Annotated in this window: 94 protein-coding genes, 1 rRNA gene and 1 pseudogene (1 of these 96 running past the window's edge); 39 read left to right on the top strand and 57 right to left on the bottom strand. The window is 71.1% G+C overall.

The annotated features are described in order from the left end of the window. The 9 genes from CLV68_RS29095 to eccD form a co-directional block, all read right to left on the bottom strand. On the bottom strand, nucleotides 1-7,742 hold the 5' portion of the coding sequence (locus CLV68_RS29095; RefSeq protein WP_121394209.1) for a toxin glutamine deamidase domain-containing protein. Its footprint begins 3,559 nt before the window's first position; only the first 7,742 of its 11,301 coding nucleotides appear in the window; its start codon is at nucleotides 7,740-7,742; its stop codon lies off the left edge, out of view. Between the two features lie 18 nt (nucleotides 7,743-7,760). After that, a complete protein-coding gene (locus CLV68_RS29090; RefSeq protein ID WP_092774390.1) occupies nucleotides 7,761-8,066 on the bottom strand; it encodes a hypothetical protein in 306 nt (101 codons plus the stop codon). Then, nucleotides 8,063-8,461 (bottom strand): YbaB/EbfC family nucleoid-associated protein, encoded by a 399-nt coding sequence (locus CLV68_RS29085; protein WP_121394205.1) that lies wholly within the window; start codon nucleotides 8,459-8,461, stop codon nucleotides 8,063-8,065. Before CLV68_RS29085 ends, CLV68_RS29090 begins: the two co-directional genes overlap by 4 nt. Nucleotides 8,462-8,637: 176 nt before the next feature. Continuing rightward, a complete protein-coding gene (locus CLV68_RS29080) occupies nucleotides 8,638-10,974 on the bottom strand; it encodes a hypothetical protein (RefSeq protein WP_121394203.1) in 2,337 nt (778 codons plus the stop codon). A 32-nt stretch (nucleotides 10,975-11,006) separates the two neighbouring features. Continuing rightward, nucleotides 11,007-11,384: a hypothetical protein gene (locus CLV68_RS29075; RefSeq protein WP_121394201.1), complete on the bottom strand. Its 378-nt coding sequence runs from the start codon at nucleotides 11,382-11,384 to the stop codon at nucleotides 11,007-11,009. Nucleotides 11,385-11,470: 86 nt separating this feature from the next. Next, nucleotides 11,471-11,761: a hypothetical protein gene (locus CLV68_RS29070; RefSeq protein WP_092774387.1), complete on the bottom strand. Its 291-nt coding sequence runs from the start codon at nucleotides 11,759-11,761 to the stop codon at nucleotides 11,471-11,473. A gap of 44 nt (nucleotides 11,762-11,805) precedes the next feature. Continuing rightward, on the bottom strand, nucleotides 11,806-12,105 hold the full coding sequence (locus tag CLV68_RS29065) for a hypothetical protein (RefSeq protein WP_092774386.1): 300 nt from the start codon (nucleotides 12,103-12,105) through the stop codon (nucleotides 11,806-11,808). Nucleotides 12,106-12,123: 18 nt separating this feature from the next. Beyond that, nucleotides 12,124-13,458 carry a type VII secretion protein EccB gene (eccB, locus tag CLV68_RS29060; RefSeq protein WP_121394199.1) on the bottom strand — a complete coding sequence of 445 codons (1,335 nt, stop codon included), beginning with the start codon at nucleotides 13,456-13,458 and terminating at the stop codon, nucleotides 12,124-12,126. Nucleotides 13,459-13,515: 57 nt separating this feature from the next. Then, on the bottom strand, nucleotides 13,516-14,889 hold the full coding sequence (gene eccD, locus CLV68_RS29055) for a type VII secretion integral membrane protein EccD (protein ID WP_121394197.1): 1,374 nt from the start codon (nucleotides 14,887-14,889) through the stop codon (nucleotides 13,516-13,518). A 337-nt stretch (nucleotides 14,890-15,226) separates the two neighbouring features. Between eccD and eccCa the strand changes: the two genes are divergently transcribed. The 4 genes from eccCa (at nucleotide 15,227) to CLV68_RS29035 (ending at nucleotide 22,198) form a co-directional block, all read left to right on the top strand. Beyond that, entirely contained in the window at nucleotides 15,227-19,171 is a 3,945-nt protein-coding gene (eccCa, locus tag CLV68_RS29050) for a type VII secretion protein EccCa (protein ID WP_121394195.1), read from the top strand. Next, on the top strand, nucleotides 19,168-20,307 hold the full coding sequence (locus CLV68_RS29045) for a S8 family serine peptidase (protein WP_121394193.1): 1,140 nt from the start codon (nucleotides 19,168-19,170) through the stop codon (nucleotides 20,305-20,307). Before eccCa ends, CLV68_RS29045 begins: the two co-directional genes overlap by 4 nt. A gap of 148 nt (nucleotides 20,308-20,455) precedes the next feature. Continuing rightward, nucleotides 20,456-20,941 carry a sigma-70 family RNA polymerase sigma factor gene (locus CLV68_RS29040; RefSeq protein ID WP_092774381.1) on the top strand — a complete coding sequence of 162 codons (486 nt, stop codon included), beginning with the start codon at nucleotides 20,456-20,458 and terminating at the stop codon, nucleotides 20,939-20,941. Between the two features lie 501 nt (nucleotides 20,942-21,442). Further along, a complete protein-coding gene (locus CLV68_RS29035) occupies nucleotides 21,443-22,198 on the top strand; it encodes a phosphotransferase family protein (RefSeq protein ID WP_211346802.1) in 756 nt (251 codons plus the stop codon). On the opposite strand, the gene CLV68_RS29030 is transcribed toward CLV68_RS29035, so the two are convergent. The 12 genes from CLV68_RS29030 to CLV68_RS34320 form a co-directional block, all read right to left on the bottom strand. Continuing rightward, entirely contained in the window at nucleotides 22,195-22,827 is a 633-nt protein-coding gene (locus CLV68_RS29030) for a hypothetical protein (protein ID WP_121394192.1), read from the bottom strand. The two genes, CLV68_RS29035 and CLV68_RS29030, sit on opposite strands and share 4 nt — an antisense overlap. 447 nt (nucleotides 22,828-23,274) lie before the next feature. Next, a complete protein-coding gene (locus tag CLV68_RS29025) occupies nucleotides 23,275-25,674 on the bottom strand; it encodes an immune inhibitor A domain-containing protein (RefSeq protein ID WP_246010162.1) in 2,400 nt (799 codons plus the stop codon). A 300-nt stretch (nucleotides 25,675-25,974) separates the two neighbouring features. Next, nucleotides 25,975-26,400 carry an ester cyclase gene (locus tag CLV68_RS29020; protein WP_121394187.1) on the bottom strand — a complete coding sequence of 142 codons (426 nt, stop codon included), beginning with the start codon at nucleotides 26,398-26,400 and terminating at the stop codon, nucleotides 25,975-25,977. A gap of 49 nt (nucleotides 26,401-26,449) precedes the next feature. Further along, complete coding sequence (locus CLV68_RS29015) at nucleotides 26,450-26,662, bottom strand: sigma factor-like helix-turn-helix DNA-binding protein (RefSeq protein WP_246010161.1); 213 nt, start codon at nucleotides 26,660-26,662, stop codon at nucleotides 26,450-26,452. 147 nt (nucleotides 26,663-26,809) lie between these two features. Further along, nucleotides 26,810-27,763, bottom strand: a complete 954-nt coding sequence (locus CLV68_RS29010) for a small ribosomal subunit Rsm22 family protein (RefSeq protein ID WP_121394184.1) — start codon at nucleotides 27,761-27,763, stop codon at nucleotides 26,810-26,812. Between the two features lie 53 nt (nucleotides 27,764-27,816). Continuing rightward, nucleotides 27,817-28,293 carry a molybdenum cofactor biosysynthesis protein gene (locus CLV68_RS29005; protein WP_121394319.1) on the bottom strand — a complete coding sequence of 159 codons (477 nt, stop codon included), beginning with the start codon at nucleotides 28,291-28,293 and terminating at the stop codon, nucleotides 27,817-27,819. 266 nt (nucleotides 28,294-28,559) lie between these two features. Beyond that, nucleotides 28,560-31,574 (bottom strand): DUF7927 domain-containing protein, encoded by a 3,015-nt coding sequence (locus tag CLV68_RS29000; RefSeq protein WP_121394182.1) that lies wholly within the window; start codon nucleotides 31,572-31,574, stop codon nucleotides 28,560-28,562. 181 nt (nucleotides 31,575-31,755) lie between these two features. Then, complete coding sequence (locus CLV68_RS28995; RefSeq protein ID WP_121394180.1) at nucleotides 31,756-33,315, bottom strand: amidohydrolase; 1,560 nt, start codon at nucleotides 33,313-33,315, stop codon at nucleotides 31,756-31,758. A 24-nt stretch (nucleotides 33,316-33,339) separates the two neighbouring features. Further along, nucleotides 33,340-34,557: an ATP-grasp domain-containing protein gene (locus CLV68_RS28990; protein WP_121394178.1), complete on the bottom strand. Its 1,218-nt coding sequence runs from the start codon at nucleotides 34,555-34,557 to the stop codon at nucleotides 33,340-33,342. After that, the gene (locus tag CLV68_RS28985) at nucleotides 34,554-35,534 is read right to left on the bottom strand and encodes a glycosyltransferase family 2 protein (RefSeq protein WP_121394176.1); all 981 of its coding nucleotides are present in this window, start codon (nucleotides 35,532-35,534) and stop codon (nucleotides 34,554-34,556) included. The genes CLV68_RS28990 and CLV68_RS28985 overlap by 4 nt, the downstream gene beginning before the upstream one ends. Continuing rightward, the gene (locus CLV68_RS28980; protein WP_121394318.1) at nucleotides 35,531-36,538 is read right to left on the bottom strand and encodes an NAD-dependent epimerase/dehydratase family protein; all 1,008 of its coding nucleotides are present in this window, start codon (nucleotides 36,536-36,538) and stop codon (nucleotides 35,531-35,533) included. Before CLV68_RS28980 ends, CLV68_RS28985 begins: the two co-directional genes overlap by 4 nt. Before the next feature lie 278 nt (nucleotides 36,539-36,816). Further along, nucleotides 36,817-37,200, bottom strand: coding sequence for a YybH family protein (locus CLV68_RS34320; RefSeq protein WP_170224649.1), 384 nt, complete (start codon nucleotides 37,198-37,200; stop codon nucleotides 36,817-36,819). Nucleotides 37,201-37,288: 88 nt separating this feature from the next. On the opposite strand from CLV68_RS34320, the gene CLV68_RS28970 reads away from it, so the two are divergent. Then, nucleotides 37,289-38,278 carry a hypothetical protein gene (locus CLV68_RS28970; RefSeq protein ID WP_170224648.1) on the top strand — a complete coding sequence of 330 codons (990 nt, stop codon included), beginning with the start codon at nucleotides 37,289-37,291 and terminating at the stop codon, nucleotides 38,276-38,278. Further along, nucleotides 38,275-39,087: a hypothetical protein gene (locus CLV68_RS28965; RefSeq protein WP_121394171.1), complete on the top strand. Its 813-nt coding sequence runs from the start codon at nucleotides 38,275-38,277 to the stop codon at nucleotides 39,085-39,087. The genes CLV68_RS28970 and CLV68_RS28965 overlap by 4 nt, the downstream gene beginning before the upstream one ends. Before the next feature lie 5 nt (nucleotides 39,088-39,092). Here CLV68_RS28965 and CLV68_RS28960 read toward each other — a convergent pair whose 3' ends face one another. After that, nucleotides 39,093-39,833 carry a hypothetical protein gene (locus tag CLV68_RS28960; protein ID WP_147460200.1) on the bottom strand — a complete coding sequence of 247 codons (741 nt, stop codon included), beginning with the start codon at nucleotides 39,831-39,833 and terminating at the stop codon, nucleotides 39,093-39,095. A 134-nt stretch (nucleotides 39,834-39,967) separates the two neighbouring features. On the opposite strand from CLV68_RS28960, the gene CLV68_RS28955 reads away from it, so the two are divergent. Together CLV68_RS28955 and CLV68_RS28950 are read left to right on the top strand one after the other, a co-directional pair. Then, complete coding sequence (locus CLV68_RS28955; protein ID WP_211346801.1) at nucleotides 39,968-40,750, top strand: hypothetical protein; 783 nt, start codon at nucleotides 39,968-39,970, stop codon at nucleotides 40,748-40,750. Between the two features lie 6 nt (nucleotides 40,751-40,756). After that, nucleotides 40,757-41,956, top strand: coding sequence for a hypothetical protein (locus tag CLV68_RS28950; RefSeq protein WP_121394167.1), 1,200 nt, complete (start codon nucleotides 40,757-40,759; stop codon nucleotides 41,954-41,956). Here CLV68_RS28950 and CLV68_RS28945 read toward each other — a convergent pair. The 3 genes and pseudogenes from CLV68_RS28945 to CLV68_RS28935 form a co-directional block, all read right to left on the bottom strand. After that, on the bottom strand, nucleotides 41,943-42,962 hold the full coding sequence (locus CLV68_RS28945; RefSeq protein ID WP_121394165.1) for a GNAT family N-acetyltransferase: 1,020 nt from the start codon (nucleotides 42,960-42,962) through the stop codon (nucleotides 41,943-41,945). The two genes, CLV68_RS28950 and CLV68_RS28945, sit on opposite strands and share 14 nt — an antisense overlap. Next, nucleotides 42,959-43,627, bottom strand: coding sequence for a hypothetical protein (locus CLV68_RS28940; RefSeq protein WP_246010160.1), 669 nt, complete (start codon nucleotides 43,625-43,627; stop codon nucleotides 42,959-42,961). Before CLV68_RS28940 ends, CLV68_RS28945 begins: the two co-directional genes overlap by 4 nt. A gap of 784 nt (nucleotides 43,628-44,411) precedes the next feature. Further along, nucleotides 44,412-46,619 (bottom strand): annotated as a pseudogene (locus CLV68_RS28935) (terpene synthase family protein); the annotation flags it as partial. Between the two features lie 168 nt (nucleotides 46,620-46,787). Here CLV68_RS28935 and CLV68_RS28930 point away from each other — a divergent pair. Both CLV68_RS28930 and CLV68_RS28925 read left to right on the top strand, forming a co-directional pair. Next, on the top strand, nucleotides 46,788-47,945 hold the full coding sequence (locus CLV68_RS28930) for an MFS transporter (RefSeq protein WP_121394163.1): 1,158 nt from the start codon (nucleotides 46,788-46,790) through the stop codon (nucleotides 47,943-47,945). Between the two features lie 506 nt (nucleotides 47,946-48,451). Beyond that, complete coding sequence (locus tag CLV68_RS28925) at nucleotides 48,452-49,744, top strand: FAD-dependent monooxygenase (RefSeq protein ID WP_121394161.1); 1,293 nt, start codon at nucleotides 48,452-48,454, stop codon at nucleotides 49,742-49,744. An 18-nt stretch (nucleotides 49,745-49,762) separates the two neighbouring features. On the opposite strand, the gene CLV68_RS28920 is transcribed toward CLV68_RS28925, so the two are convergent. Together CLV68_RS28920 and CLV68_RS28915 are read right to left on the bottom strand one after the other, a co-directional pair. Next, nucleotides 49,763-50,128, bottom strand: coding sequence for an STAS domain-containing protein (locus CLV68_RS28920; protein ID WP_121394159.1), 366 nt, complete (start codon nucleotides 50,126-50,128; stop codon nucleotides 49,763-49,765). Nucleotides 50,129-50,230: 102 nt separating this feature from the next. After that, nucleotides 50,231-50,644 carry a VOC family protein gene (locus tag CLV68_RS28915; RefSeq protein ID WP_121394158.1) on the bottom strand — a complete coding sequence of 138 codons (414 nt, stop codon included), beginning with the start codon at nucleotides 50,642-50,644 and terminating at the stop codon, nucleotides 50,231-50,233. A 92-nt stretch (nucleotides 50,645-50,736) separates the two neighbouring features. On the opposite strand from CLV68_RS28915, the gene CLV68_RS28910 reads away from it, so the two are divergent. From CLV68_RS28910 to hisG, 3 genes are all read left to right on the top strand, one after another. Next, nucleotides 50,737-51,081, top strand: a complete 345-nt coding sequence (locus tag CLV68_RS28910) for an ArsR/SmtB family transcription factor (RefSeq protein ID WP_121394156.1) — start codon at nucleotides 50,737-50,739, stop codon at nucleotides 51,079-51,081. Beyond that, on the top strand, nucleotides 51,078-51,677 hold the full coding sequence (locus CLV68_RS28905; RefSeq protein ID WP_121394154.1) for an SRPBCC family protein: 600 nt from the start codon (nucleotides 51,078-51,080) through the stop codon (nucleotides 51,675-51,677). Before CLV68_RS28910 ends, CLV68_RS28905 begins: the two co-directional genes overlap by 4 nt. A gap of 644 nt (nucleotides 51,678-52,321) precedes the next feature. Further along, a complete protein-coding gene (gene hisG / locus CLV68_RS28900; protein WP_121394152.1) occupies nucleotides 52,322-53,179 on the top strand; it encodes an ATP phosphoribosyltransferase in 858 nt (285 codons plus the stop codon). A gap of 6 nt (nucleotides 53,180-53,185) precedes the next feature. On the opposite strand, the gene CLV68_RS28895 is transcribed toward hisG, so the two are convergent. Together CLV68_RS28895 and CLV68_RS28890 are read right to left on the bottom strand one after the other, a co-directional pair. Beyond that, complete coding sequence (locus tag CLV68_RS28895) at nucleotides 53,186-53,404, bottom strand: ferredoxin family protein (protein ID WP_121394150.1); 219 nt, start codon at nucleotides 53,402-53,404, stop codon at nucleotides 53,186-53,188. Beyond that, nucleotides 53,401-54,600: a cytochrome P450 gene (locus CLV68_RS28890; RefSeq protein WP_121394148.1), complete on the bottom strand. Its 1,200-nt coding sequence runs from the start codon at nucleotides 54,598-54,600 to the stop codon at nucleotides 53,401-53,403. Before CLV68_RS28890 ends, CLV68_RS28895 begins: the two co-directional genes overlap by 4 nt. 154 nt (nucleotides 54,601-54,754) lie before the next feature. On the opposite strand from CLV68_RS28890, the gene CLV68_RS28885 reads away from it, so the two are divergent. After that, nucleotides 54,755-55,339, top strand: coding sequence for a DUF7711 family protein (locus CLV68_RS28885; RefSeq protein WP_121394146.1), 585 nt, complete (start codon nucleotides 54,755-54,757; stop codon nucleotides 55,337-55,339). Between the two features lie 227 nt (nucleotides 55,340-55,566). On the opposite strand, the gene malQ is transcribed toward CLV68_RS28885, so the two are convergent. The 3 genes from malQ to CLV68_RS34315 all read right to left on the bottom strand — a co-directional run bounded on the left by malQ (nucleotide 55,567) and on the right by CLV68_RS34315 (nucleotide 59,437). Next, complete coding sequence (gene malQ / locus CLV68_RS28880) at nucleotides 55,567-57,423, bottom strand: 4-alpha-glucanotransferase (RefSeq protein WP_121394144.1); 1,857 nt, start codon at nucleotides 57,421-57,423, stop codon at nucleotides 55,567-55,569. Nucleotides 57,424-57,516: 93 nt separating this feature from the next. After that, entirely contained in the window at nucleotides 57,517-58,869 is a 1,353-nt protein-coding gene (locus CLV68_RS28875; RefSeq protein ID WP_170224646.1) for an SDR family oxidoreductase, read from the bottom strand. Between the two features lie 25 nt (nucleotides 58,870-58,894). Beyond that, the gene (locus CLV68_RS34315; RefSeq protein WP_170224645.1) at nucleotides 58,895-59,437 is read right to left on the bottom strand and encodes a hypothetical protein; all 543 of its coding nucleotides are present in this window, start codon (nucleotides 59,435-59,437) and stop codon (nucleotides 58,895-58,897) included. Between the two features lie 162 nt (nucleotides 59,438-59,599). Between CLV68_RS34315 and CLV68_RS28870 the strand changes: the two genes are divergently transcribed. Continuing rightward, the gene (locus tag CLV68_RS28870; RefSeq protein WP_121394140.1) at nucleotides 59,600-60,028 is read left to right on the top strand and encodes an STAS domain-containing protein; all 429 of its coding nucleotides are present in this window, start codon (nucleotides 59,600-59,602) and stop codon (nucleotides 60,026-60,028) included. Here the strand turns inward: CLV68_RS28870 and CLV68_RS28865 are convergent. From CLV68_RS28865 to CLV68_RS28855, 3 genes are all read right to left on the bottom strand, one after another. Beyond that, nucleotides 60,004-61,353: a sodium:proton exchanger gene (locus tag CLV68_RS28865; RefSeq protein WP_246010159.1), complete on the bottom strand. Its 1,350-nt coding sequence runs from the start codon at nucleotides 61,351-61,353 to the stop codon at nucleotides 60,004-60,006. The genes CLV68_RS28870 and CLV68_RS28865 overlap by 25 nt on opposite strands. Next, nucleotides 61,350-62,006, bottom strand: coding sequence for a hypothetical protein (locus tag CLV68_RS28860; RefSeq protein ID WP_121394138.1), 657 nt, complete (start codon nucleotides 62,004-62,006; stop codon nucleotides 61,350-61,352). The genes CLV68_RS28865 and CLV68_RS28860 overlap by 4 nt, the downstream gene beginning before the upstream one ends. Before the next feature lie 66 nt (nucleotides 62,007-62,072). Further along, complete coding sequence (locus tag CLV68_RS28855) at nucleotides 62,073-63,560, bottom strand: CYTH and CHAD domain-containing protein (protein ID WP_121394136.1); 1,488 nt, start codon at nucleotides 63,558-63,560, stop codon at nucleotides 62,073-62,075. A gap of 88 nt (nucleotides 63,561-63,648) precedes the next feature. On the opposite strand from CLV68_RS28855, the gene CLV68_RS28850 reads away from it, so the two are divergent. Further along, nucleotides 63,649-64,737, top strand: a complete 1,089-nt coding sequence (locus tag CLV68_RS28850; protein WP_121394134.1) for a carboxylate-amine ligase — start codon at nucleotides 63,649-63,651, stop codon at nucleotides 64,735-64,737. 9 nt (nucleotides 64,738-64,746) lie between these two features. After that, on the top strand, nucleotides 64,747-65,127 hold the full coding sequence (locus CLV68_RS28845; RefSeq protein ID WP_121394132.1) for a hypothetical protein: 381 nt from the start codon (nucleotides 64,747-64,749) through the stop codon (nucleotides 65,125-65,127). A 403-nt stretch (nucleotides 65,128-65,530) separates the two neighbouring features. Here the strand turns inward: CLV68_RS28845 and CLV68_RS28840 are convergent, their stop codons facing one another. Further along, nucleotides 65,531-67,465: a SpoIIE family protein phosphatase gene (locus tag CLV68_RS28840; RefSeq protein WP_121394130.1), complete on the bottom strand. Its 1,935-nt coding sequence runs from the start codon at nucleotides 67,463-67,465 to the stop codon at nucleotides 65,531-65,533. 131 nt (nucleotides 67,466-67,596) lie between these two features. Here CLV68_RS28840 and CLV68_RS28835 point away from each other — a divergent pair, with 131 nt between their 5' ends. Further along, on the top strand, nucleotides 67,597-67,803 hold the full coding sequence (locus CLV68_RS28835; protein ID WP_121394128.1) for a hypothetical protein: 207 nt from the start codon (nucleotides 67,597-67,599) through the stop codon (nucleotides 67,801-67,803). Between the two features lie 10 nt (nucleotides 67,804-67,813). On the opposite strand, the gene CLV68_RS28830 is transcribed toward CLV68_RS28835, so the two are convergent. Together CLV68_RS28830 and CLV68_RS28825 are read right to left on the bottom strand one after the other, a co-directional pair. Next, nucleotides 67,814-68,080, bottom strand: coding sequence for a DUF4235 domain-containing protein (locus CLV68_RS28830; RefSeq protein WP_121394126.1), 267 nt, complete (start codon nucleotides 68,078-68,080; stop codon nucleotides 67,814-67,816). 2 nt (nucleotides 68,081-68,082) lie between these two features. After that, nucleotides 68,083-68,370, bottom strand: a complete 288-nt coding sequence (locus CLV68_RS28825) for a DUF3618 domain-containing protein (protein ID WP_121394124.1) — start codon at nucleotides 68,368-68,370, stop codon at nucleotides 68,083-68,085. Between the two features lie 403 nt (nucleotides 68,371-68,773). Here CLV68_RS28825 and CLV68_RS28820 point away from each other — a divergent pair, with 403 nt between their 5' ends. Both CLV68_RS28820 and CLV68_RS28815 read left to right on the top strand, forming a co-directional pair. Continuing rightward, nucleotides 68,774-69,139 carry an ATP-binding protein gene (locus CLV68_RS28820; RefSeq protein ID WP_147460199.1) on the top strand — a complete coding sequence of 122 codons (366 nt, stop codon included), beginning with the start codon at nucleotides 68,774-68,776 and terminating at the stop codon, nucleotides 69,137-69,139. Nucleotides 69,140-69,150: 11 nt separating this feature from the next. After that, entirely contained in the window at nucleotides 69,151-69,936 is a 786-nt protein-coding gene (locus CLV68_RS28815; RefSeq protein ID WP_121394315.1) for a SigB/SigF/SigG family RNA polymerase sigma factor, read from the top strand. On the opposite strand, the gene CLV68_RS28810 is transcribed toward CLV68_RS28815, so the two are convergent. Both CLV68_RS28810 and CLV68_RS28805 read right to left on the bottom strand, forming a co-directional pair. Further along, a complete protein-coding gene (locus CLV68_RS28810; RefSeq protein ID WP_342772820.1) occupies nucleotides 69,933-70,220 on the bottom strand; it encodes a WhiB family transcriptional regulator in 288 nt (95 codons plus the stop codon). The genes CLV68_RS28815 and CLV68_RS28810 overlap by 4 nt on opposite strands. Before the next feature lie 326 nt (nucleotides 70,221-70,546). Then, nucleotides 70,547-71,044 carry an STAS domain-containing protein gene (locus CLV68_RS28805; RefSeq protein ID WP_170224644.1) on the bottom strand — a complete coding sequence of 166 codons (498 nt, stop codon included), beginning with the start codon at nucleotides 71,042-71,044 and terminating at the stop codon, nucleotides 70,547-70,549. Here CLV68_RS28805 and CLV68_RS28800 point away from each other — a divergent pair. Together CLV68_RS28800 and CLV68_RS28795 are read left to right on the top strand one after the other, a co-directional pair. Continuing rightward, complete coding sequence (locus tag CLV68_RS28800) at nucleotides 71,043-71,777, top strand: HAD family hydrolase (RefSeq protein WP_121394117.1); 735 nt, start codon at nucleotides 71,043-71,045, stop codon at nucleotides 71,775-71,777. The genes CLV68_RS28805 and CLV68_RS28800 overlap by 2 nt on opposite strands. Beyond that, nucleotides 71,774-74,152 carry a glycoside hydrolase family 65 protein gene (locus CLV68_RS28795; RefSeq protein ID WP_121394115.1) on the top strand — a complete coding sequence of 793 codons (2,379 nt, stop codon included), beginning with the start codon at nucleotides 71,774-71,776 and terminating at the stop codon, nucleotides 74,150-74,152. Before CLV68_RS28800 ends, CLV68_RS28795 begins: the two co-directional genes overlap by 4 nt. On the opposite strand, the gene CLV68_RS28790 is transcribed toward CLV68_RS28795, so the two are convergent. Then, nucleotides 74,132-75,094 carry a DNA topoisomerase IB gene (locus tag CLV68_RS28790; protein ID WP_121394113.1) on the bottom strand — a complete coding sequence of 321 codons (963 nt, stop codon included), beginning with the start codon at nucleotides 75,092-75,094 and terminating at the stop codon, nucleotides 74,132-74,134. The genes CLV68_RS28795 and CLV68_RS28790 overlap by 21 nt on opposite strands. Before the next feature lie 208 nt (nucleotides 75,095-75,302). Between CLV68_RS28790 and CLV68_RS28785 the strand changes: the two genes are divergently transcribed. Next, entirely contained in the window at nucleotides 75,303-79,403 is a 4,101-nt protein-coding gene (locus tag CLV68_RS28785; RefSeq protein WP_147460198.1) for a phage tail protein, read from the top strand. Next, nucleotides 79,396-80,061, top strand: a complete 666-nt coding sequence (locus CLV68_RS28780) for a hypothetical protein (RefSeq protein WP_121394110.1) — start codon at nucleotides 79,396-79,398, stop codon at nucleotides 80,059-80,061. The genes CLV68_RS28785 and CLV68_RS28780 overlap by 8 nt, the downstream gene beginning before the upstream one ends. Before the next feature lies 1 nt (nucleotide 80,062). On the opposite strand, the gene CLV68_RS28775 is transcribed toward CLV68_RS28780, so the two are convergent. The 4 genes from CLV68_RS28775 to CLV68_RS28760 form a co-directional block, all read right to left on the bottom strand. Continuing rightward, on the bottom strand, nucleotides 80,063-80,866 hold the full coding sequence (locus tag CLV68_RS28775; RefSeq protein ID WP_147460197.1) for a hypothetical protein: 804 nt from the start codon (nucleotides 80,864-80,866) through the stop codon (nucleotides 80,063-80,065). A 259-nt stretch (nucleotides 80,867-81,125) separates the two neighbouring features. After that, on the bottom strand, nucleotides 81,126-81,803 hold the full coding sequence (locus CLV68_RS28770; protein WP_121394106.1) for a DUF998 domain-containing protein: 678 nt from the start codon (nucleotides 81,801-81,803) through the stop codon (nucleotides 81,126-81,128). A gap of 778 nt (nucleotides 81,804-82,581) precedes the next feature. After that, nucleotides 82,582-83,952, bottom strand: a complete 1,371-nt coding sequence (locus CLV68_RS28765) for a tryptophanase (protein WP_121394105.1) — start codon at nucleotides 83,950-83,952, stop codon at nucleotides 82,582-82,584. 38 nt (nucleotides 83,953-83,990) lie between these two features. After that, complete coding sequence (locus tag CLV68_RS28760; protein ID WP_246010158.1) at nucleotides 83,991-85,067, bottom strand: tryptophan dimethylallyltransferase family protein; 1,077 nt, start codon at nucleotides 85,065-85,067, stop codon at nucleotides 83,991-83,993. 663 nt (nucleotides 85,068-85,730) lie between these two features. Here CLV68_RS28760 and CLV68_RS28755 point away from each other — a divergent pair. Together CLV68_RS28755 and CLV68_RS28750 are read left to right on the top strand one after the other, a co-directional pair. Then, nucleotides 85,731-87,080, top strand: coding sequence for a hemolysin family protein (locus CLV68_RS28755; RefSeq protein ID WP_121394102.1), 1,350 nt, complete (start codon nucleotides 85,731-85,733; stop codon nucleotides 87,078-87,080). Further along, nucleotides 87,077-88,108, top strand: coding sequence for a hemolysin family protein (locus CLV68_RS28750; protein ID WP_121394100.1), 1,032 nt, complete (start codon nucleotides 87,077-87,079; stop codon nucleotides 88,106-88,108). The genes CLV68_RS28755 and CLV68_RS28750 overlap by 4 nt, the downstream gene beginning before the upstream one ends. A 307-nt stretch (nucleotides 88,109-88,415) precedes the next feature. Here the strand turns inward: CLV68_RS28750 and CLV68_RS28745 are convergent, their stop codons facing one another. Genes CLV68_RS28745 through CLV68_RS28730 form a run of 4 tightly spaced genes read right to left on the bottom strand, consistent with a single transcriptional unit; the run spans nucleotide 88,416 to nucleotide 92,350 of the window. Next, a complete protein-coding gene (locus tag CLV68_RS28745; RefSeq protein ID WP_177215348.1) occupies nucleotides 88,416-89,012 on the bottom strand; it encodes a GTP-binding protein in 597 nt (198 codons plus the stop codon). Beyond that, entirely contained in the window at nucleotides 88,993-89,364 is a 372-nt protein-coding gene (locus tag CLV68_RS28740) for a DUF742 domain-containing protein (protein ID WP_092774327.1), read from the bottom strand. Before CLV68_RS28740 ends, CLV68_RS28745 begins: the two co-directional genes overlap by 20 nt. Further along, on the bottom strand, nucleotides 89,364-89,831 hold the full coding sequence (locus CLV68_RS28735) for a roadblock/LC7 domain-containing protein (protein WP_092774893.1): 468 nt from the start codon (nucleotides 89,829-89,831) through the stop codon (nucleotides 89,364-89,366). Before CLV68_RS28735 ends, CLV68_RS28740 begins: the two co-directional genes overlap by 1 nt. A gap of 26 nt (nucleotides 89,832-89,857) precedes the next feature. Next, entirely contained in the window at nucleotides 89,858-92,350 is a 2,493-nt protein-coding gene (locus CLV68_RS28730) for a nitrate- and nitrite sensing domain-containing protein (protein WP_121394098.1), read from the bottom strand. Between the two features lie 385 nt (nucleotides 92,351-92,735). On the opposite strand from CLV68_RS28730, the gene CLV68_RS28725 reads away from it, so the two are divergent. Both CLV68_RS28725 and CLV68_RS28720 read left to right on the top strand, forming a co-directional pair. Then, nucleotides 92,736-93,539, top strand: coding sequence for a DNA/RNA non-specific endonuclease (locus tag CLV68_RS28725; protein WP_121394096.1), 804 nt, complete (start codon nucleotides 92,736-92,738; stop codon nucleotides 93,537-93,539). Between the two features lie 103 nt (nucleotides 93,540-93,642). Beyond that, nucleotides 93,643-94,458: a peptidase M10A gene (locus tag CLV68_RS28720; RefSeq protein ID WP_121394094.1), complete on the top strand. Its 816-nt coding sequence runs from the start codon at nucleotides 93,643-93,645 to the stop codon at nucleotides 94,456-94,458. Between the two features lie 8 nt (nucleotides 94,459-94,466). On the opposite strand, the gene CLV68_RS28715 is transcribed toward CLV68_RS28720, so the two are convergent. Beyond that, nucleotides 94,467-95,189 carry a response regulator transcription factor gene (locus CLV68_RS28715; protein ID WP_121394092.1) on the bottom strand — a complete coding sequence of 241 codons (723 nt, stop codon included), beginning with the start codon at nucleotides 95,187-95,189 and terminating at the stop codon, nucleotides 94,467-94,469. A gap of 220 nt (nucleotides 95,190-95,409) precedes the next feature. Between CLV68_RS28715 and CLV68_RS28710 the strand changes: the two genes are divergently transcribed. Then, nucleotides 95,410-96,192: a peptidase M10A gene (locus CLV68_RS28710; protein ID WP_121394090.1), complete on the top strand. Its 783-nt coding sequence runs from the start codon at nucleotides 95,410-95,412 to the stop codon at nucleotides 96,190-96,192. Between the two features lie 354 nt (nucleotides 96,193-96,546). Here the strand turns inward: CLV68_RS28710 and CLV68_RS28700 are convergent, their stop codons facing one another. From CLV68_RS28700 to CLV68_RS28680, 5 genes are all read right to left on the bottom strand, one after another. Continuing rightward, complete coding sequence (locus tag CLV68_RS28700) at nucleotides 96,547-96,921, bottom strand: pyridoxamine 5'-phosphate oxidase family protein (RefSeq protein ID WP_281274710.1); 375 nt, start codon at nucleotides 96,919-96,921, stop codon at nucleotides 96,547-96,549. A 54-nt stretch (nucleotides 96,922-96,975) separates the two neighbouring features. After that, complete coding sequence (locus tag CLV68_RS28695) at nucleotides 96,976-97,908, bottom strand: sporulation protein (protein ID WP_121394314.1); 933 nt, start codon at nucleotides 97,906-97,908, stop codon at nucleotides 96,976-96,978. An 83-nt stretch (nucleotides 97,909-97,991) separates the two neighbouring features. Then, on the bottom strand, nucleotides 97,992-98,369 hold the full coding sequence (locus CLV68_RS28690; RefSeq protein ID WP_092774319.1) for a RidA family protein: 378 nt from the start codon (nucleotides 98,367-98,369) through the stop codon (nucleotides 97,992-97,994). 35 nt (nucleotides 98,370-98,404) lie between these two features. Continuing rightward, the gene (locus CLV68_RS28685; protein WP_121394086.1) at nucleotides 98,405-99,157 is read right to left on the bottom strand and encodes an IclR family transcriptional regulator; all 753 of its coding nucleotides are present in this window, start codon (nucleotides 99,155-99,157) and stop codon (nucleotides 98,405-98,407) included. Further along, nucleotides 99,154-100,143, bottom strand: coding sequence for a sugar kinase (locus CLV68_RS28680; RefSeq protein ID WP_281274709.1), 990 nt, complete (start codon nucleotides 100,141-100,143; stop codon nucleotides 99,154-99,156). The genes CLV68_RS28685 and CLV68_RS28680 overlap by 4 nt, the downstream gene beginning before the upstream one ends. A 259-nt stretch (nucleotides 100,144-100,402) precedes the next feature. On the opposite strand from CLV68_RS28680, the gene CLV68_RS28675 reads away from it, so the two are divergent. The 4 genes from CLV68_RS28675 (at nucleotide 100,403) to CLV68_RS28660 (ending at nucleotide 105,949) form a co-directional block, all read left to right on the top strand. Then, on the top strand, nucleotides 100,403-101,707 hold the full coding sequence (locus CLV68_RS28675; protein ID WP_121394084.1) for an amino acid deaminase: 1,305 nt from the start codon (nucleotides 100,403-100,405) through the stop codon (nucleotides 101,705-101,707). Between the two features lies 1 nt (nucleotide 101,708). Then, complete coding sequence (locus tag CLV68_RS28670) at nucleotides 101,709-103,310, top strand: N-acyl-D-amino-acid deacylase family protein (RefSeq protein ID WP_121394083.1); 1,602 nt, start codon at nucleotides 101,709-101,711, stop codon at nucleotides 103,308-103,310. Between the two features lies 1 nt (nucleotide 103,311). Then, nucleotides 103,312-104,325 (top strand): lactonase family protein, encoded by a 1,014-nt coding sequence (locus CLV68_RS28665; RefSeq protein ID WP_121394081.1) that lies wholly within the window; start codon nucleotides 103,312-103,314, stop codon nucleotides 104,323-104,325. Nucleotides 104,326-104,437: 112 nt separating this feature from the next. Beyond that, the gene (locus CLV68_RS28660) at nucleotides 104,438-105,949 is read left to right on the top strand and encodes a beta-N-acetylhexosaminidase (protein ID WP_121394079.1); all 1,512 of its coding nucleotides are present in this window, start codon (nucleotides 104,438-104,440) and stop codon (nucleotides 105,947-105,949) included. A gap of 239 nt (nucleotides 105,950-106,188) precedes the next feature. On the opposite strand, the gene CLV68_RS28655 is transcribed toward CLV68_RS28660, so the two are convergent. Then, the gene (locus CLV68_RS28655) at nucleotides 106,189-106,977 is read right to left on the bottom strand and encodes a GntR family transcriptional regulator (protein WP_121394077.1); all 789 of its coding nucleotides are present in this window, start codon (nucleotides 106,975-106,977) and stop codon (nucleotides 106,189-106,191) included. Nucleotides 106,978-107,160: 183 nt separating this feature from the next. Between CLV68_RS28655 and CLV68_RS28650 the strand changes: the two genes are divergently transcribed. The 6 genes from CLV68_RS28650 (at nucleotide 107,161) to CLV68_RS34835 (ending at nucleotide 114,688) form a co-directional block, all read left to right on the top strand. Then, nucleotides 107,161-108,459 carry a sugar ABC transporter substrate-binding protein gene (locus CLV68_RS28650; protein WP_121394075.1) on the top strand — a complete coding sequence of 433 codons (1,299 nt, stop codon included), beginning with the start codon at nucleotides 107,161-107,163 and terminating at the stop codon, nucleotides 108,457-108,459. 9 nt (nucleotides 108,460-108,468) lie between these two features. After that, complete coding sequence (locus tag CLV68_RS28645; RefSeq protein WP_092774311.1) at nucleotides 108,469-109,446, top strand: carbohydrate ABC transporter permease; 978 nt, start codon at nucleotides 108,469-108,471, stop codon at nucleotides 109,444-109,446. Between the two features lie 4 nt (nucleotides 109,447-109,450). Then, nucleotides 109,451-110,284 (top strand): carbohydrate ABC transporter permease, encoded by an 834-nt coding sequence (locus CLV68_RS28640; RefSeq protein WP_092774310.1) that lies wholly within the window; start codon nucleotides 109,451-109,453, stop codon nucleotides 110,282-110,284. Further along, on the top strand, nucleotides 110,284-111,807 hold the full coding sequence (locus CLV68_RS28635; RefSeq protein ID WP_121394073.1) for a glycoside hydrolase family 3 protein: 1,524 nt from the start codon (nucleotides 110,284-110,286) through the stop codon (nucleotides 111,805-111,807). The genes CLV68_RS28640 and CLV68_RS28635 overlap by 1 nt, the downstream gene beginning before the upstream one ends. A 149-nt stretch (nucleotides 111,808-111,956) precedes the next feature. Beyond that, the gene (locus CLV68_RS28630; protein ID WP_121394071.1) at nucleotides 111,957-113,606 is read left to right on the top strand and encodes a glycosyl hydrolase family 18 protein; all 1,650 of its coding nucleotides are present in this window, start codon (nucleotides 111,957-111,959) and stop codon (nucleotides 113,604-113,606) included. Nucleotides 113,607-113,752: 146 nt separating this feature from the next. Continuing rightward, the gene (locus CLV68_RS34835; RefSeq protein ID WP_211346800.1) at nucleotides 113,753-114,688 is read left to right on the top strand and encodes a GNAT family N-acetyltransferase; all 936 of its coding nucleotides are present in this window, start codon (nucleotides 113,753-113,755) and stop codon (nucleotides 114,686-114,688) included. A gap of 568 nt (nucleotides 114,689-115,256) precedes the next feature. On the opposite strand, the gene rrf is transcribed toward CLV68_RS34835, so the two are convergent. Continuing rightward, nucleotides 115,257-115,343 (bottom strand): 5S ribosomal RNA (gene rrf, locus CLV68_RS28615); the annotation flags it as partial.

Below are 115,343 nucleotides of genomic sequence, written 5' to 3'. Positions count from 1 at the left end.
GTGCCGTGCGAGGCGTAGCCGTTGTACGCCGGGTTGGCCGGGTCGGTGATCAGGTGCTGGGTCGTGCCGGTCGCCGCGGGCGGGGCCGGGAGGAGGGCCTGGACCTCGGGCGGGATCGGCAACCCGGACTGGGTCAGCAGCTCGGCCGCGGTGGTGGCGGGCATCTGCACGAGCACGCCGTCCGGCTCGTCCACGGTGACCGAGAGGGACTCCGCCTGCGAGGTCTTGATGGAGTTGCGGATGTTGACGTCGCCGGTGTAGGTGTAGCGGACGTCCATCGTCATCCAGACGGTCGGACCCTTGTAGTTGTAGAGCTGGCGGCCACCGGGGGTGAGCTCGTTGACCTTGCCCTGCCCCCAGCGCTTGTTGCCGCCGAAGACCAACCGGATCCGGGCGCCGAAGCGGTGCATGCGGCGCGGGATGACGTCCATGGCCAGCTCGCCCTCCAGGCCGAACTGGCGGTTCTTGCTGTTGTTGACCACCAGGTCGCCGTCCTGGCGGCGTTGCAGCTGACCGTCCTTGCGCACGTCGACCACCCGCGGCGAGGAGTAGGTCGCGGTCGCCGAGATGGCGCCGTTCATGTCGGTGAGCCTGCCCGGCTCGAACAGCTTGTGCGGACCGGCCTTCTCGCCGTTGAGGCCGAGCACCGCGGCACCGCGCCTGCCGACCTGGGAGACGAACCCGCGCACGGCGTCGGCGGCGGTGGTGCCCGGCTTGGTGAGGTCGGAGAGCTTGTACCGGAACTGGCGCTGCGGGATGCCCGCGCCGCGGTTGGTCTCGGTGATGTTCCTGGTGCCCCAAGACGGCCAGGTGCCGCTCATGAACGGCGAGTTCCTGGTGACCGCGGGCGGCATGTTCGCAGGCGGGTTGACCACCGGCACGGTCTGCACGTTCTTGGCCAGCACGAGGTTGAGGCCCTCGGTGGAGTTGGGGCTGACCCGCACGTGCTCGACGCCGGTGAACTCGCCGAACAGCGCCGTGTCGACCACGACGGTGCCGTTGGGCTGGACCGGCGGGGTGCCGACGTAGAGGCCGGGGGTCATCGGCGACGGGGCCATCGGGCGGTCGGACCAGGCGAACTTGTCGACCGGGGCGGAGACGGTCACCGCGTTGGGGATGGTCTGCTTGGTGACCCCGGGGGTGCCCGCGGGGAGGTTGGCGTTGAGCGTGCGGGCGGTGTCGACATCGGCGGTGGTCGGCTCGGTGAGCCGGTCGGTCGAGGCGGGGCCGAAGGTCATCTTGCCGCCCATGAACACGCGGCGGAACCAGTTGGGCGCGGGGGTGTCGCGGTGCACCACGACGACCTCCAGGGTGCCGTCGAAGCCGCGGTACTCGCCGCCGTACGCGGTGATACGGCCATCGCGGCCGTTGGTGCCCACCGCGGAGGAACGGTTGCGCTCGTAGGTGCCGGAGATGACCACGCGGGGCAGTGCCGTGCTCGCGGTGCCGCTCGCGTTGGGGTTGCCGTTGGCGGGCTTGTCACCGCTGAAGGTGGGCCTGACCTCACCGCCCACGCCGAGCTTGGCGTTGCGGCTGATCTGGTCGGTGCGCCTGCGCTGGGAGGTGACCTGGTCCTGCACGGTGCCCTTGCCCTGACCGGACGGGTAGCTCGCCGCGGGCGGCACGATCTGGGTGTAGATCTCCAGCGTGTGCAGCCTGCCGCCCGCGACCCAGGTGACCTCCTCGCCGCCGTGCATGGAGTTGAACACGGCGGTGACGGTCTTCGGGTCCGAGTCGAACTTCGCCGCCACGGCCGCCTGCCCGGTGGCGTCGAGGCCGTTGCTGATGAAGGTGACCATCTGGTCCTTGCCGGGCACGGCGGTGATGTCGTCGGTGCCGATGGCGTACGGCTGGTTGCCCGGGGCCCTGACCTGGGTGTTGGTCGGGTCGAGGTGCGCGGGCAGGGTCAGGTTCAGCTGACGGGCCAACGGGACCGGCACGGTGACCAGCTCGGTGACCGTGTCGTTGACCTGCTGGCCGTTGGTGGTGACGGTCAGCGGGCGGGTCACCTGGTAGACCAGCTCCGGCTGCGAGGAGTTGCGCTCGACGGCGGACTCGTTGCCGCGGTTGTAGCCGCCGGAGCGCCCGCTGGAGAAGTCGGCGAACAGACCGACGAACCACTGCAGGCCGGGGACCTCCATACCGGCGGCAAGACCGAGGGCCCCGGTCGCGTCGCCGCCCTTGGTGATCGCCGCGGACGGGTTCACGCCCGTGCGCTGCTCGTCGACCTTGGTGGACGGGCCGACCAGGGTGATCTGCGGGGCGCCGTTGGGGGTGACGACGACCTGCGTGCCGCCGATGGTCTCGGTGACGGTGCCGTTGTTGGGCATGTGCCGCACCTGCTGGGACCCGAGCAGGGTGGTGATCTCGGCGCGGTGGTCGGTGGAGCCCAGCGCGGTGGTGACGCCGTCGGTGAACGCGGTGGGGATGCGCACGCCGTCGGAGGTGAGTTGGTCGCGGCCGACCACGGGCAGCGGCTGCGCGGCCGAGGTGGTCGGGACCACGGCCGGGACCCGCATACCGCCGTGCACGGTCGCGGTCGCCGGGCCGACCGGGCCGCCGATGCGGGTGGCGACGATCTCGAAGTCGGTCTCCACCCACGGCCGGTCGCCGGTGCGGACACCCGGCCTGCTGATGTCGTTGGAAGTCATGCCCTGCGACCGCTTGAGGGTGAACCCGGCCGAGGCGATCGGGCGCAGGAACACGCCGCCGTCGACGATCGGGGCCAGCGAGATCAACGGGATGCGCAACGGCAGGTTGCTCGACCCCGCCACCGCCTTCGGGTTGTGCGTGTCGTCGCGCCTGGTCTTGACGATGTCGGGGTGCGAGTTGGGCACCGCGTTGACCGTCGCCGCCTTGCGGGTGTCGCCGGGGCGCTTGGGGACACCGGTGAGCAGGACCCGCGCGGTGGTGCCGTTGGGCAGGTCGACGGTGATCTCGTGGCCGTGGTTGATGATGTCGCCGAGGTAGTTCTGCACGGCGGTCGCCGCGGTCTGGCCCGCCTGGTTGGCGACCGCCGGGTGGTCACCGAACAGGCCGGTGACCGCGGTGGACACACCGGTCGTGTCGCCGAGCTCCTCCATGACGATCCGCTCGGCGAACGGGACGTCGGTGAGCAGGGTCAGGCCCCGCTCGACGTCGCCCTGCTTGGCGGCGGTCTTCACGTCGGCCGCGGCGTCCTTGGCGTTGCGGGCGGTGTTGTTCGCCGAGGTGGCCGCGGCGGCGGCGTTCTGGGCGGCCAGTTGCGCGTTGGTGCGGTTGGTGACGAGCGTGGTGTGCAGGGTGTTGACCGTGTCGGCCTGCTGGTCGGCGGCGAGCTGCGCGGCGTCGGCGAGACCACGCAGGCGGATCGCCTCGGCGCTGTCGGTGGTGAGCTGGGTGCCTAGTGGCGTGCGCTGGCCGGTGAGCCGGGTGATGTCGGCTTCCTGGGCGGTGATCCGCCCCTCCGCCTTGGTGATGTCGGCGTCGCGCTGGGCGAACGCCGGGTTCTGCTGGGCACTGCTCGACGGCTGGGTGCTGCTCGACGGCTGGGTGCTGCCGGATGGCTGGCTGTTGGTGGCTGCCTGGGCAGCTTCCTGGGCGCGGTCGGCGGCCAGGGCGCGCTTGTCCCTGGCGACGTCGAGCTTCGCCTGGTCGACGGTGCGCTGCAGGCCGTTGATCTGGTTGTCGAGCTGCCCGATCCGCTGCTGGAGATCGCGGACGCCCTGTTCGGCGGTGTTGGCGGTGAGGTTGGCGGCGTTCGCGGCGTTGTGCCGGATGATCTCCAGGGCCGCAGCGGCCTGGATCTGGGTGACCAGGCCCGCGGCGTTCGTGACGTGTTGCTCGGCTGTCTGCAGGTGACCGCGGGCGGTGTTGACGTGACCAGTCGTCAGGCCCAGCTCGGTGTTGCTCGCCCCTAGGCGCTGTGTCGCGGTGACGGCGGCGGTAGCGGCAGCCGTCGCGGAGATCTGCGGACCTCGGGCGGCATCGTGAGCGGCGGCTTCCTGTAGGCGCAAGGTGGCGATCTGCGCCTGAGTGGCCTGCCTGGCGTGTGTGGCCTGCTGGAGCTGTAGGCGCAAGGGGGCGTGGTTCTGGACCAACGCGTTGAGCGCGCCGCGCCTGCCGTCACGGGCGATGGTGTCGGCGGCCACGTTCGCGGGCGGCGCGTTGTCGAGCCGGAGCTGCGCGGCGTCGAGGGCGATGCCCGCGGTGTCCTCGGCCTGGTTCGCCTGGTCCACCTGCTGTTGCAGGCCGCTCTCGGTCAGCACCTGGGTGTTGAGGGTCCCGATGGCGTTGTTGATCTGCTGGCGCACCGCGTCGAGCGCCAGGGTCAACGGCGTCGCGACGGCCTGCGTGGCGGCGACGGCGGCCTGCGCCTGGCGGTGCGGTTCGGCGGCGCCGTGGACCTGGGCCTGCGCGGACCTCCCCGCCTGCTCGGCGCGCTGCACGGAGAGCTTCGCGTGGTCGCGGTGCCCCTGCGCGGTGGTGAGCTCCTGGGCGGCGATGGCGTTGATGTTGTTGGGCGGCCGGACCCCGAAGGAGTCGCCGATCGCCTGGGCACCGGTGCTCCCCTGGTTGTCGACCGTGTCACCGTCGACGAAGTTGCCCTCGGGGTCGAGCACGATCGCCCACACCTTGCCCGCGGGCGGCGCGGTGTCCGACCAAGTGGCGGACTGGGCGTCCACATGGGACACCTCGCCGTGCTGGTTGACCACGTTCCACGCGTGCCCGTCGGTGGCGTTGGGGGGCGTGGTGAACACGATGGCATCGGTTCCGTGGCCGCCGCGCTTGACCCGCTTCTCGACCTCGGCGATGGCTGCCTGGCCTTCGCCGAGGAAGGCGGGCGCGTAGCCGGTGCGGTCACTGGCGAACCCGGTATTGGCGCGGTCGGGGCCAGCCTTGGTGGGGTTGCCGCGCCAGGTGGAGTGGAAGGCGACGGCGGCGTTGACGCAGTTGACGGTGCCGTTGACGGAGTTGATGCCCGCCACCCAGGCGCGGAAGTCCTGGAACTTGGCGGTGGTGGGGGTGGGCTTGCTGGTGGGGGCCTCGCGTCGGGGGCGCTTGGCGGACCGCTGGGCCTTGGTGGTGGGGGTGCCCGCGGTGGCGGTTTGGTGCTGCGCGGCGGTGGTGGCGAGGGTGGGGGCGGCGGATTTTGTTGTGGCGGAGGTGGGGGTGGTGGAGCTCGTTGTAGTGGACTTCGTTGTGGTGGCGGGCTTCTTGGTGAGCTTGGCCGTGCTCTTGGGGAGGCTGCTGGGCGTGTTGGTGCTGTTCTGGAGGGCGGGGGTGGCCGTCGGGGTCTTGGTGAGCTTGGCCGCGGTGTTGGGCAGGGCGGGGGTGGGCTTGGCAGTGAGCTTCGCGGGCGGGGTGGTGGTCTGCTCGGAGGTCGTGGTATCGGACTTCCTGGGGACCTTGGGCGCCGGTCGCTTCTTGGTGATCTTGGCGGGCGGCTTGGGGGTCGCGGACCGGGACGTGGTGATGCCCGCCTGAGCGGCCGCGGTGACCGGCTTGGCGGTGGGGGTGGTGGTCGGGGCGGTTGTCTTGGCGGAGGTGGACTGCTGCCCCTGGGTGGTCGACTGCGTGGTGTTGGACTGAGTGGTGCTCGACTGCGAGGTGATGGTCGCGGGGGTGGTGGACGGCGTGGTGGTCTTGGCGCCAGTGGTCGAGGACTGGGTGGTCGACGACTGAGTCGACTGGGATTGCGTCGACTGGGACTGGCTGGTGCTGGACTGGCTCGTGGTGGACTGCGTGGTGTTCGACTGCGTGGTGTTCGACGGGGTGTTGCTGGATTGGGTGGAGTTCGACTGGGCGACGGTCTGCGAGGTCGTCGACTGGGTGGCGGGTGACTGGCTCGTCGACTGGGTGGTCGAGGTGGGCGACTGACCGGTGGTGGTCGACTGAGTCGTGTTCGACTGGGTGGTGCTGGACTGGGTCGACTGGGTGGTGGTCGACTGGGTTCCGCCTGGCTGGTTGGCGGATTGGGTGGTCGACTGGCCGCCGAGGTTCTGGCCCTGGGTCGACTGGGTGGTGGTCGACTGAGTCGACTGGGATTGCGTCGACTGGGACTGGCTGGTGCTGGACTGGCTCGTGGTGGACTGCGTGGTGCCGGTCGAGGTCTGGGTTGTCTGGCCGGTCTGCGACTGGCCGGTGGAGGTCTCGGTCACCGGGGTCTGGGTGACCGGGGTCTGACTCGCCTGGGTCACCGGGGTCTGACCGGGTTGGGTCGCCGGGTTCTGGCCGGTCTGCGTGGCAGGCGTCTGACCGTTCTGGGTCACCGGGTTCTGGCCGGTCTGGGTAGCGGGGTTCTGGCCGTTCTGAGTGACGGGACTCTGGCCAGTCTGCGTAACCGGGGTCTGACCGTTCTGGGTCACCGGGGTCTGGGTCACCGGGGTCTGACCGGTCTGGGTGACAGGCGTCTGGCCCGGCTGCGTCACGGGAGTCTGACCCGGTTGCGTCACCGGAGTCTGACCCGGCTGGGTGACCGGAGTCTGGCCCGGCTGCGTGACAGGGGTCTGACCTGGCTGCGTCACCGGGGTCTGGCCGGGGCGGGGGGTCTGGCTGCCCTGGCTGGATCCGGTGGTCACCGTCTGGCCTGGGGTCTGGGTCGGTGAGGTGACTGGCGGTGCCTGGGTGACCGGGTTCTGGCCGCCCTGGGAGCCGGGCACCTGCCCAGTGACATCCGGGCCGCCCTTGGGGGTCGGGCTGGTGATGGTGGTGGCGGTCGTCGGCGGTGGGGTCGAGCCGCCGGACTGGCCGGGGGGTGTGCCGTCGCCGGTCATGCCCTTGGGGCGGGTCTCGGGGCCGGGGCCGCCCTTGCCGCCGTTGGTGGGGGCGGGTTTGGGCGGGGCGAGGGCGCTGCCGATGGCGCCGCCCGCGATGCCACCCGCGCCGGACACCGCGCCCGAGGTCGACGAGTACGGGTTCATCTCGAACTCGCCCTCGGTGGCGTACTTGTAGAGCGCCTCGGTCAGCGTCTCGTGGAACGCCTCGATGCCGATCTCGGTGATCGTCTCCGGCATGACCTTGTGCCAGTCGAACTTGTCCTTGCCGATCTTGCCGAGCCAGGAGTCCAGACCGGAGGTGGTGATGTGCGCGAGCGCCTTGCCGAAACCGGCCAGCGGCAACGTCAACGCGCCACCGAGGGCACCCACCGCGGCCGCGCTGGCGGTGTACTTCGGGTTCCACTCGGTGCGGGTGCCCATGCCGAACTGGATGAGCTGCGCGACAACGTCGATGACCAACTGGAAGGCGATGCCGACGACCTGCGCCTGGACGACCTTGATCAGCAGCCTGCCCAGCAGCGACTTGAGCAGCCAGCGCACGATCGCCATCCGCGCCGCCAGCCAGGCCATGCTGGCGCCCGCGGTGCCGAAGGCCGCGGCGATGGCCCAGGCGATCTCGGCGATGAGCATGATCAGCGACAGGATCGAGACGAGCTTGACGTACTCGACCTCCAGCGCCAGGTCGCGCAGGAACTTCGCCAGCGCCCGGAACTGCTCGTCGGCGATGGAGATGTAGTTGTTCGAGCCCTCCACGTAGGGGGCCATCCGGTTGGCGAACGCCTGCTCGGCGGCGCCGTCGAAGTTCGACCTGATGGTGACGACCGCGGTGCGCAGTTGCGGGGACAGCTCACCGGAGAGCCGGTAGGCGGCCCGGTCCCACGCGTCGGCGAGGGCGCGCAGCTTGTCCTCGTTGGCGTCCGGCCACTCCTCGCCGGTGAGCACCTGGAACAGCTTGCGGACCTCGTCCGGCACCATCATGGCCATCGGTCGTCACCCCTGGGGCTAGGGCCGCACCGCGGCGTCGGCGTCGTCGGAGGACTCGCTGAACACGCCCGCGGTCTTGACGGTGCGGGTGCCGGTCTCGCCGATGGTGCGCTGCATGAGGCGCAGGAACTTCAGCCCCTGCTCCTCCCCCGGCCGGTAGCCGCTGTCGAACTTCTCGCCGATCTCACCGGTGCCGCCCGCGCCGCGGTTCTCCTCGGCCGCGGCGAACAGCTCGTTGCAGATGTTGACCGCGAGGTCGACGGTGGCCTGGATGTTGACCCCGCCCTGGCGCAGGCCCTCGGGGTCGACCGACAGCCTGCTCATCGCCACTCCTTGACCGCGGCGTCGAACATGGCGGCGATCTCGGCGTTGAGCGCGGCCGGGTCGGAGAAGTCGACCACCGACGGCGCGGCGCCACCGGGCATGACCCCGGCGAACACCGCCGCGGACGCGGACGCGGCCTGCTCCTGGGCCTTGCCGATCACCTCGACCAGGCGGCTGGCCAGTTCCTTGGGGGCCAGGTCGCGCCAGCGGCGGCCGTTGAACTTCAGCTCCACCAGCTTGCCCTGGCCGTCGACGGTCGCCTCGACCATCCGGTCTTCGGCGGCGACGGTGGTGGTCGCGTTGGCGACCGCGTCGACAGCGGTGGCGATCTTCTCCTGCTGCTCGCGCAGCTCGGCCAGCGCGGTGGCCAGTTCGTTGTGCAGTGGCGTGGACATCTGCGACCCGCTCCTCTCCGTTGTCGTGGCTTTCCCCGTTACCGAGCGCGGCACCGGGGACAACCCGCACAGCTCTCACACGTTCGGGTGACCACCTCGGGTTCACCGGCCACAGTGGACAGACCGCCCGGAGCGCACCCTGGGGGTGGCCGCGCTCCGGGCGGTCATCGCGGCGATCAGCCGGAGCTGGTCGCCGAGGTGCCGGTGGCCTCGCGGTCCTGCTGCTCGGCCGCCTTGGCGCGGCTGGCCGGGGTGGTGGACCGGTGGTGGATGTGGGTCGCGACCAAGGGCTCGTCGGTCTCGACGTCGCCGGAGTCGGGTCGGCCGATGACGCCGTCGCCGACCGCGGCGTCGGTGCCCCAGATCTTCTCGTCCTCCGAGAGCCACGTGGTGCGCTCGCGCTCCTTCTCCTCGGAGCCGCGGCCACCGCCGCCCATGCCACCCATCATCGGCGGCATGAACGGCATGCCACCGCGGTGGTCGGCATCGGAGCCACTGGCGCCGGGGGCGCCCTGACCGCCGGTGCCGTCCGACCCGCGACCGGACCAGTCAGACCAACCGTCGCCGCTGCCGGAACCGAACGGCGAGTTGCCACCCAGGCCGCTGCCCGCGCTACCGCCCGCACCGAAGGCTCCGTCAGCGCCTAGACCGCCCGCACCGTCGCCGAGGCCGCCGCCGGTGCCGAACGAGCCGTCCGCGCCGACCCCGGCACCGCCACCGGCGGCGCCCCACGAGTCGAGCCCCCCGCTGCCGAGACCGCCACCGCCCAGGCCACCGCCAAGACCCCCGCCGAGCCCGCCACCGAGACCACCGCCGTTGAGGCCGGGAAGGTTGGGGAGGGGGCCGGTCCCCGGCAGCGAGCCGGGGCCGAAGTTCACGCCGCCGTTGGGCGCGCCACCCGAGGACCCACCGGGCAGGTTGGGGACCAGCGGCGGGCGGGTGACCGGCTGGCCGGGCGACCAACCGTCGTCGTCTATCGTCCCGTCGGGCGAGGTGTCCAGGCCGGGCAGGTTGGGCAGGTTGGTGCCGCCGTTGGGCTTCTCGTCGTCGCGGCCGCCGGGGCGCAGGCTGGGCGGCAGCACGGGCGGGACGAAGCCGCCGTTAGCGCCACCTGGCAGACCGTCTCCGTCAAGGCCGCCGTTGGCGCCGTTGCCAAGACCTCCGATGCCCTCCGGCAGGCCGTTGGGGCCAAGAGCCCCGTTGAGGCCGCCGTTGGGTCCACCGTTCGGGCCGCCAGGCAGGTTCAACCCGCCGTTGGGGTCGGGCAGGTTCGGTCCGCCGTTGGGGCCACCGTTGGGACCGTTGAGGTTCGGCCCGCCGTTGGGCCCGCCAGGGAGGTTGGTGCTACCGCTGGGAGGCGGCGGCACATTGGTGTTGCCGTTAGGGGGCGGCGGGACGTTCGTGTTGCCATTCGGCGGGGGCGGCACGTTGGTGTTGCCGTTAGGACCGTTGGGATTCGTGTTGGGGTCCGGGGGCGGGCTGCCGATCGTGGGCGGCTGATTCGTCTTGAGGTCGCCGAGCCCCTTGCCCGCGCGCCGGTAAGCAGTGTCGAGCGCGGCAAGAGCGGTGCGGGCCGCGGTGTCGAGCTTGGTCATCGCGACCATGGCGACCTTGCTGATCGCGGTGTTGACGTTGAGCCAGGTGTTGCTCGTGGACAGGTCACCGGTGACGGTGCCGAAGTCGGTGGGCATCGCCGGGGCGCCGCTGGTGCTGTAGCGGGCGAAGGCGTCCTTGATGAACTGCTCGGCCTTGGCCCGGTCCCCCGCGCCCCACTGGTCGAGCAGGTACGGCGGCGTGCCGCCCTTGGTGGACACGTCGATGCCCGCGTTCTTGATGTAGGCGTTGACGTTGCCGACGAAGGAGTTCGCGGTGTTCATCGGGGCGTTGAGCAGGAACACGGCCTGCTCCTGCCACGCGTTGTACATCGCGGTGCCGAAGGTCGACAACGCGGTCGCGGCCGCCTCCAGGCCGGCGGGGGTGGCCGGGGTGCGGTCCAGGGTGATCTGGTTGTGCAGGTCGTTGAAGGTGAAGTTCAGCCTGCGCAGGTTCACCTGGATCGCGTAGGCGGCCTTGCCCTTGAACGCGCTGTCGTCGCTGTCAAGGCTGTCCGCCCACGACTTGGTGGTGGTGCGGTTGGTGTCGAGGAAGGTCAGGTACTTGTTGACCACGGTGCGGGAGGCGTCGAGGTGGGGCTTGTTCATCAGCCCCGCGATCCCGGTCAACGCCCTGGCCGTCGCGTCGTTGATGCTGTTCCAGCCCGCGTACCAGGCGTTGAACGCCGTCATGTTGAAGTCGGCGCCGAAGTAGTACTTGTCCCACGCGCGGTAGGAGAAGGAGTTCGACGCCGATCCGGGCGGGGTGAAGGTGAACCAGGTGTTGGGCGACTCGCCAGTCCCACCGCCGTTCTCGAGGAGGGCGTGGAGGTCGCTGCCCAAACCGGTGACCGCGAACAGGATCTGCTCGAAGGTCGCGGTGGAGAAGTCCCCGGTCGCGGGGATCGTGGGGTCTGGCATCGCTGTCGCTCCTGGGTCGGGTGGCTGCTGGGCTACTTGTTGCCGGGGGTGCCGCTGAAGCCGCCGCCGACGTTGAAGTCGGGGAACTCGGCGATGAACCGGGTGATGTCGTACTCGGCCAGGTCGTCGGTCTCCTTGAAGATCCCCTTGGCCGCGACCAGCGCGTTGCGGAACTTCACGATGGCCTGCCTGATGGCCTCGTTCTGCTGCTCGACCGAGCCGCCGAACTCCTTGCCCTTGGTGACCAGGGTGATCGCGGGCTGCCACTTCTGGGTGCCCGGCTGGACGGTGAAGTCCGAGTCCAGCGGCATGGTGTCGGAGTCGGTGGACAGCCGCAGGTCGTCCTCCATCTGGTCGAGGACGCGGATGAGCTGGTTGTACCGCTCCTCGTCGAAGGTGATGTTCGCCATGACTGCTCTCTTCCTTGGGCGTGGGTGTGGCCAGGGGTGGGGCGGGGCGCCGCGCGTCCGGTGTCGAGCGCGGCGCCCCCCGCGGATCAGCCGAGCATGATGCCCTGGCCGCGGCTGTCGCCCTCGGAGAAGATCTCGTGGACGTTGATCGACGACAGCGACTGGGAGTTCAGCTTGGTCTCCATGTCGGTGTAGGTGACCGTCCACTGCGCCTGGGCCTCCTGCCACAGCGGCGTGGCCTTGCCCTGGGTGGCGACCTCGATGTTCTTGAGCGAGGCGTTGAGGTTGCTCAGGATGTCGCCCAGCTGGCGGACGTACATGTAGAGCTGCTCGTTGAGCTCGAGGTAGCCGTCGTGGTCGATGTCAAAGGCGGTCATGGCGGGTGTCCTTTCCGGAACTGGCGAGCGGGGGGTGGGGGAGGTCAGGAAGCGCCGTTGGAGGCCGAGTCGGCGTCGGTCTCGGCGGTGCGGTTGGTCTGCAGCAGCGCGGTCGCCTTGCCGTTGAGCGCCTCGAGCTGGGTCTTGACGACGTTGAAGTCACCGGTCCAGTCGCCGATCGCGGCGGCGAGCTTCATGCCGGAGGTCGAGTTGTTGACCGAGGGCAGCATCGCCTGGATGTTCATGACGCCCTGGTTGAGGTTGCCCATGTTCTGCAGGCTGGTCTCGGTGGCGGTGATGATGCCCTGGAGGGTGGCGTCGTCATAGCCGTAGCGGTTGGCCATCGTGGTTCTCCTTCGGTGTCAGGCGATCTTGTCGAGCACGGGCCCGGTCGGCAGCAACGCGATGAGGTCCGCGGGGACCGGTGCGGCGCTGTCGGCGGGTTGGCCCAGCGCGGCGGCGGCGTCACCGCTCGCGACGGGGAACTTGGTGCCTGCGTCGGTGACGAGGTACATACCTGCGCCGGGGACGCCGGGAGCGGGGCGGGTCCGTACGAGCAACCCGGCGCCGGGGGCGACAAGCACCCGGTCCGCGGTACGGCTGTCGCGGACGGCGCCCTGGACGGCGGGGTCCGGTTGGCCACCGACCTTGGGGCCGACCACGACCTCGGCCTTCTCCCCCGCCCATCGGACGCACGGGGCGCCGCCACCGAGGTCCAGGGCCGCGGGCGGTTCGGCGGGCAGGGCGTTCTGCCAGTCGAGGGCGGGCAGCATGGTCGAGGCGGCCAGCGCCGAACCGGTGACCTGGCGCGGTGGCTCTGTCGAGGCGGGGTCGGCTACCAGCAGGGCGGCGACGGTGGCGCTGACCGGGAGCAGTCCGCCCGGTTGCACGAGGTAGAACCGGTCGCCGACAACAGCTTCGGGGACCTGGATGAGCAGTCCGTTGGTGGTGGGCCTACCGGCGATGACCGGTCCGTCCCCACCGCGTTGGACCTTGGGTGAGCCGAGGTCGGGGGCCGCGGGCAGTGCGTTGAGCCAAGACTCGGTGACCCGCACAGCCGTGCCGGGGTCAAGACCGAGCGCGGTAGGCACCCAGCCGGCGGTGATGCGCATCCGGCGGTCACGCCAGGCGAGGTGTGTGGTGCCGTTGGGGGTGCGCACGAGCAGCGCGCCGTCGGCGGTGGGGATCTGTTGGCCGTCCGCGGTGAGGGCGAGGGCGACAGCCGGTCCGTCCGGTGTGGACATAGAGCAGACAGTCCAGGCGCGGGGGGCGCCACCGGCGGTGGGCAGCGTGTCCGGGGCGCCCATGATCCCGACCGGGCCGCCCTGCGGCATGCCCGCCAGGTCGGCGGACTCGACGGTGGCGACCTTGGGCGCGGCGCCGAGCAGCAGCCGGGCGGAGGCGTAGTTGAGGACCGGGCGGAGCCTGCCGTCGACCATGACGTAGCGGCTACCGGTGTCCTCGGCGACGATCAGCGCCCCCGGCTCGCGCCAGGCGTCACCGCCACCGGGTGAGAGCAGCCCGACGACCAGGATCACGACCAGCACCAGGCCGGCGACCGCGGTGCCGCCGAAGAGGCCGACGACCGTGCGGCGCAGCGGCCGGTCCAGCGAGTCGGGGTCGACCCGCAGTACCGCGCTCACCAGCCTGCCGACGAGGAAGGAGTGGGCCTGGACCTGGTCACGCCTGCTGTACATGGCTTGCCTCCGTTTCTCGTTCGGTCAGTACACGGATGGAGCGGGGCGGAAGGTTCACTACGACCAGGCAGCCATGAGCGCGGTGTAGACACCGGCCACCGACAGGGCCAACGGGATGACGGCCAGAGCGGTCCCCCAGTGCAAGAGGTCACCCCAACGGCCCCAGCGCGGCACGAGTTTGCGTTCGGGGATGACGTGCGCGGCGGCCAGTACCAGACCCGCGGCGATCACCAGCCCGCCGAGCAGGACGGGCCGGAACGGTTGTGACACCTCGGTTGTGCTCACCAGGAGGAGAGCGAACAAACCGACGATCGCGGGTGCCATCGCGGAGAGGCGTTGGTACGTGGCGTTGAGCTCTCTAGCGTGCAAGAGCATCAGGAGCGCGGTGACGGCGGTGAGGGTCTTGGCGTCCCACTTGCTGTCGAACGCGAGGATGACCATGGATACACCTGCGACCGCGCCCAGGGACACGAAGAACGCTGTCAGGTAGGCGTTTGCGCGATTGGCGCTTTCGAGCACTCTTGCACTGGGCTGTGGGTCTAGGTCTTGTTGGAACTCGGCAGCGCTTGTGGGTACCTGGTCCACCGCGAGTCCGGCCAGTCGTGCTGATGCGAGGGGCGCGGCCCTGACCAGTGCTAGAGCGAGAACTAGCGTCACCGCGGCGGCCGCGGCACTGCTGAACCCTGTGGCTGTCGCGAATCCACCGCCGATGGTGGCTAGAAGTGCTGCTAGGCCCACCGCGGTGAACGGGGCATCTGTTCCGCCCACGGCCACTCTGGCGACAACTCCGGCGACTGTCGCCGCGGCAGCGCCCGCTAAGACGCCTGGTCCGGTGAAGAGACCGTGTACGCCTGCGGGGATGGCCAGACCGGCCAAGGCAGCGGAAACCGTGCCGAACGCGGCTAGGACCAACGCGGCCGGGCGGTCACCCAGTGCCCTGCTGGCGGCAGCTGCCGCGGCCAGCAGGACCACCGCGACGGCACCGGCGAAGATGGCGTTCGCCCCGGCCGCGAACACCGTGGCCGCCGCGACCAGTCCCATCAGGATGACCAGGGTGCGCTTGGTCATCGAGGGGCGCCACTTGTCCTCCCTCGCGGAGAGTCCGGTGTGGATGCCGTCGACCAGGTCGTCGAAGTCGACCAGCGGCAGGAGCGCGTCCCGGGGACGCAGGTGCAGCAGATCGCCGTCGTAGAGCCCGAGCGCGGCCGTGCCGTGATCCTCGTCGAGCGGCGGCTCGCCGAGGCGCTGCAACACCCAGCCCCCGTGCGCCAGGCCCGTGGTGGCCAGCGCGGGGTCGAGGTGCCCGAGCACCGTCGGCATCAGGTCGGCGAGCGGAACATGGGCGGGGACGGCGAGTTCGACCCGGGAGGCAGGCCCGCAAATGGTCAGCCTGCACATCTCGCCGGAACCCGCGGCAGCGGTGGTGGCCATGCCCAGGACACGGCCGGCGCGCCGAGGATGGTTCAGCGCGGTTCGGTGAACTTCAGGTGTCCTACCGCCATCTCGCGGACATCAGCGCTGCCGCGCCCGGAACCATCCATCCACAACCCCCCGAGCTATCCACAGGCGCTCGACGAACCCTTTGACAGGGCTGGGAAGGCGTTAGTTTCGACGTCGGAGGCCGATGGACATCGGGTCCGGACACGAGATGGGGATCAGTGCTGATGGGGGCGAGCGCGGTGGGGTCGGGAAACTGGGGTGAACTCCCGCGATGGGGTCAGCCGTGTACTGGGGGACGGGCAGCAGTCGTGAGGGTCAGGAGTGGCGGATGAGTACCACGCTGTTTCGCAGGCAGGCCAGGGAGAAGCCGCCGGAGATGCCGGGTGGGGAGCTGTCGCTGCAGGAGCCGCCGGTGTTGCCGGAGACCATCGGGGGTGGCATGGGCGGGATGCTCATGTACCTGCCGATGACCATCGGCGGTGGCGCGGCGATGCTGTTCTTCATGGGTCCGCAGAACCCGCAGATGGCGCTGATGATGGCCGGGATGATGGGCCTGATGGGCGTCATGATGCTCTTCGGCCAGATGGGCCGGGGTGGCGCCGACCGCAGGCAGCGGCTCAGGGGCGAGCGGCGGGACTACCTGCGCTACCTGTCTGGTACGCGTGCACAGATCCGCGCGGTCGCCGACCAGCAGCGGACCGCCCTCGGGTGGCGCCACCCGGAACCCGCCGCGCTGTGGTCGGTCGCCATGACCAGCAGGTTGTGGGAGCGCCGGGCCGCGCACGCCGACTTCGCGGAGGTCCGCATCGGGGTCGGGCCGCAGCGGTTGGCGATGGCGATGAACCCGCTCAACACCAAGCCGGTCGCCGACCTGGAGCCGCTCTCCGCCCGTGCGCTGCGCCGGTTCATCAACGCCTACACCACCATCTCCGACCAGCCCACCGCCCTGTTCCTGCGCGGGTTCGCCCAAGTGCGCTTCTCCGGCGACGAGGACACCATCCGGGCGACCGTGCGGGCGCTGCTGGCCCAGCTGGTCACCTTCCACTCCCCCGAGGACCTCCGGGTCGCGGTGTGCGCGAGCGCGGACCGGCTGCCGGAGTGGGACTGGGTGAAGTGGCTGCCGCACGCCCAGCACCCGGTCGAGCAGGACGGCGCGGGCCAGGTCCGGCTGCTGGCCGACGGGGTCGACGCGCTGACCGAGCTGCTGGCCGCCGAGCTCGACGACCGGGCCAGGTTCGAGGCCGCGGCGACGCCGAGCCGCGAGGAGCCGTACGTGGTCGTGGTGCTCGACGGGGTCGACGTGCCCGCCGAGGCGCGGCTCGCGGCGGCCGGGTACCGCAACTCCGTGGTGCTCGACGTCTCCGGGGCGCTCGACGGGTCCGCGGGCCGGTCCCGGCTGCGGCTGGAGGTCACCCCGACCGACCTGCACACCGTGCGGACCGACCGGACCGGCCAGCAGGTGCGCACCCGGCTGGGGCGCCCGGACGTGGTGAGCGTGCCGAGGGTCGGGGCGCTGGCCAGGGTGATCTCGCCGTACCGGATCAACTCCACCGGTGACGTCGCCGAGCCGATGGTCGCCGACTTCGACCTGCCCCGGCTGCTCGGGGTGGCCGACCTGGACGCGCTCGACCCGAAGTCGCTGTGGCGCACCGGGATGGGCAGCGAGCGGTTCCGCATCCCGCTGGGCATCGCCGAGGACGGCTCGTCGGTCGACCTCGACATCAAGGAGTCCGCGCAGGGCGGCATGGGCCCGCACGGGCTGCTGATCGGCGCGACCGGCTCCGGCAAGTCCGAGCTGCTGCGCACCCTGGTGCTGGGCCTGGCGATGACGCACTCGTCGGAGATCCTCAACTTCGTGCTGGTCGACTTCAAGGGCGGCGCGACCTTCCTCGGCCTCGACCGGCTGCCGCACACCTCGGCGGTGATCACCAACCTCGCCGACGAGGCGCCGCTGGTGACCCGCATGCAGGACTCGCTGCACGGGGAGATGGTGCGCCGCCAGGAACACCTGCGGGCGGCGGGGAACTTCAGCTCGCTGCTGGACTACGAGCGGGCCAGGCAGGCCGGGGCGCCGCTGGACCCGCTGCCGACGCTGTTCCTCATCGTCGACGAGTTCAGCGAGCTGCTCGCGGCCAACCCGGACTTCGCGGAGCTGTTCGTGATGATCGGCCGCCTCGGCCGGTCGCTTGGCGTGCACCTGCTGCTGGCCTCGCAGCGCATCGACGACGGCCGCATGCACAAGCTGGAGAGCCACCTGTCGTACCGGATCGGTCTGCGGACGTTCTCCGCGATGGAGAGCCGTTCGGTGATCGGCGTGCCCGACGCGTACCAGCTGCCCAGCGCGCCCGGTAACGGTTACCTGCGCAGTGATGTCGCGACGCTGGTGCGGTTCAAGGCCGCCTACGTCTCGGGCCGGTACCAGAGGCGCACCAAGGAGCAGCGGCAGGAAGAGGTGCGTAGGCAGGTCGTGGCGTTCGGCGCGGGAAGGCTGCCCACGGCGGCCGAGGTCGAGGTCGTGGCCGCGCCGGTCGCGGACGAGCACGTCGACACTGTCTTGGACGTGGCGGTCGAGAAGCTCTTGGGCCAGGGTCCGCCCGCCCACCAGGTGTGGCTGCCTCCGTTGGACAACCCGCCGCCGCTCGACCAGCTCCTGCCGCCGTTGGTGCCACACCCGACGTTGGGTCTGACTCCCGCCGATTGGCCTGGCCGCGGTGGGTTGAAGATCCCGGTGGGTGTCGTGGACAAGCCGTTCGAGCAGGTTCGCGATCTGCACATGGTCGACCTGTCCGGGTCCGGTGGGCACGTCGGCATCGCGGGCGGTACCCAGTCCGGCAAGAGCACCCTGCTGCGGACCATGATCACCGCGCTCGCGATGACGCACACACCGACCGAGGTGCAGTTCTACTGCCTCGACTTCGGTGGCGGCACGCTGTCGGTGCTGGAGGGCCTGCCGCACGTCGGCGGGGTCTGCGGGCGGTTGCAGCCGGAGCGGGTCGGCCGGACGATCGCCGAGGTCAAGAGCGTCCTGGCCGAGCGGGAGAAGGTGTTCGCCGAGCACGGCATCGAGAGCATGGCCGCCTACCGGGAACGGCGGGCGGCGGGCGAGTTCGCCGACGACCCGCACGGCGACGTGTTCCTCGTGGTGGACGGCTGGGGGTCGCTGCGCGCGGACTTCGAGCAGCACGACCAGACCATCCGGCAGATGACGGTGCGCGGCCTCGCCTACGGCGTGCACCTGGTGATCACCGCCGGTCGCTGGTCCGATGTGCACAGCGCGCTGCGCGACCAGCTGGGCACCCGGCTGGAGCTGCGGCTCGGTGACGCGATCGACTCGGTGATCGACATGCGCAAGGCGGGGCAGGTGCCCCGGCTGCCCGGCCGCGGCCTGACCCAGGACAAGCTGCACTTCCTCGGCGCGGTGCCCCGCGCGGACGGCGAGGCGACGGCGGAGGGTCTGGCCGAGGCGACTCGCGAGCTGGTCCGGTCGGTGGCGGAGTGCTGGTCGGGTCCGTTCGCGCCTCGGGTGCGGACGCTGCCCGCGGTGCTGCCCGCGGCGGAGCTGCCCGACCCCGAGGGCCGGATGCGGATCGCGCTGGGCTCGGGTGAGCTCGACCTGAAGCCGGTGTGGCACGACTTCTCGGCCCGACCGCACCTGACCGTGCTGGGCGACACCGGTAGCGGTAAGACCGCGGTGCTGCGCCTGATCGCTCAGGCCATCCCCAAGGCATACGGCGCGGACGAGGCGCGGATCGTGCTGCTCGACCCGCGGCGCGGGCTTCTTGAGTCGATCCCGGAGTCCTACCGCCACGGTGTCGCGGTGTCGTCGGGGCCCGCCGCCGAGTTGATCCGACCGTTGGCCGCGGACCTCAAGACCCGCGTTCCCGGCGCGGACATCACCCCGAGCAGGTTGCGCGATCGGGACTGGTGGACCGGGCCGGAGTACTTCGTCATCGTCGACGACTACGACCTGGTGCACAGCGGCGCGGGTGGTCCGCTCGACTCGCTGGTCGAGCTGCTGCCGCAGGCCGGGGACATCGGCCTGCACGTGGTGCTCGCCCGCGCGGCGGCCGGGTCGGGCCGGATGTCGATGGACGCGGTGGTGCGGCGGTTGCAGGAGTCGAACACGCCCGACCTGGTGCTGTCGGTGCCGCCGAACGAGATGCCGCTGCTCAACGGCCAGCGCGGGCGGCAGCTGCCGCCCGGGCGCGCGCTGCTGGTCACCCGGCGGGACTTCACCTCGCTGCAGATCGGGTGGACGGAGGAGCCGTCATGAGGGGCTGGGGCGTGCTCGCGGCCGTTGGCCTGGTGCTCGCGGTGCCGGTGCTCGGGGTGCCGGTACCCGCCGCGGCGCAGCAGCAGGGGCAGTGCGCGCCGCCGGAGGCGACGGTGGCGCAGCCGGTGCCCTGGGCGCAGCAGCGGCTCTCGCCCGAGCGGGTGTGGGCGATGACGAAGGGCGCGGTGCGGGTCGCGGTGGTCGACACCGGGGTCAGCGCCGAGGCGCCGACGTTGGCCGGGGCGGTGGCCGAGGGGGTGGACGTCTCCGGTGGTCCCGCGAACACCGACTGCGCGGGGCACGGGACGTTCCTGGCCGGGTTGATCGCGGCGCGGCCGATGGAGCGGACCGCGTTCGCGGGGGTGGCGCCCGCGGCGCAGATCGTGCCGGTGCGGGTGACCAACGACCCGGCGCGGGTCGACCCCGTGGTGCTGGCGGCCGGGCTGCGGGCCGCGGTGGACAGTGGGGCGCGGATCGTCGCGATCGGGGTGGTGAACACGGTCGACGCGCCCGAGTTGCAGGCGGCGGTCGACCTGGCGCGGTCGCGGGACGTGGTGGTGATCGCCCCGGCCGCGGTGCGGCAGGCCAAGCAGCGGGCGTACCCGGCGTCGTCGGACGGGGTGGTCGCCGTCGCGCCGGTGGGGCCGGACGGGCCGCCGAAGTCGGCACTGCTGGGGGCGCAGCCGACGGTGGCCGCGCCCGCCGAGCAGCTCGTTGGCATCGGACCGTCGGGATTGGGCCACCGGTTGGCGTCAGGGCCGGAGCTGGCGGTGGCGTTTGTGGCGGGTAGCGCTGCCTTGGTGCGGGAGCAGTACCCGGAGTTGCCCGCTGTCGAGGTCGTGAAGCGGTTGATGGCCACAGCGGACCGACCATCCGGGCAGGTACCGCATCCCGCCGTGGGCTACGGGATCGTCGACCCTGTGGCGGCGGTGAGCACTCTCCTCACGGGACAGACCAAACCGGCACCGTCGACTGAGCACATCTCGATGGTCTTACCCGCTCCAGAGGACACGGGACCGGCGCGCGCGGCCATGTGGTTCGTGGCGGTGTTGGCGGGTGCGTCGCTGGTCGCGGGGGGTACGGCCGCGGTGGTGGGCCGTGCGCGGCGACGGCGTTGGCGGGCGGCCGCCGGGTAGGGGTAGGGATATCCCCACCGGTACGGGGGTGGTGGCCTCCGCGAGGTGGAGGGGTGTCCCCCTGGTTTGGGGGGATTGGCCCAGAGAGTGTCGGGGTAGGAACCGGAAGTCTTGTGTCAGAGGGAGAACCGCGACACGAGGAGCCGGGATGACCACTTTCGACAGCATCGTCGCCGCCCACCGCACCGCCCTGCTGGCCTACGCCCGCCGCGTGACCGGTTGCCCGCACCGCGCCGAGGACGTCGTCCAGGAAACCTGGATCCGCGCCTGGCGGCACCAGGACAGGCTCACCGAGGACCGCGGCTCCGTCCGCGCCTGGCTCACCCGCGTCGCCCACAACATCGCCGTCGACCAGCACCGCGGCCGCGCGGCCCGCCCGTCGGAGGTGGAGCTGCCGGAGGTGGACACGACCTCGGCCCCGGCCCGCACCGACGAGGTCATCGACCGCCTCCTGGTCGACGCCGCCCTCGACACCCTCCCCGAGCCCCACCGCCAGACCGTCGTCGAGGTCTACTTCGCCGACCGCACCGCCGCGGCCGCCGCGATCACCCTCCGAGTCCCGGTCGGCACGGTCAAGTCCCGCCTGCACTACGCCCTGCGCACGCTGCGCGAATCCACCCTCACCGCCGCCTGACCAACCCGCTCCCACCACAGCCATCCCCACGGTCACCACCACAGCCACCACAGCCACCACAGCCACCACAGCCACCACAGCCACGGTGATCCTCGTTCCCGCCCACAGCTCCACGGTGCGAGCGCTCGACACCCCCAAGCACAGCCGTCCCCCCGCGCCGGGCGGTCCCCGATCCGCACAGCGACCTCGCCCCTCCCCCGGTGGCAGGCGCCCGCGAGGGGAGCCGAACCGTGGCAACGGACGGTTCTCGAAGTCCGCGATGGCCCACGGCATCGCGGGCGGCGTTCAGGGAGTTCGCCGACACCCAGACCGTGTCCCCCGGTACGGCGCACAGCGGTGCTGTCCCCAGCCCGCGTCCGCTCGAACAGCGCCGGTGACGTCGCCCGGTCGCGAAACGAGACGCCGACCGGCGCGAGTGCCCGCGCGCGGCGATGAACGATCTGTCGGGGGTGGTGCCGCGGCTCGCGAAATCCGGCGACATCGGTGGCCACCGCCGTCAGGATGGCTGGTGTGCACGAGGTCGAGGTTGTTGTCGCCCACAGGCAGCGGGTGACGTTGCGGGTCGGGGATGTGTTCCTGAAGGTCGATGGCGATCCGGCGCACGCCGAGATCGAGGTGCGGGCGATGGCGCTGGCGCCGGTGCCGACGCCGGTGGTGCTCTGGCGGGAACCACCCGTGCTGGCGATCGGTGCTGTGCCTGGTGAGGCGCTTGGTGTGCTCGGGGAACCGTCGGGTGCGTCGGCGGCTGCCTGGGCGGCGGTGGGGGGAGTCGTGCGGCGGCTGCACGAGGCGCCGGTGCCGCCGTGGGTGGGGGTTGGGGTCGACGAGGTGGCGGCGCGGCTTGACGGGGAGTGTGCGTGGCTGGTCGACAACGCGGTACTGCCCGCTGAGGTGATCCGGCGCAATCGCGAGATCGCCGATGGCGCGCTTCGGCGGTGGGAACCGGTGTTCATCCACGGCGACTTGCAGATCACCCACGTGTTCGTCGACGGCGACGAGGTCACCGGGGTCATCGACTGGTCGGAGGCCGCCCCCGGGGACGCCATGGTCGACCTCGCCACCCTGACGCTCGGGCACGAGGAGCGGCTGGACGACCTGCTCGCGGGGTACGGCCCTGGCGCGGACCGGGACGTGATCCGGGCCTGGTGGTCGCTGCGCGCCCTGGTGGCGTCGCGCTGGTTGATCGGGCACGGGTTCGACCCGGACGCGCCGGGGTGTGAGTTCGACGTGCTCAGGGCGCGGATGCGGGAACGCTAGGCGACCGAGAGGATGTCCGCGGCGGCGGCGACGGCCGCGGCGATGGCGTCGAGGTCCACCTGGCGCGGCGCGGGTGGGGTGGGGGTGCCGGAGAGTCGTTCGCGGAGGGCGGCGACCCGTTGGGCCCTGGCCTGCTCGGCCTCGGCGGTGGCTATCTCCTGCTCGGCGGCGCCGAGGGCGGCGAGGACCTCGTCCATGCGGTCCGCGACGGCGGTGACCGAGTCGAGGACCGAGGTCAACTCGGCCTCCTTGGCGGCGACGTCGCCCGCCAGTTCGGGGTAGCGCTGCGACTCCCGCAGGAGCGCGCGCAGGCCGGCCGACTCGCGCAGTGAGCCCAACGCGGCCCAGACCACCCGGTGCGCGGTCGCGAGGGTCTCGGCGGGCAACCACCCCGCGGCGGCGGTGCGGCTCGCGACCAGGGTCGCGAAGGAGATGACCATCCGGTTGGCCAGGGCCGCCGAGTCGGCGTCGAAGTCGGTCGAGCGGAGGGCCACCACCACGCGACGTTCCCGCTCGCGGCGGACCACCGCGGCGAAGACCGGCAGCGGGACCAGGAACAGCAGCCCCCACGCCCCCCAGTCGTTGACCGCGCTCATGACCACACCCAGCGCGCCCCCCAGCCCGAACATGAGCCCCAACCTGGCCTCACGCGACGTGACAGGCACCTCCGGCGGGCGCACGACCCATCGCCCCGCCGCGCCATCGATACGTACCGGCCTGAGTTCCCCCACCGCACAAGGCTACCGAGCAACCCCCCGCGGTCGTCGCACAAACCACTCAAGAACCACCAGCGGCACGTTCCAGCCCAGCCAGGAGGTGATACCCGCGATCGCCGGTACCCCACGACCAGCGACACCATCCAGGGGTCGCCAGCAACCCGTGCCACCGGCCCGAACGGAGAGGTAACACCAACGACGAGCCCCGCGGGCAGCACTCCCCCGAACACCTAGATCCTGCCCACGCGCGGTAAGCACGAGGGCCGGTGGTGGGGTTACCCCCACCACCGGCCCTCTCAACTCCCGATGTGGCGCATGGCATGCCCCGCCACAGCTACCAGGAGCGGTAGATCCCTACTGCTACTTCTTCTTGCTCGGGAACACCCGGATCTGCAGCGACGTGCCCTCCTGCTTCAGCACCTTGATGCTCACACCGGCGGCGGGGAGCTTGACGCCCGCGGTCGGCTGGGCGGCGTTGAAGTAGGACTTGGTGTCGTCGAACAGCGGCTGCGCCTCGGTGCCGCGGATGTAGCTCGCCCGGCCACCCGCGAACAGGGTGAACGAGTCCGACTTCTCCAGCGAGAACGGTGCGTCGTAGCCGGCCACGCGGGGTCGCCAAGCCTGGCCCTGCAGGTTGTAGATGGGCTCCGGGTGGGCGTCGACCACCGACAGCAGGCCCTCGCCCGGGTGGACGGAGGCGTTGTTGTCCGCCTGGGAGGTGTCCCAGTAGGTCACCAGCAGGCCGTTCTGGTACGGGAAGCGAGTCGCCCAGTTCGGGCGGGTCGGGTCGCCGTAGTCGTACGGGCCGGGCTGCAGGTACTTGTCGTACCCGGTGTAAGTCCGGTTGCCTGCCACGTAGAAGTGGTCGTAGTTCGCGGTCTCCGTACCGGTGGTGATGCGGAAACCGGCCGGGGTCCAGCCGTTGTTGCCAGCCTCGGCACCATCGGTGAACAGCGGCGCGCCGTCGGCGACGACGGAGATCTCGTCGGCGAAGAAGCCGTCCAGGGCCACGCCGCCGTCGGTGCGGTAGCGCAGTCGGATCTGGGCGTCCTTGCCCGCCAGCGAGGTCAGCGGCACGGCGACGTCAACCCACGTGTTGTTCGTGGTGTTGGTGATCGCCGGGGTGCCCACGGCGTCCCGGGTGAACGGCTTGCCGTTGGCGACACCGTCGAGCGCGGTCCAGTTGGCGCCACCGTCGGTCGAGGACTCCACGAACAGGAAGTCGCAGTCGCAGTCCTCGATGTCGTAGCGCGCCTTGAGCTTGAGCTCGGCGGCGGTCTTCCCGGTGAGGTTGACCGAGCGGGTCAGCGAGTTCGACAGGTTGTCGCCCTTGCCGCTCCACCACATCTTCGTGCCCGCGAACGGGGTGCCGTAGCTGGTCGAGACCTGCTTGTCGGGCAGGACGACGACGACGCCCTGGGCCTTGTCGGTGTTGTACGCACCGGGGCCGAGGTCGATCTTCTTGTCCTGACCGGCGACGACGGTCTCGTAGTCCAACCAGCCCAGCTGCAGCTTGTCCCACGCCGAGAGGTCGTTGGCCCGGAAGCCGATCGCCTCGTTGGTGTTGGACACGCGGCTCTGGCCCATCAGCGACCACCAGTTGATGCCGTTCTCCTGGGCGCCGCCCGGGCCAACGGTGTCGTAGTGGTCCGGCAGACCGAGGTCGTGGCCGTACTCGTGCGCGAACACGCCGAGGCCGCCGTTCTCGGGCTGCATCGTGTAGTCGCCGACCCACAGGCCGGTGGTGCCGATCTGCACACCGCCGAGCTTGTTGTTGACCGGGCCCGTGGTGTTGCTGGAGAACGCGTACCAGCGGTGCGCCCAGATGGCGTCCTCACCCTGTGCGGGATCGGCGTCGGACTGGTCGCCACCGGCGTGCACGATCTGGAAGTGGTCCAGGTAGCCGTCGGGCTCGTTGAAGTCGCCGTCACCGTCGAAGTCGTAGCGGTCCCAGGTGTCGTACGACGCGAGGTCGGCCTTGATCGAGGCGTCGGTGGCACCGGCGGCCTTGCGGTCGGTGACCCACTGCTGCAGCGCGTCGGAGACCAGGTACCAGGAGTTGCCGCAGATGCGGCCGGGGCAGGGGTAGCCGTCGGAACGGCCGTACCGAGCCTCGTTGTACTTGACCTTGACCCAGTCGGTGACCTGGCCCTCGACCGAGTAGCGGCCGGAGGACGCCTTCTCGTAGAAGGTCTTCAGGGACTCGGTGTTCGCGCCCTGCGCGAAGTAGACGTCCTCGAAGTGCTTCTTGGAGTAGTCCGCCTGCCAGATCGTCTTGTTGTCCACCGCCCGGTTGGGCTTGGCGATCTGGTTGTGCCGCGGGCCGTCGTAGCGGGCCGGGCCGGGCACGTTGGGGTTGGTGTCCTTGTCGGGGAAGTCCGGGTGGCGCTCGTCGCCGAACTCGGCGAGCACCACGAAGATCTTGTCGGTCTTCTCCCGCGCCAACTCGACGTACTGGTCGACGCCCTTCTTGCCGGTGCTCTTGTTCTTGGCCGAGGCGGCGGTGCCGACCTTGACCACGGAGCTGGCGCCGCGCTTCTCGACGCTGGCCTCACCGGAGAGGACCTTGGCCAGGCCCTCCTGACGCAGCGCGCGACGCTTCTCCTCAAGCGGGGAGACCACCTCGTCGGCGTGGTCCGCGGCGGCCTGGGGAGCCTGTTGGGTGGGTGCGGGGGCCGCGTCGGCGGCACCGTTGACCACCACCGCCCCGGTCCCGACCACCGTCGCCGCGGCGATCGCGACGACCAATCTTCGGCGCACTCAAATCCTCCTGTATCGATGGGGACGACTCCAGGTGAAGTCCAGGCGAAACAGTAGAGGAGGGGCACCCATGCAGATATCACGACATGATTACAAGAGCCATTCCGGCCATCACATTAAGCTATAGCACCGAGTGATGCCCCAAATGGCGCAAAGGGCCGCTGAACCAGCCGGTCCAGGGCGGTCGCCGGGGGCGGAATCGGGCAGCGCGAAGCATACCGGAAATGGGCGTTTCACAGTTTTGGCCGAGATGGCCGGGAACGGTGGGGACCGGCTTAACGCAATAGGGCGGCCGCGCTGTCAGTCCTCGACGGGCACGACGAGATCGCCGGTGATCTGGCGGTGGATGGCGGCCATGTCGAAGTAATCGCGCTCGCGGTGGATCAGACCGTCGCGGACCTCGACGACGTGGCAGGCGAAGCTGACCACGCGGCGGCCGGTGGCTGCCAGCGGGCCGAGCGGGCCGAGGTGGGTGCCGACGCAGCGGACCTCGACGAAGGACGTGCCGCCGTCGAGGCTCTCGTGGAAGTCGCGGTAGGTGAACACGACGTCGGGGAAGGCCGCGTGCAGGGTCCGCATGACCTCGACGGGCTGGTCGGTGTCGTCGAACCGGGTGCCGGTGACATCGGTGTAGAGGTAGTCCGGGTGGTACCGGGCGCGCATGGCTTCCCAGTCGTAGGTGTCGATGGTCTGCCAGTGCAGTCGGTGGATCTTCGAAGCGGTCATGCGGCCACGCTAGGCACGACGGCCCCGGCGTGGCACAAGATCCACCCGGTCAGGTGGTCTCGCCCGCGGCACGCAACTGCTCGCGCAGTCGCTGGAGCGCGCGGTGCTGGGTCATGCGCACCGCGGACGGCGACATGTCGAGCTTGATGGCGACCTGCTCGGCGGTGTGGCCGTCGACCACGCGCAGGTGCAGGATGTGCAGCTGCAGCGGGGTGAGCACCGCCATCTGTCCGGTCGCGTCCCCACGGGGGTCCGGGATCACTAGCCGCCCACCGTGGGGCGTCTTGGGTGTCCGCATGCCGGTGGGACGCACCGCCGCGGCAACCATGACGCCACCAACGTGCGACTTTTCCCCACAAACCCCAAGTCCGGTGCTCGGCACGGTGGGTGCGACCGCGCTCACCCGCCGTCACGGCCAGGGGTCGCCCCAGTCGGTGTCGCGGGCGGCCCGGTAGGCGGCGGGGTCGCGCTTGCTGACGATGGTGTCGGCGAGACCGTCCGGTCCGCACAGCCGCAGCGACACCATGCCCTTGCGCTTGAGCGGGTGCCGCAGGACCCGGGCCTGCGCGGCCTGCCACGGCTCGCGGGTGGCGGCGACGTAGGAGAACTTCTCGTCCTCGAAGTTCAGCACGGCCGTCTTGAGGCGCTGGTGCAGCGGGCTGCGCCCGAGCCGCGCGGCGAAGTGGCACCAGTCCTGCCCGCGCGGGATGGGGCACGTGGTGCTGTGGGGGCAGGGGGCGACGATGTGCATGCCCGCGGCGGTGAGCTCGTCGCGGGCGGCCATGATCCGCTCGTAGCCCGCGGGGGTCCCCGGTTCGACGACGACGGCGAGGGCGGCGGAGGTCATCGCGCGCACGGTGTCGGCGCGGGCGGCGGCGGTGAGCTCGCTGAGCACATAGGACAGGGTGGCGACGTCGGCAGGCGGGAGCCGGGTGGTGCCGAGGGCGGTGCGCTGCCACCGGACCCGGCGGATCGCGGGGTCGTCGGCGCGCTCGGCGAGTCGCCTGCCCAGGTCCATCGCCTGGGTGGACTGGTCGAGGACGGTGATGTCGACCAGCGACGGCCAGACCCGCTTGGTGGCCCACACCGCGGCACCGGTCCCGCCGCCGATGTCGACGTGGGTGGTGGGCGCGAAGTCCGGCGCCCTGGCGGCGACCTCGGTGAGCGCGGCGGTGACGGCGGCGTGCGTGGCGGGCATCCGGTAGGCGGCGTAGGCCGCGGCGGTGACCTCGGCGTCGAGCACGAGCGAGGCCGGGTCGACCCCGGTGCGGTACCGGTGGATCAGCGCCTGCGCCGAGTCCGCGAGCCGCTTGGTCGGGAACCGCGCGACCTCGGCGTCCAGCGCGTCAGACAGGGTGACCATGACGGCCCATCATGCCGTGACCGGGCGGTCCTTCCCGGACGGGGTACCCGGTTCTAGGTGAGGCGGGTGAAGGCGGCGGCGCCGAGGCGGAGGGTGCCGTCGTCGAGGGGGGTGCAGCGGGCGCCGGAGAGACCGCGCAGGGCTTTGGCGGTGCCGGGGACGAGCACGGTGTCGAGCCAGCGGCAGGGGGTGGCGGCGGTGTTCGCACGGAAGCGGACGGGGCCGTCACCGGTGTCGAGGCTGAAGTCGGCGCGGTCGCGGGCCAGCAGGTCGACGTCGACACCGCGGACGATGATGTTGCGGCGGGTGAGGAGCGGGTCGCCCTCGGGGAGGGACTCGACGGCGAAGAAGGTGACCGAGGCGGCGCGGTGGGCGGGCTGGTTGAAGTACCGGTCGCCGACGATGCCCAGGCCCGCGCGGATCCGCACCTCGGACCTGGCGACCGGCTCGGGATCCGGCCGCGGCGGTTCGGTGGGTCGCCCCTCGTAGGCGTGCACCGCGGACACCATCAGGGCGATCACCTCGACCATGCCCACGAGCCTAGCTAGCCCGACCGCGCCGCCGGACCACGGCGAGAATGGCCCCGGGTGCCGAGAACCGGGTATGCGAGCAAAGCGCCAAGAGACAACGGCGCGGATGGCCTGGGTGGAGCGCCGTGGATGTAGTCGCGACGGGTCGGCATTGACGCGGATCCCAGCGGCGGGGAATCACCGGGAAAGCACCTGGCCGCGATTCCGCCCTTGCCGAGCGACCCACCGCTGAATCCCCGCACCACGACGGCTTGGCACCAACCGGGTCAGTGTCGGCGGCGAGTGCGCACCACCGCGGCCGCTCCGAGCAGGATCAGACCCAGGCCCGCCAGCAGGACCGTCCCGACCGGGAACCCGGTGTTGGGCAGTCCCCCTTGCGCCGAACCCTGACCGCGCGGCGGCTGCGTGGACGGCGGAGGCGTCGCGCGGGGCGTGGTCGCCACCGAGGTGTGGCACAGCGGGTCCGCCGAGGACGCCAGGCAGTTGCTACCAGGGACAACGATGGAGTTGCCCAGGGTGCCGTCGCCGCTAGGGGGATCGTTGACGCGCACGGAGTAGGTGATGACGGCGCTCTTGTCGATGTCGAGGGAGCCCGTCCAGGTGAGCTTGGTGCCATCGAGGACCACAGTGCCCACGGATGCCTTGGCGTCGTTGTTGTAAGCGGCGTCGTCGAGCACCGCGGCCAGGTCGTCGACAAGGACCGGGTCAGTCGGGCCGCCCTCGTTGAGCAGGGTGATGGTGTAGGTCGCGGTACCACCCGGCTCGATCCGCCTGGTCGGGGTTACCTCCTTCTTCGCTCGGGCCGCCTCGACGCCGACAGAGACCGAACAGGCTCGCCCGCTGGAAGAGGGCGCGCAGCCGCTATTGGGGCCGGTGGAGTGCACGGTGTTGTGGAGTTGCCCGTCACCGAGGTCATGGTCGCGGATGGTGACGCTGAAGGTGACCGTCGCGACCTCGTCGATCCGCAGGGCGCCATCCCAGCGGAGGACCGGAGCGGTGTAAGAGGCTGTGCCGATGGTGGCCGTGGCGTCGTTGTTGTAGACGGCGTCGTCGAGCACGCTGGACAGGTCGTCCGTCATGCTCTGGCCCACCACGTCCTCGGTGCCCTGGTTCCTCATCACGAGGACGAAGGTGACCTTGCCGCCGAGCGTGGGCAGCGTGTCGCCGTACTGGGCGGTCTTGGAGACGGACACCCTGGGCATGGTGTGGCTCACCGTGCACTCGGACGATGTAGTGCCCGACTTGCAGTTGCTGCCCGGCCCCGGGGACGTCACCGTGTTGGCGAGCCGCGCGTCTCCGGCACCGGTGACATGCACGGAATAGGTGACGCGCGCGGTCTGTCCTATCGCGAGGTCTCCTACCCAGACGAGCTTGTTCTCGACCCGGCGGACAGTGCCGACGGTGGCAGCGGCGTCGCCCATGTAGGTGGCGTCGTCCAGGACCTTCGCGAGGTCGTCGATCGCGGTCTGGTTCGGCAGGTCGACCTGACCGGTGTTGGTGACGTCGACTGTGTACGTGATGCCCTGTCCGGGGGTAGCGCTACCCGTCACGTTCGCGGACTTCGCCAGGTGTAGGCCAGGTAGGGGCAACGCGACCGTGCACGCCGGATTGGTCGACCCTTCCCCGCACGTGCTACCCGGTCCAGTGGAGACGATGGTGTTGACCATCTGGTTGTCGCCGGTGGCCGGGTCATGCAGGGTGATCGAGTACGTGACGGTGGCGACAGCGCCAACCACGAGATCACCGGACCACGCCAACCGGGTCCCGGTGTAGGAAACCACCCCGGAGCTCGCGGTAGCGCCGTTGTACGTCGCGTCATCGACTACGCCACTGAGGTCGTCAGCGAAAGAGAGCCCGGTGAGGTCAACGGCGCCGGTATTGGTGACTCGGACGGTGTAAGTGACCGTCTCACCGGGCTCGGGGTCGTTGTTGTCCGCGGTCTTCACGAACTCCGATGACCGCACCAACAGAGCGACCCGGCACCGGGTGTCTGTCGAGCCGGTCGTGCAGTTGCTCTGCGGTCCGTTAGCGGTAACCGTGTTGATCAGCCGTGCGTCGCCGCGCTTGTCCAACCGCACGCCGTAGGTGACGGTCACGGTCTGGCCGAAGGCAACGTCACCTGTCCACGTCAGCGTTGTCCCCGCCAGCGTCGCCGAGCCGGTGGTGGCGTCACCAGGGACGTATGTGCCGTCGTCGAGCACCTGGCTGAGGTCGTCGGTGAAGGTCTGCCCAGCCAGGTCGACGCCACCGGTGTTGGTGTACCGCACGGTGTAGGTGACCGTGTCGCCGCCAACGGGGTCGGCGATGTCAGCGGTCTTGCTCACGCTCACCCCTGCCGGTTCGGTGCGCACCAGCAGGTTGACCTCAGTCAACGTGATGACGTCACCGGTGGTGCCCGCGTCAATGCGCAGGGACGTGGCTCCCGGGCTGAGGTCCCCGGTGAGCGTATCGATGTCGAGCGCGACCCCGGAGGAGGAGTCGGCCCAGTCGGGCGGGGCGGCGGCCAGACCCGGCTGGTCCGTCCGCAGGGTCTCCCCCGCGAGCGCCGGGTCGCCCTGGATCGCGACGAAGGTCAGCCTGGCCGCGGTGCTGCCCACCACCGGTGAACGGAACCCGGTGACGCCGATCGAGACCTGCGACCCGCCCGCCAGCGTGTTCATGCCGTGGTAGATGTACGCGGTGGACAGTTCCGTGATGGCCGGGTTCTCATAAACCACGGTCAGCGTCCACGCCCGCGCGTTTCCCTGGAAAAGCGGACAGCCGTTCGGATATCCGCCGGTGACATCGGCGGAATAGCCGCCGTTGAGCGCGGGAAGCCCCGCCAGCACGCTGGTGACGTCGGCGAACCGGCCCTGGAACCGCAGGGTGGTGCCCGGGAGCACGACGTGGTCGGACGAGTCGGCGGCCGAGGTGACGGTGACCGGGGCCGCGCCGGGGACGGTGAACGAGATCGACGAGCCGATCGGGTTGGCCGGGCGCATGGTGGCCACCGACGAGTTCTCCGTCGTCCCCGACCAGCGCAGGAAAGCGCCGCGCAGCACGGATCCGGTGGGCAGCGCCAACGCGGCGGTGGTCGGCGGGCGGCCGCAGTTGTTCTGCCCGAGGGTCTCCGCCAGCTCCGAGCCGCCGATCTCCGCCAACCCCAGCGGGCCGCTGAACTTGGCCAACCGGGTGAAGGGGGTCGGCGCGGCACCCGCGACCGCGACCGGCGCGACGGGTCCCGCTCCCACCACCGCGAGGACCAGGAAAAGCACCCCTAGAACCGAGGTAGTTCGCCGCATAACGCACTCCACCCGCCGGTCGACCCCATTCGTGCTCGTGCTGGGAATCGACGGCGACCGGCCGCTCGCTACCGCGCCCGGTGAATTCTCACCCGTTGGAGATCATGACGACAGCGGGTCATTTTTCCGGAGGTTCGACCATCACCCTTTCAGCGGAGGAATCCACCGGATGCCGCAGCGCTCACCACAGCCCCTGGCCGTGCACGACGGCCCCGTCGACCGCCGTGGCGACCACCTCGATGTCACCGAGGCGGTCCGGCTCGACGGTGTGCGGGTCGTCGCCGAGCACCACCAGATCGGCGAGCTTGCCCTCGGCCAGCGACCCCACCGCGTGCTCCATCCGGCACGCGTGCGCCCCCGCCACGGTGTACGCGCGGAGAGCCTCGGCGATGCTGACCGCCTCCCCCGCGCCAACAACGTTGCCCGCCTGGGTCTGCCGGGTCACCATGAACTGGATGGCCCGCAACGGTGCGCCGACGGTTACCGGCCGGTCGGAGCTGGCGACCAGGTCGACACCGTTGTCGAGGAAGCCCCGGCCGCGGTAGAGCCAGTCCGCGCGCTCCGGCCCCATGACCGCGGCGTAGTCGTCGCCGTAGTAGTAGAGGAACGACGGCTGCACGACCGCGCTGACGCCCAACTCCGCGAACCGACCCAGCTGGTCGGGTCGCACCGCCCCGGCGTGCTCGATGCGGTGCCGGGTGTCCGACCGGGGGTGCCGCCGCTGCGCCTCGGCGATCGTGTCGAGGGCCAGGTCCACCGCCCGGTCACCGATGGCGTGGACCGCGAGCTGCCACCCGGCGCGGTGCCCGTCGCGGATGTACCCCCTGATCTCGTCCGGGTCCGCGTACCACTGTCCACTGTGGTCGGATCCGGCGTACGGCGCGGTCATGGCCGCCGTGCGGGCCATCATGCCGCCGTCGACGAAGACCTTCAGCGCGCTGATGCCCAGCCGGTCGCCGCCGAACCCGGTGTGGATCCCCAGGTCCATGCCGCGCGGCAGGTCGTCGCCCGCGTGCGCGCCCAGGTCGCGCAACAACGACGCGGCCACCATGAGCCGCACCCGCAACGGCAGGTCGGCGCGCTGGTACGCGGCCAGTTCCACCGGGCTGTGGCTGATCAACCCGCCCCCGACCCCGGCTTCGGCCACCGTGGTGACGCCCTCGGCGAGGCAGGTGGACGCGGCGGTCCTGATGGCGGCGACCATTTCCACCAGCGAATAGGGCTGCCGCAGGGCACGCGCCGCCGCCATACCGCTCTCGGCGAGGAACCCGTCCTGGTGCTCCACGCCATCGGGCAGATCGGCCAGCACAGCGCGGTTGACGACGCAGGCGTGGCCAGAATCGTGCAGCAGCAACACCTTCCGCCCGCGCGCGACACTCTCCAACTCGTCCGCGGTGATGTGCCTGCCCAGGCCGCGTTGGTCGTAGCCGACCACGTCGAGCCACTCCCCCGGCTCGCCGGGAGCCCGGTCGATCACGTCGAGCACGGCGTCGACCCGCGAGCACGGCGCCACCGACAGCGCGTTCTCCCGCAGCCCGGCCCACACCATGTGCACGTGTGCGTCGACGAACCCCGGGAGCACGGTCGCACCCCCGAGGTCCACCACCCGCCGCGCGGGCAGCGACTCGACCTGGTCGTCGAACCCGACAATCCGGCCGCTCCAGATCCCGAGGCCGCGCGCGGTCGGCCGCGCCGGGTCCATCGTGTGGAACTTCGCGTCACGCAAGAGGAGATCGAGCATGCCCCCACCCTAGGGGCGGGAGTCTCACACCGGCACCGTCGCCGGGGTCACCACCAACTCCACCGCGGCCAGGGCGGTCGCCAGCACCTCGCCGAGCGCGACCCTGGTCGGCGCGTGCACCACCAGCCAGCCGAGCTTGCGGCCCGCCTCGGTGAACGGCAGCACCACATCGCCCGGGGCCGCGAAGACGTCGACATCGCTCACGCCGGGTAGCGCGCGAACCGCCGCCAGGTCGCCGACCGACACGAGTTCGCCCTCGACCTCCAGCGGTGAGGTCAAAACCTGGAGCCGGGCCACCTCCGACCGGTCGACCACCAGTTCGACGGGCTCGCCGACCGCCAGGGACACCAGGGCGCGCACGCAGTCGACGCCCGCCACCGCCTCGGCCAGCCGAGGGAACCCGTTGCCGGACATGCGGGCACCGACCTCCAGCACGTACCGGGTGCCGTCGTGGCCGACGATGACGTCGAAGTTGGCCGGGCCGTCGGCCAGGCCCATCGCCAGGCAGAGCGCGTGGGCGTCGGCGAGCAGCGCGGTCTCGACGGCCGGGTCGAGGTCGGCAGGCGCGACGTGGCCGCCGATGAGGAACCGCGGCCCCGGCACGATGTGCTTCTCGGTGATGAGCGAGAACGCCAGGTCGCCGCGGTGCAGGAACACGTTGACCGTGTAGTCCTTGCCCAGCAGCAGCTTCTCGACGATCACCTGCCCGCTGGGCGAGTTCACCGCCGCGTTGTGCAGCGCCGCGTCCAATTCGGACGGTTCGTCGACCCGCAGCACGCCGCGGCACCCGGACGCGTCGGTCGGCTTCACCACCACCGGAAGGCCGAACCCGGTGGCCGAACTGGCCAGGTCCGCCAGGTTGTGCGACTGCGCCCACTGGTACACCGGGACACCGACCGAGGCCGCCAGCGCGTGGAACGCCGACTTGTCCATCGACACCGCGGCCGCCGACGCCGGGTAGCGCCACGGGGTGCCGAAGTGCTCGGAGAGCCGGTGCCACGACTCCAGGCAGGTGTCCGCCGCGGTCGAGACGACCCCGGCGATCTCCTGCCCCGCCAACGCCTCCGCGATCGCCTGGTGGTCCGTTGTGGACAGCTGGAGGAACCGGTCGGCCAACGCGATGCCCGGCCGGTCCGCGCGCATGTCCACCGCGATGGTGGGCAGGCCGCGGCGGCGGGCCTCGCGGTAGAGCACGACCTGTTCCTCACCCGCGCCGAGCACGATCAGGGCGGGGGTCGTCATGAAGCCACCTCGAGGGTCGGTCGCCGCACCGGCGGCGGGACGGCAGGGGCGCCGCGGTCGAGGAGGTCCTCGTCGGCGACCGGGAAGTTGGCCTCCCGGATGTAGTAGACCCGCCTGGTGCGCACGTCGAGCATCCTGCGGTGCAGGTAGCGCCCGACCAGCGCGGTCGAGGCCATCCCGAACGCGCTGACCAGCAACGTGGAAACCAGCAGCGCCAGGGCGGACACCGCGCCGAACGCGCCGAGCAGCGCCAGCAGCAACGCCAGCCCGAACACGACCGCGGCCGTCCCGTACAACACGTTCAGCGGCCGCCACGAGAACCCGAACAGCAACTCGAACGCGTCCCCGGCGAGCCTGCCGAACCGGAACTTCGACTGCCCCGCGGTGCGCGGCGCGTGCGAGACCGGCACCGTCGTGTACCGGGCACCGACCTGCGGCGCCTTGGCGACGAAGTGCGAGTTCCCGGTCGGCAGGTCGACGATCGTGCGGCCGACGGCGGTGCGCACGACCCGGAACGAGCTGGCGCCCTGTGGCACCTCGATGCCCAACAGCTTGCGCGCCACCGTGTGCGTGCCCGCCGCGCCGACCCGCCGCAGCCACGAGTCCTGCCGGTCGCGGCGCACACCGAAGACCACGTCGTAGCCCTGCGCCGCGGTCTCCAGCAACGCCCACGTCTCGTGCGCCGGGAACTGCAGGTCCGCGTCGAGCTGGACCGACCACGGCTTCGAGGCGTAGCGGAACCCGGCGGTGACCGCGGCGACCAGACCGAAGTTGCGCGCGAAGCTGATGTAGCGCACGCGACTGTCCTGTTCGGCCAGTGCCTGGATCCGCGCGAGGGTGTCGTCGCGGCTGCCGTCGTCGATGAACAGCAGCTCGAACCCGTCGATGCCGCCGAGCGCGTCGCACACCGAGCGGTAGGCGACGTCGACCTGCTCGCCCTCGTTGTAGCAGGGCACGATCGCGGTCAGGCCGGTCACATCAACCTGCTCGACCAGGTCCGCGGGGTCAGCTCGTTGACGATCTCCAGTTCCAGGTTGTAGTCGAACTCCCTCGGCCCGGTCTGCTGGATCCACTCGACCATTTCGGTGAGACCGTCGCGCAGACCGACCTCGGTGCGGTAGCCCAGCAGGCGGCGCGCCTTGTCGGAGCTGCAGGTCGCGTGGTGGACCTCCAGCGGCCGGGCGGGCATGAAGATCGGGTCGCAGTCCACCCCGACGATGGAGCAGATCTCCTGCGCCAGCCGCAGCACGGTCACCTCGCCCTCGTCCGGGCCGACGTTGATGATCTCGCCGGTGATGTCCGGATCGATGCCGAGCTTGGTCAGGCAGGCCACCACGTCGGAGACGAAGCTGAAGCAGCGGGTCTGGCTGCCGTCGCCGTAGATGATCGGCTGCAACCCGCGCAGCACCCGGTTGATCATGATCGCCGCGACGTTGCGGTACGGGTCGTCGAAGCGCTGCCGCGGGCCGATGATGTTGTGCGGCACGGCGATGTTGTGCTGCATGCCGTGCACCTGCGCGATCGCCCGCACCTGCAGGTCCGCCGCGTACTTGGCGATGCCGTACGGGGTCAGCGGGACCGGCGTCATGTCCTCGGTGAACGGCGGCACCAGCTCGCCGTAGCGCGACATCGACGAGCAGTGCACGAACCGCTCCACCCCGGCGCGCACCGACGCGGACAGCATCGCGACCGTGGCGCTGGTGGTGTGCTCGTGCACCAGGAACGGGGAGAACACCGACAGGCCCTCGTACGGGGCCGCCGCGCAGTGGTAGACCAGCTCGACGCCCTCGAACAGCTCGGGGTGCCCGAGGGCGTCCCGGCAGTCGACCTCGTGGAACTCCACCCCGGCCGGGATATTCTCCTTGAAACCGTCGATCATGTTGTCGATACCGCGAACGGAGTAACCGCGGTTGAGCAAATCGTCGGCAAGATGACTGCCGAGAAAACCCGCCACTCCGGTAATCAGGACCGGTTTCCCCATTGCCGCGAACCCCTCCTCATCCGGCGACCCGGCGTTGGTCACGCCTGGTCCGGCGGTGCGCACCGGTCTGGTGACACCGCGTTCGCGGGGTCTGTCACGCAGCGCGATACCCGACCACGGAACGGGTGAGCGCAGGGTGGACCGGCACCGAAGTGGGCTCGGCGCTGGAACGCGGGACGGACTTGCCACGAAGTGACGCGGACTATAACAACGCTTTTGGAGCGGCAAAAGGGTTGTGGTTCACGGAATTCCCCGTGGCGGGTGACTCGAGCCGGAAACTACGCCGGACGGCCGATCGTGCACTGGTCGTGAATGAGTAGCCAGCGGCCGGACTCGGCGACGAAGGTCAGTCCCATGAGGAACCTCGACGGCTCCGCGCCCGGCTCGCCGACCACGGTCACGGCCAGCACCCTGGTCGCGGTGGTGGCCGTCGTGGTCGCCAGGACCGGCTGCACGGCGTAGGTCCAGTCACCGTCGGTGAACCACTCCCGGTGGAAGTCGACGACCTCGGCGGCGCCGCGCAGGATCCGTCCGGACGGGATGATCACGGTGACGTCGGGGTGGACGGTCGCGGCGAAGGTGTCGAGATCGCGCCCGGCCACCGCGCGCAGGTGCGCGTCGATGGTGGCCTCGGCGTCGGACTGCCAGTCCTGGACAGGCACGGTGGTCCTCCGGGAGAGTGTCGCCCGCGCGGGTGTCTCCCGCGGGGTCGGTGGAGCGTAGCCGGGGAGATCATGCGGCAGGGGGATCATGCACGGTGACCTGGTCGACCCGCTCACCGAGGTCGTCGACCCGGGGTGGGACCGGTTCGCCGCCGGGCAGGGCGCTTGCGTGCTGTGGCACGCCGACCCGTTGACCACGGCGGCCTGGGCGGGCCAGACGGCGACGGTCATGGCCGTCGTTCGCGATGGGACGGACGTGGCGGCGCTCTTCCACGCCCGGCTGCACGGACCCCAGGACTACCGCCGTTTCCACCGTTCTGGATCGGTTCCCCCCGTGGGATTCGTCGAGTGCAGGCTCTCCCCCGCCTCGCTCGCCGGGCACCTGTTCGCCACCGGCCTCGACGCGGCGGGCAGGCTGGCCGCCGTCGAGGCGTTCGAGCGGGCCGTCCGGTCGCGGTACCGGGTGGCCGGGTTCTGCTACCGGCACGTGGAATCCCAGGAAGTGCCCGCGTTCGACCGGGGCGCACGCCGGGTGCTCGCGGTGTCACCGGACACCGTGCTGACCGCCGAATGGTCCAGTGTGGACGGCTACCTGGCGCAGCTGCCGCCGAAGTGGCGCTCGCAGCTGCGCAAGATCCGGGCGACGGTGCGGTCCGCACCCGGGGTGCGCCGCGCGCTGGTGGACGAGGTGCCGCCCGCCGACGCGGCGCGGCTGGTGAACCTCGTCCGGTTCAAGCACCAGCGCCGCGGGGTCGTCCGCACGCCCATCCCGGAGCACTACTTCGAGCACCTCAACGCCGACCCCGGCACCCGGTTCTCGACCTACCGCGACGACCGCGGGCTGCTGGCGCTGTCCACCGTGCACGACAACGGGACCGACCTGACCATGAGCTACTGGGGCATCCGCGACCGCGTCGACGGCGGGCTGCCCAACCTCTACTTCGACCACTACGTCGACCTGGTCGAGCACACCATCGGCCTGGGCAGGGCCACGCTGCGGCCGGGCAAGGGGATGGCCAGGATCAAGGAGCGGTTCGGCGCGCGACCGGTCGCCAACCACCTGGTGGTGGGCTGGTGACCATTCTGGACAGTCTGCGAGCGCACACCCGAACGGTCGCCACCGCGTTGGGCCGTTCGCCGGATCGCGAGGCGCTCTCGCCGCGGTGCCCCCAGTGCGGGCGCGACGGGACGACGGCGGTCTACCGGCTCGGCCGCCGGTCCGCCCGGTTCTGGTGCGCCCGCTGCGAGGCCGTCGTGTCCACCCGGGACCTCGCCGCGCTGCGGGAGGTCCCCGCCCCGGTGTCACTCGTGCTGCCCGCGGACCCGCACGCCGGATACCTCGCTCCCCCGGTGCTCGCCTGGGCCAGGACGGCGGCCGCCAAGGCACTCGCCGCGACCGAGCTCGACCGGGCCACCTACTACCAACTGCACACCCGGTTCGACCGAACGGCCGAAGGATCCGTCCACAGTGGTCTACCCACGGTGTCCGCGGCGATAGGCCGATTGCACGAACGGTGCTACCGGGTAGACCTTGTGGTGGACGACCTCACCCTGACAGGTCCTGCGGCTCGCGAACGCGTCGACCACGCCCGGCGCTGGCTGGCCGGACCGGGGCGGACCCAGTGCTGGATCGTGTCACGGCACGTCGAAGACCGCCCCGAGGCGGAATTCATCGAACTGGCGGCCAAGGCGTACCTGCGCGGCGAGCCCCTGGAACGCGACCAGGCCACGGCGCTGCGAACCGGACTGTTCGGAACCGACGGCGGGCCACGCCCGATCGCGCTGCTGGAGCTGTTCACCCCCGACGAGATCACCGCGGCCGTCCGGGCCTACCGAACCGGCACCCAGCCACTGCGCGAGGCCGTGCTCGCGGCGCTCGACGGCTGAAGCGGTCAAGCTCCCAGGACGGGGCGGCCGTGCTCGCGGCAGATGCCCACCCGGTTCAGTCCTATATCGATCAAGACGCGCACCAGGGTGGGTCGCCGCCGACGCAGGGCGGTGACCAGCAGCCCACCGTCCCCGGGGGACACGTGGAAGCGGCGCCACAGGATGTGCCAGCGCGCGCACCCGTGCGGGCGAGCGGCGAAATAGCCGATGTGCCGGTTGTGCAGGACCGCGGGGCCGAGGATGTCGGTGGCCGACGTGAGCCTCCGGACGATCATGCCAGCGTGCCCGATCCTGGCGCTGACCTCGTCGGCGACCTCCGGCGGGGACACCAGGACGGTCTCGCCCGACGCGACCATGGCGCGGGCCGGACCGTCCGAGGCGGACAGATCGACGACATCGGCCGATGGCGCCAGGACGGGCGCGTACCGGGGTCCCAGCGCCCCCAACCGGGTCCACGGCACCACGGCCGAGCGGACCTCCAGCACCCCGACGCCGCCGACGCCCGCGACCAGCAGCGCGGTGGCCAGGTCACGCGGATCCCCGGTCCACAGCGTGGGTTCCGCCGCCGGGCGGTACGGACGCGACAACGGACACAACGCCCACAGCCGCCGCTCCAACTCCTCGACCGGGACCGGCCCCAGCCCCAGGCCACGGGCGTGCCGCTCCCGGTAGAACGGGACCTCGCGGACCGCCCGCGCACCCACCGCCGCGGCCGCGCGTTCCCAGGCCAACTGGGAATATCCCATCCGCCCACTCCCCACCCCGGTGCTCCGATTGGCCCCACGGCTTGCGCCGGGGAGCCGATCCCCCTTCCACACAAGGGATTCCCGCGTATTATGCCCATTCCGGATCGGGGCAACAGGGGCATGGAGTTCATCGCATGGCGGAAATCGGCACGGGCCTGCGCGCGCACAGGACGTTCATCATCATCACGGTCGCCGCGTTCGCGGCCGCCGCCGCGGTCTGGGTGGGCTTCCCGCACCAGAAATCGATCCCGAACCTGTGGGTGCTGCTGGCCAAGCTCGTCCCGTTCGTGCTCGCCGTCGAGGCCATCGCGGCCATGCGGTTCAGCCTCGCGTTACGGCACAAGATCGCCAGGGTCGCGGTGCCGCTGTGCTTCCTGGTGTTCTTCACCTACTTCGTCCCGTCGATCTTCTTCGCGGCGGGCAACGACAAGAGCATCTACTACCTGATCCTCACCCTGACCCCGTTCCTGATCCTGGCGCTGACCCTGTCGCACCGGCTCGGCGGCGGCACCGCGGGCGGGGCGCGCAGGCTCGGCTACGCGATGATCGTGCTGCAGCTCTCCGGCCTGGAGGACCTGGCCTTCCTCACCATCAACCCGCACACCGACCCGGCCTGGACGCCGATCCCCGAGGTGTGGACCTGGGCCGACCACATGACCGTCCGACTCGGACACCCGGCGTCGAAGTACGAGGCGTTCACCCTGATCGCCGTGCACGTCATCGTCGCCGTGCTGATCCTCACGCTGCCGGACCGGGTCTGGCGCAAGCTCTCCGGCCGGGGCAAGACCGCGCCCGAGGCCACCACCGCCGAGACCCCCGCTGTCGAGACCCCCGCTGCCGAGTCCTCGGCTGCCGAGACCACGAGCACCTCGAAGACCAACGCCGCTGAGACCGAGCCGACCACGGCCAAGGGCTGAGGCGGGGTGCGGGCCGCCCTTCGGGTCATCGCGGGCCGGGGGGCGGCGCGGGCGGGCATCCAACTGTCGATGCTCGCCCTGCTCCCGGTGTGGGGCGCCGACGACTTCGGCCGCTACGTCGCGGCCGCGGGCACGTTCGCCTGGGTGCAGACCCTGGTGATCGGCGTCGAGAAGTCCGCGCTGACCGCCGTCCCGCGCACCCGGGTGCTCGGCCCGCAGGTCACCTGGATGCTCATCGCGCGGGCGGCCGCCCCGTTCGGGCTCGGTCTGCTCGCGATGGCGGCGCTGCTGCCCGTGGGCGGACTGGTCGCTTTGTACGCCGCCGCGGCGGCGAACGCGGCCGGGCTCGGGCTCATGTCCGTCCTGGCCGCGGTACACCGTTTGGCCGAACGACCCGGTAGGGACACCGCGGCTTTCACGACGTACGCGGCCTGGGTCGTCGGTATGGCCGGTTTGGCCGCTCTCGGGGTGTTGCGCCCGTTGGGCTACCTGCTGGCGTTGACCGGCGGGCTGGTCGTGGTCTGCGCGGTGCTGGCCGCACTGGTCCCACGTGGACGTCCACACGAGACCCGGGAGGGCCTCGGCTCGCTGCTCAACCGGCGCGTGCTGCTGTTGGGCTTCTCCGACGTCGCCGACACCGCGGGCGTCTCGGTCCTCTACATCGTATTGGCCGTGGCGGCCACACCGTCCGAGACCGCCTTGGTATACGTGCTGATCCTGATCTCCAGCGCGCTCGGCGCGTTCGGCGTGTTGGTGCTCCGCCTCATCCAACCCGCCACCTCGCTCCGACTGCGCGGCACCGGCGGGGTGGGCGGTCGGGAACTGGCCCGGCGCATCACCGGCTGGACCGCCGCCGTGGCGGGACTCGTGGTGGTCGCCGTCGTCGCGTTGGCCGCGCTCGCCCCGGTCACCGAGAGCAGGCTGCTGCTGGGGTTCGTCGTCCTGGTGGAGATGACGAGCTTCTGCGCGGTGGTCTACGCGGTGTTCCTGCTGGAGAACACCAACGGTGCGGTGCTGTCGCTGACCACGTCCGCCGCGCTGGCGTCCCTGGTCGCCACCAGCGCCACCGCGCTGCTGGCGACGGGACCGCTCGGGGCGGTCGGCGCGTTCGCCGCGCTGGTGGTCGGCCTGGCCACGAAGGCCGCCGTGCTGCGACTGCGGCTCACTCCATCCACAGTGGACCTCCCGGTGGTCACCAGGGTCTGATCGGCACCGCCATCGCGGCCTGGTCGAACGGGACCGCGCCCAACGACTGCTTCTCCTGCGACTTGCCCTTGCCCAGCTCCACCCACTGCTTGCCGTTCGCGATGGCCCACTCGACCTGCTTGGCCAGGTGGTAGAAGTACAGGTACTTCGCACCGCCCTCGGCGGCGGGCCGCTGCGTCCAGGACCGGACGATGGGCACCGTCGGGTGGTCGAGCGCGGTGCCGAACGCGATCAGGTCGCCGGTGGCGCGGTCGATGTAGCTCGTGGAGTGCACGTCCGGTTGCGCCACAAGGGCTTGGAGGTAGGCGGTCAGCACCCGGATGCGCGGGATGAGCTTGCCGCCGTACTTGTCGTCGTTCCACCGCATCGCCTCGATCACCCGCACGACGTCGAGGTCGGTGGTCGCGGTCTCGATCCGGATCTCCAGGCCGTCGTTCTCCCGCACCCGCCGGAAGATCCCCCGCAGGTTGCTGCGCCTGCTGCGGCTCAACGACATCAGCCACGCCTCCGGGTCCGACCACTCGTGCACCGGGAACGTCCAGATCCGCTCGGTCGGGCGCACCACCTTGAGGCGCCCCACTTTCGCGGCCTGTTCCTCGGTGACCTGGCGCAGCACCAAGGCAAGGCAACCCGGACCGAGCTCGCGGCGCATCGCGCGCGCGTAGGTTTCGGTGAGCGCGGTGATCGGCACGTCGGCGGCCAACCACCAACCGGGGACCGCACCACTGCCGGGACCGCGCACGTGCACGGCGCCGAGCCACGGCCTGGATGTGGCGCCGGTGAAGGAGAACCGGTGTAGCGGCGCCCCGAGCCACGCCGCGTTGACCACGGCTTTCGGTGTGGTGCCGTCGAACAGGACGGTGACCAACTGGACGGTCCTGGCGCCCCACGCCTGCGCGGCGAGCACCTCCCACGCCCAGTCCGCGCGCAAACCCGCCGTGCCGCGCAGTTCCGCCCAGTACCCGGGTTCCGGGTCGGTGCGCGGGTCGAGGATCTCCGCCCTCATGCCGCGATCACCGGCGTCCGGTGCCGGGGACAACGGGCGATCCGGCCCGACGCGCCCGCGGGCACGATGTCGACCAGTCGCGGGGATCGCTGGAGCAGCAAGGTGAAAGCGAGGCCCAGCGGGGTCTCCCTGGCGTACACGCGCGGCCAGTCGATGTGCCAGTTGCCGCAGTCGCGGACTCCCCCGAGCACCCCGAGCAGGTCGTCGACCAGCACGCCCTCGGTGCCGCGTTCGGCCAAGGTGACCAGCGGGACCCTGGGGATGTCCCGGCCGACCCCGGCGAGCTGCCCCGGGGTGCCGACGGCGAGCACGTGACCGCGCGGTTCGTCCGGTGTGGACTCGAAGGCGACCGCGCGCGGGTGGTACTCGGGGGCGGCGCCGATGATCAGCGTGTCCGGGGAGATCCTGGCGCACTGGTGCAGCACGATCTCCAGGCCCCGCAGCGGATCCGGGGTCGCGGACCCACCGGCGAGCGGCACCAGGTCCGGCAGGCGCCCGGCGAGGTCGGCCACCGGGACAGCACCGTCGTAGTCCCCCGTCCTGCCCGCGACCACGACCGGGTCCGTGCGGCCGTGCAGGGCCCATCGCTCCCGGTAGAACGGAACCGTCGCGAACGACGACCGCACCACCTGGCGGTAAAGCGCCCGCCACCCGAATGTCCACACGATCGCGCAGTGTGCCACGCGAACCCAACCCGCTTACCCCCATGCCCCACGATTGCGCCGACCGGGCTAGTAGTGACACTCCCTCCCGCCACCCGCCCCCACATCCCCGCCCGGCATCGTTCCCGACTGTGCCTATTCCCTCCCGCCACCCGCCCCCACATCCCCGCCCGGCATCGTTCCCGACTTGGCAGGTCACCTCGCCCGGGATCGTTCCCGGCTTGGCGGATCACCCCGCCCAGCGCCATCGCAGGCTGTGGCTGCACCTCGTGCGGGTCTGCTTACCTGGCCAGAACACCGATATACCCCCCGACCGCCGTTGGTCGAGGGGCATACCGTCCTTGCGGGTTCAGCTTGTGGCGGCTGCTCCGGCCGCGCGGGTGGGCGGGGTGACGCGGGCGGCGGCGGTGCCCAGGCCGCTGAAGCCGCGGGGGATGGCGGGAGTGGGGCCGCTGCTCTTGGCGCCGGGGCGGGGCGGAAGGGCGGACTCGTCGAGGGGCTTCACCCTGGCCGCGGCGGTGCCGAGGCCACTGGGCTGGTGCGGCAGGCTCGAGGTCGCCGGCGGCGAGGAACCGTCCACTCCGGCCGACTCAGCGCTCCTGCCCGCGGCCGACACCGGGGCGGTCGGCGGGACGCCGGGGGTGCTGATGGCGCCGGAGGTCCCGGAACCGTCCACGCCCGCCGACTCCGCGGCTCGGCCGATCACCGACGCCGCACCTCGCAGGCCACTCGGGACTCGGCTGGGCGCGCCCGCCATCGCGGGCTGACGGGCCGGGGCGCTCGGCTGGGTGATCCGGAACGCCGAGGTGCCCAGACCGCTGGGCAGGTGCGGGAAGCCGGTGTCGCGGGGGGCGCCGGGGCTCTCCGGGAAGTGGCGCAGCAGGTCGGGCTCGGCGTAGCGGCGGCAGCCCTCGTGCCACTCGAGGATGCCCGAGAGCCAGTTGCGCAGCTCCTCGGCGTACCCGAGCAGGGTGCGCTGGGCGTCGTCGTCGAGGTCGAAGTCCTCGAACAGGGCGGGCAGGCCGGTGGCCACGACGTGCTCGAACTCGCGCATCCTGGAGTCCATCAGGTCGCCGACGATGGTCATCGCCGTCTGCGCGTCGGTGTCGAAGAAGTTGCGCACCACCAGCACGAGGTTGTGGATCTCGCCCTCGAACTGGATCTCCTTCTGGTAGGAGTAGATGTCGTTGATCATGCAGGCGTAGTCCATGGCCGAGTTCTCCATGGCCAGCACCGGGCGGCTGCGGTACACCTCGGGCGGCACGGTCCTGCCGTGGCCGATGCGCGAGAGGCTCATGGTCAGCTCGGAGCCGAACGTGCGGCGCCGCATCTCGATGTAGTCGACCGGGTCCGGGATGCGGTTGTGGTAGGCGTTGACCAGCTCCCACACCCAGCTGTCGGCCATGATCTCGATGGCGTGCCGGAACTGGGCCCTGGCGTCGAGGGCCATCGGCGCGGTGGTGCGGGTCCACAGGTCGAGCAGGCCGCGCTCCAGGGCGTTGACCGGCTCCGGGGTCGGCTCGCCGTCGAGCGGCATGAGCTGCGAGAACCGCTCGGTCTGCGCCTTGGCGGCCGGGTAGCTCTCCGGGGTGCGGAAGAACACCGGGTAGTAGTCGTCGCCGTAGGTGCCCCAGGCGAGCCAACCGGAGGAGATGTCGAGCGCGTCGGCGGAGGCGTCCGGGTGGATGCCCGCCGCGCACAGCGGCAGGTCGTAGTCGCGGAAGCGCTCCTCGTCCCACAGGCCGGGGACCTCGTCGATGATGCCGACCGCGTGCCCCCAGGCGATGACGTTCTCCCTGGCCTGCTCAAGGTGCGGGTTGGACCGGACCGGGAACGGCATCCGCAGCTCGGGCTTGGTCACGTGCCCCGACTGCTCGAACGGGACGTGGGTGAACGAGCGGGCCCGCTGGTCGTGGCTGGCCAGCAACGACGGCACGATTCTGGCCGCGGAGGTGCCCAGGCCCAGCGGCCCGGACAGGGTGCCGGTGCCGGGGGCGCCGCCGTCGTTCATGTACCGGCTGGAGCGCATGTGCCACTCGTGGCCGCCGGACTGCCAGTCCTGCAGGCCCTTGACGTAAGCGAGCACGCCCAGCCGCGAGACCGGGTCGACGGCGTGCTCGTCGAACAGCGGCGGCAGCTCGGTGAGGGTGGTGTGCTCGAACTGGTGCAGCCGGGAGGTGAGCAGGTCGTTGACCGACTCGGCCGCCTCCTGGGTGCCGATGCCGAGGAACTTCTCGAACACCAGCACACCGTTGCTCAGCTCGCCCTCGTCGAGCACCTCGCGCTCGTAGGAGAACAGGTCGTTGCGCAGGTGCACGGCGTCGGAGAAGGTGTCGCGCAGCACGTGCATGGGTCGGCTCTCGGCGATCACGGCGGGCACCGCGGCGCCGACGGCGTGCTCCACCAGGTTCGCCGACCAGGGCGCGCCACCGACCTTGCGGCGCATCTCGATGTACTCGAGCGGGTTGGACACCCGACCCGCGTCGATGTTCGCCAGCTCCCACAGCGACTCGTCGAGCAGGTTCTTGGTGCTCTCGACGAACCGGCGCCGCCAGTCCGACGACATCGCGGGGGTGGTGCGCTCCCACAGGTCGGCAAGACCGGCCTCGACCGGGTTGGTGGGGGTCTCGGTGATGGGGCCCTCGACCGGCATGAACAGCCGCAGGCGGTCGAGGTAGGCGCGGGCGCCGGGGATGTCGCGGGTGCGCTTGAACAGCTCCAGGAAGTGGTCGTCGAAGTAGAAGACCCACACGTACCAGTCGGTGATGAGGTCCAACTCGGTCGCGTCGCAGTCCGGGTGGGTGTAGGCGCACAACAGCGCGTAGTCGTGGGCGTCGAGGTCGGCCTCGGTCCAGATCATCGTCCCCTGCTGCGGGACGTCGATCATCTCCATCCGCCGCGCCCACACCTTGCTGTGCGCGCGGGCGGTCTCCAGGTTCGGGTTCAGCCGTGCCGGGTAAGGCATGTAGAACTCCGGCAGCGTGAACGGCTGCATCGACACACCCGACCTTCCTGGGGACCCGAGGCCCCGACGACCCTGCGACGCGGTGAAGAGAACCAGTGGTCAGCACCGTGGGCCAACCCCCTGACCCGGAAACCACCCGATCGAGCCGCTCAAGATCGAGAACAACCACTCACCGTGCGTCCCGTAGGGTCGACGGACATGCCGCCGTCCACAGCCGACACCCGCGCGCGGGCCGCCGTCGCCGGGGTCTTCCTGACCAACGGCGCGCTGTACGCGAGCGTCGTACCCCGGCTGCCGGAGATCAAGGCCGGACTCGACCTGAGCAACGCCGCCCTGGGCACCGCGATCGCGGCGTCCCCGCTGGGCGCGCTGGTCGCCGGGCTGTTCGCGCCCGCGCTGATCACCCGCCTGCGGTCGTCCCGGGTGGCCGCACTGGGGATCGTCGCGCTGGCGGTGACCGTCGTGGCCATCGGCCTGGCCCCGGGCTGGCTGTTCCTGGCACTGGCGATGTTCGCGGCGGGCGCCCTGGACTCGGTGGTCGACGTCGCGCAGAACACGCACGGCCTGCGGGTCCAGCGGCGGTACGGGCGGTCGATCGTGAACTCGTTCCACGGGGTGTGGAGTATCGGCGCGGTCAGCGGGGGTCTGCTCGGGGCGGCGGCGGCGGGCTTGGCGGTACCGCTCGCGGTGCACCTGATCGCGGCTGCCGCGCTGTTCAGCGGGGTCGCGGTGGTCTGCTACCGCTTCATGCTGCCGGGCCCGGACGACTCCGAACGCACCCCGTCGATCCACGCTTCCGGCCGCGCGGTGTGGCTGCTGGTGGCGTTCGGGGTGCTCGCGGCTTGCGGGGCCCTGGTCGAGGACAGCGGGTCATCGTGGTCGGCGATCTACCTGTCGGGGTCCCTGGGGGCCGGAGCGGCGACGGCGGGGCTGGGGTTCGTGTGCCTGCAATCCGCGATGACCGTGGGGCGTCTGCTCGGGGACCGCGTGACGGACCGGTTCGGCCAGCGCCGGGTGGTGCGGTGGGGTGGGGTGTTGGCGGCCGTCGGGATGGGGTTCGCGCTCGCGGTGCCCTCGGTGGGGACGACGCTGGTGGGATTCACGCTCGCAGGCTTGGGAACAGCGACTCTTGTTCCGGCCGCGATGCATAGCGCTGACGAGCTTCCTGGGCTTACGGCGGGGGTGGCGCTGACCGTGGTGAGCTGGATGCTGCGGATCGGATCGCTGGTGGCGGCGCCGGTGACTGGGGTGATCGCGGACGTGAGCAGCCTCCGGGTCGGGCTGCTGAGCGTGGTGTTCGCGGGGGTGGTGGTCTTGTTCCTGAGCCGCACCTTGTCCAACTCGACCGCACACTGACCCCCGGCGCTGGGCGCCAGCGAGCAACCTGGGCAGGGGGCAGGCTAGCCGTCGTGAGTGTGATCGCGGAGGTCAGCAGCCGTTGCATGAGATTGGCGAGCTCGGCGTTCACGGGGGTGGCGGTCTTATTCTTGGGCCACACCTTGCCCAACTCGACCACCCGCCTGCACTGACTCTCCGGCGTTCGGTGCTGTGACTCAAGATCAAACCGATCGGAGCAGCCCCCGATATACAGCTTACCGAGAGCCACCGACAAAACGACGTGACCGGCGGCTGGCCTGTGGACAACCACCGGCCGTCCGCGCCTTCTCCTCAGGCAGACCGCCCGTCCCTGCGGCTGGCCGCCTTTCCCTGCCGTGGCTGTCTCTCCGATGTGCACTCGCCCCCACGTCCGGCCGCCCCCCGACTCCGGCCACCTCAAGTCCATTATCTTGATAGCTGATTGCGCATGTGGGATAGCTAGGTGTTGGTGATGGGCAGTGAGCGCGGCGTGGTACTAGGGAGGGGTGTCTCAGGTTGTGGTGGTGGGTGCCGGACCGGTTGGGCTGACGGTGGCGGCGTTGTTGGGGCGGTTCGGGGTTGATGTCCTGGTGTTGGAGCGGCACCCGCGGGCGTACGGGTTGCCGCGGGCGGTGCACCTCGATGGGGACGCGGTGCGGGTGTTGCAGGCCGCGGGGGTCGGGGGGCGGTTCCGGGCGGTGAGCCGGGGGATGCCGGGGCTGCGGCTGGTCGACCCGGGCGGCCGGGTGCTGGCGGAGTTCGCCAGGGGGCTGGGCGAGTTCCCGGAGTCGTCGATGTTCCACCAGCCCGACCTGGACCGGGTGCTGCTCGACGAGGTCGGCGACCGGGTGCGCCGGGGCGTCACCGTCACCGGGGTCACCGACCGCGGGGTGCGGACCGACCGCGGCGACGTCGACGCCCGGTTCGTGCTGGCGTGCGACGGGGCGGACAGCTTCGTGCGGCGGCACCTGGGGATCGCGAGCCGGGAGCTGGGGCGGCCGCAGGCGTGGATGGTGGTGGACGTGCGCGGCCGGGACGGGCTGGTCGACTGGGGCGGGGTGCACCAGGTGTGCGACCGGCGGCGGCCCGCGACGTACATGCGGGTCACCGGGGACCACCACCGGTGGGAGTTCCGGGTGGGCGGGCAGCCGCGCGCGGCGCCGTGGGCCGGTGGCGAGGTCGTGCGCGCCGCGACCTACACGTTCCGCTCCCGGGTGGCGCGGCGGTGGCGGGTCGGCCCGGTGTTCCTGCTGGGCGACGCCGCGCACGAGGGGCCGCCGTTCGTCGGCCAGGGGCTCGGGTCGGGGCTGCGCGACGCGCACAACCTGGCGTGGAAGCTCGCCCTCGTCCTGCGCGGCGGCGACCCCGCGGTGCTCGACACGTACCAGTCCGAACGGTTGCCGCAGGCGGTGCGCACGATCCGCGCGGCGCAGGTGGTCGGCTGGGCGTTGGGCGCTGGACCCGCGCGGCGGCAACTGATCCGCGCCGCTGCCCGCGTCCCCGGTGTGGCCGCCGCGGCGGGGAGGCTGCCCACTCCCCCGCTCGACCCCGGTCCGCTGGTGGGCCGAGGCCGGTTGGCCGGGCGCGTGTGCCCGCAGTGGTCCACCCCGGACGGCTGGACGGACGACCTGCTCGGCGACCGGCCGCGCGTGGTCGACCTCGACTCCCCCTACCGGGACTGGCTCCGCGCGGCCGGGGCCCGCGCCGCGCTCATCCGTCCCGACCGGATAGTCCTGGACACCGCGAGGTCCACCTCGGACATCACCCGGCTCGCCGCGGTGGCCGCCGCGCTGACCTGAACCAGGCCCGTTCTCGGGCTAGGCCAACGGTTCCCGGTCGGACTCGCGCAGGGCGGCCGCCACCGAGTGCGACAGCGCTACCGGTCGGACGGTGCCCGCGAGCGTGATCGTGCGGTGGGGGGCCGAGTCCTCGGCGGCGACGACCACCAGCCTGCCGCCGGTCTCGTCGGCGCGGTAGGCGGCGGTGACGATGACGTCGACGCCCGCGGCGCTGAGGAAGCGGACAGCGGTCAGGTCGAGCAGGACGGTCGCGTGGTCGGTCTGGGCCGCGCTGAGGTGGTGGTCGAGCAGGTGGGCGCTGGACATGTCCACCTCGCCGGTGACCACCAGCACCGCGTGCGCGGGGCCGGGGACGCGGACGAAGTCGAGCAGGGGACGCGTCAACGACGCCGCCCGAGGTCACACATCCGCATGGCGCTCAAGTGTAACCACTCGGCGCGGACCGGGGAGCGGCGATTATCAGCTAGTCCACAGTGGATGGACGGGTCAGCCCAGGCAGAGTTCGTTGCCCTCCGGGTCGGCGAGCACGATGTGGTGACCGGCGAACTCACCCAGTCGGGTAGCCCCGGCGGCGACAAAACGGTCGGCGGCCTCGGTGATCCGCGCCCACCGCCGCTCCGGGGTGCCGGTACCGGCGACCCGGACGTCCATGTGCAACCGGTTCTTCGCGGTCTTCGGTTCCGGGACCGGCAGTAAGGAAAGGCGCGGTGCCACACCGTCCGGGTCGTACAGCCAGGCGGCCGCACCGCCGTCGTCGTCCCCGAACTGCTCCAGCCACTCCGCGCGCGTGGCGAACGGCGCGGGCGGCGGCTCGTCGACATAGCCGAGCACGGTCTTGTAGAACTCCGCGAGCCGCAGCGGGTCCGCGCAGTCCAGCGTGAGGTCGACCTTGAACGCCATGGGATCCCCCTTCGTCGGCGACGGAACCCTACGACGGGGGTCCGACAATCCCGTCCTTGACTTATATAAGTCCGTGCTGACACAGTGGCGCCGTGCACGCGTTCGACGTCCTCGGGGACCCCGTCCGCCGCCGGATCCTCGAACTGCTCGCCGACGGCGAGCGCTCGGCCGGGTCGATCACCGAGATCGTCCGGTCGGAGTTCGGCATCTCGCAGCCCGGCGTCTCCCAGCACCTGCGGGTGTTGCGGGAGAACGGTTTCACCTCGGTGCGCGCCGAGGGGACCCGGCGGCTGTACGCGGTCGACGCGGACCCGCTGCGGGAGGTCGACCAGTGGCTGGACCGGTTCCGCCGGTTCTGGGACCAGCGCCTCGACGCCCTGGCGACCGAGTTGGCCAGGGGCAGGCGCGCGGCACCGGACAACGAGGAGCAACCATGATCGACATCGGTGCGCAGATCGGCGCGACCGGCCGCGCGGTCACCGAGGCCGACGGCCTGGTCCGGGTCCTGCTGACCCGCGACTACGACGCCGAGCCCGCCGACGTGTGGGACGCGCTGACCGACCCGGACCGGCTGCGGCGCTGGTTCCTGCCGATCACCGGCGACCTGCGCGTCGGCGGCCGGTTCCAACTGGAGGGCAACGCGGGCGGGGAGATCCTGCACTGCGAGCCGCCCACCCGGCTGCGGGTCACCTTCGGCGACGCGACCAGCCTCGTGGAGGTCCGGTTGGTCGCGGGAGAGCGGACCCGGTTGGAGTTGGAGCACAGCGTCCCGGTGGCCTTCGCGGGGAACGCGGCGGGGTCGCTGTTCGTCGGCCCCGGCTGGGACGGGGCGGTATTGGGGCTCGCGTTGTACCTGGCGGGCGAGGTGGCCGACGACCCGGTCGCGGCGGCGAACTCGCTGGAGGCGCAGCGGTTCAACCTGGCGTCCATCGAGGCGTGGGTGGCGGCGAGCACCGGGGCCGCTTCCGCTGCCGAGATCGAGGCCGGCCGGACCGCGGCCCTTGCGCAATACTGTCCGGACGTCAAGAACTGACGCTCCGCATACACCCGTTCGGCGCAAACCAGCCTGCTATCGGGCGAATGGTGCATAACCCGAAACTATGAGTCATTGGGATGGGCGCGTCAGCGACCAACCCGGCATGCTCAAGTCACCCTGCACCACTCCGATCGGAGCTTCGCACGGCCGTCGCGGAAACCGGCCGTCGGCTCCGGGCCCCGGGTCACCCGAATGGTGGGTCGGCCACGGGTACGGGCCGGACACGCGACCTACGCCCTGCGTGTCCGGCCTCGCCTGTGTCACTCTCCCCCGCCGCCCGCCCCCTCGCCCCGCCCGGCATCGTTCCCGGCTTGGCAGCGGAGGGTCACCCGGCATCGGTCCCGGCTTGGCAGCGGACAGTCGCCGGTGGTGTACCCGGCCTGGCGAGTGAACAGGCACCGCATCGGTCCCGGCTTGGCGGCAAAGGGTCGCCTCCCGTGCACCCGGCCTGGCAGTAACCGGTCTTCGACGTCGTTCGCCACCTGGTAACGAACGGTTGCTTGGGCGAGTGGTGACCTGGAGATCCACGGGCTGGTGTTCAGGCAGTTGGGTTCGTGGGTTTGTGGGTACCGGTGGGGGTCATCGGGTGTTCAGGTGCGGGGCGTGGGGGGTGGGGGTGGGGTGTGGCAGGATCCCGGCGCGTGACCACGCTACGTATCGCCGTGCCCAACAAGGGGTCGCTCAGCCTCCCCTCCGACCAGCTCCTCACCGCGGCGGGGTACCGGGTCCATCGCGCGAACCGCGAGCTCATGATCGACGACGCCCGCAACGACGTGCGCTTCTTCTTCCTGCGGCCCCGCGACATCGCGCTCTACGTCGGCTCCGGCACGCTCGACGCGGGGATCACCGGGCGTGACCTGCTGCTCGACGCCGACACCGGCGCCGAGGAGGTGCTGCCGCTGGGCTACTCGGCGTCGACGTTCCGGTTCGCGGCCCGGCCGGGGGACCTCACCGCGGTGGCCGACCTCGCGGGCAAGCGGGTCGCCACCAGCTACCCGGGACTGGTCGCGGCGCACCTGGCCGAGCACGGCGTCGAGGCCAGGCTGGTCCGGCTCGACGGCGCGGTGGAGACCTCGGTGCAGCTGGGCATCGCCGACGCGGTGGCCGACGTGGTGGAGACCGGGACCAGCCTGCGCAACTCCGGGCTGGCGGTGTTCGGCGAGCCGATCCTGCGCTCGGAGGCCGTGCTGATCCGCAGGCCGGACGCCGACGAGGCGGTCGCCACCGCGGTGGAACGGGTCCGCCGCAGGCTCAAGGGCGTCCTCATCGCCCGCCAGTACGTGATGATCGACTACGACTGCCCGACCGACGTCCAGGAAGCCGCCTGCGCGCTGACCCCGGGCATCGAGTCCCCCACGGTGTCCCCGCTGGCCCGCGAGGGCTGGGTGGCCGTCCGCTCCCTGGTCCTGCGCGACCGCGCCCCCTTCGTCATGGACGAACTCTGGGAGGTCGGCGCCCGCGCGATCCTCGTCACCCCCCTCGAGTCCAGCCGCATCTAGCCGCAGTCAGGGGCGGGGCGCGAGTTCCGCCCCTGACTGGTCGCGGATGAGGATCGCCGCCGCGGGGCAGGTGTCGGCCAGGTCCAAGACGTCCTCGTCCGGTGCAACAGTGCTGGTGACGGGTTCGGCGTAAGAGCCGTGGAACCGGAAGAGGTCGGGGCGGGAGCCCGCGCAGATGCCGGAGCCAAGGCAGCTCCCCGCGTCCACGCTGATAGACCAGGTCACTGTTCCTCCCACGCCACCGGCAACGTGCGCGGGCCGCGCACCAGCATCTGGGTCTTCCACACCGGGTCGCCCGCCTCAACAAGGCCAGGTAGGGCTAGCAGCGCTCGTAGAGCCTCTTGGAGCTCCACCCGAGCCAGCGCGGCACCCAGGCAGTGGTGGGCGCCGTGGCCGAAGCCCAGGTGGGCGGTGGATTCGCGGTCGAAGCGGAGTTGGCCCGCGTCCGGGAAGCGGGACTCGTCGTGGTTGGCGGAGCCGATGGCGGCCAGGACCGGGTCGCCCTCGCGGACCAGGACGGCGCCGACCTGGACGTCCTCGGTGGCGTAGCGGGCGAACGCGGAGGTGGCGCCGAGCGGGACGAAGCGCATCAGCTCCTCGACCGCGGCCGGGACGAGGTCGGGGTCGGCGCGCAGTTCGGCGAGGCGGTCGGGGCGGGTGAGCAGGACGTGCGCGAAGTTGGGGATCTGCGTCGCCGTGGTCTCGTGCCCCGCGACCAGCACACCGATGCACAGCTCCACCAGTTCACGCTCGGTGAGCCGTTCGACGTCGTCGGCGCGCGCGGCGATCAGCGCGGACATCAGGTCGTCTGCCGGTTCCTCACGGCGCTGCGCGACCAGACCGGCCATGTACGCCGACAGCTCCTGGTCGTTGCGGGCGAACTCCTCCGCGGTCAGCGCGGCGGTGGACAACAGCCCGTCGCTCCACGCGCGGAACAGGTGCCGATCCTCCGCGGGCACCCCGAGCAGCTCGCAGATGACCTGAACCGGCAGCGGTAGGGCAAACGCCTCCACCAGGTCGGTAGGGGAACCGGCGACGCGCATGTCAGCGACAAGACCGTCCGCGATCTCCCGGACCCTCGGCCGCAGCCGCTCGACCCTGCGCACGGTGAACGCGCTGGCCACGAGCACGCGCAGCCGGGTGTGGTCCGGCGGGTCCATGGCCAGGATGCCGCCGGGGCCGCGGTGGAACTGGACGCGCGGTTCGTCGCGGTCCACGGAGGCGGCCCGGCTGAACCGGCGGTCGCCGAGCACGAACCGGGCGTCGTCGTAGCGGGTCGCCAGCCAGGCGGGCTCGCCGAAGGGCAGCTGGACGCGGATCATGCCGGGGGCGGTCCGCGCGGCACCGTAGGCGGGCGCGAGGTCGAGGCCCTCCGGGCGGTTGAACGGGTAGTCCTGGACGCGCTGGTCGGCCGCGGTCATTCGCTCCCCCTCCGGTCTCGTTCGGGGTCCCCCACTCGGGTCGCCCCACCCCAACGTACGTCCGACGACGGCGGACCGTCAACGACCAGTCGCGGAGGGTGACACCCGCACGCGCGCGGAGTGGGCGTCCGCCGGGGTGCGGCAGGATGGCGCCGTGAACTGGACACGTGCCGTACACCACCTGGAGACCCTGGCCTCGACCTGCGCCGACATGGCGACGCGGCCCGCGGCGATCTTCCCGCTGCGGGTCGGGGCGCTGTGGGTGGCGGGCGCGCTGCTCGGGGACCGGCGCGAGGTGGAGTCGGTCACGGTGGCGTTGACCGTCGACGCGCCCGAGGTGCCGTGGTTGACCGAGCCGCAGGGGGCCAGGCACTGGGCCGCCGCGGCTCGGGTGCCGCAGATGCCGGTCGAGGTGCACTGGCGGTCGGCGCACTCCCCCGTGTGGAACCACCGCCTGGAGCGGCCGGTGCTGGTGTGGTCCGTCGCGGACGGGGTCGACGCGGACGTGCTCGCGGCCATCACGCGTGGCGAGGCCGAGGCGCTGCGGCCCGCGGCTCCGACCGCCGAGGAGCTCGACGCCAGGCTGGGCGCGGAGTTGGCGCTGAGCCTGCGCGCGGTGCGGGACCGTACCGGCGAGTACGCCGAGCGGCGGTGGAAGCCGGGCAAGCTGGAGCCGGTGTCGGACGCGCTGTGGCAGGCCAGTGCCGGGTACCTCGATCTACTCGATGTGATCAAATAGCGCCTTCCGGGTAGTGCGAACCGGCAACCGTCACTCGAATGGAGGTGTGAGACTGGTGGCAGCTGGATACACAGCTACCGTCCGACAACACGCGAGGGAAAGCAGAGTCACCGTGCCCGACGTCGACCCGAACCCGATCTACACCGCGCTGCTGCACGAGCAGGGCCTGCTGGAGGAGCCGATCGGCGCTCCGATGCCAGAACCGGAGCCCGCCTGCCCCTAGCGCCTCACCTGGCTCGGAGCTCGGCAACCGCCGCGCGCACCGCGGGGTGGGCCATGATCTCGTCGACCGTGAGCGGGAGCGGGAGTCGCCAGTTGGGGTACTGGTCGACGGTTCCCGGCAGGTTGGGTTGCCGCAGTTCCCCCACCAGGTCCTGGGGGGCGGCGAAGACCAGGGCACACGGTGTCCTGGCGATGAACCGGTGCAGCGCGAGCACGGTCTCCTCGACGGTCGGGTCGGGGCCGACCAAGCCCTCATCGGCCAGCACCCGCAGGATGTCGGCGCGTTCGGCCGCCGCAGCGACCTTCTCGGCCTCCGGGTCCTTGAGCAGGCCGAGTTCGGTACGCACCCGGACGTGCTCACCGGCGAGGAAGCCCGAGGCGGTCGGGAGGTCGTGGGTGGAGATGCTCGCCGCGGCCTGCCTGGGGTAGCGGTCGGCGGGGAGTTGCCGGTTGTCGCGGTCGCGCTGGAACCAGGCGACGGCGCAGCTGAGCACGCCGCGCTCTTGGAGCTGTTCGGTGACGTACTCGGGCACGGTCCCGAGGTCCTCACCGATGACCACGGCGTTCGCCCGGTGTGCCTCTAGCGCCAAGACTCCGAGCATTGCCTCACCGTCGTAGTGCACGTATGTGCCGCGGTCGGGGCCCTCGCCCGGTGGGATCCACCACAGTCGCCACAGTCCGGCGACGTGGTCGACGCGGATGCCGTCGCCGTGGGACAAGACCGCGCGGATCATGTCGCGGAACGGCAGGTAGCCCTGCTCGGCGAGCTTGTCCGGGCGTAGCGGCGGCAGAACCCAGTCTTGGCCTAGCGGGCTGAACGCGTCCGGGGGCGCGCCAACGGTGACACGCGAGGCGAGGACGTCTTGCAGCGACCACCCGTCCGCGCCGCCCGGGTCCACGCCGACAGGCAGGTCGTGGATGACACCCACGCGCATACCGGTCGCGGCAGAGCGAACGGCGTCGAGTTGTGCCGCCGAGCGTTGTTGGAGCCAAGCGTGGAAGGCGACCCTGTCGGCGAGTTCGGCACGCGCCGCGACCACGGCCAGGTTCGAGGGGTGGCGCAGTTCGGCGGGCCAGGTCCGCCAGTCGGGGCCGTGCCGTTCGGCGAGCGCGCTGAACGTGGCGAAGTCGAGCAGGTCCGCGTCGAGGGTGGCGAGGTCCGGCAAGCGGGGGCCGAGCTGGGCGAACGCGGCCGTCTTGGCCGCCCAGACCCCGTCGTGGTCGATCTGCGGGCCGAGGTCGGGGCGCAGCGCGAGGACGCGGTCGCGGGTGGCCACGTCGGCGGCGGCGAACTCGGGGGTGTCGAGGACCGACAGGTGCAGCGGGTTGAGGAACCGCCTGCTCGACGGCGAGTACGGGGACTTGCGCACCGGCGTGGTCAGCGCACCCGCGGCGACCGGGCTCACCAGCACCGCGCCCGCCGCGTCCTGGGCGGCGCGGGTGACGAAGGCGCGCAGGTCGCGGTAGTCGCCGATGCCCCACGAGTCGGGTCCGTGCAGCGCGTAGAGCTGGACCATCCACCCCCAGGTGCGCTCCAGGTCCGGCAGCCTGCCGGGGGTGACGGCCAGCGAGGTCTCCCGGTTGCCGACGCGCAGCCGGTGCCAGCCCAGGGGCAGGTCGGGCAGCACGCCGTCGACCGGCACGACCCCGCCGAACTCGAGCTCGACCTCTCCCCTGCCGACCTCGACGTGGGCGCCCTGGCGGACCACCGACGGCACCGCGGCCCTGGTGGGCGGGTCGCCGAGCTCGGCCAGGATCGCCCTGACCACCTCGGGGTCGACCACGACGCGTCGCCGCTCACCGTTCTCGTAGTCCAGCGCCACTGCGTGCGCCGCGGCCAGGTCGGCAAGTCGATCGTCCACAAGGGAGCCTTTCGGGAGGGGTCGGCTCCCATTCAACCGGACCGGTGCCGCTTTCGCCGGTTCCCGCGCGGCACGGGGTCGGGCGGGTCCCGATCACCCGACTCGGGGCCGGTCGGCCTCGGCAGCCTTGGCGATACCCGCGCCCATGCGGCCGAAGACGATGTCGTGGGCGGGTTTCTGGGCGTACCAGTAGAGCTTCCCGGCAAGGCCGTGCGGCTGGAACCAGGTGGTCTGTTCAAGGCCGCTCTCCCCCGGTTCCCCGCCGTCGACCGCGCGGAGGGAGAGCCAGGCGCGGCCGGGGAGGCGCATGTCGGTGCGGAGGAGCAGTTCGGTGGTGTCGTCGGAGCGGTCGACCACGGACCAACTGTCAACGGTGTCGCCCGCAGCCAGGTCGGTAGGTCTACCTCGGTGCAGCCCTACGCCGCCGACGACATGGTCCAGGGCTCCTCTGACGGACCACGCACCAGGGACGGTGTGCCAGCCGCTATCGCCGCCGATGTCGGTGATGACCTGCCACAACCGGTCACGGGTAGCTCTAACCCGAGTTGTCTTGTGGTCGCGGAGCATGTCCGGGGAGTCGACCGGTGGCCGTTCCGGTGCCGGTACGCCCAACGCTTCCCGGAGCGCACGGTCGAGGCTGGTCCCCCCACCTGGCGGAGGAGGCAGTACCTCGGTCGGCACGAGGTCATGGCGCAGCGATTCGAGCAGCGCGCGGACGAGCGGTTCGGGGGTGATGGCCGCGACAACAGCGGGCGGTACGACCACCGGCAGCGGGAGTCGCCTGGGAAGTCCTGCCACGCGCGCGCACCGCTGGACCAAGTCGAGGTAGGTGACAGTGTCAGGCCCGGCGATGTCGGCGACCTTGTTCACCGGTTCGCCTGCCGCCGCCTCAACCAGATAGTGCAAGACGTCGCGGACCGCGATCGGGCGGCTGCGGTTGCTCATGTAAGTGGGGTTGGGCAGCACCGGGCCACCGCGGGCGGCTTTCGCGAGGAGGTCGAAGCTCGCGGAGCCCGCGCCGATGATCATCGATGCCTGGAGGACCAGGGCGGGGGTCGGCGCGGCCAGGAAGATGTCGCCGACCTGGGCTCGGGACTTGAGGTGGGCGGAGACCTTGCCGTCGGTCGGGCGCGGGCCGCCGAGGTAGACCACCTGCCGGACACCGGCCCCCGCTGCCGCCTCGGCGACGGCGTGGGCGATCTTCTCGTCGTTGGCGACAAAGTCGTCACCGCTCATCGAGTGGACGAGGTGGTAGACGACGTCGACCTCTCTCATCGCCGCGGTCAGGGCTACCGGGTCAAGTACGTCGCCCCGGATGGCGTCTGCTCCGGAAGATTCGTCGAGCGACCTCGCGAACGTGCGCACGTGGTGGCCTGCCGCCGTGAGAGCGGTGGTCAGGTGGACACCGACGTAGCCGCTGGCTCCGAGGATCAGGCAGGTGGACACGACACCATCTTGCCCAATTCCCGAGCTAGAGCGAGTTCTGCCGTGGGGCAAGGATGGTCGCGGGGTCGGCGTCGGGGGTGGTGAGCCAGCGGTTGAATGCTTCGGGATGACGTCGCTCCAACTCGTCCAGGTAGCGCTGCCGGGTGCGGAGGATGACAACCGCCTCCGTGGGGGTTCTGGCGTCGCGGAGCGTGAAGAGGGTGTCCTTCCACCGCGCGCACAGGTGCTCGGTGGAGTAACCGCGTTCTCCGCGCAACGGGAGCGCGGCGACGATCAGGGCACCGACTAGAACGAAGCCGACCCATTCGACCAAGATGAGCAGACCCGCCGTGCCGATCAAGGTGACGTACAGCGCGACCGACAAGGCCGCGGCTCCTGGGGCGAGTCTGCTGTTGCCGGTAAGAGCCGCGGATAACGCTAAGCCAAGGCAAATCGACGTTATGGCAAGGAAGACAAGAGTCCACGTCCGCAGCAAGGAGACTCCCGCGCAGACGCCGGTGAACCCGACGGCGGCGGACAGCGCGGTCAGCACGAGTTGGTAGGGGCGCGCCCACTGTCGTCGCAGCACGTGTCCTCCTAGGGTCACTGGCCCTCCAGGGACCTACCCCCGTCCGGTCACTCCCAATCGTGGCTCCTGCGCCCATCGGGCGAAGCGCCGCTGACGTCCTTGCCCCGCGCGAACGGTGCTCTATGCTTCGAGGACTTCCCGACGGCATGAACCGAGGCCGACATGGTTCCCCGCACCCGGATCCCGGCCGTTCCCCTCCCGAGCCCCCGACCCGCGCGCGAGCACGGCAGCACCGCGACCGTCGAGCAGGTCGGCAAGTGGGCGGTGCTGGTGACCGTGCGCGGTGAAGTCGACCTGGTGACCACCCCGGCCGTGCACGAGGCGCTGCGCGTCGGGTTGGCCACCCCGGACGCCCTCCTGCTGGTGGTCGACCTGTCCGAAGTGGACTTCCTGGCCGCCGCCGGGCTCGGCGCGCTGGTGCAGGCGCGCGACACCGCGGCGGGCCGCGCGATCGACCTGCGGCTGGTCGCGAGCGGGCGCTCGGTGCTGCGGCTGCTCGACATCACCGGGCTGCGCCGCACGTTCCGGTTGCACCACGACCTCGCCGGGCCGCTCGGGCCCTACCTTCAGCGGTCGGCGAGTTCCCGGTAAGGGGTGCGGAACCCGTCCTTGGCGAGTGCGACGACGTCTCGTCGCGAGCGGAACGTGACCACCGCGGCGCCCACCAGGTAGACGCAGGACAGCGCCACCAGTTCGATGCCCTTCACCGACTCGGGCAACACGGCAGCGAGCACGAACTGGGCGACGAACAGGCCGAGCAGCAGCAGACCACCGCGCACGGTGATCGTCAGGCTAAGAAGTAGCGATACCGCGAACAGCGACTGCGCGGCGGTCAGCAGCAACTCCTCCCGTTGCGCGGCGTCGATCGGCAGCCCCGAGGTCGAGGCCGAGGCGATGGCGAACACGACGGGCAGGGTGCCGACCAGCAGGGTCCACTGGTTGACCTTGGAGGACACCAGGGTGGCCAGCGCGTCGGTGGTCTTGAGCCGCCAGGCGTACAGGCAGGCCACCAGCAACTCGGGGGCCTCCGACGCGAGCGGGGCCAGCCACTGGACCAGGAAGAACTGGCTGATGCCGACCTGGGTGCCGGTCTCGACCAGCGCGTGCGCGAAGTTCTCCGCGACCAGCAGGATCACCGCGGCGGCGAAGGCGAACAGGCCGACGCAGGTCAGCCTGCGGCGCAGCCTCGGCTGCTCCCCCAGCACCTTGGCGACGCCTTCGAGGTCGGGGTCACCGGGCGGTGCTTTCGCGACCCGGACGGCGTAGAGCACGAAGATGGCGACCAGGACGGCCGCGTCGATCAGGGTGATGCTGTGGCGCAACGGAAGGGTCAACGAGTAGAGGGTCGCCACGGCGAGGAATGCCAGCGGGACCGCGTCGGTGCGCTCCAGGGTGACGCCCGCGTGCTTCTTGTGCCCGCCGCGCTCGCCATCACCGGAGTCGTCGTCGGGCTTGTTGTTGCTACCGCGACGAATGCGCCAAGCGGCGAGGAGAACCACTAGAGCCCAGCCGACGCCGACGAGGATCCGGTTGGCACCGGTCATGTTCGCCAGGGCCAGGCCACAGCTGGAATGGTCGCTAGAGCCAGGTGGGACGCAAGCGGGCCCGTACTCGGCGAACGCGCGGCCGCCCTCGGACGCGAACACGAAGTCGACCGCGTACTCGGGCAGGACCGCGATCAGCGCGAGGACCGTGATCGCCAACCCCGGCGAGATGTCGACCTGGACGGCCTCGGCCACCCAGGACAGCACGAAAGCGGCACCGATGACCGCGACGCCGAACAGCAGGGCCGCCAGCGGCGGGGTCAGGTGGACGCCGGTCACCCCGAGGAACACCCCGGGCGCGGTGGCCACCGCGGCGGCACCCAACGGCGCCGCGGCCCGCCTGGTGGCGGGCCGCGGCGAGTCGGTGATCAATGCCCGTCCGGTCCTGCCACGCCGCCGCGCCGCGCCACGGCCTCCGGGCCCAGGTCCGGCCGCACCGGCGCGCCGTGCCGCACCGGCACCTCCTGCCCGGGAACCGCCCGGCCCGCCCTGGGAGCGGGCACCGTGCCGTCCGCGCCCGCCGGGACCGTCCCGATACCGGGCTCGGCACCCGGAGCCCGCGACAGGCGGGTCTCGGCGGTGCCGTTGGCGCGCGCGATGTCCTCCGAGTCCACCGCGCCCGCCTGCGGGGTCGGCGCGCTGTCGAGCGGCACGCCGTGGTGCTGCATGTGGTCGTACCGCTGCTTGGTGAGGTTCTCGGCGTCGAGCCGGTCCCGCATCCGGGTCAGCATCCGGATGGTCAGCGCGTGCGCCACGGCCAGCAGCAGGAGCACCACGCCCAGCTTGCGCACCATGGCCACGAGTTGCGTGTCGCCACCGAGGTCGACGGCGGAGATCAGCAGCAGGACGCCGAGCACGGCGAAGTGGAACAGCACCGACACCAGCCGGGCCATCGACCGCGCCGACTCGTCCTCACCGTAGGAATCGGCCAGGTACCTCAGCCCGCTGCGGTAGATGATCTGCCCATCCGCCACCACCAGCGCGATCCCGAGGACCAAGAACAAGACATATGTACCGTCGTCCACGACAGGCCCCTTCCACCCAACCGGTCACGTTGGGTGTACCACCGGGTTCAGGGCGTGAAACCGGGCTCAGCGGAGCCAGCGGGGGCCCTTGACCCCGAGGACCTTCTTCCAGACCCGGCCGAAGGACTCTTCCGCGCGCCGCCCACGGGCCTCTTGCCTCGCGTAGAGCACGCCGTAGGTGAACCCGTTCTCCCCGCTCAGGTGAGCGCGCACGCCCATGCCGCGTAGTTCCCCGCGGGCCACAGTGACGTCCTGCCGGGTCCCTAGCACTGACTGCGCTTTCTTGACTCTCCTACCCCAACGCTCCAGCTTCGGGCCGAAGGCAGGGGCTACTGCTTCCGCGGCGTAGCGGGCCTTCTTCGCGTCCTTACGTACCTGGTGCAGGGCGGTGTCACGGTCGGCGGCACCCTCTACGGCGGCGACGGAGGCTTGCAGCGTCCGCCATGCCTTCACGACGGGCTTGCGCAGCTGGTGCACGGCCGGTCGGCGGGCCTTCTTCGTCCACGGCGGGTCGGCCAGGAACGCGTCCAGGTCCGCGAGCAGCGCCAGGTAGCGCTCACCGTCCAGCTCGGACACAAGAGCCTTGCGCGCGTCCACCTGGGTCCGGCTCAGCTCGGCGTCCACATGGGCCGGGACGGCGCCGAGCACGTCCTCCGACGGGAGTTCCCGCAGCTCGGCGGCGAGTTCCCCGGCCAGCACCTCCGCGTCCCGCGCGGGCGAGGCGACGCCGCCGATCCACTTGAGCTCGGCCCGCAGCGCGTTGACCCTGTCGGCGTCGAGCAGGGGCCGGAAGGCGCGCAGGGCGCTGCGCAGACGGCGGCAGGCGACGCGGAACTGGTGGACCGAGTCGTCGGTGTCGACGCGGATGCCGGTGTCGTTGGCGCGGATCGCCGCGGTCTGCGCTTGCAGGTAGGTCAAGGCGACGTCGGCAGCGGAGGGGTTGGTGGGCAACGGCGCGGGCTTGCGCGCCTTCGCGCGGTCACCGAGCGCTTGGGCGAGCTTGGACGTCGACTTCGCGGGGGTAGCGCCAAGAACCTCGCCGACAGCGTCCAGGACGTCGAGGTCGGTGGCCTCGACCTCTAGTTCCCGCCAGGAGTGGGGAGTGCCGTCGACGGGGTGGGCTGTCACGGCGTCGTCAGCGATAAGAGCGATGGTGGTGCCGTCGGCGTCGCGCAGCTCCCACTCGTCGCGATGGGTTGTGATGCGGACGACCGGGGTCAGTGGGGCACCCAGGGTGTGTGACCGGACAAGGGCGGCCAAGGCGGCGGGAACGGTGCTCTTGGCGCGGCCGAGCGGGAACCGGATCTCGTCGCGCACGTCCGGGGCGACAGGGAGCTTCGCGTGCCACCCCGCGTCGTCGCCCCCAGTTCGCCTGCGCAGGGTGATACCCGCGCGGGCCAGGCGGAGATCCGCGGTGTCGAAGTACGTTGCGTCCAGGTCTGCGCCGCGCGGACCCTCGCACGAGTGCACCGGGCCGGTCCCGCTCAGATCGGGCAGGGTGTAGTCGGCGGGGGCCTCGTACTTGCGTTCCGTCTCTCGCACCTTGGTAGCCACAGCCCAACTATGACATCCGGAGGCCGACCGGGTGACTTGTGGCCGACGTGGGTACTACGGGGGCAGCTTGTGACATCGAGGAGGACATGTGGCAGGGCTAACCGTGGGCGTCGAGGAGGAGTTCCTCCTGGTCGGGCCGGATGGGCGCCTGGTGAACCAGGGGCCGGAGGCGGTCGCCGGGGTCACCGATGTCGACCTCAAGCCGGAACTGCTGCGCTGCCAGGTCGAGTCGGCGACCGGGGTGCTCACGACCGCGGGCGAGATCCGCGACGAGCTGACCGAGCTGCGCTCCCGCCTGGCCGCGGGCGCCGCCGAGCAGGAGGCGCTGCTCATCGCCGCCGGTACCGCGCCGCACGCGCAGCCGGACATCTCCGAGATCGGGCCGGGCACGCGCTACCACCGCATCGCGCGGCACGTGGGACCGTTCATCTTCAGTGGAGTGACCTGTGGGTGTCACGTACACGTAGGAGTGGAAGACACGGCTACCGCTCTGCGAGTGGCCAACCATCTGCGGCCGTGGCTACCGGCGCTGCTGGCGATGTCGAGCAACTCGGCCTTCTATGACAGTGCAGACACCGGTTATGCCTCCGCGCGGCATCTACTGTGGAACCGGTGGCCCACGGCAGGGCCGCCGCCCTATGTGGACTCCACCGACGAGTACGAGTCGATCGTTCGCGGATTGCTCGACACCGGCGTGGCCATGGACCGGAAGATGGTCTATTGGGACGTACGGCCCTCGGAGGCGCAGCCGACCGTCGAGGTCAGGGTGGCCGACGTGCTGGGGACGGTGGAAGAGGCGGCGTTCGTGGCCGTCCTGGTGCGGTTGCTGGTGTCGGACGCGTTGCGCTCCACCGAGACCGCGCCGAGGGTGCCGACGGAGGTCATCCGGGCCGCGCAGTGGCGGGCGGCGAGGGGCGGCCGTTCGGCGGCCGTCCCCGATCCGGTGACAGGGTCGCTGCGGGAGGCGACGGCCGTGATCGGCGACCTGGTGCGCGCGCACACCGACGACCTGCGGGCCAGCGGGGAGCTCGACTTCGTGCGCGCCACCATGACCTGGATCGACCACCACGGCGACGGCGCGCACCGGCAACGGGAAGCCGCGGCGGCGGACGGGCTCGACGGCGTGCTGGGGCTGCTCGCGCGGCAGACGAGTTTGTCGCAGAGCGTGCCCGGGTAGGTCGACCGCATGAGCGACGACGGCTACGACTCGACCCTGACCCAGGCGGAGAGCCTGGACGAGGACAACCTGCGGGTGGACCCGCTCGAGGCGGGCATCGAGCCGCCGGAACACTGGGCCGAGGCGGACAAGTTCGGCATGACCACCGCCGAACAACGCGCCGGGGAGACCCTCGACGAGCGGCTGGCCGAGGAGGAACCGGACGTCACCGCGCAAGACGACCCGCCGGGACCTGACACCCCGCTGGCGCGAGTGGACGACCGGATCGACGAGCAGTCCGCTGTGGACGACGCGGCGCCTGCTCATCCTCGGCACACGGAGGCTGAGCTGCGTGGGCAGGCCGCTGATGAGGCGGGCGGGTCGGTTGCCGAGGCGTTGCGAGAGGGTTGATGGTGGTCTTGGGGGGATCCGGCTCTCGGTCTCGGCTGCGCCGTCGACGGTGAACGGCTCGCCTGCGGCATTGCGTGGGTGCGCGAGAAAGCGAAGAGCTCGATGGGGCGAACTTGTTTTGCGCGGGGCCCTTACAACAACCGTGGCAGAACCACAAAGCAGGGGCCCAAAAGCAGGCCCTGCCGCGTGAACGACGCTACGGCTGCTGTCCCCCCACACAAAACAAGTCCACCCCATCGAGCCGGCCTGGCACCAGCGGATCCGAGGAGCGGTTCGGGCCAACGCCTGTACGGGGCGCGTGTGGGCCAACGATCGTGAAGGCCGGGTGGAGACCACCGTCGTAGAGGGGCGCGTGAGGCCAACGTCGCAGAGTCTTGGACCGGCGGGGAGGTGTGGGGGTGGGTTATTCGGTGCTGTAGACCGGGAGGAGTTGGTCCAGGCCGCTGGCGGTGAAGGCTGCGGCGGCGGGGCTTTCGGGGGGTGTGATGAGGCGTAGGTCTCGGGCGGTGGCTCGGAGGTCCGTTACCTGTTCGTAGAGGACGCGGAGGGCGGCGCTTGTCAGGAGGTCTACGTCGGCCAGGAGGATGGTGCAGGTTCCTACCCCGCTGCGGGCGGCTTCTTGGAGGGCGGAGCGGAGTTCGCCCGCGTTGGAGGAGTCGAGGACGCCGGTGGCGAATACGCGGACGGTAGTGCCAGAGACCTCGGTCTTGACCGAGAACGAGTGCGGGGCCGTCAGCGGGTGTGGTGGGTCGAAGTCCGGTTGGGGGACCGGGGGGCGGCGGATGGTGCGGCGCATGTGGACAGTCGTGCCGGTGTCGCCGGTGTCGACGGACAGGTGGTCGCTGCATTCGCGCATCATCAGCATTCCGCGGCCGCGATAAGGGCTGCGTTCGACTGGTTCGCGCCAGGTACCTGTATCCGCGACAGTCACCTCTACCCCGCCGATGCCGTCAAGCTCCGCCAAGACCGTCACGGTTCCGCTGTGATCCCGGTAGCCGTGTTCGATCGAGTTCGTGACCGCCTCCACGATGCACAACGCGATCCCCATGCGGTCGTCGCGGTGCGCGGAAAGAGCGTCGAGCCAGGCGTTGAGTTCGCGGTGCAGGACCACGAGTTGTTCCGGCGCCGCGGGTAGCGCCAACTCAAGACGAGGAGCCGGGCCTGCGAGGACCGTGGCGGCGAGCACGGTCACGTCGTCGCGGGAGGTCTGGTTGTCGACCATCGCGGCCAGGGCGGAGCACAGGCGGTCGGGGAGGTCGCGCGGGTCGGTGGCGGTGTTGCGCGCGGCGACGTGGGCGACGCAGTCGACCAGGCGGTCGCGGGACTCGGTGAAGCCACGACCTGGGGCCTCTACCACGCCGTCGGAGTACAGGACGAGGGTCTCGCCCTGGGTGAGCGTGGTGTACGCGACGGGCGAGTCGAGGTCGAGGTAGGCCAGCGGCGGGCCGATCGGGCCGTCGAGGAAGCGCGGCACGCCGTCGGCGCCAAGCAGCAGCGGCCGCGGGTGCCCCCGGCTGCCGTGCTCCAGCACCCTGGTGAGCCGGTCGAACACCGCGACGCACACCGTGGACCCCCGGGCGTCCGGTGACAGCCGGGCGATGGTGTCGAGCGCGCGGAGGACCTCGCTGACCGCCCCGCCGCGCACCAGCCGTTCGGCCGCGACGGCCCGCAACTGCCCCATCGCCCCGGACGCGGTCGGCCCGTGCCCGACGACGTCACCGAGCACGAAACCCACGCGGTCGCCGGGCATCGGCACTACGTCGTACCAGTCCCCGCCCGCGGTGTGCCACTCCCCCGCGGGCACGTAGGCCGCGCCCAGTCCGAGGTCGGGCAGCAGCGGTAGCCCTGTCGGCAGCAGGTTGCGTTGGAGTTGAAGGGTGACCCGGCGCTCGGCTGCGAGCCGTTGCCGCACCTCGGCCACCTCTGCCTGCGCCGCATGGCGTTGACGCACCGAGGCCGTAACGTCGATGCAGTGCGCCACCAGCACCCACGTGCCGTCCGGGGCCACGATCCGCACCACGCTGTAGTTGAAGTAGCCCTCGACCATGTCGCCGTCGCCGGTGATGTCGACCTCGACCCGACGCTCGACGCCCAACTGCGGCTCGCCGGTGCGCGCGACCTGGTCGAGCAGCTCGAACACCTGCTGGCCCGCCGCCTCGGGCACGGCCGCGCGGACCGGGGTGCCGATCAGCCCGGGGCGGTCCCCCACGCTGGCCCTGGCCAGTCGGTTGGCGGCGCGGATGCGGTGCTCGGGACCCGTGAACAGCCACATGATCGCGGGCGCTGTCTCGAACGCGAGCGCCGCGGCGTCCGTCTCGTACAGTTCGATGCCCCCCATCACGCCCCGGACCCGAGGCGGCCGGATGCCCGGCAGCCGCTCCCCCGCCGGTCAGCCTGGACCCCGCACGGGTGACACGCAACATCGACCGGCCCGGTGTGGGCGGCGTCCATCCGGGATACCCACGCTGGGTGAGCGACGACAAGAACGCGGAAACCGGCAAAGCCGACACCCCCGAGGCCGACGAGTTGCTCGACCGCAGCACCGAACCGCTCGACGACTACGCCACCAGCGAGGTCCACGGCCCCGTCCAGGTCGACACCGCGGAAGCGGACGCGGACGCGGTGGAGGACGAGTCGCCTGCCCCCGGGCCGGACGCCCAGGAGCCGCCGGACTGAGTGGTCGGCATCAGTCCTTCTCGTCGAGGTGCTCGCCGGTCAGCTTGCGGAACCCCTTGGCACCCGCACGGTCGACCCCGGCCTTGACCACGCCGAAGATCGCGCCCTGCAGCAGCGCGGCGAGCAGGACCTCGCGGGTGGAGTGGTCCGGTGACGTCGCCTCCGGCGCCTCGTCGTCGCCGGACACCCCGCGCCAGACCCGCTTGAACAGCACCCCCGCGAGCAGGCCGCCCAGGACGCTGACGAGCAGGCTCAACGGCCGGTACAGCAGTCGCACGACTACCTCCCCAGCAGTCGGATCAGCAAGGCGACGAGCGCGGCGGAGACCGCGGCGGCTCCCAAGGCGACCGGGACCGGGTTGCGGCGCGCGAGCACGACCGCGGCATCGGCCTTGACCTTGGCCTCGTGCGCGCGCTCGGTGATCGCCCCGCGCACCTGCTCGGTCTTCTCTCCCACGCGGCGCTTGACGTCGGACTTGGCCACCAGCGCGTCGACCGTCTCGGCGAGGTCGCCCCTGGCCTGCTCGATGTCGGCGCGCAGCGCCTCCTGCTCGGCGTGCTTGCTCATCGGTGCGCACTCTCCTTCACGACTGCCACGTCCCGCTGGGTGCTCTTGATCGCCTGCTCCGGGATCGGCGGGGTCGCGTGCTTGACCCGGTTGGCCGCCACCGCCGCGAGCACGCCCGCGAGCCGACCAGTTCACCCGTAGACGGCTCAGTCGGGTCGTTCACCCGTGTCGTCGGTTTCGACTCGTTCATACCCTTGAGCTACCCGCTGCCACGTGCTGTTACTCCTGCGCCGCGGCGCGGGCTTCTCGATGCTCTAGTCACTACAGGCCGTCACGCAGGTGTGGAACCGGCTGCGCTGGGTATTCAGGGTCAGTGACCGACCCGCAGCACCCGCGCCGAAGGCTGGCGCCCGCCATCGCTTCCCCGACGACCCCGCCCACGGGTGAGGTCGTGGAGCTCCGAGTGGACGCCTCCCACACGCAACTGCCGTTGGTGCGGACCGTGTCCGGTGCGGTGGCCATGCGCAAGGACTTCGACATCGACTCGATCGCGGACCTGCGGCTGCTGGTGGACGAGGCGTGCGCGATGGCGCTGACCCGGGCCCTGCCGTTCGGGACGATGGTGGTGCGGTTCCTGGTGGCCGACGACGGCGTCGAGGTGCGGTGCTCGGTGCCGGTGCTCGACGAGGCGCCGCTGGAGCGCTCCGGCCTCGGGTGGACGCTGGTGTCCTCGCTGGCCGAGTGGGTGCGCGACAGCGTGCTGCCCGGGCCGGTCTTCCCGGAGCTGGTCATCGAGTTCGGCATGGCGAACAGGACGGCGCACGAGTGACGCAGCCCCAGATGGCCACCTCAGCCGAACGCGCGGAGAACTCCGGATACGCCCACCTCGCCCCGTTGCTCGCCGAGTTCGCCGAACTCCCGGCTGGCAGCCCGCGGCGCGAGCGGCTGCGCTCGTCGCTGGTCACCGAGTTCCTGCCGCTGGCCCAGCACGTGGCGCGGCGCTTCGCCAACCGCGGCGAGCCCTACGACGACCTGCTGCAGGTGGCCACGGTCGGGTTGATCAACGCCATCGACCGGTTCGACCCGAGCCGGGGCAGCGACTTCCTGTCCTTCGCGGTGCCCACGGTGATGGGCGAGGTGCGCAGGCACTTCCGGGACGCGAGCTGGTCGATGCGGGTCCCGCGCAGGCTCAAGGAACTGCACCTGGCCATCGCCGGGGCCACCAGCGAGATGTCGCAGCGGCTGGGGCGGGCGCCGACGCCGCGGGAACTGGCCGAGCGGTTGGACATGCCGGTCGAGGACATCTACGCCGGGTTGCAGGCGGGCGCGGTGTACCGGTCGCGCTCACTCGACGAGATCCTCGGGCCGCAGGACGAGACCGGGTCGGTTGGGGACCGGATCGGTGTCGAGGACACCGGTATGGCGGACGTGGAGTACCACGAGACGCTCAAACCACTGCTGGCACGGCTACCTGAACGCGAGCGTCAGATCCTGATCCTGCGCTTCTATGGCAACCTCACGCAGACGCAGATCGCGGACAAGGTCGGGCTTTCGCAGATGCACGTGTCCCGGCTCTTGGCCAAGACCCTCGCAGGTCTGCGCGAGATGATGACCGAGGACCTCTAGACCGCGGCAACTTCAGTGCCTCTAGGCGCAGGGATCCGCGCGGCACGGCGGAGGTCGGCGCGCTCGCGTTCGTCCAGACCACCCCAGACGCCGTAGGGCTCCGCGGTGCGCAGGGCGAAGTCACGACATCGGCGGAGAACCGGGCACCGCGAGCAGACCAGCTTGGCCGCCTGGACCCGTCGGTCGCGGGCGAGGCCGCGTTCGTTGTCCGGGCTGTAGAACCGGTCGACGGGCAACGTCTGGCAGGCGCCGTGGGCCTGCCACGGCTCGGGGGCTCTTCTCACCCCGGTCGAGTAGCCCCGCGGCACCCGCGCGAAACCCCACGCACCTCTACCGAGTGATGACACTCGGTAGTGGACGAGGCGCGCGGGGTGCGGTGGTGCGCCGCCGACCGGACTGGGGTGGGGGGGTCGTCCGGTCGGCGGCTCGTGTCGCCGTCGCGGAGGCACACGGCGTGCGTCCAGCGACGTTGGGGGAACATCTCCGGGAAACGTCCGCGGGTCTTCCTCCGCGCGGCGACACCCGGTCCAACGCGCGAGCGGGGTCAGGCGTTCCCGGACGGAGGTGGCGCTGGTCACTCTCCGGAGTAACCCGGTGGTAACCGGCAGGATCAGCCCGCGAGCGCGTCGGCCACCGTGGGGCGCAGGTCGAGCAGGTCGGCGAGCCCGCTGATCTCCAGCACCCTGGTGGCCATGGACTCGCCGACCACGAGCCGGAAGACGGTGCCCGCGGTGTCGGCGCGCTCGGCGGCGCGGGCCAGGTTCGCCACCGCGGCCGACCCGAAGAACGTCACCTGGTCCAGGTCGACCACGACCAGGGCGGCGCCGCCGTCGATCGCGGTGACCATGGCGTCGGCGAAGCGGGGCGCGGTGAGCAGGTCGATCTCGCCGCCCGCGCGGACCACGACGGCACCCTCGGGGTGTTCGTCGACGGTGACCTCCAGCAACTGCGGCGAGGCGGCACCGGGGGCCGGGTCGGGGGCGGGCGTCGAGGCTGGCATGAACACAGTGTCCCAGGAGCGTCCAGCGGGCGGCAGCGCGAACCCCGCCGTGGCGGCCATACCGAGTTGACCTGCCGCGTGGCCGTGGCGCCGGTAGCGTTCAGGCATGATCGGTCTCCCCGGCGCGGTGACGGCCTGCCTGTTCGACCTCGACGGCGTGCTGACGAGCACGGCGACCCTGCACCGCATCGCGTGGCAGCGGACCTTCGACGAGTTCCTCGCGCACCGCTCGGACGGTGACCGTTCGCCGTTCACGCTGCACGACTACACCGCCTTCGTCGACGGGAGGCCCCGCGCGGACGGTGTGCGGACCTTCCTGTCGTCGCGTGGGATCCAGCTGCCGGAGGGGGACGCGGACGACTCGCCGGACGTGGAGACCATCAACGGCGTGGGGAACCGCAAGAACGAGTCGCTGCTGCGGCTGATCGATGAGAAGGGCGTGCAGCCCTACCCGGGTTCGGTCGCGTACCTGGAGGCGGCGCGCGCGGCGGGGTTGAAGATCGCGGTGGTGACCTCGTCCGCCAACGGGGAGCACGTGTTGGAGGTGGCGGGTCTGACCTCGTTCGTACAGGCCCGCGTCGACGGCATCACCATCGTCGAAGAGCGGCTGCGGGGGAAACCGGCGCCGGACTCGTTCCTGGCCGGGGCGCGCGCCCTGGGTGTGGCGCCCGGTGAGGCTGCCGTGTTCGAGGACGCGTTGTCGGGCGTGGAAGCGGGGCGCGCGGGCGGGTTCGGTTACGTCGTCGGTGTCGATAGGGCTGACCAAGCGGATCAGTTGTTGGAGCACGGCGCCGACATCGTCGTGGACGACCTGGCGGAACTGCTGGACGGGGCGAAGTGAGCGGCGGTTTCGACCTGGCACCGTGGGAGCTGCGGTGGAGCGGGCTCGCTGTGGACCAGTTGCACCGCACGGAGTCGGTGTTCGCGTTGTCCAACGGGCACGTGGGATTGCGCGGGAGTCTCGACGAGGGTGAGCCGGTAGGGCTACCGGGGACGTACCTCAACGGGTTCTACGAGGAACACGCGTTGCCTTATGCCGAGGCCGGTTACGGCTACCCCGAGGCGGGGCAGACCGTGGTCAACGTGACCGACGGCAAGATCATCCGGCTGCTGGTCGAGGACGAGCCGCTGGACATGCGCTACGGGCAGGCCCTGGAGCACCACCGCACGCTGGACTTCCGCACCGGGGTGCTGACCAGGGAGACGCTGTGGGAGTCGCCGACCGGCCGCCGGGTGCGGGTCCGCACGCGGCGGCTGGTGTCGTTCACCCAGCGCGCGGTCGCGGCCATCCGCTACGAGGTCGAGCCGGTCGCCGGGGACAGCGCGGGGCCGGAGAAGACGCAACTGGTGGTGCAGTCGGACCTGTTGGCCAACGAGCCGATCGAGAGCCGCACCCGGGACCCCCGGGTCGCACTGGCGCTGAAGTCGCCGCTGGCCGGTGAGTCGCACCACTGCTCGGGGCTGCGGGCGGTGCTGGTCCACCAGACCAAGGAGTCCGGGCTGCGGGTCGCGGCCGGGATGGACCACGAGCTCGAGGACGTGCCCGGCCTGCGCACCGAGGTGTCGGCCGAGGACGACCTGGCGCGGCTGACGGTGGCGGCCGACATCCCGGTCGGTGGCGTGCTGCGGCTGACCAAGTACCTGGGCTACGGCTGGTCGAGCACGCGCTCGGGCCCCGCGTTGCGCGCGCAGGTGGAGGCGGCGCTGGCGGGCGCGCTGCAGACCGGCTGGGAGGGGTTGCTCGCCGAGCAGCGGGCGTTCCTCGACGACTTCTGGGAGGCCGCCGACGTCGAGGTCGACGGCGACGACGAGCTCCAGCAGGCGGTGCGGCTGGGGTTGTTCCACGTCCTGCAGGCCGGGGCGCGCGGGGAGAGCCGAGGCATCCCGGGCAAGGGTCTTACTGGCCCTGGTTATGACGGGCACGCGTTCTGGGACACGGAGACGTTCGTACTGCCCGTGTTGACGTACACGATGCCGAAGGCGGCAAGAGACGCGTTGCGATGGCGGCACTCGACGTTGTCGTTGGCGCAAGAGCGCGCCGAGGTACTCGGTAAGCGCGGCGCGGCGTTCCCATGGCGGTCGATCAACGGCAAGGAGTGCTCTGCGTACTGGCCCGCGGGTACGGCGGCCTTCCACGTCAGCGCTGACATCGCCGACGCGGTCGCCCGGTACTACGCGGCGACGTTGGACGCGGAGTTCGACCAAGCCGCGGGCACGGAACTGCTGGTGGAGACCGCCCGGCTGTGGCGGTCGCTAGGACACCACGACCCGCACGACGGGTTCCGCATCGATGGGATCACCGGGCCGGACGAGTACTCGGCGGTGGTGGACAACAACATCTACACGAACCTGATGGCGCAGAAGAACCTGCGTGAGGCCATCGCGGCGTGCGAGCGCAACCCGAAGGTCGCCACCCGGTTGGACGTGACCGAGGGCGAGCTGGCGGAGTGGGCGCGCGCGGCGGACCGGATGCGCCTGCCGTTCGACGAGCTGCTCGGGGTGCACGAGCAGGCCGAGGGGTTCACTGCGCACGAGGAGTGGGACTTCGGGGGGACCGAGGCGGAGAAGTACCCGCTGCTGTTGCACTACCCGTACTTCGAGCTCTACCGCAGGCAGGTCGTGAAGCAGGCGGATCTTGTTCTGGCCCTGCACCTGCGCGGGGACGCGTTCACGCTAGAGCAGAAGGCCGCTGACTTCGCCTACTACGAAGCCCGCACCGTCCGGGACTCGTCGCTGTCCGCCGGAACGCAGTCGGTTGTCGCGGCCGAGTGCGGTCATATGGATCTCGCGTACGCCTACCTGGCCGAGGCAGCGCTTACCGATCTCAACGACCTGCACCACAACGTCGCCAACGGCCTGCACATGGCGTCGCTGGCGGGGGCGTGGCAGGCGATCGTGGCCGGTCTGGGCGGCATGCGCGACCACGGCGGCACGCTGACCTTCGCGCCCCGGCTGCCCGACGCGCTGGACCGGGTCGCGTTCCGGATGTCCTACCGCGACAGCCGCATCCAGGTCGAGGTGACCGCCGAGCAGGCCACCTACCGGCTGACCTCCGGTGACCCGGTGCCGACCCGCCACCACGGCGAGGACATCGTCATCGACGGCGAGATAACGCTGCCGATCCCCGCTCCCCCTGTCTTCCCCACCCCGTCCGCCCCGCCTGGCCGCGAGCCGCGCCGCCGGACGAAGGCGGGCTCAAGCACGCAGGAGCCGTAGGACGGCGCGTTCCAGCGGCACCCGGACGTCCTGCTCGCCGGTGGCGCGCCTGAGGGGGATCGTGCGCCCCTCGGTGAACGCGTCCACGACCCGTGGGTCCACATAGGACTTACGGGCCATGGCGGGCGTGTTGCCCAACTGCTCGGCGACGGTCCGCATGACCCGCGCCACCGCGCGCTTGCTCGGCGGCCCGTCGTACGCGGCGAACTCGGTGGCCGCCAACACGGTCGCGGTCCAGGTGCGCATGTCCTTGACGGTGAAGTCGTCGCCCGCGAACTCCTTGAACCGCTCGTTCACCTCACCGGCGTGGATCTCGCCGTCCCGGTGGTGGAACAGGCGGTCGTCATCGGCGCGCCCACGTCGTAGTGCCACGATGAGCTTGCCCAGCAGGGGGTCCTTGATGGTGGCCTCGCGGTGCTGGCCGCTCTTGGCGGGGAACGCGAAGTGGAGCTCCCCCGCGCGCGGGGTCACGTGCCCGCGGAGCAACGTGGACACACCGCGCGAGTCGTTCTCCTCGGCGTACTCCTCACCGCCGACGCGGAACACACCCCGGTCGAGGATCCTGAGCGCGCCCGCGAGCACCCGCTCCCTGGTGAGGCCCGGCTGCCCGAGATCGTGCTCGATCCGCTCCCGCACCCCCGGCATCCGCCGCGCCAACACCAACACCCGCTCGTGCTTCTCGGCGTCCCGATCCTCCCGCCACTGGTCGTGGTACAGGTACTGCCTGCGCCCCGCGTCATCAACCCCCACCGCCTGGATGTGCCCGCTCGGGTGCGGACAGATCCACACCTCCCGCCACGCGGGCGGCACGGCCAACCCCTTGACCCGAGCCTTCTCCCCCTCCGTCACCACCCGCCCGTCATCCCGGCTGTAGGCAAACCCCCGCCCCACCCGCCGCCGCCGAATCCCCGGTGACGCGCAATCACTGCGCCGCAGTCGCACGAGCGGGGGTGTTCCCGGGTTCGGACCTGCTGAAACTCCGCTCGCCCCACATCGGGTCGATCGTGGCACAGCGGGTCGGCGAGCCGTCAGTCCCACGGGGGTCTACGCCCTTCCGGGAAGCCGCAATCGTCCGCTGACGCGGCCTCCGGTCCCGGCCGGTTCCTCCAGACTGGGCTGAGCAGGAGCCCGCGCAGGTCTGGGGGGACGCGTGAAGACACCGGCTGACGGTGCCCAGGAACGTCCTGAAGCGCAGTCGGCCGTGCCGCGGCCGCGGGAGTCAGGCCCGGTTCGGCTCGGGCGGGCGGTGAATCCGGCCGCGGTGCAACGGTTGCAGCGGGTGGCGGGCAACCGGGCGGCGGTGCGGCTCCTCGCGCGGCCGTCGGTGCAGCGGCTGGAAACGCGGGCGGCGGCGGAGTCCGATGCCAAGTTCGCCGCCGTCGCCAACGAGGTGGAAGGCAAGCAGGGCACGGCGAAGGCGCATCCCCCGCCCGGCACCGAGGCCGCCGCTGCGGCAGCGGCCGCGACCCCGCCCCAGGATGACAAGGAGGCGCAGGGCAAGACGGCCAACGCGGAGAAGATGAATGCCGCGAAGCCCGGGGAGTTCGACAAGGCGGCGTTCGTGCGGGCGGTCAACGAGGCCATTGCCGCGCAGGCGCCCAAGAACCTCGACGAGGCCGACAAGTTCGCCGACTCGGGCAAGGCCGACGCGGTCAAGGGTCAGGTGCAGGGCCAGGTCTCCCAGGGTAGGCAGCAGTCGGCCGAGCAGATCGAGACCACCACCAAGGCGCCGCCCGACACCGGTGCCGCGCAGGAGAAGCCGGTCACCCCGCTCGCCCCGGACCGCCCGCCGCCCGCCTCCGCCGCGCCGAACGCCGCCAATGCCGTGCCGGACAAGGCATCCGCGGCGGCCACCGACTTCTCCGCCGGTCCGGCCGAGGTCGACCAGCGGATGGCGCGGGCCGAGGTCACCGAGGACCAGTTGGCCAGGTCGAACGAGCCCGAGTTCGCCGACGCGTTGCGGGAGAAAAAGTCCGCCGAGGCGCACGCCGCCACCGCGCCGGGGCAGGTGCGGGCCGCGGAGGCGCAAACCCTTGCCGGGACTAAGAACAACGCCGCGCAGGCCGGAGCGACGGCGATGACCGCGTTCGCGGGCGACCGGACCAAGGCGGGCGCGGAGGTCACCGCGGGCAAGCAGGGCGCCAAGGGCAAGGACGAGTCGCAGCGCGCGCAGGTCACCGCGACCCTGCAGAAAGTCTTCGACGCCACCAAGTCCGACGTCGAGAAGATCCTCGGCGAGCTGGACAAGAAGGTCGAGGACCGGTTCACCGCCGGGGAGAAGGCCGTCCGCGACGCGTTCACCGCCGAGCACGAGCGCAAGATGGCCGACTACAAGGACAAGCGGTACTCCGGGCTGCTCGGGCCTGCCCGGTGGATCAAGGACAAGGTCGCCGGGATGCCCGCCGAGGTGAACCGGTTCTTCGACGCCGCGCGGCAGAACTACGTCAACGGCATGCAGCGGGTCATCTCCGAGGTCGCCGACCTCATCGGTGGCGAACTGAACCGCGCCAAGGCCCGCATCGCCGTCGGCCGCGCCGAACTGCGCACCGCCGTCGACTCGCTGGCCCCGCAACTGCGCGCGATCGGCAAGCAGGCCGCCGACGAGTTCGCCGGGAGGTTCGACGAGCTGACCGAGTCCGTCGACGCCAAGGGCGACGCGCTCGTGCAGACCCTGGCCTCGAAGTACAACGACGCGCTCAAGTCCGTCGACGAGGAGATCGCCGCCGAGAAGGACAAGAACAAGGGCCTGGTGGCCAAGGCGGTCGACGCGGTCAAGGGCGTCATCGACACCATCCTCAAGCTCAAGGACCTGCTGCTGGGCATCCTGGCCAAGGCCGCCGCGGTGATCGGGGCCATCCTGCGCGACCCGATCGGCTTCCTCGGCAACCTGGTCAGCGCGGTCGGCGCCGGGCTGCGCGGGTTCGTCGCCAACATCGGCGAGCACCTCAAGCGCGGCCTGGTCGGCTGGCTCTTCGGCGCCATGCCCGCCGCGGGCCTGCCGGTGCCCGCGCGCTTCGACAGCCCCGGGATCATCACCATGATCGCCACCCTCCTCGGGCTGACCTGGGAGACCATCCGCGCCCGGGTACTGCGCCGCGGCGTCCCGGAACAGGCGATGGGCGCGGTCGAGGCCGCGGTGCCCGAGGTGGCGCGACTGCGCTCCGACGGCGTCGGCCCGGTCCTGCGCGACGCGGTCGGCGACATCAAGGGCGCGCTGTTCGGCAAGATCGCCGAGTACCTGGTGCCGACCGTCCTCGTCGCGGGCGTCACCCTGATCATCAGCCTGCTCAACCCGGCGTCGGCGTTCATCCGTGCGATCAAGATGATCATCGACTTCGTCCGGTTCCTGATCGACAACGCCGCCCAGATCATGGCGTTCGTCAACACCGTCCTCGACGCCGTCATCGCCATCGCGGGCGGCGGTGGCGGCGGCGTCCCGCTGCTCGTCGAGAACGCGCTGGCCGCGGGCATCCCCCTGCTCATCGGCGCCCTCGCCGCCCTGCTCAACCTCGGCGGCGTCACCGCCAAGGTCAAGTCAATCGTCGGGTCCCTGGGCAAACCGATCACCAAGGCCATCGACCTCGTCATCGACAAGATCGTCGCCGCGAGCCGCGCGATCCTGGGCAAGGCGCGGCGCGGTTCGTCGGAGCACGGCAAGCGACACGAGACGGCAGTGCCCGGACAGCACGCACCGGCTGGACCCGGAAAGCGACGACCCGGATCTGGTCAGCGGCGCGAGCCCGCCGGGCGCGGCAAGCCGGGTGCCGACCGGGCACGCGGCGCGGACGCGCGCGAGCAGGCCGCCATCGCCGACGCCAGACGCGCCCTGGCGCGGTCCGACACCCGCGCCCAGATCGCGGACCGCCTGCCCGCGATCGAGCGCAAGCACCGCGTCCCCCTACACCTGGTCACCGACGTCAAGACCCCGGACAGCGAACTGCTGCACGTCCAGACCGCCCGGACGGCGCGCAAACGGGTGCGGGCCACGGCGGCGGAGCGGGCCGCCAAGGAGCAGCGGCGGGAGGACAGGTTCCCCCGGTATCTCTTCGCCTTCGGCAGCAAGTTCCTGGGGAAGGCCCTGCTGGAGTGGTGGCAACACCAGTTGAGCCGCACGACGATCTGGTCGGACAGGTCCATCCTGCGGGGCTCGGCCGAACACGGGACGAAGGTGCTGCGGGACGCCGGGTACCAGAAGGCGATCTACGCGAAACACGTCGCGGGCAGGAAAGTCCGGCCGGACAAGCCCACGCTCTGGTGGAAAACGATCTTCGTGGCGTCCAGCGACACCCGGACGGACTTCCTCACCGGTGTCGGCAAGGCATCCGAGGACAAGATCCGGACCGACGTCACGGAGCACACCAAGGGAAAGGGCGGGAAGGATTACACAACCCTCGCCTTCGACGTGAGCAAGGGGCGCTACGGCAAGTACCTCCCCATGCCGGGAAGCACCCCGCCACCGGACGTCGACTTGGAAAACGCCGTTCGCTCACACCCGGGGAAGATCATCGGATTCCTCAAGTCGATAGCACGCGGGGACGCCGTCAACGGGATCAAGTACGACCGGTTCAAGAAGCTCTGGGACACCCACTCAGGATCGCGGGCCTGGTTCAAGGACATGTACCGGGCGGTGGACGAGGGCAAACACGAGTGGATACCGACGAACTACATCGACAAGGTGCTCGATGTCGCGGTACGGAGCCGGGAGAAGCTCAGGTACGGCTACCTGCTGGCCCACGACTGGATCACGTTGCAGCACGAGCTCCGCTCCTACACCTGCCATGTGATCTGGGAGATCACGCCCTCACCCACCGCGACCATTCTCGACAAGGAGGCTATCCACGCCCACGCTGGGGCTTTCTCGGACAAGAGCAAGAATGTCTACAACGGACGCGATTCGATCTGGCACGACAAGCTGCGAACCCTCTTCGCCGACTTCGTCGAAGGCGATTCCCCCGGAACACCGGCAGATTTCGTCACGATGATGCGAACACTCCTCAGGAACGGCGAATTGATGTGGAATGGCTCGCTCGCCGACTTCTCACCCAGGCTGCACGGCATCCCGATCGACGCGACCTACAAAGAGATCGAAGTCACCGGAAAGGAGGACACCCGAAAGGAGACACGTCAGCACGTCGGCATCACACTCGGTGAACTGGGCAGAATCCACACCAGGAACTTCACGCGAGTCGAAACCAATTTCCTGAACGCGTACGACAACCTCATCGTCAAAAGGGGGCTCGGAAGTGGCTGACGTGTGTGATCCCGCGGTGGCGGCGGCGTTGGAGGAAGCCATCGGACACGCGCTTCCCGTGCGGGACGAGGAATGGGCGAGCGTCCCCGATCTTGCGATCAGCAACGCCCGTGACCTGACCGGGCTGGGGCGCTGCGGTGGGCTGGAACTGCTCGTCCTGCTCGGGTGCGACGCGGTCGACCTGACCGAGGTGGCCGGGCTGACCGGGCTGCGGTCGTTGGTGGTCAGGGACAGCGGGCTCGTCTCGCTCGCGGGACTCGGCGCCCAGCCGTTGTTGCGGGCGGGGCTCGCGCGCAACCTGGTCGTCGACCTGGGTCCGCTGTTGGACGTGACCACGCTGTTGGACGTCAGCGTCGAGGGGAACCCGCTGTCCGACGATTCGTACGAGCGGGTGATCCCCGAACTGCGCGCGCGGGGCGTCTGGGTGGAGTGCTCGGAGCCGCGGGAGTGGCGGCTGACCCGGCAGTTGCAGAACGCGGGATTGCCGTACTGCTGCTACCGCGACGACAGCGGTCTCCGGCTCAACAGCCCGGGGCTGCGGCACACCGACACACCCGAGTTCGGTCACCCGGTCGTGACGGAGGAGGAGTTGACGTCCGCGTTGGCCTCGGACCCCCAGCAGGTGCACGCGCTGTTCGCGCGGCGCGACGACATGTGAGTCACTTGCTGTGTTCCAGCGCCCAGCGGGCATGGGTGTTGCGCCAGCCGACGCCGCGGCGGGTGGCGGGGTGGATGAGGGGGATCCAGCGGAGTTCGCGGGCACCGAGGGGGACGTGGTGGGGGGTGCCGTAAGAGCCGGTGAGGCGGAAGGGGACGCGGTCGGTGCCCGCGAGGCCCGCGAAGACGTCCGCTGCCTCCCGACCGAGGGTGATCACCAGCGGGGCGTCGGCGTCCTTCAGCTGGCGGAGGAGTTCGTGGCCCTCGTGGCGCAGCGCGCGGTGCACGAGCTCGCGGCGGTCGGGGCGGCGGTGCAGCGCGGAGCGGGGCAGGCCGGCGGCGGTGGCGAACCGGTCGTACTCGGCGATGGCGTTGGCCTGGCGGTCGCCGGACTTCACGAAGTACGTGGGGACGCAGTGGGTCTCGTAGACCGCCCGGTGGTCGAGGCCGAGCGGGTCGAGCACCTCGGTGACGACCAGCCGCGCGGCGTCGGGCGGGTCGGTGACCTCGACGGTGCCCCAGTCGGGGCGCCAGCCGACGGACCCGCGCCAGCTCGCCACCCGGTCGGCCGGGTCGGTCGTGGTCGGGCAGGTGTCGGGTTCGTCGTCCACGGCGAGCGCGGCGACCTGCCCGCCGCCGGGTCGGTGCCAGCGCACGCGCAGGGCACCGGGGTAGAGGCCGAGCAGGAAGGCATCGGCGCGGTCGGTCTCGGGGAGGCGGGGGGCGCGGCGCACCGCGGGTCGCCCGAACGGGTAAACGCCGACGACCGACGGTGACCAGGCTTCATCGGTACAGACTTCGATCACGACCACCGTATCGCCGGTCGGACGTCCGACGTGACACCGGACGCCCGAACACCCCCTGGTCGGGATGGCTCAACCCGAGCGGGCCGCGGGACGGTTCCATGATCGAACCGCGCTGAGCAGCCCCCGATACACAGCCTTCCAGGGCGCACCGACAGGGCCCGGTGAACGCGGGGCGGGGTGTGGATAGCTGGGGGATGGGGACAAGGCCGCGCGGCGAGGGGGTGCGGGAAGAAGGGGGTGCGGGTAGAGGGTGAGACAGCTAGGGGTGGGGCTGGTTAGGCGGGGTGAGGGTTGGGGTGTGGGTGGGGCGGCGGAGTAGGCCGAGTAGGAGGAGGGCCAGGGCTGCTACGGCGGCGCCTGCGATGAGGCGTTCTACTAGGCCCAGGGGGACGAAGCGCCACCACGGCTGGCCGCCTGCGAGCATGTTGAGGGCGCCTATGACGATGGTGCCGAAGGAGAGCAGGGACAGGGTGCTCAAGGCCCGGGTGGACCAGCGCCACGCTCGGTGATCGGGGAAGACCTGGCGGGCGGCGGGGAGGGTGGCCAGCGGCAGGGACAGGAAGGCGGCGACGCTGGCGTAGCGGTGGATCATGCCGCCGGTGCTGGGGCCTACCGACCAGTTGTTCTTGGTGAACAGGACGATCGTCAGCAGGCTCAGGGTCCAGATGGCGCCCAGGACCGCGGTGGGGACGTGCGCGCGGCGGCGCCACAGCAGGGTGAAGGCCAGCGCGGACGCGGCGGCGATCAGCACGAGGGCGGTGTCGAAGAGCCACTTGTTGTCGCTGAGGGCGTACTCGCTGATCGTGCGCCGCACCGGGCTGATGTCGGCGGTCGGCGGCAGCACGTGCAGCGCCAGCAGCAGCGCGACACCACCGAGCAGCCCGCCGAGCGCCCACAGCGCCCCGGTCTCCCGCCTGGTCCGCACGACAACAGCCATGCGGACCAGGGTAGGCAGGGACCCTGTGGCGGAACTGAGAACCACACGGGCACCAACTCCACGCGACACGAGCAGCTACGCGGGCACCGGCTGCACGCGACACCAGCAACCACACGGGCGCCAGCTCCACGTGCCACCGGCAACCACACGGGCACCAATCCCACGCAGCACCGGCAACCACACAGCCACCGACCCCACGCGGCACCGGCAACCACACGGGCGCCAGCTCCACACGAGCAACCACGCGGGCACCGGCTCCACGCGACACCAGCAACCACACGCACACCGGCTCCAAACGGCACCCAACAACCACACGGCCGCCAGCCCCACGCAGCACCAGCTCCACGCGGCACCGGCAACCACACGGGCACCAACCACAGGCAGCACCGGCAACCACATGGCCACCAATCCCACGCAGCACCAGCAACCACATAGCCACCGGCTCCACGCAGCACCAGCAACCACGCGACACCAGCAACCACCGACCCCACGCGGCACCAGCAACCACACAGCCACCGGCTCCACGCGACACCAGCAACCACACAGCCACCGGCTCCACGCGACACCAGCAACCACACAGCCACCGGCTCCACGCGACACCAGCAACCACACAGCCACCGGCTCCACGCGACACCAGCAACCACACAGCCACCGGCTCCACGCGACACCAGCAACCACACAGCCACCGGCTCCACGCGACACCAGCAACCACACAGCCACCGGCTCCACGCGACACCAGCAACTACACGGGCACCAGCTCTCCAGGCGGCACCGGCAACTACGCTGGCACCGGCTCCACGCGGCAGTTGAAGTGCCGTAGCAGCGGCGGCGACGACACCATCCGGTAGCCGGGGACCCGCTCGGGGTTCTTCGCGATCTCCGCCACGACCTCGGCGACGTACTCCAGGTGGCTCTGCGTGTAGACCCGGCGCGGGATGGCGAGGCGGACCAGTTCGAACGGGGCGGGTTTGACCAGGGCGCCGTTCTCGTCCTCCTCCCCCAGGTACAGGGTGCCGAGCTCGGCGCAGCGGATGCCGCCCGCGAGGTACAGCTCGGTGGCCAGCGCGTGCCCGGGGTACTGGGCGGGCGGCAGGTGGGTGAGCAGCCGCCCGGCGTTGAGGTAGAGGGCGTGGATGCCCGCGGGTTCGACGATGGACACGCCCGCCGCCTTGACCAGGTCGCCGAGGTAGCGGGTCGCGGCGGCGCGGGCGGCGAGGTAGCGCGGGTCGACGACCTCGCGCAGGCCCTGGGCGAGCATCTCCAGGTCGCGACCGGCGAGGCCGCCGTAGGTGCGGAAGCCCTCGGTGGCGATGAGGACCAGTTCGCACCGGGCGGCCAGGTCCGGGTCGCGCAGCGCGAGGAACCCGCCGATGTGGGCGATGGCGTCCTTCTTCAGCGACGCCACCGCGCCGTCGGCCAGCTCGAACGCGGCCCTGGCGACCTCGGCCGGGGTCTTGTCCGACCAGCCTGGCTCGCGCTGCACGACCAGCCACGCGTTCTCGGCGAAGCGGGCCGCGTCGAGGAAGAACGGCACCCCGTGCTCGCGGCACAGGTCGCGCACCGCGGTCAGGTTGGCCATGGACACCGGCTGACCGCCGCCGCCGTTGTTGGTGATGGTCATGACCACCACGCCGACCGACTCGGGGCCTGCCAGGGTGGCGCGCAGGGCGTCGAGGTCGATGTCGCCCTTGAACGGGTGGTCGCTGTCGAGGTCGGCGGCCGCCGCGCAGGGCAGGTCGACCGGGGTGCCGCCCGCGAGCAGGACGTTGGCCCTGGTGGTGTCGAAGTGGGTGTTGCTGACGCACAACTGGCCCGGCTCGAGCAGCGCGTTGAACAGGATCCGCTCGGCGGCGCGGCCCTGGTGGACCGGGAAGATGTGCGGGTACCCGGTCAGCTCGTCGACGACCTCGCGGAAGCGGAACCACGACGCCGACCCCGCGTAGGTCTCGTCGCCGATCGCGCTGGCGGCCTGTTGCGCGGCCGAGAGGGCGCCGGTCCCGGAATCGCTGAGCAGGTCGATCGTGATTTCGTCGGCGCGCAGGTTGAACGGGTTGTAACCAGCCCTGGCCATGGCCGCTTCCCGGTCGGCCCTGGTGAGGATCGGAATGGGCTCGACGACCTTGACGCGGTACGGCTCCATGAGCGGCATCTGCGGTTTACGTCCTTTTCCTCGGCTGTTTCCCTGATTTACGCCGCGCCTGCCGCGACCCCGCCGGGGGCGGCGACGGCGTACGCCTCGGCGGACAGGTAGACGGTGATCCCCGGCCGCGGTCGGCCCATGCGCAGCGACACGTGCGCGATGAGCCCCACCCCCGACTCGAGTGGACGGTTGGTCACCGCGGCGATGGCGCGGTCGAGCACGGCGGCGTCGAAGCCGTGCCCGGACAACAGGGTCTTGGTCCTGGTGAGCGCAACCGCGTCGTCGGGGACGTAGTCGCGGACCGGCAGGTAGACGGAGAACCCGCTGGGTTCGCGTTGCCCGGCCAGGTAGATGTAGCTGGTGACCAGCGGCCTGCCGTCGTAGCTGTCGAGGCCGCCGATGGTCGACTCGAAGTCGGCGAGCACGTCGTGGTCGGTGAGCGGGCAGGCGGCGCCGAGGTGGGCGAGCTCGCGCAGCCCGGCGCGGAAGTGGCTCTGGTAGACCTTGACCCGCGAGCGCGGCGTGTCGTCGAGGTCGATCGCGAAGAACGAGAACCGGTCCAATGTGGACGTCGGGCGGGGCGCGTGCGAGCTCAGGTCCGGCCAGGCCGCGGTCAGGCCGAGCCGGTCGAGCCCGGCGGCGACCAGCCCCGGCGCGGCGGCCTGGCCGTGCACCTGCGGGTTGAGGTAGACCTTCACCGCGACCCGCGCCCTGGTGACCACGACGGAGAACCACAGCGAGAACACCCCGCGCGGCTCGTCGGGCAGGAACAGCCCGCGCACGGCCTCGAACCTGTCCAGCGCCAACGGGTAGCGTTCGGCCAGACGGTCTAGACAGGACAGCGCGGCGTCGAGGTTGGCCGAGGGTCCCGGCCTGCGCGCGACCGACTCGACCAGCAGCCGCAGCGTGTGCGAACCGTCCTGTTCGAACGCCACGGAGTACTCGACCGGGGTGTGGTCGTCGGCGACGTCCGAGCGCCACAGCGGTGGCTCGTCGAGCGCCCTGGCACCGGCGGGGCCGATGATGTCGGCGAGCACGGCGGCGACCTCGTCGGCCTGCTCGGCAAGACCGAGCACGGCGCACAGCCGTCGCACCTGGGCCCCGGTGTGTTCGTTGAGCGTCACAGCCCTCGACCGCGTGATCCTCACGTGCAGACCCCTACCCAGCCATTCACCCACACCGACGACACCAGGCAACGTACGGGTGAATACGAACAAGCCAGTACCGCCAAGGCGGTGATCCACTCCGCAGGTGCTCTTACTGAGCGTAAATGAGAAGAGCTGCCGAAAACCGCCGTTGCCGGATTGTGGGCGCCGTGCTAGAGACATTGCGGCCTGCACGGAGGGTCGCGAAAAAGCGACCGATTTCGTGTGAAGCAATTCACTTCGTGAAAAGTTTACCGGTATATCCGTACCCCGTCCGAGATCGACTGAGCAGTGCTTACACCCCGGCGCGGGTGGTACGGGGTGGTCTGGTCCTCCCGGCGCCCGTGCAGGTGCGCGTGCGCGTGGCCGTGACCCTGCGTGGGCGCCGAAGGTGAGAGCGATCTGCGTCACGTGAGACATCCGATGGTCCGATCGGGGTGTCGGCTTGACAGCACACCTCCGGTCAACTCGCCGAAGAGTCCATGATGGACACCGGGCAGGCCCGCGCGCCGCCCGGTGAAACGGACATCGTGTTAGCGTTGGTCGCATGAGTTCCACCGACGGCTGCAGTCCCGGGCCGGGTAGCGCCCGGCCCCCGACGCACCGCTCCCGCCGCCCCGGCACCGCCGCCCCGGAGGGCCGGTGCTGATCCTCGTCGGAGTCGTCTCCGTCCTGCTGCTCACCGCCGCGACCGGGTACTTCGTCGCGCAGGAGTTCGCCTATGTCGCCGTGGACCGCAACCGGCTGCGCCAACTCGCCGAGGACGGCGACAAGGCGGCCGAACGCGCCTACCGGGTGACCCAGCGCTTGTCGTTCATGCTCTCCGGCGCCCAGTTCGGCATCACGGTGACCGCGCTGCTGGTCGGCTACGTGTCCGAGCCGTTCCTCGGCGACGGCACCGCCGCGCTGCTCGGCCTGGCCGGGCTGCCCGCGGGGCTGAGCACGGCGCTGTCCATCGTGGTCGCGCTGCTGTTCTCCACCGTCGTGCAGATGGTCTTCGGCGAGCTCGCCCCCAAGAACCTGGCGATCGCCAAGCCGGAGGCGCTGGCCAAGGCGCTGAGCCGGTCCACCCTGGTGTACCTGGCGGTGGCCGGGCCGCTGATCCGGATGTTCGACAGCGCCTCGACCAGGCTGCTGCGCGCGGTCGGCATCGAGCCGATCGAGGAGCTGCCGCAGGGCGCCACGGCCGAGGACCTGCGCGGCATCATCGACGAGTCCCGCCAGGGCGGTCACCTGGACGCGGGCACGTCCCGGCTGCTCGAGGGCGGCCTCGACTTCCGCACCCTCACCGCGGGGCAGGTGATGACGCCGCGGGTCGACGTGCACCTGCTGCGCGCCGACGACCCCGCGGTCCGGGTGGTGCGACTGCTCGACACCGGCCGGTCCCGGTTCCCGGTGGTCGGCGCGGACATCGACGACGTGATCGGGGTGGTCGGCATCGCGGAGGTGCTGACGGTGGCCCCGGCCGCGCGGGCGAGCACCCCGGTGCGCGACATCGCGGTCGCGCCGCTGTACCTGCCCGACAGCCTCCCGCTGCCCGAGGTGCTGGAGCGGCTGCGCGCCGAGCACCGGCAACTGGCGTGCGTCGTCGACGAGTTCGGCGGCTTCGCGGGCGTGGTGTCCTTCGAGGACGTCGCCGAGGAGGTCGTCGGCGAGATCCTCGACGAGGACGACCACATGGAGGTCCAGGCGATCGCGCACGCCGACGGCTCCTGGTCGGTGCCCGCCCGCTGGCGGGTGGACGAGGTCGCCGAGGTCACCGGCATCGAACTGCCCGAGAGCGCGGGCTACGACACGGTCAGCGGCCTGGTCATGCAGCGCCTCGGCCGGGTCCCGCGCCCCGGCGACCACGTGGAGGTCGAGGTGGGCATCGCCGACGCCGACCTCGACGACGGCCCGCACAAGGCGGTCGTCGCCGTCACCGAGGTGCACCGGCACGTGCCGCGCACGGTGTTGGTGTCGGTCAGCTCGAAGGCGGGGGTGTCGGCGTGAGCACCGGACCGGCGTTGTTGGTGTCGTTCGTGCTCCTGGTCGCGAACGCGTTCTTCGTCGCAGCCGAGTTCGCCCTCGTGGCGTCCAAGCGGCACCGGCTGGAGGAGGCCGCCGCCGAGGGCAGCCGAGCCGCACGGGCCGCCGTCGCGGGGACCCGCGAGCTGTCGGTGATGCTGGCGGGCGCCCAACTCGGCATCACCCTGTGCACCCTGGGCCTCGGCGCGCTGGCCAAGCCCGCCGTGGCGCACCTGCTCGACCCGCTGTTCACCACCCTCGGCCTCTCGCCGTCGTGGAGCTACCCGATCGCGTTCGTGCTCGCCGTGATCATCGTCGTCTTCCTGCACATGGTCGTCGGCGAGATGGCCCCCAAGTCCTGGGCGATCTCGCACCCGGAGCGGTCGGCCCTGTGGCTGGCCCTGCCGTTCCGCGCGTTCACCCGCGTGACCGGCCCGGTGCTGACCATGCTGAACGGCCTCGCCAACGCAACGTTGCGCGCGGTGAAGGTCGAACCGCAAGACACCCTTGCGCAGGCACACGGACCGGACGACCTGCGGATGTTGCTGCGGGAGTCGCGGGAGCACGGCCTGTTGCCGGAACAGCAGCACCAGATCCTGTCCGGCGTGCTCCAGGTGCAACGGACGACGGTGGGGCAGGTCATGGCCCTGCGCTCGGCGATGATCGCGGTCCCCGACTCGGCGACGGTGGCGGAGATCGAGGACGTGTGCCGGACCAGCGGGCGCTCGCGGCTGTTCGTGCTGGACTCGACCGGGGAACCGACTGGGTTGGTGCACGTTCGGGACGCGGTGCGGGCGACGTTGTCCGGGTCTTCGGTGCTGGCTGGGGATTTGATGACCGAGCCGTTGGTGCTGCCTGCCGAGTCGACGGCCGCGGACGCGGTGGCTCGGATGCGGGGGGAACGGGCGCAGTTGGCGTTGGTGTCGTCGGGGGCGGAGATCGTGGGGTTGGCGGCGTTGGAGGATCTGCTGGAGGAGATCCTGGGCGAGTTCGAGGACGAGACGGACGCTTGACGGTGGCCGGGCCTGCTGTCCGGGTGGGTGGTTGTCCACATGGCCCTGTCCGCGAACGACGCTACGGGCAGTCCTCCCCCACACAAGACAAGTCCACCCCATCGAGCCTGCCTGGCACCAGCGACTCCGAGGAGCGCAGGGTTGGCCAACGTCGTTTGGGGGCAGGTTGGACCAATGCGGTAGAGGGGCACGTTGGACCAACGTTGCAGAGGGGCGCGTTCAGGCCAACGTCTGTGGGGGCCGACGGTGTTTGCGGGCGCGTCTATGCCAACGTTCGTGAGGGTGGTGGTGAGGGGTAGGAGTGGGGCTAGACGGGGGTTTTGCTGAGTAGGTCCATTGTGTACTGGACAAGCTCGACCAGGACGTCCTTGCTGGAGTCCTTGATGCGGGCGTCGCAGTTGATTATGGGGACTGTGGGGGCTATGTCTAGGGCTTGGCGGACTTCCTCGGCGGTGTGTTCCCAGGAGCCCTCGAAGCCGTTGACGGCGATGATGAAGGGGATGTTGCGGCGTTCGAAGAAGTCGATCGAGGGGAAGCTGGAGTCGAGCCTGCGGGTGTCGACCAGCACGATCGCGCCAAGGGCACCGTGGGCCAGTTCGTCCCACATGAACCAGAAGCGGTTCTGGCCCGGGGTGCCGAACAGGTACAGCACCACCTGCGGGTTGATCGTGATGCGGCCGAAGTCGAGGGCGACCGTGGTGGTCTCCTTGCCCTCGATGCCGCGCATGTCGTCGACGCCGACGCTGGCCTCGGTGAGGACTTCCTCGGTGCGCAGCGGGGGGATCTCGCTGACCGAGTTGACCATGGTCGTCTTGCCGACGCCGAAGCCGCCTGCCACCACGATCTTGATGGAGGTGGGGACCACCGGGGTGTCGCTCACCTGTTCAGATCCTCCGAATGCCATCGAGTACCGCCTGGAGCAACTTCGTGTCGTTGATCTCCGTGGTCTGGAACAGCGCGCCCGCTTGCACGTCGCCGCGTTCGATCAGGTCGGAGATGAGGACCTTGACCACCACGAGTGGGACGTTGAGGTAGGCGGCGACCTCGGCCACCGAGAGCGGGACCGTGCAGAGCTCGATGATCTGCAGGTGCTCCGGGGACAGGGTCGAGGGGTCCGACGGCTGGCGGGCGACCCGGACCTGGGTGACCAGGTTCAGGTTGGGCGCGTTGGGCCTGGTGCGCCCCCTGGTCATCGCGTACGGGCGGACCAGGGGTCCGGCCGCCTCGTCGAACCACCAGTCCGCCTCGCCGGACATCACGAGGGCCGACGGCCGGTCACCGTGACCGGGGCACCACCGCGCGGGGCCGAGGCCAGGTGCGCGCCGACCCGCTTGACCAGCATGTTCATCTCGTAGGCGATCATGCCGACGTCCGCGTCCTCCTCGCCGAGCACGGCGAGGCAGGCACCGCGGCCAGCGGCGGTGACGAACAGGAACGCGTGGTCCATCTCGACGATGGTCTGCCTGACCTGCCCGCCGCCGAACTGGCGGCCGGTGCCCCGCGCCAGGCTCTGGAACGCCGACGCCATCGCCGACAGGTGCTCGGAGTCGTCCTTGGACAGCTCGGCCGAGCGGCCGAGCAGCAGTCCGTCGGCGGAGAGCACGACCGAGTGGCGGATCCCCACGACCCGGCGGACCAGGTCGTCCAAAAGCCAGTTCAGCTGGTGGTCCTGACCGATCTTGTCGTTCACCTTGGGCTGTTCCTTCCCCGTCGTCCCCGCCATCAACCCCGCCGCCGCACCCGGGGGGTTCACTGCTGTGCTCCATCGGTCCGGCGCGCCTGCTTGGTGCCGCGTTGGAAGGCCGCCATGGTGTCGCGGACCCGTTTCGCGGTCTGCTCGGACTGCTCCGCGGGCTCCGGCTCGCTCTCCCAGTCCGGCACCACGGGCTCGTCGCGCAGCTGCGGGGCGAGGTTCTGCTGGCGCTGCCTGCGCGGCAGCGTCGGCCGATCCCCGCGCCCGGTGGCGTCACCGGCCCCGGACCGCGCGCCGTCGGCGCTGTCCGCTCTCGCACCGTCGCGGTGCCCGTTGTCCGTGTGCGAGTCCCCCACCCCGTTCGCGGCGCCGACGCCCGCGTGGTGGCCGGGCGCCTCCTCGTCGGTCAGCGGCCACAGATCCGCGTGGGCGAGGTCGTCGCCCACCGCGTCGGACCAGAACTTGTCGATGCCCCCGCGCGGCTCCACCAACTCGACCACGGTGTCGCTGTCGACGACGGCGCCGACGCCGCGGTCGAGCGCCTTGCGCGGGCGGGGGCTCGGCGCGTCGGACTCCGGCACGAAGTCCGGGGTCTCGGCGACGATGTCGGCGGGGATGAACACCAGCGCCACGGTGCCGCCGTAGGGCGACTCGCGCAGCTCGACCCGGATCGCGCGGCGCGCGGCCAGCCGGGCGACGACGAACAGGCCGAGGCGGGACTCGCCGCGCAGCGCCATCGCGTCGAACTCCGGCGGGTGCGCCAGCATCTGGTTGTGCTGCTCGCGGTCCTCGGCGGTCATGCCGAGCCCGTGGTCCTCGATCTCGACGACGACACCGCCGGACACCTGGCTGGTGTAGACCTCGACCTGGGAGCGCGGCGGGGAGAACGACGCGGCGTTGTCGACCAGCTCGGCGACCAGGTGGATGGTGTCGGCGACGGCGACGCCGTTGAGCGCCACGTCGGGCACCTGGCGGACCCGGACCCGGACGTACTGCTCGGTCTCGGCGACCGCGGCGCGCAGGATGTCGAGCAGCCGCACCGGTTTGCGCCACTGCCGACCGGGCTGCTCACCGGCCAGGATGATCAGGTTCTCGGCGTTGCGGCGGGCGCGGGTGGCGAGGTGGTCGAGCTGGAACAGCGAGTCGAGGTGCTCGGGGTTCTCCTCCTCGCGCTCCATCTTGTCCAGGATCTTGAGCTGGCGGTGGACCAGGCCCTGGTGGCGGTGCGCGATGCCGAGGAAGACGCGGTTGACGCCCTCGCGGGCCTGGCTCTCCTTCACCGCGGCGGCGATGGCGGTGTACTGGGCGGCGTTGAACGCGTCGGCAACCTGGCCGATCTCGTCGGTGCCGTAGTCCAGCGGCGGCACCTCGGCGCCGACGTCGACCCGGTCGCCCTGGCGGAGCCGGTCGACGATGCTGGGCAGCTTCTCGTGCGCCAGTTGCAGCGAGTCGCTCTTGAGCTGGTCGAGCCGGGTCACCAGGGCCTTGTTGACCAGCCTGCGCGAGATGCGCACGGCGAGCACGATGCCGGTGACCACGGCCAGCAGCGCGATGAGGCTGCCGATGATGACCTCGAAGAACTTGTCGTCCGCGCGTTGCAGGCCCAGTTCGACACCGCCGGTGGCCTGCTCGATGGCGAGCTTGATCAGTTCCTCTGATGCGCTCTGCGTGACGGCCTCCCACTCCCCCGCGCCGATCGGCATGGCGACCTGCTCGGTGCGGCGGTTGCCGCTCTCGGTGGCGCGGGGGGCGGCGCCGATGAGGGCGTTCTCCGCCGCGGTCAGCCGCAGCCACGACTCGGAGCTGGTGAGCCGCTGGTAGTGGGCCTTGACCTCGTCGGTGCCCGCGCTCGCCGAGGTGGCCAGCACGGAGCGGTAGGAGCCGACCAGGTTCGCGAACTCGACGTGCTGGTCGGCGGAGAAGGCACCGGCGGCGAGCGCGGCCGCGCCCTGCGACGAGGCGCGGGACATGCGGTCGGCGGCGCGGAAGATGTCGGTCGCGGTCAGACCGGCCTGCACCACGACCGAGTCGGGCACGATGCGGGCCTGGGTGTCGAACAGCGCGGCACCGGCGTCGAGCACGGTGTTGTAGAAGGTGTAGATCTCGTCGCGGTTGGCCCGGCCGGACTCGACCTGGGCGCGCCGCTGCGGCAGCGGGGCCAGCGCCTGGTTGAGCGCCTGGACCCGGGCGTTGACCTCGGCCGGGGCGTTGGCCGCCAGGCCGTCGAGCGCGACGCGCAACTCGCCGACGACCTTGTCGGTGGTCTGCTGCTGGGTCTTGAGCGCGAGGGTGTCCGGGTTGGCGGTGCTCAGCGCGGTCATGGTGAGCTGGCGCTCGCGCTGCAGCGCGGCGAAGGTGTCGACCGCGGGGATCGAGGCGTCCTTCACGCCGCTGGTCACGGCCTTGAGGTAGATGCCGTCGAAGACGGTGTAGGACGAGAAGACCGCCCACATCACCAGCAGGATGACGCTGGGCACCACCACCACGCCGGTGAGGCGGGACCGGATCGTCGTGGTCGACTTGGCGGGCGACCCGCTGTTCCGCTTCACAGCTCTCCACACTTGTCGGTTTGCCACGCACGCCACCAGGCGGGTTATCGCCCCGGCGAGTGACAGACCCGATCCAGTCAAGATCAATCTAACTCAGCGCCAGCGATCACACGCGGTACGCAAGGGTGAAGCGTACCGGTTCACCCACAAGCGGAAGTGACCGGTCCGTGCGCTGGGATGGCCGGTGGGGTGAACAGCAGGTAGTCGACCCGTACACCGTGTGCTGGGAGCGCTACCGGGTTGTACCAATCCCGCCGCCGACCACTCCCGGTTGCCCGGACGGCCCTGCGGGCACCCTCCCCGGGGGCAGACCCGGCCGCGGCCCTTGCCAACGCGGGGTGATCAACGGCACGGTGTTGCCACCCGCGTGGACCGGAGGCCAAGGATGGGCTACGACCCCGACTTCCTGGACGTGACCCTGCCGGTGCCCGGGCTGGACCCGGCGCTCGACGACGACGCCGTGCGGCTCGAGGGCACGAGCACGGTGGACTACACGCACTTCTCGCTGGCGCTGAGCCGGTCGCGGCGCTTCGCCAGGTGGGTGGCCTGGAACATCGACGGCGGCCGGATGCACAAGCTGGCGCGCACCGGGATCCCGTTCAGCAAGGACCCCAGGCTGCCCGCGCAGGTCCAGGTCGGCGACGAGGTGTACGCGGGCAACCGGCTCGACCGCGGCCACCTGGCCAGGCGGGCCGACCTGCTGTGGGGGTCGCTGTCGGAGGCGAGGGCGGCCAACCGCGACTCGTTCCGGTTCACCAACATCACCCCGCAGGTGGACGACTTCAACCAGAGCGTGCGGCAGGGCCTGTGGGGTCGGCTGGAGGACGCCCTCTACGCCGACGTCGAGGTGGACCGGCTGCGGGTGAGCGTGTTCGGCGGCCCGGTGCTGGGCGCCGACGACCGGGTCTACCGGGGCGTCGCGCTCCCCCGCGAGTTCTGGAAGGTGATCGCGTCCGTGCAGTCCGGCGCGCTCCGGGCGAGCGCGTTCGTGCTGACGCAGAACCTGAACCGGGTGGAGAGCCTGGAGTTCGAGGAGTTCCGGGTGTACCAGGTGGCGGTCGCCGAGCTCGGTGAGCGGGTGGGGCTGCGGTTCGCCCAGGAGCTGACCGCGGCCGACACCGCGCCACCGGTCGCGCAGGACCTCGACCGCGCGCCGCTGGGTTCCCTCGACCAGATCGCCTGGTTCTGACGCGCGGTCACCGCGCACCCGAAACACACCTCCCCGCGTACCCGGCCCGCTCCCCTTTCGGCTGACGCTTGTCACTACAAGCCACAAGCCGAAGGGGCATCCGATGCGACGCAGCAAGACGACCGCAGCACTGGCCACCGTTCTCGCCGCCTGCGCCGTGATGCTCGTCGAGCAGCCGGTCGCCGACGCCGCGGGGGGCGAGGAGCTGTACCTGGTCGCCACCGCCTACACCTTCGACGAGTCCGGCGAGGTCCAGACGGGCACCACCAGCGAGGGTGACGCGAACACCTTCTCGGCGACCAAGGCCACCGCGGACACCTCGTGCACCGACGGCACCTACGCGCTCAAGCCGTGGAAGGTCACCACGCTGAAGTGGCTCTACAACAGCACCGGCGTGCCCGCCGCGATCGCCCCGACCGCGCTGTCGACGATCACCACCGCCTCCGACACCGTGGCCAAGGGCGCCAACCGCTGCGGTCAGCCCGCGAACCTGACCAGCACCTTCACCTACTCGGGGACCACGGCGGTGAAGCCGCAGGTCGCCACGAACGCCACCTGCACCGGCAACGACGGCAAGTCCGTCACCGGCTGGGGCGCGCTGCCCACCAAGGTCTTGGCCTACACCTGCACCTACTACAACGCGCGCGGCGTGGTCGTGGCCTCCGACACCCTCATCGACAACGTGGCCTACACCTGGTTCACCACCAAGCCCGCGAACTGCACCGGCGCCAAGTACGACCTGCAGACCACGCTGACCCACGAGCGGCTGCACACCGCCGGGCTCGCGCACGTCGACCAGGTCAAGAACGCCGCCCAGGTGATGACCCCCGCCAGCTCCGCCTGCGACACCTCCCGCCGACTGCTCGGCGCCGGCGACTACGCGGGCTTGAAGGCCCTCGCGGCGCGCGCCACCCGGTAAGGAAGCACTCACCTCGACGTAACCGGTCGTGCCCGGTTCACCCCTCTTGGCCGATAGCGGTAACCGACGCCGCGCACAGCCGAGAGGGGTGAGCCGTTCCCGGCCCAGCCCAGTTTCCGGCGCAACCGCAGCACGGCGAACTTGACCCGGTCCGGGGCGATGCCGCTCGGGTCGTCCCACACCGAGGCCAGCAGGTCGGCCAGGGTCAGCGCGGCGCCCGGGTTGCGCACCAGCACGTTGAGCAGGCGGAACTCGGTTCCGGTCAGCTCCAGTTCGCGGCCGTGCACGCTGACCAGGCGGGTGCGCGGGTCGACCCGGACCTCGCCGTCGTCGTAGACCTGCGCGCGCTCCCCGGGCGCGCCGCCCGCCCTGCGCAACAGCGCCTCCACCCTGGCCAGCAGCTCGATCGCGGCGAAGGGCTTGGTGAGCACGTCGTCCGCGCCGCCGCGCAGGCCGCGGACCTTGTCGGCGACCCCGCCGTGCGCGGAGAGCAGCAGCACCGGCAGGTCGGCGATGTCGCGGACCCGCTCCAGCACGTCCCAGCCGTCCATCCCGGGCACCGCGACCAGGCCGAGGTCGAGCAGCAGCAGGTGCGGGCGGGTCTGGTGCAGCAGCCGCAACCCGGTGCGACCGTCCCCGGCGCACAGCAGTTCGTGGCCCGCGGCGTCGAACAGCAACCGGAGCACCGCGGGCACTCCCGGGTCGTCGTCCACCACGAGGATCCGCGCCATCGCCGTCGTCCACCCCCCGTCCCACCCCGGGCCGCTGCCTGCCCCAAGACCTCACCGTAAATCGGGACGAACCGGCGCGCACGACTCGGACGTCACCCACAGGGTGTTACTCGGTGCAACCGAATCGCAACCGTCCGCTCAACCGTGTCGCTCCCGGAACTGGGCACCCTACCGTCGTCAGTGACCCACACCACACATGCCGAGTGGAAGGACTATTGTCATGCGCCGCAGCCAGGCCACCGTTGTCGCCGCAGCAGCTCTCGCCGCCGCCGTCGTCTTGGTGCCGGGAGCAGTGCCGGGGCCGACAACGGCCGAGGAGCAGGTCTTCGTCGTGGGACAGGCCATCTACGCAGCAGACGAGGACAACGCGCAGTTCGCGGGAGCCACCGCTCCCACCGAGGACACGGCGTGCACCGACAGCAGTTACGCGATCAAGACCTGGCGCGTGACGGGCACGTACAACTGGTTCTACAACGGCGAGGGCGCTCCACCGGCCGTCGCGAGCACCGCCCTCGCCGCCATCACCGCCTCCGGCGACACCGTCGGCAAGGGCGCGAACCGGTGCGGGCTGGCCACCAGCTTCACCACCGCCTACAAGTACGGCGGCACCTCCACCGCGAAGCCGCAGGTCGCCAGCGACCTCACCTGCACCGGCAACGACGGCAAGAGCGTGACCGGCTGGGGCGCGCTGCCGCCGAAGGTGCTGGCGTACACGTGCACGTTCTTCAACGCCAAGGGCGTGGTGATCGCCTCCGACGCGCTGATCGACAACGTGGTCTACACCTGGTTCACCGCGAAACCCGCCAACTGCGCGGGCCAGCTCTACGACCTCGAGACCACCATGACCCACGAACGCCTCCACACCGCCGGCCTCGCCCACGTCGACCAGGTCCGCAGCGCCTCCCAGACCATGACCCCGTCCAGCGCCCCGTGCGACACCTCCCGCCGCTTGCTCGGCGCGGGCGACTACGCGGGCCTGAAGGCAGCGGGGACGGTCCGGTAGGTCACTCGCGGACGGTGCCGAGGATGCGGTCGACGGCGATCTCGATCACCACGCGCTCAGGGTTGGGACGTGGTGGCGGCCGAGTGCCGCCGGTCGGCGTCGGTGACTACGTCGCGGGGGTGGCGACGTTTGGTCGAGGGCAGGACCTGTGCGAGGGCGGGGCGGCGGGACGAGCCTGCCGCCCCGCACCCAATCAGGACTCTGGACGCGCCCGCCGAGGACTTGGGCATGGGTCCGATCGCGCGATCTGGATCGCGTCGCTGCCCGGAGGTCGTCCGCCTTGGCATCGCGTCGGTGCTTCGCCCTGTCAACGCCGCCAAGCGCCGGAAGGCAGCGCGGCTACGGCGGACCAGGTCACTCGCGGACGGTGCCGAGGATGCGGTCTACGGCGATCTCGATCACCACGCGCTCGGGGTTGGGGCGTGGTTCGCGGTAGCGGGCCGCGTAGCGCCGCTCGGCGTCGGCGACCCGGTCGGGGGTGTCGACCACTGTGGCCACACCCTCCAGGGAGGTCCACCTGCGACCGTCCACCTGGCACACCACGACCCGGCCGGTGGCCAGGGCGTTGCGGACCTTGCGGGTGCCGCGTGAGGTGATCACCCTGGCAACACGGGTATCCGCGTCGTAGGTGACGCCTACCGGGACCACGTGCGGCGTGCCGTCGGGGCGCAGGGTGGTGAGGGTGCACAGGTGGCGTTCGCGCCAGAACTGTTCGAAATCGGGTGACACCCGGGCCACGGTACTCGGCCCGGGTGTCACCCGTACGCACAGAACCAGAGGCGGCTAGTCCTCGTCGCCGCCGAAGAAGTCGCCGATCTCGTCGAAGACCTCGCCGAGGACCATGCCGCCGACGATGCCCGCGGCGGCGCCCGCGACCACGCCGCCGACGCCGGGGCCGCCGTGGTGGCCGCCGTGGAAGCCGTGGCCGCCGTGCGAACCGTGGGACTGGGCGCGGCGGCCGGAGACCTGGGTGAGCCATTCCTCGACGCGGGCGCGCCAGTCGGTGCGCTCGGCGTCGTGGTGGCTGACGTGGAAGCGGCCGTAGACGTCGCCGCCGGAGGTCAACAGGCCCGAGCGGCGGTCGGCCTCCAGGACGATGGCCATGCCCTGGGGTTCGGTGACGAAGGTCAGCTCGACCTGGGTGATGCCCCGCGCCAGGTGCGGCGGCGGGTAGAACTCGATCTCCTGGAAGAACGGCAGCTGCTGGTGCACGCCGTGGATGCGGCCCGCCTCCAGGTCCGCGGTCTTGAAGCGGAACCCGAGCTGCCCGAACGCGCCGAGCACCGCCTCCTGCGAGGGCAGCGGCACGATCTGCACCGGGTCCAGGTCGCCCTTGTCGACGGCCTTGGCGACCGCGAGCTCGGTGCGCAGACCCAGCGCCATGCCGTGCAGGTGGGTGCCGAACACCTCGGTCAGCGGCGCCTCCCACGGCACCGGCAGCTGGAACGGGATCGACCGCTGCTGACCGGCGGGCAGGCTGAACCGGCCCGCGACCACCGCGCGGTCGAACTCCACCGGGGCCACGCTGTCGTCGGACCGCTCGACCCTGGCCACCAGCGACAGCGCGACGTAGTCGATGTCGGAGTCGGCGTCGCCGCCGACCATCCTGACCTCGCCGGTGAGCACACCACCGGGGTGCACGCGGGAGTTCGACAGCACCGTGTCCACGGACGGCCCGCCGACCCCCAGCGCCCGCAGCACCTTCTTGAAGACCATCGTCACCCTTTCCTCGCGGGGAGCTTGCTCACCCCTAGTGACGCACCACGCCCCGCGTGGTTGATCGCCCCCCGTGCCCGATTTCAGTCAAGCACGGCCAGCGCGTCGATCTCCACCAGCAGCCCCTCGGGCAGTCCGACGTAGACCGTGGTCCGCGCCGGGCGCGGGTCGGAGATGAACCTGGCGTAGGTGTCGTTCATCTCGGCGAAGTGCGCGGTGTCGGTGAGGTAGACGCGGAACATGACCACGTCGGCCTCGGTGGCGCCCGCCTCGGCGAGGACGGCGAGGACGTTGCGCATGGTCTGCTCGGTCTGCTCGGCGACGGTCGAGCCGACCACGGCGCCGGTCTCGGGGTGGAAGGCGACCTGGCCCGCCACCTGGACGATGCCGCCCTTGCGCACACCGGGCGAGATCGGCACGTCCGACGGCGCGGAGAACGGGGTCAGCGCGGTCCTGGGCATGGTGATTCCTCTCAGGTCGAACTCGGGTGGACAGGTCAGGTCAGCGCGGCGGTGTGCCCGCAGGCGGCGGACGCCGTCGCGGCCGTGCGCAGCAGGTCGGGTACCAGGGCCAGCAGGCCGTCGTGGTCGAGCAGGACCTTGGGCACCGACACCGACACCGCGGCGATCACCTCGCCGCGCTGCCCGCGCACCGGCGCGGCGACGCAGTGGATGAAGTCCTCGTGCTCGGAGTCGTCGAGTGCGTAGCCCCGCTCGGCGACCACGGCGAGTTCGGCGAGGTAGCCCTCGGCGGTGGTGATCGTGTTGGCGGTCATCGGCACGTAGTCGATGGTGGCGGCGAGCCGTTCGCGGCGGTCCGGCGCCATCGCGGCGACGAGGACCTTGGCGACCGCGGTGCAGTGCAGCGCGGCGCGCTTGCCCACCCGCGAGTACATCCGGACCTGGTGGCGGCTCTCGAACTTGTCGATGTAGACGACCTCGCCGCCCTCGTAGCTGGCCAGGTGCACGGTGTGCCCGGTCAGCTCGTTGAGCTCGCGCAGCGCGGGTTCGGCGGCGCGGCGCACGTCCCTGCTGTCGAGGGAGCGGTTGGCGAGGTCGAACAGCGCGGTGCCCAGCCGGTAGTGGCGGGCGTCGTCGCGTTGGACGAACCGGCGGGACTCCAGGGTGCGCAGCAGCCGCAGCACGGTCGTCTTGTGCACGCCCGCCTGCTCGGCGAGCTGGTCGAGGGTCCGCGGGCCGTCGGCGAGGGCGTCGAGCAGGACGAGGGCGCGGTCGAGGCTCTGGCTCATCGGGCGCGCACCCCGATGCCCGCGCTGGTCCAACTGGTGGCGGCCCAGGTGGCCGGGTCGGCGTCGAGCAGGTCGTCGACCGCGGGCGCCGGGAGCGGGTCGGCGACGTCGTGGTGGGTGCGCAGCGCGGTCGCGGCCCGGATGTGGCCCGCGCGCAGGGCACGGGCCGGCGGTTCGGCGCGCAGGGTGGCGGCGAGGAATCCGGCGGCGAAGGCATCCCCCGCGCCGACCGGTTCGACGACCTCGACGCGCAGCGCGGGCTCGAACACCTCGGGCTGACCGTGGCGCAGCAGGGTCGCCCCGACCGCGCCCTGCTTGACGACCAGCGTGTGCGGCGTGGGCAGCAGTGCGCGGATCTCGGCCGGGGTCGCGGTCCCCCACACCACCTCGGCCTCGTCCGAGCCGACGAGCACGATGTCGGCGCGGTCGGCCAGTTCCCGCAGGACGCCGTGGTCGGTCCCGGCCCAGAGCGCGGGCCGCCAGTTGAGGTCGAACGACACCTGGTGCGCGGTCCTCGGCAGGTCCAGCACCGCGCGCAGCAGGGCGAGGCAGTCCGGTGAGAGCGCGGCGGTGATCCCGCTGGTGTGCACCAGCCGGGCGCCCGCGAGGTCGACCCGGTCCAGTGTGTCCGGACCCATCGCCGACGCGGCCGACCCGCGCCGGTAGTACCGGACCGGGCTGCCCGCGGCGTCGCTCTCCTTGATGTAGAGGCCGGTGGGTCGCGTCGGGTCCACCAACACCCCGGTCACGTCGACCCCCGCGGCGGCGACAGCGGCGACCACGGCGCGGCCGAACGGGTCGTCGCCGACCGCGCTCACCCACGCCGAGCGGACCCCGAGCCCGGCCAGCGTCCGCGCCACGTTCGACTCGGCGCCGCCCACGGTCCTGGTCCAGGTCTCGACCAGGTCGGCGGGCCCCGGCTCGGCTGGGACGAACACGGCCATGGACTCACCGAGGCACACGACCTCCACCCCTGCGTTGTGCACCGAGCCTCCAGCAGCCACGCGACCGGCGCCGTTGTACCGGTACCCGCGAGATGCTACACACTGCGTATCACATGGCGCACTAGCCGTTGCACGGAACGCAATCCACCGTACTAGCGGTGTCCGCGTGGGGTGGGAACCGCCAGAGTGCCTGGTCGGCGGGTGACGCCGCCACCACCGGCGCGGTTGGGTGGGGGTGGTCGGCCCACCGGCCGACCACGAACGGGAGCGCCCAGCGCCCCCACGACTGTGAGGGGGCACGGTGGCTGGTGCCGGGCGCATCGATCGGACCGCGGTGGCCGGGTTGGCCGACGAGCCGCTGGACTGGCGGTTCAAGTCGGTCCCGCACGCGCTGTTCGGGCTGACCGTCGGCCAGGCGGTGGCGCGGCGGCCGGGGCTGTTCCGGGACGGGTTCATCGGGCCCGTGGTCGCGCTGGACAACGACGCGGTGGAGCACAACCTGGCGACGATGGCGGCGTGGTGCGCCGAGCGGGGGCTCGCGCTGGCGCCGCACGGCAAGACCACGATGGCGCCGTCGCTGTTCGCCCGCCAGCTCGACCACGGCGCGTGGGGCATCACCGCGGCCACGGTCGGGCAGCTGCGGGTGTACCGGGCGTTCGGGGTGAGCCGGGTGCTGTTCGCCAACGAGCTGCTCGACCCTGGCGGGCTGGCGTGGCTGGCCGGTGAGCTGGCCGCCGACGAGGAGTTCGAGTTCACCTGCTGGGTGGACTCGGTGCGCGGCGTCGAGCTGATGACCGAGGCGCTGACCGCGGCGGGCCCGGTGGCGCGGCCGGTGCGGGTGCTGGTCGAGGTCGGCATCGCGGGTGGGCGGACCGGGGTCCGCGACCAGTCCACGGCGCGGGCGGTGGCGGAGGCGATCGTGGCCAGCCCGGTGCTGCGGCTGGCGGGGGTCGGCGGCTACGAGGGGCCTGCGGGTCCGGACGCCACCGAGTCGAGCCTGGCCGCGGTGGACGCGTTCCTGGGCAGGCTGCGCGAGACGGTGGCGATGCTGCGCGGGAGGTTCGAGACCGAGCACGTGCTGGTCACCGCGGGCGGCAGCGCGTTCTTCGACCGGGTCGCCGACGCGCTCACCGCGCCGTGGCCCGCCGGGTTACCCGTGCTGCCGGTGCTGCGCAGCGGTGCCTACATCACCCACGACGACGGGTTCTACCGCGACATCTCCCCGCTCGGCGCGCACCCGAGGGTGTCGTCGGTGCCGCCGCTGCGCTCGGCGCTGCGGGCGTGGGCGCAGGTGGTGTCGCGGCCGGAGCCGGGGTTGGCGCTGCTGGCGGTCGGCAAGCGGGACGTGCCCTACGACATCGATCTGCCGGAGCCGCAGGTGCTGCGGACCCCGACCGGGACGCACGGGCTGCACGACGCCAGGGTGACCGCGCTCAACGACCAGCACGGGTTCCTCGCGGTCGGCTCGCACACCAGGATCGCGGTCGGCGACTGGGTCGGGCTCGGGCTCTCGCACCCGTGCACGGTGTTCGACAAGTGGCAACTGGTACCGGTCACGGGAGCCGACGGGGAGACGGTCGTGGACCTTGTCCGTACCTTCTTCTGACATGACCGCACCGGGGATCCTCTTCCGAGGGGCAACAGTCGTAGACGGCACCGGCTCGCCGGGCTACCGGGCCGACGTGCACGTCGCCGCGGGCCGGGTGGCCGCCATCGAGCCGGCAGGCGGGTTGGCGCGCCCCGGGCGGGTGGTCGAGGCGGACGGGCTGGTGCTGGCGCCGGGGTTCATCGACATGCACTCGCACTCGGACCTGCGGCTGCTGGCCGAGCCCGACCACGTGGCCAAGGTGTCGCAGGGGGTGACCCTGGAGGTGCTCGGGCAGGACGGGTTGTCCTACGCCCCGGTCGACGACGACAGCATCGACCTGCTGCGCGCGCAGTTGGCCGGGTGGAACGGCGACCCGCCCGGGTTCGACTGGAACTGGCGCGACGTCGGCTGCTACCTGGGCAGGCTGGACAAGGGGATCGCGGTCAACGCCGCCTACCTGGTCCCGCACGGCACGGTCCGGATCCTGGTGATGGGCTGGGACGACCGGCGGGCGACCCCGGCGGAGCTGGCGCGGATGCGGGAGGTGACCGCGGCCGGGCTGCGCGAGGGCGCGGTCGGGCTGTCGGCCGGGTTGACCTACGCGCCCGGCATGTACGCGGACCTGGCCGAGCTGGAGGCGTTGTGCGAGGTGGTGGCCGCGCACGACGGCTACTTCAGCCCGCACCACCGCAGCTACGGCGCGGGCGCGCTCGCGGCGTACGAGGAGATGGTCGAGCTGAGCCTGCGCACCGGCTGCCCGCTGCACCTGGCGCACGCGACGATGAACTTCCCCGAGAACGAGGGCAGGGCCGGTGACCTGCTGGCGCTGCTGGACGCCGCGGCCGCGCGCGGCGCCGACATCACCCTCGACAGCTACCCGTACCTGGCAGGCGCGACCTACCTGTCGGCGTTGCTGCCGAGCTGGGCAGCCGAGGGCGGGGCGGAGGCCACACTGGCCCGACTGTCCGATGTGGATACCCGGGAGCGGGTCAGGGTCGACATCGAGGTGACCGGGTCCGACGGCTGCCACGGCGTTCCGGTGGACTGGAGCACCATCGAGGTCAACGGGGTCCGGCTCGACGCCAACCGGCACCTGGTCGGCCGCTCGGTCGCCGAGTCGGCCGCCGCGGCCGGGGTCGCGCCGTTCGAGCTGTTCGCCGACACGCTGCTGGCCGAGCGGCTGGGCACCTCGTGCCTGATGCACGTCGGCCACGAGGCCAACGTGCGGGCGATCATGGCCCACCCCGGGCACACCGGCGGCAGCGACGGGCTGCTGGTCGGCGACCGGCCGCACCCCAGGGCCTGGGGCACCTTCCCCCGCTACCTTGGCCACTACGTGCGCGAGGAGGGCGTGCTCGGGCTGGAGGAGTGCGTGGCGCACCTGACCGGCCGGGCCGCGCGCAGGCTCCGGCTGACCGACCGCGGCCTGGTCCGCGTCGGCCACGCCGCCGACTTGGTGCTGTTCGACCCGGCGACGGTCGGCGACACCGCGACCTACACCGAGCCGAGGCAGCGGGCGACCGGCATCGAGCACGTGCTGGTCAACGGCGTGCCGGTGCTCACCGACGGCGAGCCGACCGGCGCGCTGCCCGGCCACTCGATCCGACGGACAGGTGCCTGAGATGACCAGCCCCGAGACCCGGACCGTCTACATCGGAACCCTCGACGGCGACGGGCTCGTCGTGGCGACCGAGGAGGGCGGCGCGTTGACCGTGACCGGCGCGCTGCCCGAGGTGCGCGAGCCGTCCGCGCTGGCCTTCTCCGCCGACCGCTCCACCCTGTACGCGGTGTCGGAGTTGCCCGACGGCGTGGTGACCGCGGTCGACATCTCCGACCCCCAGCGCCCGGCCGTGCTCACCGCGCAGCCCTCCGGCGGCGCGGGCCCGACGCACCTGGACGTCTTCGGCCACCACCTGGTGACCGCGCACTACAGCGACGGCGTGGTCGCCAGCCACCCGATCGACGCCGACGGGTCCCTCGGGCCGCTGGGTGCCGCGCTGCTGCTGGAGGTCCCCGGCAGCGGGGCGGCGCCGCACGCGCACCAGGTGGTGCCGGATCCGACGGGCCGGTGGCTGCTGGCGGTCGCGCTCGGGTTGGACGCGGTGTTCGTGCTGGGCTTCGACCGGGCCACCGGGGCGCTCGCCGAACACTCGCGGATGGACCTGCCAGCCGGGACCGGGCCGCGGCACCTGGTGTTCCACCCCGACGGCACCCGGGTGTTCGTGCTGGGCGAGCTCACCCCGACGGTCACCGCGGCCGACTGGGAGCCGGTGGCGGGGACGCTGACCCGGGGCGGGTCGGTGACCGTCACCGGGCCGGGCGCGCCGGACCCGACCTACCCGGCGGAGATCACCGCCAGCGGTGACGGGCGGTTCCTCTACGTGAGCACGCGCGGTGAGGACGCGGTCGGGGTTTTGCGGATCGGCCCCGGTGCGCCACAATTGGTCCAGACCTCCCCGGCGGGCGGTGCCTGGCCGAGGCACTGCGCGCTCGGACCGGGCGGGACCTGGCTCTACGTGGCCAACCAACGCCCCGGCTCTGTCACCTGGCTGCCGCGTGATCCGGCGACCGGGCGACTCGGCCCGGTCGCGGGCGAGGTCACGGTGCGTGGTGCCTGTTGGGTCGCTTTCGCCTGACCGCGCGGTGCTTGTGCCGCCGCGACGGCGGCCCTACCATCCACTGCATTGCTGCCAGTGAAACGAATGTTGCACACAGCGCAACATCGTAGGTGGAAGGGACGCTGCTCCGATGACCGGCTTCGAGACCCTGCTCCCCCAGCCGGTTTCGGCCCGGCGGGATCCCGGCGCGCTCGTGGTCGACAACCCGGCGGCGCTGCTCGACCCCTCCACAGTGGCGCTCGACCCGGTCGCCGTGCCACTTCCCGGGGGATACCGACTTTCCATAACGTCAACAAGCGTAGACGCGGTCGCGCACGACGCGGCAGGCGCGTTCCACGCCACGCAGACGCTGCGCCAACTGCTCGGGCCGGACGCGTTCCGGGCCGCGGACATCCATGACGGAGCCTGGGAACTGCCCCTCGGTGAGATCGCCGACCACCCGAGGTTCGGCTGGCGCGGCGTGCTGCTGGACGTGGCGCGGCACTTCATGCCCAAGGCCGGGGTGCTGCGCTTCCTGGACCTGATGGCCGCGCACAAGCTCAACGTGCTGCACCTGCACCTGACCGACGACCAGGGCTGGCGGATCGAGGTGCCCGGCTACCCGCGGCTCACCGAGGTCGCCGCGTGGCGGGCGGGCACCTGGGTCGGCAGGCAGCCCGACGGCGACCCCACGCACGACAACCGCCCGCACGGCGGCTTCTACACGACCGCCGACCTGCGCGAGATCGTCGCCTACGCCGCGGCGCGGCACATCACCGTGGTGCCCGAGGTCGACGTCCCCGGGCACAGCCAGGCCGTGATCGCCGCCTACCCGGAACTGGGCGTCACCGGCGAGCAGGTCGAGGTGTGGCACGGCTGGGGCGTCAGCGAGCACGTGCTGAACCCGGCCGAGTCCACCGTGGACTTCTTCCGCGCCGTCCTCGACCACGTCATGGCCGTCTTCGACTCGCCGGTGATCTGCCTGGGCGGCGACGAGGTCCCGACCACGCAGTGGCACGCGAGCACCGCCGTCGGGGCCAGGGTCGCCGAGCTCGGCCTGGACTCCCCCGACGACCTGCACGCCTGGTTCATCCGGGCACTGGCGGGCCACCTCGCCGCGAACGGGCGACGCGTGCTGGGCTGGGACGAGATCCTCGACGCCGGTGACCTGCCGGAAGGCGCGATCGTGGCGTCCTGGCGCGGCGAGGCAGCGGGTGTGCGCGCGGCGGTCTCGGGGCACGATGTGGTCATGTGCCCGGAGCAGCGGGTCTACCTCGACCACCGGCAGTCCGACGACCCCGACGAGCCGATCCCGGTGGGCTTCGTGCGCACCCTGGCCGACGTCCGCGCCTACGAGCCGGTCCCGGCCGAGCTGCCGGAGTCCGCGCACCACCGCGTGCTCGGCGCCCAGGCTCAGCTGTGGTCGGAGTACTTCGACAACGGCAGGCGCGTCGATTACGCTGCCTTCCCCCGCCTCGCGGCGTTCGCGGAGGTGGTCTGGAGTCCACGTGGACCCGTGGACCTCGATGAGTTCGTCGACCGGGTGGCCACCCACCACCTGCCGCGGCTCGACGCACTCGGCGTGGAGTACCGGCCGCCCGCCGGTCCCCTGCCCTGGCAGCGCAGACCGGGCGTGCCCGGCCGTCCCCGCGCGGACCGGTGACCGCCGCCGCGCCGACCCCACCGGCACCCGGCACCCGTTCTCCGAACAGCACCGCAGGCACCACCCGCGAGACCCCGGAGCAGAGCAGGCACCGACAGCGTCACCGACAGCGAGGAGAGCGCACCGGCAGCGTCGAACAGCACCGGCCCGACATCACCGGGCACCGGCCGCGAGCGGTCGGATCCGGTGGTCGGGAAATGCATTCCGGCCCGGCGAACCCGCCGGACCGGAATCGTTGTTCAGCGCTCGACCCTGGCCGCAATGGAATCATCCGACGATTGCGGCGACACCAGCGTCGCAACGAACTTGTAACGGTCACCGCGGTATACCGACCGAACCCATTCCACCGGTCGGCCGTCGGTGTCGAACGAATGCCGGGACAGCAGCAACATGAGCGCACCGGCCTCATTCCCGAGCAGCGCGGCCTCGGCCGGGGTGGCCAGCGCGGTCTCGATGGTCTCCTCCGCGTGGCCCAACTCGACCCCGTAGTGCTGGTAGAGCACGCCGTAGAGCGAGCCGTCGCCGACGTAGCGGTCCAGGCCGGGGAAGCGCGGCAGCGGCAGCCGCGAGGTCTCGATGGCCATCGGCTCGCCGTCGGCCCGCCGCAGCCTGCGCAGCCGCAGCACGTCGTCGCCGGAGCGGATGCCCAGCAGGGCGGCCAGTTCCGGGTCGGCGGCCCCGATCCGCGCGTCGAGCAGCGACGATGTCGGTCTGCGCCCGTGCGAGCGCATGTCCTCGGTGTAGGAGGACAGCTGCAACCGCTGCGTCAGCTTGCCCTCCCCCGCGAAGGTCCCGCTGCCGTGCACCCTGGTCAGCCGCCCCTCGGCGGTCAGCTCGGCCAGCGCCTTGCGCACGGTCGTGCGGGAGACGCCGAACTCGCTGGCCAGGGCGCGTTCACCGGGCAGCGAGCCGCCGGGCGACACCGCGCGCAGCAGCTCGGCCAGGCGCTCCTTGAGCTCCCAGTGCTTCGGCGTTCGAGGCGATTTCTTCCCGTTTTCCACGGCATCGCCAGGCAGGTTCTCACCCATGTTGTTCCTTGCTCGCCCATGCGTCGGCGACCCGTGTCGAGACGGACATCTGATGTCACGTTTAAGCATTTATCTTGACAAGCCGGAGAAGCTCGGACCACTCTAATCGCAATGGTCTAAACCACTCAAGTCCTTCGCTCCTCTCGTGCCGGGAGGAGCAGCGTCCGGAAGGAATGCATCACCGTGAGAAGTTGGTCGAAGGCTTTGGTCGGGGGGTTCGCGGTCGCACTCGCGGTCGCGGGGTGCGCCGGGTCCGGTTCCGGGAACGACAGCGCCGGGCAGACGAGCGCGCCCTCGGGTCCGCGCACGCTGACCGTGTGGCTGATGAACGGGTCGGCTCCCACCACGCTGACCGACGAGCTGCACAAGGAGTTCCAGGCGTCGCACAAGGACGTCACCGTCAAGTACGAGATCCAGCAGTGGAACGGCATCCAGGACAAGCTGACCACCGCGCTGGCCAGCAACGACGCGCCTGACGTCATCGAGATCGGCAACACCCAGGCGCCCAAGTTCGCCAGCGAGAACGTGCTCGAGGACCTGACCGCCAGCACCGGTGACTTCAACGGCGCCAACTGGCTGAGCAGCCTCAAGGACTCCGGCTCGTGGGACGGCAAGCAGTACGCCATCCCGTTCTACGCCGCCAACCGCGAGATCCTGTACCGCAAGGACCTGTTCGAGCAGGCAGGCATCACCGCGCCGCCCACCTCCCGCGAGGAGTGGCTGGCCGCCATCGGCAAGCTGAAGACCAAGTTCGGCAGCGACCCGGAGTTCCAGGCGCTCTACCTGCCCGGCCAGAACTGGTACACCCTGCTGTCGTTCATCTGGGACGAGGGCGGCGACATCGCCAAGAAGGACGGCACCAAGTTCACCGCCGCGCTCGACAGCTCCGAGGCCAAGGCGGGCCTGGAGTTCTACAAGAAGCTGGTCGAGGAGTCGGGCACCAAGGCGCCCAAGGACGCCGACGAGCAGACCCCCGAGCAGGCGGGCATCTACGGCGGCGGCAAGGTCGCCATGTTCGTCGCCCTGCCGTGGGAGCTGGCCACCGCGGCCAAGTCCGACCCGACCATCAAGGACAAGACCGGGGCGTTCCCGATCCCGTCCAAGACCGCGGGCAAGACCGCGCCGGTGTTCCAGGGCGGCTCGAACCTGGCCGTCCCGGCCAACAGCAAGGACAAGGACCTGGCCAAGGAGTACCTGAAGCTGATCTCCAGCGACAAGTACCAGGCCGGTTTCGCCAAGGCGGGCATGATCCCGGGCACCTCCAAGGACGTCAGCGCCCTCGAGGCCGACCCGATCAACGCCGCGATGGCCAAGGCGTCGGCCAACGGCAAGGCCGTCCCGGCCACCCCGGGCTGGGCGACCATCGAGGCCGGGCAGAACCCGATCAAGGACCTGCTCACCGCCTACCTGACCGGTGCCAAGTCGATCGACCAGGCCACCAAGGACGCCAACGACGCGCTGAACAAGGCGTTCTCCAGCTAGCGGGACACGATGACCTCAACCGTGGACACCGCGCGGCCTGCGGGGACCCCCCCGCCGGCCGCGCGGCCCGGCGCGCGGCGCCGGGCCCGACGCCCCCTGTCCGAGACAGCCCTCCCCTACCTGATGCTCGCCCCCGCGGTGCTGCTGATGCTGGCGCTGCTGGCCTGGCCCGCGCTGCAGGTGCTGGCGATCAGCTTCCGCAAGCTCGACCTCGGTGAACTGGTCCGCGGCGAGCTCAAGTGGGTCGGCTTCGACAACTACACCGCGATCCTGACCGACCCGGAGTTCTGGGTCATCGGGCTGCGCACGCTGATGTTCACCGCGGTCGTCGTGCTCACCACCCTGCTGCTCGGCCTGGGCATCGCGGTGCTGATGCGGCACCTGAGCGGGTGGGTGCGCGTCGTGCTGCAGGTCTGCCTGGTGCTGGCCTGGGCCACGCCGATCATCGCGACCACCACGATCTTCCAGTGGATCTTCGACCAGCAGTACGGGATCCTGAACAAGACCCTGGTGCTGATCGGGTTCGACTCGTTCAAGGGCTACTCCTGGTTCACCAGCGGCACCTCGACGCTGGCCGTGATCGGTCTGCTGGTGGTGTGGCAGGCGGTGCCGTTCATCGCCTTCACCCTCTACGCCGGGCTGGTCAACACGCCGAGGGACCTCTACGAGGCCGCCGCGATCGACGGCGCGTCCGGGTGGGCGGCCTTCCGCGCGGTGAGCTGGCCCTCGGTGCGCCCGCTGCTGACCCTGGTCACCTTCCTGTCGGTGCTGTGGGACTTCAAGGTCTTCACCCAGGTCTGGGCCATCCGCCAGGGCGGCCCGGACGGGCAGAGCACGACCCTGCCGGTGCTGCTCTACCTCAGGGGCATCGCGGGCAGCCACTTCGGTGTCGCGGCCGCGGTCGCGGTGCTGATGCTGGTCGTGCTGCTGGCGGTGACCTGGCGGTACATGCGGCTGTTGATCCGCTCACCGGAAACGGAGCTGTAGAGCCATGCTGCACAAGTCGCCCGCCCAGCGCGTGGCACTCGCGGTGTTCGGCCTGGTGCTGGCCGGGTTCTTCCTGTTCCCGACCTACTGGATGTTCACCACCGCGCTCAAGACCCCGGCGCAGATCCTCTCGCCCGCCTACGACCTGATCCCGACGACGGCGACGCTGAAGAACTTCGTCAACGCGATCACCAAGCCGGACTTCGCGACCTTCATCACCAACAGCCTCGTCGTCACCCTCGGCGCGGTCGCCTGCGCCCTGGCGGCGGGGCTGCTGGCCGCGGTGCCGCTGGCGCGGCTGCGCTTCCGCGGCCGCAAGGGCTTCATCCTGCTGGTCCTGATCGCGCAGTTGGCGCCGCTGGAGGCGCTGCTCATCCCGATGTACCTGATCATGCGCGACGCCGACCTGCTCAACTCGCTGTGGGGCCTGCTGCTGGTCTACGTGGCCTTCACGCTGCCGTTCACGGTGTGGACGCTGCGCGGCTTCGTCAAGGGCATCCCGATCGAGCTGGAAGAGGCCGCGATGGTCGACGGCTGTGGACGCTGGGGCGTGTTCACCCGCGTCACGCTGCCGCTGCTTGGCCCCGGCCTGGTCGCCACCTCGGTGTTCAGCTTCATCACCGCGTGGAACGAGTTCCTCTACGCGCTGGTGTTCATGCGTGAGAAGGACAAGCAGACGCTGCCGGTGTGGTTGTCGTCGTTCAAGACCGCGTTCGGCACCGACTGGGGCGGCGTCATGGCCGCCTCGGTGATCTACGCCATCCCCGCGCTGATCTTCTTCCTGCTGGTGCAGCGCAAGCTGGTCTCCGGCTCCACCGCAGGGGCGGTGAAGGGCTGATGGCGCGGTCGGGGCTGCACGCGTTGGCCGAGGCGGTGCTGCTGCCCGGGTTCGCCGGGACGAGCGCGCCGGACTGGGTCCGCGAGCGGATCGCCGGTGGGCTCGGCGGGGTGGTGCTGTTCGGCCGCAACATCGTCGACGACGAGCAGGTCGCCGCGTTGACCGCGCAACTGCGCGGTGAGCGCGACGACGTGGTCATCGGCATCGATGAGGAAGGGGGCGACGTCACCAGGCTCGACGCCGCCACCGGCTCGACGCTGCCGGGACCGCTCGCGCTCGGCGCGGCTGGCGACCTCGGCCTCACCGCCGAGGTCGGCACCGCGCTCGGCGCCCGGCTCGCGGCCTGCGGGGTCACCCTGGACCTCGCGCCGTGCGCGGACCTGACGCTCACCCTGGACGACCCGATCATCGGGGTGCGCGCGTTCGGCGCGGACCCCTACGCGGCGGCCGCGCACGTGGCCGCCTACGTGCGCGGCATGCAGAGCGCCGGTGTCGCCGCCTGCGCCAAGCACTTCCCGGGGCACGGGGCGTCCACTTCGGACTCGCACTTCACGCTGCCGGTGCTGCCCCGCACGCCGGACGAGCTCGACGCGGTGGAGCTCGTGCCGTTCCGGGCCGCCATCGCCGCCGGGGTGCGGTCGGTGATGACCGGGCACCTGGTGGTGCCGCAGTGGGGTCCCGACCCCGCCACGGTCAACCCGACGGCGATCCTGGACGTGCTGCGCGGTCAACTCGGCTTCACCGGGGCCGTGGTCACCGACGCGCTGGAGATGGGCGCGGTAGCCGGGCACCTGGGCAACGCGGCGGGCCTCGCGGACGCCGCCGTGCGGTCGCTGAGGGCCGGTGCGGACGCGCTGTGCATCGGCGGTGAGATCGCCGACGCCGACGCGGTGGCGGCCATCGTGGAGCGCGTCGTGGCCGAGGTGCACGCGGGCACGCTGACCGAGGAGCGCCTGGCGGAGGCCGCCGAGCGCACCAGGTCGCTCGGTGTCGCCCCGCACGGCGGGATCATCGCCCGCGATGGCCTCCCCCGGCGCGACGACGGCGCGCTGGGCATGGCCGTGGCGCGCAAGGCGCTGCGGACCAGCCACCTGCCCGCGCTCTCCCCCGAGCCGCTGGTGGTCGACGTCGAGGTGGAGCCCACCATCGCCGCGGGACACGTCCCGTGGGGTCTTGGTCCACACCTGGTCGAACTGCTGCCCGGCGCGAGGGCGCTGCGGGTCACCGCGGCGCAGCCCGGCGAGCTGTTCGACCTGGCGCGCGGCCGGGAAGTCGTCGTGACCACCCGTGACGCCCACCGCCACCCGGCGGTGGTGGACCTCGTCGCGGGCCTGGTGCGGACGGCGACCGCGGTCGTGCACGTGGAAACCGGCACGTCAGGCCCGGATCTGGGCACGCTGGGCCGGATCGACACCTTCGGCGGCTCGCGGTCGAGCCTGCGCGCCGCGGCGGAGGTGATCAGCGGTTCCTCGGTGTCCGGCCTGGCCAGGAACACCGACCCCACCGGTCTCGCCGACCGGTGACCGCGCGTGGTCACACGCGCACCCAGACGGTCCATTCGACTGGCGGCACTACTCCATTCGAGTGAGACTATTGGTCTAGACCTTGTCCCGAAGAATTGGTCTGGACCACGGTAGACAGTGTTATCCCTGCTCCCTCCCGAGGTGAACAATTGTCCAGGATCAGATGGCACCTGACCGCGGCGGCCATCGCCGCGGCCGCCGTCACGTTCGGAATCGTGGCCGCGCCAGCCAGTGGCGCCGCCTCGCCCACCGCCGAGTTCCAGAAGACGCAGGACTGGGGCTCCGGCTGGACGGGCAAGGTCACCGTGCGCAACGGTGGCAGCTCCGCGCTGAGCAGCTGGGCGGTCGAGTTCGACCTGCCCGCAGGCACTTCCATCCCGTCGGCGTGGGACGCGGCACTGACCAAGACGGGTAACCACTACAAGTTCACGAACCTGTCCTGGAACGGCAACGTCCCGGCCGGTGGTACGGCTTCGTTCGGGTTCAACGGCTCCGGCAGCGGTTCGCCGAGCAACTGCACCCTCAACGGCCAGGCGTGTGGCGGCGGGACCAACCCGACCTCCTCCTCCACGACCACGACCACCACGACGACCACTCGTCCGACGTCCTCCACGACGACGACGACCTCGTCCTCGACGACCACCACGACTTCGTCGTCGACCACGACGACCACCACCACGGGCAACCCGCCCCCCGGTGACAAGCTCGTGGGCTACTTCATCCAGTGGGGCGTCTACGGGCGCAACTTCCACGTGAAGAACGTCGACACCAGTGGTTCCGCGGCGAAGCTGACGCACATCAACTACGCGTTCGGCAACGTCCAGAACGGCCAGTGCACCATCGGTGACGCCTACGCCGACTACGACAAGGCGTACACCGCGGCCGACAGCGTCGACGGTGTCGCCGACAACTGGGACCAGCCGCTGCGGGGCAACTTCAACCAGCTGCGCAAGCTGAAGAAGAAGTACCCGAACCTGAAGGTCCTCTGGTCCTTCGGTGGCTGGACCTGGTCCGGTGGCTTCGGCCAGGCGTCGAAGAACCCGGCCGCGTTCGCGGACTCCTGCTACAAGCTGGTCGAGGACCCCCGTTGGGCCGATGTGTTCGACGGCATCGACATCGACTGGGAGTACCCGAACGCCTGTGGTCTGACCTGCGACACCAGCGGTCCGGACTCCTTCAAGGCGGTCACCCAGGCGCTGCGCACCAAGTTCGGCGCCAACAACCTCATCACCGCGGCCACCTCGGCCGATGGTGCTGACGGCGGCAAGCTCGACGTCGCGGACTACGCGGGCGCGGTCCAGTACCTGGACTGGGTCATGCCGATGACCTACGACTTCTTCGGTGCGTGGGACGCCAAGGGCCCGACCAACCCGCACTCGCCGCTGACCGCGTACCCCGGTATCCCGAAGGACAAGTGGACCACCGAGGGCGCGATCAACAAGTTCAAGTCCAAGGGCATCCCGGCGAGCAAGATCCTGCTGGGCGTGGGCTTCTACGGCCGCGGCTGGACCGGCGTCACGCAGGCCACCCCGGGTGGCACCGCGACCGCCGCCGCTCCGGGCACCTACGAGGCCGGTTTCGAGGACTACAAGGTCCTCAAGACCAAGTGCCCCGCCACCGGCACCATCGGTGGCACGGCCTACGCGTTCTGCGGTGGCAACTGGTGGGGTTACGACACCCCCGCCACTGTCGCGGGCAAGCGCAACTGGGGCAAGGCGCAGGGTCTCGGCGGCTCCTTCTTCTGGGAGCTCTCCGGTGACACCTCCAACGGTGAGCTGATCACCGCGCTGCGCGGCTAGATCTCCGGCTGGGACGGGCCGGATGTGGGCGGCTGCCTGGGTCAACCCCAGGCAGCCGCTCAGCCCGTTCCCCCGCCGGGCACGGCTGCTTTTCCTTTCCACTCGGCGCGCTGCCCACGACGGCAGCGCTCACGCGGAGGTGCCACGTGGACGTGGACGACGGGGACGCGGGACTGGAACTGGTGCACCTGCTGCGCCGGATCACCGGCAGGCTCGACCTGATGGCGGCGGAGTTCGCCGCGGCCAACGGGTTGCACCCCACCGACCTGCGCGCGCTCATCCACCTGCTGGACGCGCGGCGCGAGGAGCTCGCGGCGACACCGGGCTGGCTCAGCGGCAAGCTGGCGCTGAACTCGGCCTCGGTCACCGCCCTGGTCGACCGACTGGTCCGGGCCGGGTACGTCCGGCGGACCAGGGACAACCGCGACCGCAGACGGGTTCTGCTGACCGTGCAGGACGAGGCAATCCGGTTGGGTTGGTCGTTCTACGGTGGCATCATCACCGACATGGTCGACGCGATGCGCGAGTTCGACGGCGCGGAACTGGCGGTCGCCCGCCGCTTCCTCGACCGCATGCACGACGTGGTCCGGGCCGACAAGCCCACCAACCCGGTCGTGCGCCTGGTCCCCCTCGACGAGGCCACCACCGAGCGCCTGCTCAGCGTGGCCGTCCACGAGGCCCGCCCCACCGACGTCATGCCCACCCAGGACGGCGCCGACACCTGGACCCCGGCGACCGAGAACGCCTTCCGCGAGTTCCACCGCTCCCACTTCCACGGCGCCAACGGCACCGTGATGTACGCGGTCGAGTCCGAGGGCAGCCTGACGGGCATGATCCGGATGGCCCGGGTGTCGCAGGACGAGGCCGAGACGGGCATGTGGCTGGGTCGTTCGGCCCGCGGTAAGGGGATCGGGACTGCCGCTTTACGCGCTCTGGTGGCTGAGGCTGCCGCCGCGGGGGTTCGGACGATCGTGGCTGACACGACATCGGGGAACTCGGCGGCGTTGGGGGCGTTGCGGACCTGTGGGGCTACGTTGACCCACCACGGGGATGATGTGCGGGCGGAGTTGCCGATCGGGTGAGGGGTGGGAGTGTCTGCGTGGTCGCGTCCTCGGCATTGGCGGGGGCGCGATTTTCTTTGTGCTGGGGTTGTCCACATGGGGGCCGGCGGTCCACAGGGGGCAGGTTCAGTCTGGGGTTCGTGCTTGGTGGCCCACTAGGCTGGATACGGGGGCTGCTGTGGCGGGTTTGATCTTGAGCTGAGGGGTGTCTGGCTCTCGGTCTCGCCTGCGGCGTCGACGGTGGACGGCTCGCCTTCGGCATTGCGTGGGGGCGCGAGAAAGCGACGAGCTCGATGGGGCGAACTTGTTTTGCGCGGGGCCCCTACGACCTCCTGGGAAGAGCACAAAGGCGGGGCCTGAAGAGACGGCCCTCCCCCGCGCAGCGAGCTTACAGACGCCGCCACCCCACACAAAACAAGTCCACCCCATCGAGCCGGCCTGGCACCAGCGAATCCGAGGAGCGCGGTTCGGCCAACGTCGTAGAGGGGCGCGTGGTTGGCCAACGTTGTTCGGGGCCACAAGGGAGAAAGACTTGGTTGAATACGAGAAAGCCCCCCACCAGATATGGTGGGGGGCTTCTCGAATGATTGTCCGGCGGCGTCCTACTCTCCCACACCCTCACGAGTGCAGTACCATCGGCGCAGGTGGGCTTAGCTTCCGGGTTCGGAATGGGACC

The sequence above is a fragment of the Actinokineospora cianjurensis genome (genome assembly GCF_003663795.1).
Classification (GTDB): domain Bacteria; phylum Actinomycetota; class Actinomycetes; order Mycobacteriales; family Pseudonocardiaceae; genus Actinokineospora; species Actinokineospora terrae.
The sequence above is the reverse complement of the archived record's forward strand: the minus strand, read 5'-3'. Positions and strand labels throughout refer to the sequence as shown.

Coding starts and splice junctions, on each gene's coding strand:
- CLV68_RS29090 (WP_092774390.1), bottom strand. CDS start 8,066: ATGAGCAGGCTGTCGGTCGACCCCGAGGGCCTGCGCCAGGGCGGGGTC.
- CLV68_RS29085 (WP_121394205.1), bottom strand. CDS start 8,461: ATGTCCACGCCACTGCACAACGAACTGGCCACCGCGCTGGCCGAGCTG.
- CLV68_RS29080 (WP_121394203.1), bottom strand. CDS start 10,974: ATGCCAGACCCCACGATCCCCGCGACCGGGGACTTCTCCACCGCGACC.
- CLV68_RS29075 (WP_121394201.1), bottom strand. CDS start 11,384: ATGGCGAACATCACCTTCGACGAGGAGCGGTACAACCAGCTCATCCGC.
- CLV68_RS29070 (WP_092774387.1), bottom strand. CDS start 11,761: ATGACCGCCTTTGACATCGACCACGACGGCTACCTCGAGCTCAACGAG.
- CLV68_RS29065 (WP_092774386.1), bottom strand. CDS start 12,105: ATGGCCAACCGCTACGGCTATGACGACGCCACCCTCCAGGGCATCATC.
- eccB (WP_121394199.1), bottom strand. CDS start 13,458: ATGTACAGCAGGCGTGACCAGGTCCAGGCCCACTCCTTCCTCGTCGGC.
- eccD (WP_121394197.1), bottom strand. CDS start 14,889: ATGGCCACCACCGCTGCCGCGGGTTCCGGCGAGATGTGCAGGCTGACC.
- eccCa (WP_121394195.1), top strand. CDS start 15,227: ATGAGTACCACGCTGTTTCGCAGGCAGGCCAGGGAGAAGCCGCCGGAG.
- CLV68_RS29045 (WP_121394193.1), top strand. CDS start 19,168: ATGAGGGGCTGGGGCGTGCTCGCGGCCGTTGGCCTGGTGCTCGCGGTG.
- CLV68_RS29040 (WP_092774381.1), top strand. CDS start 20,456: ATGACCACTTTCGACAGCATCGTCGCCGCCCACCGCACCGCCCTGCTG.
- CLV68_RS29035 (WP_211346802.1), top strand. CDS start 21,443: ATGGCTGGTGTGCACGAGGTCGAGGTTGTTGTCGCCCACAGGCAGCGG.
- CLV68_RS29030 (WP_121394192.1), bottom strand. CDS start 22,827: ATGTTCGGGCTGGGGGGCGCGCTGGGTGTGGTCATGAGCGCGGTCAAC.
- CLV68_RS29020 (WP_121394187.1), bottom strand. CDS start 26,400: ATGACCGCTTCGAAGATCCACCGACTGCACTGGCAGACCATCGACACC.
- CLV68_RS29010 (WP_121394184.1), bottom strand. CDS start 27,763: ATGGTCACCCTGTCTGACGCGCTGGACGCCGAGGTCGCGCGGTTCCCG.
- CLV68_RS29005 (WP_121394319.1), bottom strand. CDS start 28,293: ATGGTCGAGGTGATCGCCCTGATGGTGTCCGCGGTGCACGCCTACGAG.
- CLV68_RS29000 (WP_121394182.1), bottom strand. CDS start 31,574: ATGCGGCGAACTACCTCGGTTCTAGGGGTGCTTTTCCTGGTCCTCGCG.
- CLV68_RS28995 (WP_121394180.1), bottom strand. CDS start 33,315: ATGCTCGATCTCCTCTTGCGTGACGCGAAGTTCCACACGATGGACCCG.
- CLV68_RS28990 (WP_121394178.1), bottom strand. CDS start 34,557: ATGACGACCCCCGCCCTGATCGTGCTCGGCGCGGGTGAGGAACAGGTC.
- CLV68_RS28980 (WP_121394318.1), bottom strand. CDS start 36,538: ATGGGGAAACCGGTCCTGATTACCGGAGTGGCGGGTTTTCTCGGCAGT.
- CLV68_RS28970 (WP_170224648.1), top strand. CDS start 37,289: ATGCACGGTGACCTGGTCGACCCGCTCACCGAGGTCGTCGACCCGGGG.
- CLV68_RS28960 (WP_147460200.1), bottom strand. CDS start 39,833: ATGGGATATTCCCAGTTGGCCTGGGAACGCGCGGCCGCGGCGGTGGGT.
- CLV68_RS28955 (WP_211346801.1), top strand. CDS start 39,968: ATGGCGGAAATCGGCACGGGCCTGCGCGCGCACAGGACGTTCATCATC.
- CLV68_RS28945 (WP_121394165.1), bottom strand. CDS start 42,962: ATGAGGGCGGAGATCCTCGACCCGCGCACCGACCCGGAACCCGGGTAC.
- CLV68_RS28930 (WP_121394163.1), top strand. CDS start 46,788: ATGCCGCCGTCCACAGCCGACACCCGCGCGCGGGCCGCCGTCGCCGGG.
- CLV68_RS28915 (WP_121394158.1), bottom strand. CDS start 50,644: ATGGCGTTCAAGGTCGACCTCACGCTGGACTGCGCGGACCCGCTGCGG.
- CLV68_RS28905 (WP_121394154.1), top strand. CDS start 51,078: ATGATCGACATCGGTGCGCAGATCGGCGCGACCGGCCGCGCGGTCACC.
- CLV68_RS28890 (WP_121394148.1), bottom strand. CDS start 54,600: ATGACCGCGGCCGACCAGCGCGTCCAGGACTACCCGTTCAACCGCCCG.
- CLV68_RS28870 (WP_121394140.1), top strand. CDS start 59,600: ATGGTTCCCCGCACCCGGATCCCGGCCGTTCCCCTCCCGAGCCCCCGA.
- CLV68_RS28845 (WP_121394132.1), top strand. CDS start 64,747: ATGAGCGACGACGGCTACGACTCGACCCTGACCCAGGCGGAGAGCCTG.
- CLV68_RS28840 (WP_121394130.1), bottom strand. CDS start 67,465: ATGGGGGGCATCGAACTGTACGAGACGGACGCCGCGGCGCTCGCGTTC.
- CLV68_RS28825 (WP_121394124.1), bottom strand. CDS start 68,370: ATGAGCAAGCACGCCGAGCAGGAGGCGCTGCGCGCCGACATCGAGCAG.
- CLV68_RS28815 (WP_121394315.1), top strand. CDS start 69,151: ATGGCCACCTCAGCCGAACGCGCGGAGAACTCCGGATACGCCCACCTC.
- CLV68_RS28800 (WP_121394117.1), top strand. CDS start 71,043: ATGATCGGTCTCCCCGGCGCGGTGACGGCCTGCCTGTTCGACCTCGAC.
- CLV68_RS28805 (WP_170224644.1), bottom strand. CDS start 71,044: ATGCCTGAACGCTACCGGCGCCACGGCCACGCGGCAGGTCAACTCGGT.
- CLV68_RS28770 (WP_121394106.1), bottom strand. CDS start 81,803: ATGGCTGTTGTCGTGCGGACCAGGCGGGAGACCGGGGCGCTGTGGGCG.
- CLV68_RS28765 (WP_121394105.1), bottom strand. CDS start 83,952: ATGCCGCTCATGGAGCCGTACCGCGTCAAGGTCGTCGAGCCCATTCCG.
- CLV68_RS28745 (WP_177215348.1), bottom strand. CDS start 89,012: ATGGCATTCGGAGGATCTGAACAGGTGAGCGACACCCCGGTGGTCCCC.
- CLV68_RS28740 (WP_092774327.1), bottom strand. CDS start 89,364: ATGTCCGGCGAGGCGGACTGGTGGTTCGACGAGGCGGCCGGACCCCTG.
- CLV68_RS28735 (WP_092774893.1), bottom strand. CDS start 89,831: ATGGCGGGGACGACGGGGAAGGAACAGCCCAAGGTGAACGACAAGATC.
- CLV68_RS28725 (WP_121394096.1), top strand. CDS start 92,736: ATGGGCTACGACCCCGACTTCCTGGACGTGACCCTGCCGGTGCCCGGG.
- CLV68_RS28720 (WP_121394094.1), top strand. CDS start 93,643: ATGCGACGCAGCAAGACGACCGCAGCACTGGCCACCGTTCTCGCCGCC.
- CLV68_RS28715 (WP_121394092.1), bottom strand. CDS start 95,189: ATGGCGCGGATCCTCGTGGTGGACGACGACCCGGGAGTGCCCGCGGTG.
- CLV68_RS28710 (WP_121394090.1), top strand. CDS start 95,410: ATGCGCCGCAGCCAGGCCACCGTTGTCGCCGCAGCAGCTCTCGCCGCC.
- CLV68_RS28695 (WP_121394314.1), bottom strand. CDS start 97,908: ATGGTCTTCAAGAAGGTGCTGCGGGCGCTGGGGGTCGGCGGGCCGTCC.
- CLV68_RS28690 (WP_092774319.1), bottom strand. CDS start 98,369: ATGCCCAGGACCGCGCTGACCCCGTTCTCCGCGCCGTCGGACGTGCCG.
- CLV68_RS28685 (WP_121394086.1), bottom strand. CDS start 99,157: ATGAGCCAGAGCCTCGACCGCGCCCTCGTCCTGCTCGACGCCCTCGCC.
- CLV68_RS28670 (WP_121394083.1), top strand. CDS start 101,709: ATGACCGCACCGGGGATCCTCTTCCGAGGGGCAACAGTCGTAGACGGC.
- CLV68_RS28665 (WP_121394081.1), top strand. CDS start 103,312: ATGACCAGCCCCGAGACCCGGACCGTCTACATCGGAACCCTCGACGGC.
- CLV68_RS28660 (WP_121394079.1), top strand. CDS start 104,438: ATGACCGGCTTCGAGACCCTGCTCCCCCAGCCGGTTTCGGCCCGGCGG.
- CLV68_RS28655 (WP_121394077.1), bottom strand. CDS start 106,977: ATGGGTGAGAACCTGCCTGGCGATGCCGTGGAAAACGGGAAGAAATCG.
- CLV68_RS28645 (WP_092774311.1), top strand. CDS start 108,469: ATGACCTCAACCGTGGACACCGCGCGGCCTGCGGGGACCCCCCCGCCG.
- CLV68_RS28640 (WP_092774310.1), top strand. CDS start 109,451: ATGCTGCACAAGTCGCCCGCCCAGCGCGTGGCACTCGCGGTGTTCGGC.
- CLV68_RS28635 (WP_121394073.1), top strand. CDS start 110,284: ATGGCGCGGTCGGGGCTGCACGCGTTGGCCGAGGCGGTGCTGCTGCCC.